We start from the raw sequence: 99,854 nt of genomic DNA on the forward strand, positions 1-99,854 counted from the left end.
TTCATCGAAGACAGCAAGGCCAGCCTCGGCCTGCGCAACTTCTACATCAACACCGACAACCGCAACGGCCCCGCCTCGCCCAGCAAGCAGGAAGAATGGGGCCAGGGCTTCATGCTCAACTACGCCTCCGGCTTCACCGAAGGCACCGTCGGCTTCGGCGTCGACGCCCTGGGCCTGCTCGGCCTGCGCCTGGACGGCGGCGGCAAGTCCGGCAAGAGCGGCATCGACCGCCAGCCCGGCACCATCTTCCCGCTGGAGAGCGACGGCAGCGCGGTGGACGAGTTCAGCAGCCTGGGCCTGACCGCCAAGGCGAAAGTGTCGAAGACCGAGTTCCGCTACGGCACCCTGCAGCCCAAGCTGCCGGTGGTGGTCTACAACGACGCGCGCCTGCTGCCGATGACCTACGAGGGCGGCCAGGTCACCTCCAACGAGTTCAAGGACCTGACGCTGATCGGCGGCCAACTGACCCACACCAAGGGCCGCAACTCCACCGACTGGCGCAGCATGTCCATCGCCGGCGCCAACGGCAGCAGCGCCAGCTCCCGCGACAGCAACAAGTTCTACTTCGCCGGCGGCGACTACAAGGCCACCAAGGACCTGACGCTGCAGTACTATTACGGCCAGCTGACCGACTTCTACCAGCAGCACTTCCTCGGCCTGACGCACAACTGGGCGGTCGGCCCGGGCACCCTGAAAACCGACCTGCGGGTGTTCATCAGCGATTCCGACGGCAAGAACGGCAGCGCCTCCGGCCGCGCCGACGGCTACGTCAGCAGCGGCTACTACGGCAACAACCTGACCAAGGGCGAGGTGGACAACAACGTCTACAGCGGCCTGCTCACCTACAGCCTCGCCGGCCACAGCATCGGCGCCGGCTACCAAGTGCTCACCGGCGACAGCGACTTCCCCTACCTGAACCGCGGCGACGGCGAAGGCACCAGCACCTACCTGCACACCGACGCCCAGCTGCTGAAGTTCAACCACGCCGGCGAGCGCACCTGGATCGGCCGCTACGCTTACGACTTCGCCAAGCTCGGCGTGCCCGGCCTGACCTTCAGCGTGCTCTACCTCAACGCCGACGACATCAAAACCGGCCGCGGCGACCAGGGCGAGTGGGAACGTGACATCGCGGTGGGCTACGTGGTCCCCGAGGGCACCTTCAAGGGCCTGGGCCTGGCCTGGAAGAACGCCACCATGCGCAGCGGCCTGCCGGTCAGCGGCTCGGGCACGGCGACGCAGCGGGACCAGGATGAGAACCGGTTGATCGTGAGCTATACGTTGCCGTTGTTCTAGGTCTGGAGTGAGGGTTGTTGGAGCCAAGAGCCAAGAGCCCCTCTCCCTAACCCTCTCCCTGAAGGGAGAGGGGACCGTTCGGAGTGAATGGATGTTTCGGCGTCAGCCGGAGATGACGGTTCAGGTTGAAACCATTGCTGTCCGCCGGCACGGACAAGCTCCCTCTCCCTTCAGGGAGAGGGAGCGGAGCCAACCCAAGGCACGAAAGCCACCGGACCGCACCGGAGGTGCTCTTCGTAGGAGCGAGCTTGCTCGCGAACCGCATGGCACCGAACCTGTTCGCGAGCAAGCTCGCTCCTACGAAAAGCCATAAAGCCATCCAGCCCTCAGGCCAACACCGCCACCGACTTCACCTGCGCCCACACCCCCTGCCCCACCCGCAACCCCAGTTGCTCGCAGGAATACCGGGTAATCCGCGCCAACAACGGATTCCCCCCCACATCCAGCCGCACCAGCAGATGCGCCGGCGTATCCGTGGGAGCCAGCTCGGTCACCGTGGCCGGCAGCAGGTTGAGGATGCTGCTCTGCTGCGGGCGCTGCAGAGTCAGGCTGACGTCGCGGGCCTGCACCTTGATGCGTAGCGCCTTGCCCACCGGCAGCGGGCCATGGGCCAGGCGGATGCGTTCGCCGCAGTTGGGCAGGCCGAGGTCGAGCAGGCCGTATTCGGCGTCGTGGCCCAGTACCTGGCCGTCGATCACCACGCCGGCGTCTTCCAGCAGCGAGGTGGGCAGGTCGGTGCGCGCCAGGGTCTCGCCCACCGCGCCGCTGGCCAGCGCGCGGCCGGCTTCCAGCAGCACCAGGTGGTCGGCCAGGCGCGCCACTTCGTCCGGCGAGTGGCTGACGTAGAGGATGGGGATGTCCAGCTCGTCGTGCAGGCGCTCCAGGTAGGGCAGGATCTCCGCCTTGCGCTTGAGGTCCAGGGCCGCCAGCGGCTCGTCCATCAGCAGCAGGCGCGGGCTGGTCAGCAGGGCGCGGGCGATGCCCACCCGCTGGCGCTCGCCGCCGGACAGGTGGCGCGGCATGCGTTCGAGCAGGTGGCCGATGCCCAGCAGCTCGCAGGCCTGGTCCATGGCCACGCGATGCTCGCGCGCCGGCACGCGCTTCATGCCATAGCGCAGGTTGCGCCTCACCGACAGGTGCTCGAACAGGTTGGCGTCCTGGAACACGTAGCCGATGGCGCGCTTGTGCGGCGCCAGGAACAGGGCCTGGGCGCTGTCCTGCCAGGTTTCGCCGTTGACCACCAGGCGCGCCTCGCGCGGCCTTTCCAGGCCGGCCACGCAGCGCAGCACGGTGGTCTTGCCGGAGCCTGAGTGGCCGAACAGCGCGGTCACCCCGCGGCCCGGCAGGCGCAGGTCGACGTCCAGGGTGAAGCTGCGGTATTCGAGCAGGAAGCGTGCTTGGATGTCTGCCGGCATCTCAGTTCCAGGCCGAGTGGCTGCGGCGCGTGGAGTACAGCGCCAGCAGCACGAAGAAGGAGAACACCACCATGCCGCCGGCCAGCCAGTGCGCCTGGGCGTACTCCATGGCCTCGACGTGGTCGAAGATCTGCACCGAGACCACGCGGGTCTGGCCGGGGATGTTGCCGCCGATCATCAGCACCACGCCGAACTCGCCCACGGTATGGGCGAAACCGAGGATGGCGGCGGTGACGAAGCCCGGCCGCGCCAGCGGCAGGACCACGCTGAAGAAGGTGTCCAGGGGCCCGGCGCGCAAGGTCGCCGCGGCCTCCAGCGGGCGCGTGCCGATGGCCTCGAAGGCGTTCTGCAGCGGCTGCACCACGAAGGGCAGCGAGTAGATCACCGAGCCCACCACCAGCCCGGCGAAGCTGAACGGCAGGCGCTGCCAGCCGAGGGCGTCGGTGAGCTGGCCCACCGGGCCGTGGGGGCCCAGCGTGACCAGCAGGTAGAAGCCGATGACCGTCGGCGGCAGCACCAGTGGCAGGGCCACCAGCGCACCCAGCGGGCCCTTGAGCCACGAACGGGTGCGCGCCAGCCACCAGGCGATGGGGGTGCCCAGCAGCAACAGGATCAGGGTGCTGACGGTGGCCAGCTCGAGGGTGAGCCGGATCGCCGTGAGGTCCGCCGCGGTCAGGTGCATCGTTTTCCCTGTTTACAGCTCGTAGCCGTAGGCCTTGATCACCGCGGCCGCCTTCGGCCCCTTCAGGTAGTCCACCAGGGCCTTGGCCGCGGCGTTGTCCTTGCCTTTTTCGAGGATGACCGCGTCCTGGCGGATCGGCTCATAGAGGTCGGCCGGGACTATCCAGGCCGAACCGGCCGTCACCTTGCCATCCTTGTAGATCTGCGACAACGCCACGAAGCCCAGATCGGCGTTGCCACTGGACACGAACTGGTAGGCCTGGCCGATGTTCTGGCCCTCGACGATCTTGCCGGTCAGCTTGTCCTTCAGCCCGAGCTTGTCCAGCACCTGGGTGGCGGCCAGGCCGTAGGGCGCGGTCTTCGGGTTGGCGATGGACAGGTGCTGGAAGCCACCTTTATTCAGGACATCTCCCTTGGCATCGACGTAGCCATCCTTCGGCGACCACAGCGCCAGCTTGCCGATGGCGTAGGTGAAGCGCGAGCCGGGGACCACCGCCTTCTCCTGCTCCAGCTTCGCCGGGGTGCTGTCGTCGGCGGCGAGGAACACCTCGAAGGGCGCGCCGTTCTTGATCTGCGCGTAGAACTGCCCGGTGGCGCCGAAGGAGGCCACCAGCTTGTGCCCGGTGTCCTTCTCGAAGTCCTTGGCGATGGCCTGGATGGGCGCGGTGAAGTTGGCCGCGACCGCGACCTGCACCTCGTCGGCCAGCGCCGCGTGGGTGGCCAGGCAGGCCGCCAGGGCCAGGGAAAGGCGGGCGAATGTCTGTTTCATCGATGTGCTCCAGTGGTTGGCTGTCGTTCTGCTTCGAAGGGCCCGCCGGCTCTGCTATACCTTCCTGACCTCACTGAAACCAAGGAGAGAAAGACATGAAAGTCAGCGCGCGCAATGTGTTCCGCGGCACAGTCAAGCAACTGCGCAACGGCGCGGTGAATGCCGAGGTGGTGGTGCAACTGCCCGGCGGCAACGACCTGGTGGCCATCGTCACCGAGGAAAGCGTGAAGAGCCTCGGCCTGGCCCAGGGCAAGGACGTGGTGGCGCTGGTCAAGGCGCCCTGGGTGATGCTGATGACCGATGCCGAGGGCATTCGCCTGTCGGCGCGCAACTGCCTGGCCGGCACGGTGAAGTCGGTGGCCGACGGCGCGGTGAACGCCGAGGTGGTGCTGGACCTTGGCGGTGGCAGCGAAGTGGTGGCGGTGGTCACCCGCGACGCCGTCGCCGAGCTGGGGCTGGCGGCCGGCGTCAAGGCCACGGCGGTGATCAAGGCTTCCCATGTGATTCTCGGTGTTCCTTCCTGACGGATGCCACGGCGCGACGCTGGAGGGCCCCGGTCTGTCCGGGGCCCGCTGCCGGAGAATCGTTATATCAAAAATTACATAACGATACCCGCGCCGCAGCAATACCCATTAAGGGCAACGCCATGGGCTTGGCCACGGGCGTCGGTGCCGATGGGCACGCCAGCATTCTGCATTTATTGACCTAAAGGTCAATTTTTCCGCAAGGCTACAACGCCAGGTACAGCGTCAGCAGCAGGCCCAGGCCGGCCACCGTCAGGTTGAGCCAGGGCCCGGCGTTGACCCGGTAGCCCTCGGGAATCTCCACCGGCTTCAGCCCGCGCACCACGTTGCGGTACTGCAGCGCCGAGCTGCAGGCGGCCACGCAGCCGAGCAGGATGAAGCCCAGCCCCACCCAGAACGACATGCGCAGCGCCGCCGCGGTCTCCAGGCCGGCGTGCATCAGGCGCAGCAGCAGGCCGGTGCGCTCGACCACGAAGCCGAAGGCGATCAGCGCCAGGGCGGTACGGTTCCAGGCCAGCAGGGTGCGCTCGGCGGCGAAGAAGACGCGGGGGTCGTTCAGGTCGGACATGGGGCCTCGGTTCGCAGGGGAATCTCCGGGTAGCGTAGGCGGCGGGCGGCGCTGCGTCTAAGGCACGGCTTCATGCCCCCGCGCCCTTGCGCCGCTGCTGCCATTCGAACGCCGCCATGCCGGCCAGCATCCCCAGCACGAACAGCGCCGCCTGCCAGTGGCCGGCGCCCAGGCCGACCAGCGCCGGCCCCGGGCAGATGCCGGCGATGCCCCAGCCGATGCCGAACACCAGGCTGCCCAGCACCAGGCGGCGGTCCAGGTCGCGCCGCGTCGGCAGCTGCATGGCGCCGCCGAGCAGGCCGTGCGCCTTGCCGCGGGCCAGGCCGAAGAACGGCAAGGCGGTGAGGATGGCGCCGACCATCACCAGCGCCAGGGACGGGTCCCAGGCCCCGGCCAGGTCAAGGAAGGCCAGCACCTTGGCCGGGTCGGCCATGCCGGCCAACAGCAGGCCTAGGCCGAACAGCAGGCCGCAGAGGAAAGCGCTCAGGCGGGCCATGTTCAGGCTCCCAGCAGGTGGCGGATGCAGAAGACGGTGACGAAGCCGCTGGCCATGAAGCACAGCGTGGCCAGCAGCGACCGCGGCGACAGCCGCGCCAGGCCGCACACGCCATGGCCGCTGGTGCAGCCGGCGCCATAGCGGCTGCCCAGCCCCACCAGCAGCCCGGCCAGCAGCAGCGCTGGCCAGGCGCTGTCGAAGTGCAGCGCCGGCAGCGGACCGAAGGCCAGCCACAGCAGCGGCGCCAGCAGCAGCCCGATGAGGAACGCCAGGCGCTCGCCGCCGACGCCGCCCCTGGCCAGCAGGCCGCCGAGCAACCCGCTGATGCCGGCCACGCGGCCGTTGAGCAGGGCGAACAGGCCGGCGGAAAGGCCGATCAGCGCGCCGCCGGCCAGGGCGCTCCAGGGGGTGAAGGCAGTCCAGTCGATGTTCATTCGGCATCCTCTGCGCAGAACAATTGGTAGAGAGTCTGGATCACCGCCAGCGCCTGGGGGCTGCTGATGCGGTAGTACACCTGCTTGCCCTCCTTGCGCGTCGCCACCAGGCCCTCGCGGCGCAGCACGCCCAGTTGCTGGGACAGCGTCGGCTGGCCGACGCCCACCCGCTCCTCCAGGGCGCCGACGTGCAGCTCCTCCTGGGACAGCATGCACAGCAGCAACAGGCGGTCGGGGTTGCCCAGGGCCTTGAGCAGGCGCCCGGCCTGGTCGGCGGAGTGGCGCAGGCGTTGCAGGTCGATGGCTGGGATGGCGGGCATGGGAACGCTCTACGAAATTACAATATATGAAAACATATAATATAAACCCGCAGAACGTCCACCCTCGCCCGCCGCGGGCTATTCCTTGGGCGCCTGGCGCCGCGGCCAGGCCAGGGTGAAGCAGGCGCCGCCCAGGGCCTGGCTGCGGGCGATGGACACCCGGCCGCCGTGCCAGCGGATGATCCGCCGCACGATGGACAGCCCCAGGCCGTGCCCGCCGGTGACCCGCGTGCGGCTGTCGTCGACGCGGAAGAACGGCGTGAACAGGCGCTCCCAGCGGTCCTCCGGCACGCCCGGGCCGTCGTCCTCGACGTCTACCTGGCAGCGGTCCAGGCTAACGCGGTAGCTCACCCGCACCCGCGTCTCGGCGTAGCGGATGGCGTTGCTCAGCAGGTTCTGCAGGGCGCGGTGCAGGTAACGCGGCTCGGCCTCGATCCAGCTACCCTGGTCGAAGGGCACCAGCGCGCCGGCCTCGCAGGTCACCTGCACCTCGCCGCGCAGCGGGGCGATCTCCGCCACCACCTGGCGCACCAACTCGCCCAGCTCCACGCTCTGGTAGGTCAGCGCCGGCGAGCCCTGCTCCAGGCGCGCGTAGGTGAGCATCTCGTCCACCAACTGGTCGAGGTCCTGGATGTCGCCGTCCATGCCCTCCAGGTACTTGCGCCGGGTCTTGTCGTCCTCGGCGGACTCGATCATCTCCAGGCCGAAGCGCAGCCGCGCCACCGGTGTGCGCAGCTCGTGGGACACCGCGCGGACCAGCTCGCGCTGCACGCTGATCAGGCGCTGGATCTGCTCGGCCATGTGGTTGAAGGTGCCGGCCAGGCGCCCCACCGAGTCGCTGCCGCGTTCGTCCACCCGGGTGTCCAGGCTGCCGCGGGCGATGCGCGAGGCGGCCGACTCCAGGCCACGCAGGCGCTGCTCCAGGCGGCTGACCAGCAGGTACAGGGTGAGGCCGATCAGCGACAGGCCGACGGCGGCGATCAGCAGCAGCAGTTGCGGCGGGTAGGGGTTCATCTGGTAGATCGGCCCCAGCTCCAGCACCCAGGGCGTGTCGACGATGCCGGCCACCACGCGGATGGAGTCGCCGTTCTTGCCCAGCGCCAGCACGGTGTCGCCCTCCTCCACCCGGCGGCTCTGGTCGTCGTCCAGGTCGATCTCCTTCAGGCGCAGCAGGTGCACGTCGAAACCGAAGCGCTTGTCGCGCACGATGCGCGCCAGGTGGTAGGGCTGCTCGCTGGCGGGGAAGCGGCGCAGCTCGTCCATCAGCATATAGATGGTGGCCCGCGCCAGTTGCTCGCTGACCTGCTCCACCTCGCCGGTGAGCACCAGGCCCTCCTGCAGGCTGACCTGGGTATGGATGCGCACCTGGTGCGGCCCGTCGGCCTCCACCAGCACCTGGTCGTTCATCAGCCGCGCGCGGTCGCGGCCGTCCATGCCCAGGGCGTCGAGCTTCTGCAAGCTCAGCGGTATGCCCATCAGGCGGCTCCACTGCAGCAGCGCGCGCTTGCGGTCCACCTCCTCCATGCCTGCCATCTCGTCGGCCATCAGGCGGAAGGTGCCGCGCGCCAGCTCCTCGCGGTAGCGGTCGCCGCGCACCTCGTTGACCAGGTGCAGGGTCAGCACGCCGAGGACGGCGACCAGCACCAGGGTCAGCAGCATGCCGCCGTAGATGCGCAGGAAGATGGATTTCATCGGCGAAGCCCTGTGCCGGGTTCATGGGCCGGGGTGAAGTCGCTGGGTTCCCGCGTGCGCGGGAATGACGCCGGGGAGTCTGGATGCCGGGGGGTTGCTGCGCAGGGTGCGGGAAACACCGAACCCACCCCCGTCATTCCCGCGCACGCGGGAACCCAATGAACAGCCGCAGCAACGCACGACCCCGAAGCCAGGCAGCGAATCAGCGCAAGCCCCCTACTGCTCGCCAACGAACAGGTACCCCTTGCTGCGCACCGTCTTGATCAGCCGCGGGTGCATGGGGTCGTCGCCGATCTTCGGGCGGATGCGCGAGATGCGCACGTCGATGGAGCGGTCCTGGCCGTCGTATTCGATGCCGCGCAGGGAATTGAAGATTTCCTCGCGGGAAAGGATGCGCCCGGTGTTGGCCGCCAGCAGCCACAGCAGGTCGAACTCGGCGCTGGTCAGCTCGATGGTCTGGCCGTCCAGCCAGGCCTCGCGCATGGCGTTGTCGATCACCAGCTTGCCGAAGGTCAGGCGCTTGCTGCCCGCCGCGGGCGCCTCGTCCGGCCCCTCGCTGCGCCGCAGCAGGGCGCGGATGCGCGCCAGCAGCAGGCGCGGGCGCACTGGCTTGCACACGTAGTCGTCGGCGCCCATCTCCAGGCCCTGGATCTGGTCCATGTCGTCGGTGCGCGCGGTGAGCATCAGGATCGGGCCGTCGTAGTCCGGGCGCAGGCGCCGGCAGATCGACAGGCCGTCCTCGCCGGGCAGCATCAGGTCCAGCACCACCAGGTCCGGCCGTTCCGCCAGCACGCGGTCCACCGCGCGGGCGCCGTCGGCCTCGACGCCCACCTTCAGGCCGTTGCTTTCCAGATAGTCCTGGGTCAGCTCGGCCAACCGCTGGTCGTCCTCGACAATGAGGATTCGCGCCTCTTGCTCCACACCGCCTCCCAATGCACCTGAACGGGTCCGCCGCGCACCGCCGCGAGGCAGGCGGGACGTGCCGCATTGTAGCCAGGAAGCCGCGCCATGGCACGGGCGGAACGCGATGGGGCAGGACCACAAGATATTGTGGTAGGGTTCACACCCTGACAGCCTCAGGCCAACTCCTGAATCTGTCAGTCGCTCATGACGAACGGTGAAAATCAGCAGCGGTGCGGCCTGGCGCGATCCCTACGCGATCACGCACACGCCACCCACAATTTATCCACAGGTTTCCCCCAGCCTCCCGCCTTGCAAAGCCTCCCATAGCGCATTATCTTGTATCCCCGTTGCGGATAACCCCTACATGTTGGGTCCGCAACCTGGAACCGGACACAAGAAGAAGCACGAGGTCGCGAGCCTTTTCCACGGCTCCTCCGGTTCCCCCAGCAGCTGCATCCAGGCGTACGAAAGTCCGACGCGGCGTAGGCCGCAAAGGAGTGATCGATGTCGATGGCCATGCGGTACGGGTGTTGCAACCGATCGGTCAACACCACTAGGTATTGTGGTTCCGGCCCGTAAAGCCGGACACCCGACTTGGGCCAGGGAGGCGCTTGAGTCCCCTTCCCCTGTTAGCAAGTTTTCATGCGGCCGGCCCCGCCGGACGCACACGCTCTTTATTGCTGTTTTTCCGGAGCGGCGCCCCCGGCGCCAGTGACAGAACCCACTAAGAGAATGTGGAGACAACCCCCCATGCAGACCGACACCACTCGCGAGAACCCGCAGGCCGCAGCGCCGCAGGCAGCCGAATCCGCCCAGGATCTGGCCGCCACCGCGCCCGGCCAGCTGCGCGTGATCAAGCGCAACGGCACCGTAGTTCCCTACACCGATGACAAGATCACCGTAGCCATCACCAAGGCGTTCCTCGCCGTGGAAGGCGGCACCGCTGCCGCCTCGTCGCGCATCCATGAAACCGTCGCGCGCCTGACCGAGCAGGTCACCGCGACCTTCAAGCGCCGCATGCCCTCCGGTGGCACCATCCACATCGAAGAAATCCAGGACCAGGTCGAACTGGCCCTGATGCGCGCCGGCGAGCAGAAAGTCGCCCGCGACTACGTGATCTACCGCGAAGCCCGCGCCAACGAGCGCAAGACCGCCAGCGCCGCCGGCGAAGTCGCCCAGCCGCACCCGAGCATCCGCATCACCAAGGCAGACGGCAGCACCCAGCCGCTGGACATGGGCCGCCTGCAGACCATCATCCGCGAAGCCTGCGAAGGCCTGGCCGAAGTCGATGGCGGGCTGATCGAACGCGAAACCCTGAAGAACCTCTACGACGGCGTGGCCGAGAAGGACGTCAACACCGCCCTGGTGATGACCGCCCGCACCCTGGTGGAACGCGAGCCGAATTACTCCTACGTCACCGCCCGCCTGCTGATGGACACCCTGCGCGCCGAAGCCCTGGGCTTCCTCGACGTGGTCGAGAGCGCCACCCATCACGAAATGGCCGAGCTGTACGCCCGCGCCCTGCCGGCCTACATCGAGAAAGGCGTCGAGTTCGAACTGCTCGATTCCAAGCTCAAGGGCTACGACCTGGCCAAACTGGGCGCCGCGCTGAACCACGAGCGCGACCAGCAGTTCACCTACCTGGGCCTGCAGACCCTCTACGACCGCTACTTCATCCACAAGGACGGCATCCGCTTCGAACTGCCGCAGGTATTCTTCATGCGCGTGGCCATGGGCCTGGCCATCGAAGAGCCGCAGAAGGAAGAACGCGCGATCGAGTTCTACAACCTGCTGTCGTCCTTCGACTACATGTCGTCGACCCCCACCCTGTTCAACGCCGGCACCCTGCGTCCGCAGCTGTCCAGCTGCTACCTGACCACCGTGCCGGACGACCTGTCGGGCATCTACAGCGCCATCCACGACAACGCCATGCTGTCGAAATTCGCCGGCGGCCTGGGCAACGACTGGACCCCGGTGCGCGCGCTGGGCTCCTACATCAAGGGCACCAACGGCAAGTCCCAGGGCGTGGTCCCGTTCCTGAAAGTAGTGAACGACACCGCCGTGGCCGTGAACCAGGGCGGCAAGCGCAAGGGCGCCGTGTGCGCCTACCTGGAAACCTGGCACCTGGACATCGAAGAGTTCCTGGAGCTGCGCAAGAACACCGGTGACGACCGCCGCCGCACCCACGACATGAACACCGCGAACTGGATTCCCGACCTGTTCATGAAGCGCGTGTTCGAAGACGGCACCTGGACGCTGTTCTCCCCGGCCGACGTCCCCGACCTGCACGACCTCTACGGAAAGGCCTTCGAAGAGCGCTACGAGTACTACGAAGCCCTGACCCAGTACGGCAAGCTGAAGCTGCACAAGGTCGTCCAGGCCAAGGACCTGTGGCGCAAGATGCTCTCCATGCTGTTCGAGACCGGCCACCCGTGGCTGACCTTCAAGGACCCGTGCAACCTGCGCAGCCCGCAGCAGCACGTGGGCGTGGTGCACAGCTCGAACCTGTGCACCGAGATCACCCTGAACACCAACAAGGACGAGATCGCCGTCTGCAACCTGGGCTCGGTGAACCTGGTCAACCACATCGTCGACGGCAAGCTGGACGTCGAGAAGCTCGGCCGCACCGTGAAGACCGCGGTCCGCATGCTCGACAACGTCATCGACATCAACTACTACTCGGTGCCCCAGGCGGAGAACTCCAACCTCAAGCACCGTCCGGTGGGCCTGGGCATCATGGGCTTCCAGGACGCCCTGTACCTGCAGCACATCGCCTACGGCTCCGACGCCGCCATCGACTTCGCCGACAAGTCCATGGAAGCCATCAGCTACTTCGCCATCCAGGCCTCCTGCGACCTGGCCGAAGAGCGCGGCGCCTACGAGACCTTCGCCGGCTCGCTGTGGTCGCAAGGCATCCTGCCGATCGACTCGCAGAAGCTGCTGATCGAAGCCCGCGGCGCCAAGTACATCGAAGTCGACCAGAGCGAGAGCCTGGACTGGGCCCCGGTGCGCGAGCGCGTACAGAAAGGCATCCGCAACTCGAACATCATGGCCATCGCGCCGACCGCGACCATCGCCAACATCACCGGCGTGTCGCAGTCCATCGAGCCGACCTACCAGAACCTCTACGTGAAGTCGAACCTCTCCGGCGAGTTCACCGTGATCAACCCCTACCTGGTGCGCGACCTCAAAGCCCGCGGCCTGTGGGACCCGGTCATGGTCAACGACCTGAAGTACTACGACGGCTCCGTGCAGCAGATCGAGCGCATCCCGCAGGACCTGAAGGACCTGTACGCCACCGCCTTCGAAGTGGAGACCAAGTGGATCGTCGACGCCGCCAGCCGCCGCCAGAAGTGGATCGACCAGGCCCAGTCGCTGAACCTCTACATCGCCGGCGCCTCGGGCAAGAAGCTGGACGTGACCTACCGCATGGCCTGGTACCGTGGCCTGAAGACCACCTACTACCTCCGCGCCCTGGCCGCCACCAGCACCGAGAAGTCCACCATCAACACCGGCAAGCTGAACGCCGTGAGCTCGGTGATCGACGAGGGCCTGCAAGCCGCCCCGGCCGAGCCGAAACCGGCTCCGGTGCCGCAAGCCTGCAGCATCGATAACCCGGACTGCGAAGCCTGCCAATAAGAGCAGCGGCAAGCTGCAAGCGACAGGCCGCAAGCCGTCCGCAGTTGCCTTGACGTGCTCGACGACGGTGAAGCCAGGGTGCGCCCTGGCTTCACCGGCAACACCAAACCTCTTGCCGCTTCAAGCTTGTGGCTTGTAGCTGCGATTCAAAGGAGCCCCCAATGCTGAGCTGGGACGAATTCGACAAAGAAGACCCCACCGAAGCCAAGGCCGCCCCGGCCGTGGCCAAAGCCGCCGCCCAGGCCGCCGACAAGCTGGACGACGAAGCCGCCGGCTCCGTGGAAGAAGCCCGCGCCGTCTCCGCCAGCGACTCCGACGCGGTCGCCCGCGCCAAGCAGGCCCTCGACGCCCTCGACATCCAGGAAGGCCTGGACGACCTCGAAGGCGCCTCCGCCCGCGTGCAGGTCGGCGACAAGCAGATGATCAACGCCCGCGCCGACCTCAACCAGCTCGTACCCTTCAAGTACGACTGGGCCTGGCAGAAGTATCTGGATGGTTGCGCCAACCACTGGATGCCGCAGGAAGTGAACATGAACGCCGACATTGCCCTGTGGAAGAGCAAGGACGGCCTGTCCGAGGACGAGCGCCGCATCGTCATGCGCAACCTCGGCTTCTTCTCCACCGCCGACTCCCTGGTGGCGAACAACCTGGTGCTGGCCGTGTACCGCCTGATCACCAACCCCGAGTGCCGCCAGTACATCCTGCGCCAGGCCTTCGAGGAAGCCATCCACACCCACGCCTACCAGTACTGCATCGAGTCGCTGGGCATGGACGAGGGCGAAATCTTCAACATGTACCACGAGATCCCGAGCGTCGCGAAGAAAGCGTCCTGGGGCCTGAAGTACACCCGCTCGATCTCCGACCCGCAGTTCCAGACCGGCACCCCGGAAACCGACCGCCAGTTCCTGCGCAACCTGATCGCCTACTACTGCGTGCTCGAAGGCATCTTCTTCTACTGCGGCTTCACCCAGATCCTCTCCATGGGCCGCCGCAACAAGATGACCGGCACCGCCGAGCAGTTCCAGTACATCCTGCGCGACGAATCCATGCACCTGAACTTCGGCATCGACGTGATCAACCAGATCAAGATCGAAAACCCGCACCTGTGGGATGCCCAGATGAAGGACGAAGCCACGCAGATGATCCTGCAGGGCACCCAGCTGGAAATCGAATACGCCCGCGACACCATGCCGCGCGGCGTCCTGGGCATGAACGCGGCGATGATGGAGGACTACCTCAAGTTCATCGCCAACCGCCGCCTGACCCAGATCGGCCTGAAGGAAGAATACCCGGGCACGACCAACCCGTTCCCGTGGATGAGCGAAATCATGGACCTGAAGAAGGAAAAGAACTTCTTCGAGACCCGCGTGATCGAGTACCAGACCGGCGGCGCGCTGAGCTGGGACTGACGGAAGTAGTAGCAAAGCAGCAAGTCAAGACCATTAGAAACGCTGATACTCGAAATGGAATTTTGGGGCAGTGATTAGAAAGACAAAAGCCCCGCCTAGTGCGGGGTTTTTCAATGGGAAAACTTCAGCAAGCTATTTCCCGCAAAGTTTGGACTTTCAATAAATTATGAAAAATCAAAACACAATATCTAATAGCGATGCGCGAAAGATATCAAACCTAAAAATAAAAGATATAACAACAACCATAACTTCTCCTCCCTATTTCGACATGAAGGATTATGGGAGCAAAAACCAGATTGGCTTTGGGCAAAGCTACGATCAGTACCTAGACGACTTGAAAACTGTTTTCAAGAGCATCTATGACTCCACCAAAGACACTGGCACTCTATGGATAGTCATTGATACATTCAAAAGCGATGGAAGGGTAGTGCCACTTCCTTTTGACCTATCTGCGAAACTGGCAGAAATAGGCTGGCTCCTTCAAGATGTAATAATATGGAAGAAAGACAAAACAGTACCTTGGTCCAGAAATGGATTTGTACAAAGGAAGTTTGAATATATACTTTTTCTTTCAAAATCCAATGAATTTAATTACTTCAAAGATAGAGTAAAAACATATGACACATCCCACCTAAAAAAATGGTGGGTAAAATACCCCGAACGATATAACCCAAAAGGCAAATCACTTGATGAGGTTTGGGAATATCCGATCCCGACTCAGGGCTCTTGGGGGGATAAATACATAAGACACTTCTGCCCGCTACCTACCGACATGATTGGAAATATGATCCAACTTTCCAGCAATGAAGGAGACATAGTAATGGATCCTTTCGCCGGAAGTGGCTCAGTACTATCCCAAGCAGCATACATGGGAAGACGATATATTGGAGTGGAGTTAAACAAAAATTACATAAAGATGTTCGAAAAGCATCTAGAAAAAACTCTAAACGAAGGCCAAAAAAAATATAAAGAATTTAGCAAGCAAAATAAAGAACAAGAAGAATTTGAAAGAACCATTCTCAACCTAAGAGCCTTAAAGTACGCCAAAATTCTATATAAGAGCCTAAAATTTTCCAGCAGCACTGCAGCAAAATATATAAGAGCAGAAATTACAGGCAAGAGTGAAGAAAGGCACAAATTAATCAAGGCTAAATATACAATAATAGGATCAAATTCTCCAAAAGACACTCAGAAATTTATTGAAAGCTTAATAAATACCGCTCCACTATCAAAATTTGGAATCGAGCCGGAATTTGAACATCTCAATGATATTCCAGATGAATTCAAAAATCTCTCCCTTTATGGTTATACAGAAACCAATACGCATTGCGCGATAGAAGTTTTTTCAAACAATAAAACGAATAAGAAAATAAAGATTATCAGCAGTATATTTGTCGACCTTAAGGAGAGTGACTATGACTAAGGAAGTCAAGAAAAAAACCACCAAGAAAAAAAAGCCAAAACTATCCGCCGAACAAAAAGCCCAACAGAAAGAACAAAAAAATCAGCGAAAGGAAATCACAACTCTATTTAAAAATATAGGGTTCAAGAACATACCATCAATTGATGGGAAAGAATTCATATACAACCAAAGAAAAACAGAAATTGATGATATCTTCTACCATGAAAACGTAATACTGCTTATAGAATATACAATAACTAATGACCCCGGCTCACACTTACTTAACAAAGAAATATTCTATCAACGAGTTGTAGAAAACCCTACAGCCTTTATAAAATTTGCGCTTCAGGAGGAAAAACTAAAGAGCTTCAGGAGTGTGCTAAATGAAAACATTACAACAAAATACACTTTAAATCAGCTCATCGTTAAAATAATTTATTGTTCAAAAAACACTATCGCCCAAGCGCATAAAGACGTAGCCACCTCACCAATTTATCTTGACTACCACCTTGTAAAATATTTCTCCAGTCTTTCAAAGGTTATAAAGCGCTCTGCAATCCATGAGTTCTTAGATTTTCTCGAAATTCCTTTCAATAAATTTGGAGCAAGCATATTAAAAACACACGGAGTTTCTAAAGAGGAATTCTCGGGCCACATTCTTCCTGAAGAGCACAGCTCCTTTTCTGAAGGATACAAAATCGTCTCTTTCTACATAGACGCCAACTCATTACTTCGACGCTCATATGTGTTAAGAAAAGAGGGGTGGCGAAAAAAAGAAAACGTTGGCCATTATCAGAGAATGCTCATCCCATCTAAAATACAAGGAATGAGAAAATATCTGCACGAGTGCAACAGAGTTTTTATAAACAATATTATAGCCACTCTATCCCTAGACAAGATAAAACTATATGACGAGAACAACAAACAAATAGAGATATCAGAAAGCGGTGAAATCATCGGACAACAGGGCCACACAAAGGTTACACCGACAAAAATCGAAATAAACAACGAAACAAACATAATAGGAATCATTGATGGACAGCACAGAACCTATGCCTATCATGAAGGGGATGACATATATGAATCATCCATAGAAAAATTTAGAGGAATTCAAAATCTCTTAGTGACAGGGATACTTTACCCAAAAAACGAAGCAAAAGAGAAAAGATTAAAATTTGAAGCAAACCTATTTTTGGAAATAAATTCCAACCAATCAGGAGCAAGCTCACAACTGAAACAAGAGATTCAGCTCATGATTGACCCATTCTCTACCATTTCAATTGCGAAAGCAGTCTTGAATTCATTAAATAATTCCGGACCATTATCTGGACTTTTCGAGGAATTCTGGTACGAAAAAGGGAAACTAAAGACGTCTTCAGTCATAAGCTTTGGCTTAAACCATCTAGTAAAACTCGATGGAAATGAAAGTTTATTTTTTGCATGGACCAATATAGATAAAGAAAAGCTACGAGAGCCTAACAGCGATAGCTATGATCTTTTAACACAATACAAGGAGTTTTGTGTTACAGAAATACGCGAAATTTTTATCGCATTCAAAAGCCAACTCGATAACGAAAAATGGAAAATTGATAGAAAAAACCCGGAATGCATACTTAGCGTAACAACTATAAACGGAATACTTAACTGCCTCAGGCTCCTCATAAAAAACGATGAACTTTCAAGCTCAAAATCCTATAGTAAAAAGCTATCTGGGATAGGAGAATTCAAGTTCAAGTCATACAAATCAAGCCAATATAGGCAAATGGGAGAAACACTATACGAAAAATACTTTAAGCAAGCGAAAGTCTAGATACTAAATCGAACTTCCTTGACTTATTATTTTACACCCATTAGTCTCGAAATTCGGCGCCTAAGAAACGCCTGTCACGTAGCGGCCTGACCGCTCCCGAAAGAAAGCGGCTTTTTTGAGCCTGCGGGTTTTTCTCGTCCTCAAAAAACCTCTGCGACGTCGGGAGTGGGCTAATACAAGACCCGAAAGGGGAATACGTCCGGCCCTCTACGTGGGGTTTCTTAGCTCCCGGCACCCAGCCCTAAGAAAGCTGGCCATATCACGTAGAGGTAATGGATATGCCTATCACCCCCAGCCTTCAGCCCGAAGGCGCTCCGCCGTACCTGCCCTCTTCCCCCTCCACCCCGGAGGTGCGCCATGTCTGAAGAGGTCCTGATCCCCACCCTGTTCACCCGCCACAAGCGCCAGCTGCGCGCCCTGCTGCTGGAAGACCAATGCTGGTTCAGCACCCGCGACCTCGGCCGGCTGATGGGCGTGCCGATGCTGGAAGAGCGCGTACAGCGCAACCTGGACGACGACCAGCACCGCCGCGCCTGGCTGCGCGGCGGCAATGGCGACTACGAGGACGAACTGCTGCTCAGCGAATCCGCCGTGTACGCCACGCTGATCCATTACTTCCACCCGGAAAACCGCTGCATCCGCCAATGGATCACCCAGGAAGTGATCCCGGCCCTGCGCGACAGCTACCGCCACGACACCCGCCAACCCCGCCGCGAAACCCTACACGGCCCCACCCAGGCCCTGACGGTGCTGCACTGGCAAGGCATGCTCTGGGTGCCCTACCGGCAATGGCCACAGGCGAACGCCACACCCACCCGCTGAACACCGGACCTGTTCGTAGGATGGCGTTGAGCGAAGCGATACCCATCGATGGCGCGGCAGCATGGGTATCGCTTCGCTCCACCCATCCTACGGGGCGGCGTCTTTTCGTAGGAGCGAGCTTGCTCGCGAACGGGCCACGTGCCTGAGGTTGTTCGCGAGCAAGCTCGCTCCTACAGGGTTCGGCGCCAGGGGATGCGCGGGCACGGTACGTAGGGCGAATAACGCTCCGCGTTATCCGCCGTTTGACCTTGGCCCAATCCCGCTCGCTGCCGGGCACGGAACCGCCCTCGAAACCGCGCCCGGCTCAACCACGGAGTTGCCGACAAGGAAGGTGAAGCGGCGTACAACCGCGAACGGTTGTACGCCCTACGCAACTTGCTCACCGGGGACGATCACGCCACCTGATGTTCTATGGTCAGGCCGATGGACAGTCCGGCGTGAACGGCGAGCACAACCAGGGCATCCAGGCTGAACTCACCCAACTGGCCGCGCTTGAGCAGGGTATAGCGCGGTGCAGTGATACCCAGACGTTTGGCGCGGCTGCGGTCCGTGCCATCCCAACTGGCCGCCTCCTTCTGGATCGCCTGCAGGAGGGTCGCGCGCAGGCGCAGCTTTTCCGCCTCGGCGGTGGTGTCTGCAATGGCATCGAAGACGCTGTTGAACGCTTGGGCCTCGATCATTTTCTTTCCCTCGATCAATCGCGCAGGCGGCTCCTGGCCAGGTCGATATCTGCCCGCCGATAAAGCCAGGCAAGCAAAGTTATCGGAATCGATAACGCGGCATAATTTTCCTCTCGACCAAAAGCGGAGTTTGGCGCCCAGCACCGCAGGGCGCAGGGAAGCACGGCCGTAGGAGCGGACTCCGTCCGCGATTCGGCGGATAACGCCGGCGGTCGGGGTTAAGAGCACCCTCTCCCCAGCCCTCTCCCGCAAGCGGGAGAGGGGGCTGTTCGTGCCACCGGGGCATCCGGCGTGGCCAGGGAAGCCAATCGCGGATGGAGTCTGCTCCTACGGGGAAACTCCGTGCCTCATTGCAGACTGTAGGAGCGGGCCCTGCCCGCGAATCGCGCGCAGGGCGCGCTCCTACAGGGGAATGACATCGGCGCGCGGGCTTTCCCCTCACCCCAGCCCTCTCCCGGAGGGAGAGGGAGCTAGGCCGTGCCGAGAGGAGGCCTGGTTTCAGCCGGCGATCCCTGTGCTAGCCGGCTAACGCCGAAACACCCATGTACTCCGAACGGTCCCCTCTCCTTCCGGGAGAGGGTTAGGGTGAGGGGGCCGCAGGCCTGCTCGCGATTTCGCGCGCAGGGCGCGCTCCTACAAGGGAATGGCGCGGGCGGGGCAGCGTAGGAGCGGATCTCATCCGCGAACCGCGCCGGTGGTTCCGGCTATCGCGGCCTCAGAACACCGGCGGCCGCCGGGTGATCAGCCCCTGGCGGGCGACGCGGGTCAGCTCGTGGACTAGCGGCTGTAGTTCCTCGGCGCGCGGCGACTGGATCACGGCGAAGTCGAAATGGTCGCGGGGGAAGCGGGCGATTTCCGCAAGGTCGGCGGCGAACTGGATGAGGAAGGTGCGCGAGCCCTGCCAGCGCTTCGGCCAGCCTTCGAGGTAGCGAACCAGGGTGGGCTGATGGTGGCCGCACAGGAGGATGCGCGGGTTGCGCCGCAGCAGGCCGGTGGTGATGGGGGCCAGGCGCACCTGGGGATTGGGACAGGTCATGGTGTCATGTCTCCGCCTCTGGGGTCCTGCTGGACGCGGCGAGAGGCACACCGAACCAGCGCTTTAGCGGTATTTCGATGCCCCTGAGGCATCAGCGCCCCGCAAGTTGCTACTTAAATCGGCGCTGTGCGGCATCCTAGAGAAGCCCCGGCGATACTGTCAAGGCGACTTCCGGCTGACGAGAGAGCCCCGATGAGCACCCCACCCCTGCGCCTGTTCTTCGCCCTGCCCTGCCCGGAGGAAATCCGCGCGCCCCTGGCCGCCTGGCGCGACGGCCTGGTCATCGACGGCCAGCCGGTGGCGGCGGCCAACCTGCACCTCACCCTGGCCTTCCTCGGCTCGGTGCCGCGCGCCCGCAAGGCCGAGTTGCTAGACCTGGGCGCGAGCCTGCCGCGCACGCCCTTCGAACTGCTGCTGGATCGCCTGGAACGCTGGCGCAACGGCATCCTGCACCTGGCGCCGACGACCATCCCGCCGGCGCTGCCCAGCCTGGTCCAGGCTCTGCAAGATGCCCTGCAGGTCAGCGGCTTCGAGATCGAGCGGCGGCCCTTCCGCCCGCACCTGACCCTGGCCCGTCACTGCCGCCATGCGCCCGATGCCGAGGCGCAATTCGCCTGGCCAGCCCGCGAACTGGTGCTGTACAGCTCGGAGAACGGCCCCCACGGCGTGCATTACCGGGCCATCGGCCGCTGGCCCCTGGACGGCGAACAGGCGCTCAGCGATTGAGCGCAGCCCATCCCTCGGCGTAATCGAGGAAGCGGCGCAGTCCCTGGGTCGGGTACTTGTCCACGTGCAGCGCGCGGAAGAAGGTGCGCCGCAGCGGCCCCAGGGGATTGTCCAGGGCGACCAGCTCGCCGCTGGCCAGCTCGTCGGCCACTACCCGCCGCGACAGGCAGCTGATGCCGGCCCCGCTGGCCACCAGGTGCTTGATCGCCTCGGCGTTGCTCACCTCCAGCGGCGCCGCCAGGCTGCCCAGGCGCGGCAGCACCTGCTGCTCGAAGGTCACCCGGGTGCCGGAGCCGGCCTCGCGGAGGATCCAGCGTGTCGCCGCCAACTGCTCGAAGGTCACCTGCGCCGCCCGCGCCAGCGGATGCTCGGGCGCCGCGACCAGCAACAGCTCATCCTCGATCCACGGCAACAATTGCACCTGCGGATGCTGGATGGGCGACTCGATGTAGGCCACGTCCAGGCGGAACTCGCAGAGCGCGGCCAGGATCTCGCGGCTGTTGGCCACCTGCAGTTGCAGGCGGCTGTCCGGCAGTTCGGCGAGAAACCCGGCCATCACCCGCGGCAGCAGGTAGCCACCGATGCTGCGGCTGGCGCCCAGGGCCAGCTGCACCGGCGCGTGCTGGAACAGCGTCTCCAGCTCGGCGCCCTGGGCCAGCAGGGCGCAGGCCCGGGGATACAGGGCGCGACCGTTGTCGTTGAGCGCCAGGCGCTTGCCGCTGCGGTCGAACAGGCGCGTCTGCAGGGTGCGCTCCAGTTCCTGCAGCGCCTGGCTGGCCGCCGATTGCGAAAGCGCGATGGCGGCCGCCGCCTGGGTCACGTTGCCGTGCTCGGCGATGGCGGTGAAGGTGGCCAGCTGGCGCAGGGTGATTCGCGGGGCCATATCGATAAAACCGTTTGATCCAATAAGAACAATCCGTTTTTACACTAAGCAGGCAGCGCACACCATGGCAGCACCTTACACAAGGAGCCCGTCATGCTTACCCGCCTGCGCCGCACGCCCTACCTGGTCCCCGGCGCCCTGCTCTGCCTGCTGATCGCCGGCGCCGCCAACCTGCTGGTGCGCATCCCCGCCATCAGCCATCTCGGCCTCGGCAGTCTGACCCTGGCCATCCTCCTCGGCCTGCTGCTGGGCAACCTCGGCCTGGCCCGTTTCGGCGGCCTGCGCCCCGGCGTCGAGCTGTCGCGCCAGCAGCTGCTGCGCCTGGGCGTGGTGCTCTACGGCCTGCGCCTGACCTTCCAGGACATCGCCGCCCTCGGCCCGGCGGCGCTGGTGATCGATGTGCTGATGGTCGCCAGCACCCTGCTGGTCGCCGGCTGGGTCGGCGTGCGCTGGCTCAAGCTGCCGCGCGAAAGCGCCCTGCTGATCGGCGCCGGCAGCGCCATCTGCGGCGCCGCCGCGGTCATGGCGAGCAGCCCGGTGCTGCGCGCCCGCGCCGAGCACACCGCCGTGGCGGTGGCCACCGTGGTGCTGTTCGGCACCCTGGCCATGCTTCTGCACCCGCTGCTGTTCGCCCACCTGCCGAACCTGTTCGGCAGCGCCAAGGCCTTCGGCATCTTCAGCGGCTCGACCATCCACGAGGTGGCCCAGGTGGTCGCCGCCGGCCGCGCCATGGACCCGGCCGCCGCCGACGCCGCGCTGATCAGCAAGATGCTCCGTGTCCTGCTGCTGGCCCCGGCGCTGCTCTGCCTGGGGCGCTTCGCCGCCAGCGACGAGGCAGCCGGCGAAGGCCGGCGCCGCCTGCACATCCCCGGCTTCGCCGTGGCCTTCCTGCTGGTCACCGGCCTGCGTTCGCTGGGCCTGGTGCCGCACGCCTGGCTGGCGCCGCTGCAACAGCTGGACGACGTGCTGCTGGGCATGGCCATGGCCGCCCTGGGCCTGGCCACCCGCCTCGGCGACCTGCGCCGCGAAGGCCCCAAACCGCTGCTGCTGGGCGCCGGGCTGTTCGCCTTCCTGCTGGTCGGCGGCGGCCTGATCAACAGCGGCGTGCAGCACCTGCTGGGCTGAAGCACAATGAAAATAAAAAAGGCGGATGCCGCTGGGCATCCGCCTTTTTCATGGCTGCGGGATCGCTCAGCTGGAGAGCTTGCGGTCCAGGGAGAAGGGACCGGCGCCGCTGATGAGCAGGGCCACACTGATCATGATCAGGGTGAAGGCGTATTCGAAGCCGTTGTTGGTGATGAAGAAGCCATTGGCGATGTGCACGCTGAACACGGCCACCAGCATGGCGACGATCAGCGGGATGCTGGCCAGGCGCACCAGCAGGCCGAGCACCAGGAACAGCCCGCCGAAGAACTCCGCGCTGCCCGCCAGGGTGGCCATCAGGTAGCCGGGGGTCACGCCGAGGGATTCCAGCCACTGGGCCATGCCCGACAGGCCCGGGCCGCCGAACAGGCCGAAGAGCTTCTGCGAGCCGTGGGCCATGAAGGTCAGGCCGGTGGTGATGCGCAGCACGGCCAGGCCGACGCCGGCGTTGGTGGACAGAATGGATTTGACGAGAGCGTTCATGGTGCGTCCTTGTGCAGAGGAAAGTGGGTGAGGCAACCGTCGTTGCGTGAGAAGCAATATAGATCATTCAATCGATATAAAAAGCGCAAAAACACGCTAAAACATATCGGAAAGACCGATTACTTCTGAACGGAAGCTACCCGCTGCCGGGACTCCAACCCATCGCGCTCCCGCTGATAGGCAAGATAGTACTTGTTGACGCTGCTGACGTAGTTCACCACGCCCATGCCCACTTCCTGGGCCGCCACGCGCTCCACCTGGAAGAACCAGCGGTCCGGGTTCAGGCCCTGGCGGCGGGCCTGGGCGCGCAGGCCCTGGACGCGCTCGGCGCCGACGTTGTAGGCGGCGAGGATGAAGCCCAGGCGCTCGTGCTCGTCCATGCGCGGGCTGTTGAAGTAGTCGCGGCGCAGCATGGCCAGGTACTTGCTGGCGGCCTGGACGTTGTTCTCCTTGCCCTCCACCGAACGCAGCCCGACGCTGCGCGCCGCCGCCGGGGTGACCTGCATCAGCCCGGTGGCGCCGGACGCGCCGCGGGCGCCGGGGGTGAGGTTGGATTCCTTGTAGGCCACCGCGGCCAGGGCCAGCCAGTCGAGGCGGTACTGCTCGGCGAAGCGCTGCAGGGTCGGGCGCACCGCTTCGAGCTTCTTGCGGTCGCCCTTCTCCAGCGGGTTGCGCACCTGGTAGGCGTGGCGGTACAGGCGCTGGAAGTTGCCATCCTGCTCCGCCGGGGCGTGGTAGTCCTTGAGGAAGCGATCGACGCTGGCGTGCAGCATGGAGGCGTCGCGGCGCACGTACCAGGTCATGTTCCGCCGGTTGTCGAGCACCAGGTGGCGGTCGATGCGGATCTTCTTGAACACCTTGGCCCAGCGCTCGGCGATCGGCTGTTCCACCACGGTGCAGGGATAGATGCCGGCCTGGACCATCTCCAGCACGTCTTCCACCGCCAGGGACGGGTCCACCCAGTCGATGCCGATGGGTGCCAGGCGGCGTTGCGCCAGGCGCTCGTTGACCTGCCCGATGGCTTCGCCGGCGGCGCTGCCGGGGGCCAGGGCGATGCGCTTGCCGGCCAGTTGCTCCAGGCGCGCATAGCGCTTGTTGCCCTGGCGCGAGACCAACACCAGCGGCACGTCCTGGCGCCACGGCAGGCTGGCGGCGACGTCCTGGCCGTCGCGGGCCACCAGCACCTCGCCGGGGGCGACCAGGTCGCCTTCGCCACGCAGCAGCGCGGCCAGCAACTGGTCCTTGGCCTTGGGAATGAACTTCAGGGTGAGCGGCTTGCGCCCGGGGGCGTTGTCGTTGAGGTATTGCTCGAAGGCGCGCAGACGGTTGTACTCGACGCCGATGGGCTCGCCCTTGATCTCGCCGGAGCTGTTGCGGCTCTGATTGACCAGCACGCGCAACACGCCGCTGCTGCGGATGCTGGCCAGGTCGCGGGTATCGGCGCTCTCGCGCTGCCAGTTGTCCGGCTGGCTGGTCAGGCGCGCGGCCGCCGGCTGCGGCAGCAGTGCCAGCAGGCAGAGGAAGAGCAGCAGCAATCGCGTCATCCAGGTCTCCAAGGATTGGTCATTCACCGGCGGTCCACTGAGAACCTGATTACGATCTGCTGCGCGTCGACATAACTGCGTTAAAAACAGGCGAGTAATGCTCATTTAGAAATCTAAACTGCGCTTCCTCGCCTGTTTTTGCCTTGTTCTGCTCTAGCTCGCGATATCGTAAACGAGGTCCTAAGAAAGCGGCGCCCTCCGCAAGTTCCCGGCCCCGAAAAAAGGGGCGCGAGCGTCTCACAAGCGGAGACTGATGCCAATCCAAAATTCCCGAAGCACTTTCACAAGTGCATTCAACAGGCTGTTTTTTAAGACTTTCTTAAGAAAACAGGGGATTCTGCTATGCTGCCCGCCCGAATCCACAGGGGTCTGAAGATGTTTGATCACGACCGCGACGGCGCCTGTTTTTGTGCGGGACTAGGCGCGAGGAGAGCGGTTTGGTCATTCCAAATAAACGACGAGCAACGACGTACCGCACAAAAACAGGCCCGTCCCTTCGGGTTGCGCGGCAAATGGCGCCATGCGTCGTTGCGGGACTTGGCAAGGGGGCACCATTCCCGGCGTCCCGCGCCTAACCTGGCGCCATTTGACGCAGCAACGCGGTTCGTGATCAAACATCTTCAGACCCCGGTGAACCATGCAACTGATCGACATTGGCGTCAACCTCACTCATCCGACTTTCGCCAACCGGTTGCCGGCGGTCATCGATCAGGCCATCGGCGCCGGCGTGGTGCAGATGGTGCTGACCGGCACCAGCCTCGACGAGAGCGAAGCCGCCCTGCGCCTGTGCCGCGAATACGACGAAGGCGGCCAGCGGCTGTTCTGCACCGCCGGTGTCCACCCGCACGATGCTTCGCAGTGGAACAGCGCCAGCGCCGCCACCCTGCGGGGCCTGCTGGCGGAGGACAGGGTACGCGCGGTCGGCGAGTGCGGCCTTGACTTCAATCGGGACTTCTCGCCGCGGCCGCAACAGGAAAAGGCCTTCGAGGAGCAGTTGGCCCTGGCCGTGGAGCTGCAGCGCCCGGTGTTCATCCACGAGCGCGACGCCGGCGAGCGCCTGCTGGCCATCCTCAAGGGCTTCCGCGACCAGTTGCCCGCCGCCGTGGTGCATTGTTTCACCGGCGAGCGGCGCACGCTCTACAACTATCTCGATCTCGACCTGCACATCGGCATCACCGGCTGGATCTGCGACGAACGCCGCGGCACCCACCTGCAGGAACTGGTGCGGGAGATCCCCCGCGGCCGCCTGATGCTTGAGAGCGACGCCCCCTACCTGCTGCCGCGCAGCCTGCGGCCAAAGCCGAAGCACGGGCAGAACGAGCCGGCCTTCCTCCCCGAGGTGTTGCGCGTCACCGCCCTGCATCGCGGCGAGACGGAAGACGACCTGGCGGCCCATACCACGGCCTGCGCCCGGCGCTTCTTCGGCCTGTCGGAAATTGCCGAACAAGGCTGACGAATACCCCTCAAGAATGTCCGGAAAGCGACGCTAACCTGGGAGGCGAAGCTGTCTTGACCCTCATCAAGACAGACTTCTTCTCTTCAACGAGAATGAAGGCCAAAAGCCATCATTCCCACTACAAGAAGCATCCCCATGGGCGCCTGGATCCGCGATATCTCTCTGAAGTACAAGTTCTGGGCCGTGAACGCGGTCGCCTTCTTCACCACCTTGCTGCTCGTGCTGTTCTCCATGCACCAGGAAGTGGACGCACGCAACCAGGCCGCCCGCCAGGGCGCCGAGGTCCAGGCCCGGCTGCTGCAGAACTGGCCGGCCGGCACGGCGCTGCCCAGCGCCGACAACCTGCTGAGCTTCGCCAGCGGCAGCGCCCCGCAACTGCCGGGCGTGGACACCGGCGCGCTGGCTCGCGGCAACGGCTGGGTCGACCTGGGCGGCGCCTCCAGCCGCCTCGGCCCGCTGGCCGGCGCCTGGGTGCGGGATGCCGGCGACGGCCAGCGCATCGCGGTGCTGGCCCCCGGGGCCGACCTCTGGCAGGTGTTCAGCGAGCGCGCCCTGGCTTACGCCGGCGCGGTGCTGGTGCTGATGATGGCCCTGCTGGCCGCCTCGCAGTTGCTGATCCGCTTCATCCTCACCCACCTGCTGAAGCTGCGCGATGTGATGCAGCACGTGGAGCGCAGCGGCGACCTTTCCGCCCGCGTGCCGCTGGACAGCCGCGACGAGGTGGGCCAGATGGCCACTGCCTTCAACGCCATGCAGGCCGGCTACCAGCGCGTGGTCGGCACCGTGGCCCAGGCCGCCGGGCGCCTCGACGAAGGCGCGCGCACCCTCGCCCAGAGCATGGGCCAGGTGCGCCAGGGCATGCTCGGCCAGCAGAGCGAGACCGACCAGGCCGCCACCGCGATCAACGAGATGTCCACCACCGTGCACCACATCGCCCAGCACGCCGCCGACACCCGCGACCAGTCGCAGGAAGCCGACCGCTTGGCCGGCGCCGGCCAGCAGGTGGTGGGCCGCGTCGGCCAGTCCATCGCCGGGCTGTCCCAGGGCGTGCAGCAGACCGCGCAGATGATCCAGCAACTGGCCGAAGACAGCCAGAAGATCAGCAGCGTGGTCAGCGTCATCCACGGCATCGCCGAGCAGACCAACCTGCTCGCCCTCAACGCCGCCATCGAGGCCGCCCGCGCCGGCGAGATGGGCCGCGGCTTCGCCGTGGTGGCCGACGAGGTGCGCAACCTGGCCAAGCGCGTGCAGGACTCCACCGACGAGATCACCCAGATGATCAACGCACTGCAGTCCGGCACCCGCGACGCCGTGGAATTCATGCAGGAAAGCTCGTTCAAGGCCGACGGCTGCGTCGAGCAGGCCCAGGAAGCCGGCGAGGCGCTGGCGGCCATCGCCGGGGCGGTGGCGCTGATGCGCGAGAGCAACACGCAGATCGCCGTGGCCGCCGAGCAGCAGAGCCAGGTGGCCGAGGAGATGACGCGCTCGGTGGTGGGTATCCGCGACGTCACCGAGCTGACCGTGCAGCAGACGGTGGATTCGGCCGGCACCAGCCACGAGCTGGCCGAGCTGGCCGGCGAGCTGAGCCGGGCGATCCGCCAGCTGCGCCTGTAGCCCCTCCGCCCTGCCACGCGGCCCGGCACTGTCCGGGCCGCGCCGTTTCCGGCTATCGAAGCCATAGGCGATAGTCATTCGCCGCCCACCCGCCGCGGACCTAGACTTTGTGCAAGCGTCCGTGAAAACGGGCAAGACCGGAAAAGGAGTCCGCCTATGGGCAAACGTCATCCCAACCTGTTCGCCTGGCAATGGCAGGGCTATGCCGCCAATCACCGCAACCCGACCAACCTGGCGTTGCACCTGGTGGCGGTGCCGCTGTTCGTGGTCGCCGCCCTGGTGCTGCTGGGCGGGCTGTTCAAGCTGAGCCTGGGGAGCATCCTGCTGGGCGTCATCGGCATGGTCGCGGCGCTGGCCATCCAGGGCCGCGGACACAAGCTGGAAGAGCAGCCCCCCGAGCCGTTCAGCGACCGCAAGGACGCCGTGAGCCGCCTGCTCGCCGAGCAGTTCGTCACCTTCCCGCGCTTCGTCCTCAGCGGCGCCTGGTGGCGCGCCTGGCGCAACCGCCGGCGCTGAGCCCTAGCCGAAGATGGTCGCGGTCTGCCGCGAGATCGCCAGCAGTTGGCCGTCCGCCGTCCAGCACTGGGCGGCGATGTGCCCGTAGCCGTCGCGGGCGTGTTCGATGGTCGCCAGGTACTGGCACCAGCCGTTGGCCGGCAGGGCCGGTTGCGGCTGGACGAATTCGATGGTCCAGGTCAGCGAGCTGGACGGCGCCGGCGTCTTGAGCATCGGCAGGGTCGCCGGCGGCCAGGCGTCGATCAGCGCCAGCAGGTGGCTGACCTCCATCGGCTCGTCGCCCACGCCATCGCCGCGGAAGCGCATCCAGCCACCCATCTCCCGTGAAGTGCTCGACGAAAAGGGCATGCCGCCCACAGCCCAGCGCATGGCGATGTGGCGGGTGAACTCGGGCATCAGCTTGCGGATGAAAGGCAGCTCCTGGCAGTCGTCCACCGCCTTGAAGGCCGGCGCCGGCAGGCCCTCGACCTGCACCACCGACTCGCGCGGCAGGCCGAAGCTGGCCTGGGCCAGGGTCAGCACCTGGCCGTTCTGCACGGCGCGGCAGAACACCTGGCTGACCGCCTTGCCCTCGCGCAGCACCTCGGCCTGGAAGCTCACCGGCACTTCCGGCTCCACCGGGCCGACGAAGGTGACGGCCAGCGAGCGCAATGGCCGCCCGGCCTCGGCGACGCCGGCCATCGCCTCGTAGGCCATGGCCGCCACCAGGCCGCCGAAGCTGGCGCGCCCCTGGCCCCACTGCGCCGGGATCACCACGCTCGTGGGTGCACTGCGCACCGCCTGGATGAGTTCGGGAAAGGTCATCGTCGCCTCCTGCTGAGTGGGTCAGGGGGCATCTTAGGGGGAAAGGCGGCGGGGCTGGCAACCATCCTTAGGGCTGAACGCGGGTCCACTCAAGGGGCGAATGTTCGTTCATACATGGGAGTAGGGTTGGTCGTGAACGGGGGTTGCCGGGGGCATAGATGCTGGGCTTAAGAACGCCCTCTCCCCAACCCTCGGCTGCGCGCCCCGCCCTGAAGGGAGAGGGGGCTGTCCGGTGCGGATGGGGAGTTCGGAGTCATCCTGGCGCGTAGGGCGTATAACCGTTCGTGGCTATACGCCGTCGGCCGTGCCACCGGGGCGTCCGGCGTGGTTGATGAACCAATCGCGGACGGAGTCCGCTCCTACGACCGTGCTTCCCTGAACCGAGCGGACTCCGTCCGCGATTATCCGTCGCTGAAAACGGCGGATGGCGCTCAGCCCAGCGCCTTGAGCAACCGCTCCAGGCTCTCGTCGGCATCCCGCTCGGCCAGGTCGTGCAGGGCGTTCCAGTGCGGCTGCAGGGGCATCAGGTCGAGTTCGCGCTCGCTGCGGATCAGCCACTGCTCGTAGTCGTGCCAGGTGCCCAGGGTGGACTGGGCCTCCTTCAGCGGCGCCAGCACCTTCTGCGGCAAGGGCGAATCCTTCGGGTAGGCCTCCAGGGCGTAGCGCACGCGCTTGATCAGCAGGCGCAGGCGATGGCGGTCGTGGGCCGGGTCCTTCAGGGCGATGCGCAGCTTGTGCCACTGCTTGGCCAGGCGCTTGCGCACCTGGGCGTGCAGGCCTTCGAGCACGCCGTGGCGTTCGGCGGTGCGCCAGAGCATCGGCCAGCCGTCGAGCAGGCGCATCAGCCGGTCCCACTGCGGGCTGGCGAGCAGCGCCAGGTAGCCGGAGGTCAGTGCCGGCCGGCGCAATGCGGCGGCCTTTTCCAGGCCTTCGGCTTCCAGCACCGGCAGCAGCACTTCGAGGTCGCGCAGCGGCCCGCTCAGGCGGCCCAGTTCGCTCAGCGCCGCCTCGATCTCGTCGATGCCGGGCATGCCCTGGGCCGGATGCAGCAGGCTGCGCAGGCGCCGCACGGCGATGCGCAGGTCGTGCAGCGCCTCGCTGTCGGAGCGCGCGCGCAGGCGCTCGGAGGCCGCGAACAAGGCCACCTCCTGCTCGATCACATGGGAAACCAGATAGTCGCTGAAGGATGACACGGCGAACTCCGTCCGTCGGGGCCTGGAATCTATGAGGTTAGCTGGCGGCGCATCGGCGGCAAGCCGCCGCCCGTGGCCGATGGTCGCATGGTATTTCAGCGGCCGCGCCGGGCCAGCCGCCAGGGCAGTTGCCGGCGCAGCCGCGCCAGGTGCTCGCGCAGTTCCTGCGGCGCGGAACCGGCGCCGGCGTAGCGCTGGCGTTCGAACGCCGCCAGGTAGGCCTGGATGCTCGCGGCCTGGGCCGGCAGCGCAGCCATCGCCCGCTCGGCGAACGCGCGCGGCCCTTCGCCGGCGTGGCGCTGCAGGCCCTGGCCGGCCAACAGTTGTTCGAAGCGCTCGAAGCTGCGCAGTTGCACATCCCGCGTCCGCCGCCAGGGCTTGAACAGCAGCAGCGCCAGCAGGCCCAGCGACAGCGCCCCGCCGCCCACCAGCAGCACGCCGGTCCAGAGGCTGTCGCGATCGCCGAACCAGGCCCGCAGCAGGCCCGCCTGCTGCTCACCCTGGTAGCCCAGCACCCAGCGCTGCCAGTCGTAGTTGAGGTTATCCCAGCTCAGGCGCAGTTGGCTGAGCAGGCCGAAACCGCCATAGCGCAGGCGGGCGAAGGGCGAGTCGGCGAGGAAGCTGCCCTCCTCCGCCAGCGCCGCCTGCAGGCCGCGCTCGATGCGCGAGGGGGCGACCTGGAAGGTCGGGTCGACGCTGCGCCAACCCGCGCCCGGCGACCAGTACTCGACCCAGGCGTGGGCGTCGAACTGGTGCACCAGCAGGTAGTCGCCGGCCGGGTTCAGCTCGCCGCCCTGGTAGCCGGTGACCACCCGCGCCGGGATGCCCGCCGCGCGCAGGACGAAGGTCATGGCCCCGGCGTAGTGCTCGCAGAAGCCGCGGCGGGTGTCGAACAGGAAGCCGTCGATGCGCTCCTCGCCGGTGGCCGGCGGACGCAGGGTGTAGGCGTAGGGCTGGTCGTGGAAGTGGCGCAGCACCGCCTGCACCAGCGCCTCCGGCTGCGGGTAACGCTCACGCAGCGCTGCGGCCCAGGCCCGCGCGCGCGGGTTGCCGCGGGCCGGCAGTTGCAGGTCGCGGCGCAGCGCCGTGGCGCTGCTGTCCGGTTCGCGCAGGGCCCGGGGCCAGGAACTGGCGCGGTACATCAGTACGTCCTGCACCGGGCGCCGCCGCTCCAGGCGGAAGTCGCTCATCATGCGCGCGTCGTCCGGGCCGCCCTCGGCAACGTCGAGGGTGAACAGCCAGGGCCGCGAGCTGGGCTGCATGATCACCTGGTAGCTCAGCGATGGCCCCTGCCTGCGCCAGTCCGGCGCCCGTTCGCTGCGCCCCTGCCAGGACTGCGTCCAGCGCTGGCCGTCGAAATTCTCCAGGGTCAGGGCACGCCAGTAGAGCTGCTCCTGGGGCGGCGCGGCGTCGTCGAACTTGACGCGGAAGGCCAGCTCGGTGGACTGGCTCAGCTCGACGAAGTCGCCGGGCATCATCGAGTCGCTGAGCCCGGTGGTGGCCTGGCCGCCGGGCAGCGGCAGCGACCACAGCGGGCCCAGCCGCGGGAACAGCAGGAACAGCAGGAGCATCAGCGGCAGCGCCTGCAGCAGCAGGCCGCCGGCCAGGCGCAGGGTGCGCCAGGGGCCCTCGGCGAAGCTGCTCTGCTGCAAACCGATCAGCGCCGCCAGCAGCGCGGTGACCGGCAGCAGGCTGAAGGCCGCGGCCAGCAGGCTGGCGTCGAACAGGTAGCTGGTGGCCACGGCGAAGAAGCCGAGCAGGATCAGCACCAGGGCGTCGCGCCGCGTCTTCAGCTCCACCAGCTTGATGACGAAGGCGGCGATCAGCAGCACCACGCCGGCGTCCAGGCCGATCAGCGAGCCGCGCGACAGCCACACGCCGATGCCGGCGGCGATCACCAGGGCCAGCTTGGCCAGGCCGTTGGGGTAGCGCGCGCGCATGCGGTAGACCTGCACGCGCCAGGCCGCACAGCCGAGCCAGAAGCCCACCACCCAGAACGGCAGGTGCTCCAGGTGCGGCAGTATCACCAGGGCCTGGGCCACCAGCAGCCAGGTCAGGGCGATGCGCGGGATCGGCTGCTGGCTCACGGCCGTACTCCGAACAGCGCCAGCTCGCGCAGGCAGGCGCCGCGATGGGCGTCGCCGCTGGCCAGCGGCAGCTGTACGCCGGGCAGGCGCAGGCCGAAGCTCTGGCCGCGCAGGGACAGCTGCAGCACCCAGTGGCAGAGGCAGGACAGGCGCGTCTCGACGTCGCCGCCGAGCAGCTCGAAGTCCAGCCAGAGGTCGCGCCCGCTGAGCGCGGCGAAGTCCTTCACCAGCAGGCCCTGGCCGCGGGAGTAGGCCTTCCAGTGCAGACGCCGGCGCGAGTCGCCGCTCTGGTAGGGGCGCAGGCCCTGGAAGTCGTCGGCGCCGCTGCCGCTGGCGCGCAGGCCTTCGTCGTGCTCGTCGGCGCGGCCGCCTTCCAGGGGCAGGTCGGCGGGCAGCGGACCCGGGTAGACCAGGCCGGCCTGGTCCAGGTCGAGCCAGCTCCAGGCCACCAGCAGGCCCAGGGGGAAGCGGCTCTCCACCCGCAGGCGGCCCGGGCGCAGCCAGCCGCGGCGCTCGGCCGGCAGCGTCAGCAGCAGTTCCTCGGCGCCATTGGCGCGCACGTCGGCGTACTGCAGCGCCTGTTCCGACCAGCCGAGGCCGATGGCCCGGCGTTCGCGGCCTTCGCCTTCCAGGCGCACGCGGAAGCAGACCTGCTCGCCGACGAACACCGGCAGCGCGCCCAGCGCGGTCAGGCGCAGGCCGCCGAGGTTACGGTAGGTGTGCAGGATGGCGACGATGAACAGCGACAGCAGCAGGAAGGTCAGGCCATAGGCCAGGCTGTTCTGGTAGTTGATGGCGGTGAGCAGCAGCAGGACCACGGCGACGCCGAAGGCCACGCCCTGCCCCGAGGGGATGATGAAGATGCGCCGCTGGTTCAGTTGCAGCGAGGGCGACGGCGGGATGCGCCGGGCGATCCAGCTCTGCCACAGCGGGCGGACCTTCACCAGCATGGCCGGGCTCCGTTCACAGCGCCGGGACTTCGCGCTGCAGCCACTGCACCAGGGCGCCGCCGCCGTGGCCAGAAGGGTCGGCCTGGTCGCGCAGGCGGTGCCCGGCCACCGACGGCAGCACCGCCTGGACGTCCTCGGGGATGGCGTAGTCGCGCCCGGCCAGCAGGGCCCAGGCGCGCGCCGCGGCAAGCAGCGCCAGGCTGCCGCGCGGCGACAGGCCGAGGGCGAAGGCCGGCTGGCTGCGGGTGGCCTCGGCCAGGCGCAGCACGTAGTCGACCAGGGCGTCGCTGACGTGGACCTTCGGCACCTCGGCCTGCAGCGCCGCCAGCTCGTCGGGGGTGAGGATCGGCTCCAGCCGCGGCAGCAGGTCGCGCCGCGCCTCGCCCAGCAGCAGGGCCTTCTCCGCCGCGCGCCCCGGGTAGCCCAGGGACAGGCGCATGAGGAAGCGGTCGAGCTGGGATTCGGGCAGAGCGAAGGTGCCGCCCTGAGTCACCGGGTTCTGCGTGGCGATCACGAAGAAGGGCTCGGGCAGCGGCCGGGTGGCGCCCTCAATGGTCACCTGGCCCTCTTCCATGGCCTCCAGCAGCGCGCTCTGCGCCTTGGGCGTGGCGCGGTTGATCTCGTCTGCCAGCACCAGCTCGGCGAAGATCGGCCCGGGGTGGAAGACGAACTGCCCGGTGTCCTTGTCGAACACCGAGGTGCCGAGCACGTCGCCGGGCAGCAGGTCGGAGGTGAACTGGATGCGCTGGAAACTCAGCCCCAGCACCCGCGCCAGGGCGTGGCTGAGGGTGGTCTTGCCCATCCCCGGCAGGTCTTCGATCAGCAGGTGCCCGCGGGCCAGCAGGCAGGTCATGGCCAGGCGCACCTGGACTTGCTTGCCCAGCAGGATCCGGTCCACCGCTTCCAGGCATTGCTCCAGCTTGCCGCGCATCCTCACCTCGTGCCATGCAGACGAAAAGTCCGATCCTACTGGCCCGCCGCGGCAGCGAACAGGCCGCTTGGCCACAAACTGTGACGGGGCCGGCTCAACTGGCCAGCAGCCGCTGCACCAGCCAGCGCGCCGCCGGGCCCAGGCTGCGCTGCCGCGACCAGACCACGTCGACCGCCACGCTGCGCGGCCAGCCGGGCACCTGCAGCGGGTGCAGGCGGCCGTTGGCGAAGCGCTGGTTCATCCAGGTCGGCAGCTCCACCCAGCCGAAGCCGAGCACCGCCATGTCCAGCAGCAGCAGGTAGGTCGGCGCCGACCAGAAGCGCCCGCCCAGGGGCGGCTCGGCGTCGTCGATGAAGGTGTTCAGGCGCAGGTTGCGGTGGCCCAGCAGGTCGCTGCGCTCGACCTTTTCCAGCTGCGCCAGCGGGTGCGCGCGGCTGACGAACAGGCCGAACTCGGCGCATTCGCCGAGGGTGGCCGAGCCGATGTCCGGCGGGTAGTTCGGCTGCGCGGCGAGCAGGCCGAGGGAAGCGCGGCCCTGGCCGACCAGGTCGATGACGTCGCCGTGCTCGGCGATCAGCCATTCGAACTCGATGTCCGGGAAGTGCCGGTCGATTTCCGCCAGGCGTGTCTCGAAGGGTTCGGACTGGTAGGTGTCGGACATCGCCAGGGTCAACCGCGGCTCCATCCCCGCCGAGAGCTGCCCGGCCAGTTGGCCGAGGCGGTCGTTGGCCATCAGCACTTCCTCGACGCGGCCGAGCAGGGCCTTGCCGGCCTCGGTCAGTTTCGGCTGGCGCGCGCTGCGGTCGAACAGCTCCAGGCCCAGGTCGATCTCCAGGCGGGCGATGGCCTCGCTGACGGTGGACTGGCTCTTGCCCAGCTTGCGCGCGGCGGCGCTGAAGGAACCCAGGCAGGCGGCCTCGGCGAAGGCCTGGAGGGATTCGGGGGAATATTGCATGGGGGCCTCGTCCATCGGTTTTGCCGATGCTAGCCAACTTCGAAACAACCCTTCAACCGATGAGAATAGCCGCCAGCTGGCCCGGTGGGGCCCCTCTTTATCTGGAGAAAACCCATGAGCATGCAAAAGACGCTGAAGGAAAGGCTGTTCCACGCCCTGCTCTTCGAATTCATCGCCCTGGCCATCTGCGCCCCGACCCTGGCCTGGCTGATGGACCAGCCGCTGGGCCACATGGGCGCTCTGACGCTGATGTTCTCGCTGATCGCCACGCTGTGGAACATGGTCTACAACACCCTGTTCGACCGCGCCCAGCGGCGCCTGCAGTTCGCCCGCACCCTGCCGGTGCGCGTGCTGCACGCCTCGCTGTTCGAGCTGGGCCTGATCTTCATGCTGGTGCCGCTGGCGGCCTGGTGGCTGGGTATCGGTCTGGTGGAGGCGTTTGTGCTGGATATCGGGCTGATTCTGTTTTTCCTGCCGTACACCATTGCCTTCAACTGGGGGTATGACGCGCTGCGGGCGCGGTGGGTGGAGCGGCCGCGGGAGGTTTTGGTGCGTTGAGGGGGGGGCTTGGCACTTGTAGGAGCGAGCTTGCTCGCGAATGGGGGTTGCCGGGGGCTGTGGTGTTGGGCTTAAGAGCGCCCTCTCCCCAACCCTCTCCCGCAAGCGGGAGAGGGGGCTGTCCTGAGTGGCTTGTTGGTCCGGCGTCATCCTCCCAACCCCGTCACTCCCGCGAACGCGGGACGCGGCTCCATCGCGAACAGCGCTTGCGCTGGCCCGAAGGGGAATAACCCAGAGACTTCTTGTTTGGGTGTGTTTGCGCCGCTTCGGCGTGCTCGGATGTTTCTTGTTTCGCCCCCTCGGGCGAGTCCCTTTTGTCAAACGGTGGAAGGCCACCCCCGCAAAAAGGAACCAAAAAGGCTTGCCCCACATACGGGCCCGACGGAGTCGGGCTACCCTCACGAATTCCCCCGCCACGGAGGCCCGAACTAGGCGCCCCCCCCCGAGGGTACGTCCCTGTAGCCCGCGGGGCTCTCGCGACATCCATGTCGCATGACCTCCTGAGCGCCGGTTTCGCTCGGCCTTCTGAAGGGGCGTTCCGGTGCGCTCGGAGGTTTCTCTGGAAGTCAGAATCGCGGACGGAGTCCGCTCCTACGGTTCCAGGAAGCTCGGCTTTTCGTAGGATGGGTTCAGGGAAGCACGGACGTAGGAGCGGACTCCGTCCGCGATTGGTTCATCAACCACGCCGGACACCCCGGTGGCACGAACAGCCCCTCATTCAAGCCAGGGAAGCGACTATCGCCGCCAGCGCCGCGGCCGGGTCGGCGGCCTGGCTGATCGGGCGGCCGATCACCAGGTAGTCGGAGCCGGCGTCCAGGGCCTGGCGCGGGGTGAGGATGCGGCGCTGGTCGTCCTGGGCGCTGCCGGCCGGGCGGATGCCCGGGGTGACCAGTTGCAGGGCCGGGTGCGCGGCTTTCAAGGCCGGGGCTTCCTGGGCCGAGCAGACCAGGCCGTCCATTCCCGCCTTTTCTGCCAAGGCAGCCAGGCGCAGCACCTGCTCCTGGGGCTCGACGTCCAGGCCGATGCCGGCCAGGTCCTCGCGCTCCATGCTGGTCAGCACGGTCACGCCGATCAGCAGCGGTTTCGGGCCATCGAAGGCGTCGAGGGTCTCGCGGCAGGCCGCCATCATGCGCAGGCCGCCGGAGCAGTGCACGTTGACCATCCACACGCCCATCTCGGCGGCGGCGCGCACGGCCATCGCGGTGGTGTTGGGGATGTCGTGGAATTTCAGGTCGAGGAACACCTCGAAGCCACGGCCGTTCAGCGTCTCGACGATACCCGCGGCGCAACTGGTGAAGAGTTCCTTGCCCACCTTCACCCGGCACAGTTTCGGGTCGAGCTGGTCGGCCAGCGCCAGGGCGGCCTCGCGGGTGGGGAAATCCAGGGCGACGATGATCGGGGTCTGGCAGACGGACATGGGCTCTCTCGCGGGGGGATTCTGAAAAACGCCGCGCATTGTCGCAGAAAGCGCCGCCGCCGGCAGCTTCCGGCGACGCGTTGCCCGTCCTATACGCTCAGGCGCTCGCGCAGGCGGCCGAGCATGCCCAGCAGGCTGCCGACCTTCTCCCGCTCGCGCTCCTCGCGCGGCGCCTCGGCCAGGCGCGCCACCTGCGGCTGCGGTTGCGCGCGCCACAGCTGGGCCTGTTCGGCGGCGGCCTTCAGGCCCTTTTCGAAGAGGCCGCGGCGGATCGGCTTGGGCAGGTAGCGGAAGATCTGCGCCTGGTTGATCAGCGCCAGCAGGTCCTGGGTGTCGCGGAACGGCGTCACCACCAGGCTGAGCAGGCGCGGGTGGGCCTGGGCCAGGGACTTGAGCAGCGGCGCGGTGTCCTCGCCGGCGAGCTTCAGGTCGCTGACCAGGATGTCGATGGGCTCGGCGTTCAGCCGCAGCAGCGCCTCGGCCAGGTTGCGCGCGCGGTGCAACTGGTGGTTGCCGGCGGCGCAGAAGTCGCCGACGCAGGCCAGGGTGTCGGCGTCGTCGTCCAGCAGCAATACGTTGAGCGGCGCGGCCAGCCGGCTGATGGCCTGCAGGTCGGGCGCGGCGGCCTGGCGCCCGGCGATCTCCGCCGCCTGGCGCAGGGTGAAGGCCATTTCCTGCGGGTCCCAGGGCTTGGTCAGGTAGCGGAAGATGCCGCCGTTGTTCAGCGCTTCCACCGCCGCGTCCAGGTCGGAATAGCCGGTGAGCAGGATGCGCAGGCAGTCCGGGGCGATCTCGCGGGCCCGGGCCAGCAGCTCGGCGCCGCTCATCTGCGGCATGCGCTGGTCGCTGACGAGGATCTGCACCGGCTCGCTGCGCAGGCGCTCCAGGGCGCGCCGCGGGTCGGACTCGGTGAGCACCTCGTAGTGCCGGCGGAACTGCATCGCCAGGCTGCGCAGGATGCGCTCCTCGTCGTCGACGAAGAGGATGCGGGTCAGGCCGGTGGGCTGGGCCTGGCCGGACTGCGGCAGGGCCTTGAGCGGCTGGGTCATGTCAGGCACTCCGTTTCAGGTCGCTGGCCTGCGCGCGCGGCAGGCGGATGAGGAATCGCGTGCCGCGCCCCGGCTCGGAGGCGACGCGGATGCTGCCGCCGTGGTCCTGGACGATCTTGTAGCTGATCGACAGGCCCAGGCCGGTGCCCTGGCCCGGCGGCTTGGTGGTGAAGAAGGGGTCGAAGATGCGCGCCAGCACCTCGGCGGGCATGCCCTTGCCGTTGTCCTGCACCGAGACGTACACCGCCACCTCGTCGGCCCAGGTCTTGACGTGGATGTGGCCGTAGCCGTCCATGGCCTGGGCGGCGTTGGTGAACAGGTTGAGCAGCACCTGGTTGATCTGCGAGGGCGCGCAGGCGATGGGCGGCAGCTCGCCGAGCTGGCGGATGATCTCGGCCTTGTCCTTGATGCTGTTGCGGGCGATCAGCAGCGCGCTCTTCACGCACTCGTTGAGGTCCACCTCCTCGCTCATGGCGCGGTCCAGGCGGGCGAAGTCCTTGAGCCCGCCGACCAGCTCGCCGATCTGCGCCAGGCCGTAGGTGGTGTCGCCGAACAGCTGGTCGAGGTCGCCCAGCAGTTGCTCCAGGGGCGCCTCCGCACGGGCCTGCCCAGCGGTTTGCAGGGCGCGGGCCAGGCGCGCCTCGTCGCAGGCCGCGTCGTTCAGGCAGTCCGCCAGCTCGGCCTGGCTCTCGGCCAGCTGCAGCAGCGGCAGGAGCTGCTCGCGGATCAGTTCGAGGTTGTTGCGCACGTAGCCCAGCGGGGTGTTCAGCTCGTGGGCGACGCCGGCGACCATCTGCCCCAGGGAAGCCATCTTCTCCGACTGCACCAGCTGCGCCTGGGATTCCCGCAGGTCGACCAGGGCCTTGCGCAGCACGCGGTTGCGCTGGGCGATGCGCGCCTCCATGGCCTTGAGCAGGTCGAGCACGGTGCCCAGGCCCAGGTAGGCGCCTTCGCCGTCGACCAGGATGAAGTCCTCGGTGATCGGGTACTTCAGTTGCGCGGTGACCTGCTGCGCCGCCTGTTCCAGGCTCCACTCGATGTCCACCCGCAGCGGGCTTGCGTTCATCATCTCGCTGACCGGGCGGCGGCCCCAGAGGTCGCGGCCGAAGCGCTGCATGAAGATGTCCTGCAGCATGTAGCGGCTGATCAGACCCAGCGGGCGGCCCTGCCCATCCACCACCGGCAGCGAGAGGAAGGCGCGGTGCTCGGCGGTGAGCAGGCGGTCGGCGACGTCGCTGAGGCTCATCTGCGCCTGCAGCGGTTCCACGGCGCGCAGGAGTGCGTGCAGGGCGCTGGTGGTCATCGGCGGACTCCGCTGGCTGAAATGCCCGCCAGTCAATCAGGTCCAGATTGCCATCATGTGACAGCGGTCGCGCGCCACGCATCCTTCACGGGAAGGTCATACGCCGGCAACAAGCCTGCGTCCGAAAACCGCCACGCACTGACAAGCCGGGCGCGCGGGTTTATGGTGAAAGCTCGCATCCCAAGGAGAACGCCATGCCCTGGTACGCCTGGTTGATCATCGTCCTCGCCCTGGGCTCCATCCTCGGCGGCCTGTTGTTGCTGCGCGACAGCGCCCGCAAGCTGCCGCTGACCGAGGAGCAGCTCAAGCGCATCCATCAGCGCAACGCCGAAATGGACGCCCAGGACGCCCGCGACGACAAGCGTTGAGCGCCGCCGGCCGCCCCGGCGCCCGAGGTCATTTCCCTCATTCACCGCCGCAGGCATGGATCAGGCTGGGCGAATTGCCTAGACTGCGGCCGGTGGATGGAGGACACGATGCTCAGGAAGCTACTCCCGCTGCTGCCAGGGTTGCTCCTGCTCGGCGGTTTCGCCCTCGGATTCGTCCAACCCCTGGGGCTCTTGATAGGCGCACTCTTCGTCGCCTGGACACTCTACGGCGAACAACGCCTGCCCTGGCTGCTCTGGTGGCCGGTGTGCCTGCTGGCGAGCTTCGCCCTGGCCGCGCACCTGCTGCCCGGCACCCAGTCGTGGACGCTCTGGCCGCCGCGGCAGCTCTCCGCCGACGCCCCGGCCTACGCGCTGCGCCTGTCCTGGGACAAGGCGCTGGCCGGCGTCACCCTGCTCGCCTGGTGGCTGCGCCGGCCGCCGCTGGCGGGGGCCTCGCCGGACTATGCCGGCATCACCGTGGTCGCCACCCTGTTCGCCGTGCCGCTGCTGGCCACCGCCCTGGGCCTGGTGGTGTGGCGGCCGAAATGGCCCGACGGACTGTGGATCTGGCTATTGGTGAATTTCGCGGTGATCGCCCTGACCGAGGAACTGATCTTCCGCGGCCTGCTGCAGACCTCGCTGGTGGAGCGCCTGGGCGCCCCCGCCGGGATCATTGTCAGCAGCCTGCTGTTCGGCCTGGCGCACCTGCCCTTCAGCGGCCAGTTCGCCGTGGTGGCCGGCATCGCCGGGCTCGGCTACGGCCTGGCGCTGCACTTCAGCGGGCGCATGCTGGTGCCCATCCTGCTGCACGGGGTGGTCAACAGCGTGCACCTGCTGCTGCTGAGCTACCCGCTGCACCTGGGCCTGGGCTGATCAGGCGGCCTTGTAGACCAGCAGCAGGGCCTGCTCGGCCAGGTCGTCGAGGGTCATGCTGCCGTCCTGGCGGAACCAGGTCATGGTCCAGGACAGCGCGCCGGTGAGGAAACGCCGCAGGATGAACGGGTCGCCCTCGCAGTAGCCGGCGGCGCGCGCCTCGCCGAGCACGTCCAGCCACATCTGCTCGTAGATGTCGCGCAGGCCGAGGATGTAGGCCTGGCCCTCCAGCGACAGCGAGCGCCACTCGTAGACCAGCACCGCCATGGCCTCGCCGGTGCCGCCCATGATCGATTGCAGCTCGCAGCGGATCAGCGCCAGCAGGCGCTCGCGCAAATCCTCGGCGTCGGCCAGGGCGGCGCGCATCAGCGCGGTGTTGTAGAGGATGGTCTCCTCCATCACCGAGCGCAGGATTTCGTCCTTGCTCTTGAAGTGGTGGAAGATGCTGCCGGACTGGATGCCCACGGCGCCGGCCAGGTCGCGCACCGTGGTGCGTTCGTAGCCCTTGGCGCGGAACAGGTGGGCAGCGGTCTGCAGCAGCTTGCCGCGGGCGCTCTCCGGGTCGGTGACCTGCCCGTTCGCCACCAGCTCCAGCATCACTTCGCGCGCTTTCTGGTCATCCACGCTCTGCTCTCCCCTCGTCCGCCATCCGGCCGCCACTGTTCAGGGCGATTCCATGATCGCCACGCAAGTACTTGTGCATACAGGTGAAATGTATGCCTGCGGCGGCAACCAAGCAAGCGCTTGGCCATCACTTGGTTGGGTTGTCTGGCGCTTATGCCCTCTTTTCAACCAAGCGCTTGCTTGGTAATGTCGAAACACCTCTCGACCGTCACGGGCAGAACAATGACCAAGACCGTACGCATCGGCTGCGCCTCGGCCTTCTGGGGCGACACCTGCAGCGCCGCCGCCCAGTTGGTGAAGGGCGCCGAGCTGGACTACCTGGTGTTCGACTACCTGGCCGAAATCACCCTGTCGATCATGGCCGGCGCGCGCCTGAAGAACCCCGAGGCGGGCTACGCCACCGACTTCGTCGAAGTGCTGGCGCCGCTGCTGGGCGAGATCGCCGGCAAGCGCGTCCGCGTCGTCAGCAATGCCGGCGGGGTCAACCCGCAGGCCTGCGCCAAGGCCCTGGCGGCCGCCTGCGAGAAGGCCGGGGTGCAGCTGAAGATCGCCGTGCTGGAAGGCGACAACCTGCAGCCCCAGGCCGGCGAACTGGCCAAGGCCGGGACCGTGGAAATGTTCAGCGGCGCGCCGCTGCCGCCGATGTGCGTGTCGATGAACGCCTACCTGGGCGCGCCCGGCATAGTCGAAGCGCTGGCGCTGGGCGCGGACATCGTCATCACCGGCCGCGTGGTGGACAGCGCGGTGGTCAGCGCCGCCCTGGTGCACGAGTTCGGCTGGGCCTGGAACGACTACGACAAACTGGCCCAGGCCGCGCTGGCCGGGCACATCATCGAATGCGGCGCGCAGTGCACCGGCGGCAACTTCACCGACTGGGAGAGCGTGCCGGACTACGAGCACATCGGCTTCCCCATCGTCGAAGTGCAGGCCAACGGCGACTTCGTAGTCACCAAGCCGCAGGGCACCGGCGGCCTGGTCACCCCGCTGAGCGTCGGCGAGCAGATGCTCTACGAGATCGGCGACCCGCGCGCCTACCTGCTGCCCGACGTGGTCTGCGACTTCACCGGCGTGCAACTGCGCCAGGCCGGCGCCGACCGCGTCGCCCTCAGCGGCGCCCGCGGCCTGCCGCCCACCGGCCAGTACAAGGTCAGCGCCACCTACCCCGACGGCTTCCGCTGCACCGCCAGTTGCCTGATCGCCGGCATCGACGCGGTACGGAAGGCCGAGCGCGTGAGCCGGGCGATCATCGCCAGGACAGAGGAAATGTTCGCCGAACGCGGCTGGGGCCCCTACCGCGAAACCAGCATCGAGCTGCTCGGCAGCGAAGCCACCTACGGCCCCCACGGCCGCCGCCAGGACAGCCGCGAGATCGTGGTCAAGCTCGCCGTGCGCCACGCCCGCAAGGAGGCGCTGGTGCTGTTCTCCCGCGAGATCGCCCAGGCCGCCACCGGCATGGCCCCGGGCCTGACCGGCATCGTCGGCGGGCGGCCCACGGTGTACCCGGTGATCCGCCTGTTCTCCTTCCTGGTGGACAAGGCGCGCTGCCAACTGGCGGTGCGCATCGGCGAGGACAGCCATGCCGTCGTCCTGCCGCAGCTGGAGCACTTCGACCCGGCGGACCTGGCCGAGGCCGCGCAAGCCCCGGCCGCCAACGGCCAGGCCACGGCCAGCGTGGCGCTGGTGAAGCTGGCGGTGGCGCGCTCCGGCGACAAGGGCGACCACAGCAACATCGGCGTGATGGCGCGCAAGCCCGAGTACCTGCCGTGGATCGCCGAGGCGCTGAGCGAGGGCGCGGTGGCCGAGTGGATGCAGCACGTGCTGGACCCGCAGCTGGGCCGCGTCAGCCGCTGGTACCTGCCGGCCAGCCACAGCCTGAACTTCCTGCTGGAGCACGCCCTGGGCGGCGGCGGCGTGGCCAGCCTGCGCATCGACCCGCAGGGCAAGGCCTTCGCCCAGCAGTTGCTGGAATTCCCGGTGGCGGTGCCAAAACACATCGCCGATCAACTCAGCTCTTCGTAGGAGCGAGCTCGCTCGCGAATGGATTTCCCGGCAGTTGCGTTGCCGGGTTGGTTCGCGAGCAAGCTCGCTCCTACGACAAGAACGAACGCTTGAGCAGGACGACAAGAACAATGGCATACGACTCGATCTTCAAGCCCGGCCTGTTCGCCGGCCAGACTGTAATCGTCACCGGCGGCGGCAGCGGCATCGGCCGTTGCACCGCCCATGAGCTGGCGGCCCTGGGCGCCCATGTGGTGCTGGTCGGGCGCAAGGCCGAGAAGCTGGAGAAGACCGCCGGCGAGATCGTCGAGGACGGCGGCAGCGCCAACTGGCACAGCTGCGACATCCGCGACGAGGAGGCGGTGAAGGCACTGGTGGCGCAAGTGCTCGTCGAGCGCGGGCCGATCCACCACCTGGTCAACAACGCCGGCGGCCAATACCCCGCGCCGCTGGCCTCGATCAACCTCAAGGGCTTCGAGGCGGTGGTGCGCACCAACCTGGTGGGCGGCTTCCTCATGGCCCGCGAAGTGTTCAACCAGAGCATGAGCAAGCACGGCGGCAGCATCGTCAACATGCTCGCCGACATGTGGGGCGGCATGCCCGGCATGGGCCACTCCGGCGCCGCCCGCGCGGGCATGGAGAACTTCACCAAGACCGCCGCCGTCGAGTGGGGCCACGCCGGGGTGCGGGTCAACGCCGTGGCGCCGGGCTGGATCGCCTCCAGCGGCATGGACACCTACGAGGGCGCCTTCAAGGCGGTGATCCCGACCCTGCGCGAGCACGTGCCACTCAAGCGCATCGGCACCGAGTCGGAAGTGGCCTCCGCCATCGTCTTCCTGCTCTCCCCCGGCGCCGCCTTCATCAGCGGCAACACCATCCGTATCGACGGCGCCGCCAGCCAGGGCAGCCGTGCCTTCCCACTGAGCAAGGCCAAGCCCGGACAGAGCCGTTCCTACAACGGCTTCCACCGCGCCTACCTGCCCGACGTGCTGAAGGACCAGGAGTAAGCCATGCCGCTGATCCAGTCGGAAATCGACACCCAGGGCGAGGACTTCGCCCGCAACCGCGAGGCCATGCTGGCCGCCGTGGCGAGCTTCCGCGAGGTCGAACAGAAGGTGCTGGACAAGGCCGCCGAGGCCAAGCCCAAGTTCGACAAGCGCGGCCAACTGCTGCCGCGCGAACGCCTGAACCTGTTGCTCGACCCCGGCGCGCCCTTCCTCGAACTCTGTTCCCTGGCCGGCTACAAGCTGCACGACGACAAGGACGGCACCCAGGCCGGCGGCGGCATCATCTCCGGCATCGGCTACGTGGCCGGGGTGCGCTGTCTGGTCAGCGCCAGCAACAGCGCGATCAAGGGCGGCACCATCTCGCCCACCGGGCTGAAGAAGACCCTGCGCCTGCAGCAGGTGGCGCTGGAGAACAAACTGCCGCTGGTGGCCCTGACCGAGAGCGGCGGCGCCAACCTCAACTACGCGGCGGAAATCTTCGTCGAGGGCGCCCGCGGCTTCGCCAACCAGGCGCGGCTGTCGGCCGCCGGCATCCCGCAGGTCACCGTGGTGCACGGCTCCAGCACCGCCGGCGGCGCCTACCAGCCGGGGCTGTCGGACTACGTGGTGGTGGTGCGCGGCAAGGCCAAGATGTTCCTCGCCGGCCCGCCGCTGCTCAAGGCCGCCACCGGCGAGGTGGCCACGGACGAGGAACTGGGCGGCGCCGAACTGCACGCCCAGGTCGCCGGCACCGCCGAGTACCTGGCCGAGAACGACGCCGACGGCGTGCGCCTGGTCCGCGAAATCCTCGCCGCCCTGCCGTGGAACGCCCAGCTGCCGGCGCGCCCGGCAAGGCAGTGGGACGAGCCGCTGTACCCGGCCGAGGAACTGCTCGGCGTGGTCCCGGCGGACGCCCGCAAGCCCTACGACGTGCGCGAGATCATCGCGCGCATCGCCGACGGTTCGCGCTTCCTCGCCTTCAAGAACGAATTCGACGCCCAGACCGTCTGCGGCCACCTGCACATCGAAGGCCACGCCTGCGGCCTGATCGGCAACAACGGCCCGATCACCCCGCAGGGCGCGGCCAAGGCGGCGCAGTTCATCCAGCTATGCGAGCAGAGCAACACGCCGATCCTGTTCCTGCACAACACCACCGGCTTCATGGTCGGCACCGAGTCCGAGCGCCTGGGCGTGATCAAGCACGGCTCGAAGATGATCCAGGCGGTGGCCAACGCCACGGTGCCCAAGCTCACCCTGGTGGTCGGCGGCTCCTACGGCGCCGGCAACTACGCCATGTGCGGCCGCGGCCTGGACCCGCGCTTCATCTTCGCCTGGCCGAACAGCCGCACCGCGGTGATGGGCGGCGCCCAGGCCGGCAAGGTGCTGCGCATCGTCACCGAGGAAAAGCACGCCAAGGAGGGCAAGGAAGCCGACGCGAAGATGCTCGACATGCTCGAACAGATGACCGCGCAGAAGCTCGACGCCCAGTCCACCGCGCTCTACGGCACCGCCAGCCTGTGGGACGACGGGCTGATCGACCCGCGCGACAGCCGCCGGCTGCTGGGCTATCTGCTGGACATCTGCGCGGAGGCGGCGGTACGGCCGCTCAAGGGCAACAGTTTCGGGGTAGCGAGGTTCTGATACAGGCGCCCTCTCCCTGAAGGGAGAGGGCGCCAAAGCAACCCGGCATGCAACGGACCACCCGGCCACTCCGGACAGCCCCCTCTCCCTTCAGGGAGAGGGTTGGGGAGAGGGCCAGAGGTGGGGAACCAGACAAGGCTCAAGGAGTACAACAAAAATGCTCTTCACCCAGGAACACGAAGAACTCCGCCGCACCGTCCGCAACTTCGTCGACAAGGAGATCAACCCCTACGTCGACCAATGGGAAAAGGACGGCCGCTTCCCCATCCACGAAGTGTTCAAGAAAGCCGGCGCCCTCGGCCTGCTGGGCATCTCCAAGCCGGAGAAATTCGGCGGCATGGGCCTGGACTACAGCTACTCGGTGGTCGCCGCCGAAGAGTTCGGCACCATCCACTGCGGCGGCGTGCCCATGTCTATCGGCGTGCAGACCGACATGTGCACCCCGGCCCTGGCCCGCTTCGGCTCCGACGAGCTGCGCGAGGAATTCCTGCGTCCGGCCATCGCCGGCGAGATGGTCGGCTGCATCGGCGTCTCCGAGGTCGGCGCCGGTTCCGACGTGGCCGGGCTGAAGACCACCGCGCGCAAGGATGGCGACGACTACGTGATCAACGGCAGCAAGATGTGGATCACCAACTCGCCGTCGGCCGACTTCATCTGCCTGCTGGCCAACACCTCCGACGACAAGCCCCACGTCAACAAGTCGCTGATCATGGTGCCGATGAAGAGCAAGGGCATCAGCGTCAGCCCGCACCTGGACAAGCTCGGCATGCGCAGCTCGGAGACCGCCCAGGTGTTCTTCGACGACGTGCGCGTGCCGCAGCGCAACCGCATCGGCGCCGAGGGCGCGGGCTTCATGATGCAGATGCTGCAGTTCCAGGAGGAACGCCTGTTCGGCGCGGCCAGCGGGATCAAGGGCATGGAGTACTGCGTCAACGCCACCATCGACTACTGCAAGGAGCGCAAGACCTTCGGCCAGGCGCTGATCGACAACCAGGTCATCCACTTCCGCATGGCCGAGCTGATGACCGAGATCGAGTGCCTGCGCGCCCTCACCTACCAGGCCACCGAGCAGTACATCCGCGGCAAGGACGTGACCCGCCTGGCCTCCATGGCCAAGCTCAAGGTCGGCCGCCTGGCCCGCGAGGTCACCGACGCCTGCCTGCAGTACTGGGGCGGCCAGGGCTTCATGTGGGAGAACCCGATCTCCCGCGCCTACCGCGACACCCGCCTGGTGTCCATCGGCGGCGGCGCCGACGAGATCATGCTCGGCATCATCTGCAAGCTGATGGGCACCCTGCCGGGCAAGAAAAAGAGCTGAGCGCTTTCGCCCTCGTAGGAGCGAGCTTGCTCGCGAACCGGCCCCGCTGCGGAAGCGTTCGCGAGCAAGCTCGCTCCTACGAAAAGCAAAGACGATGAATCGACGAGGAATTCCGGCATGAGCGAATTGCCGAACTGCGAAACCCTGCTGCTGGAACGCGAAGGCGGCGTGCTGCACGTCACCCTCGACCGCCCGGACAGCCGCAACGCCATGAGCCTGGCCATGGTCGGCGAACTGCACGCGGTGCTGGCCGCGGTGCGCGATGAACGCGAAGTGCGCGCCATCGTCCTGCGCGGCGCCGGCGGGCACTTCTGCGCCGGCGGCGACATCAAGGACATGGCCGGCGCCCGCGCCGCCGGCCCGGACGCCTACGCCGCGCTGAACCGCGCCTTCGGCGGCCTGCTGGAAGAGGCCCAGGCGCAGCCGCAGGTGCTGGTCGCGGTGCTGGAAGGCGCGGTGCTCGGCGGCGGCTTCGGCCTGGCCTGCGTGTCGGACATCGCCATCGCCGCCGACGGCGCCCAGTTCGGCCTGCCGGAAACCAGCCTCGGCGTGCTACCGGCGCAGATCGCCCCCTTCGTGGTCAAGCGCATCGGCCTGACCCAGGCCCGCCGCCTGGCGCTCAGCGCCGCCCGCTTCGACGGCCGCGAGGCGCTGCGCCTGGGCCTGGTGCACTTCAGCGAAGCCAGCGCCGATGCGCTCGGCCAGCGCCTGGCGGAATGCCTGGAGCAGGTGCGCCGCTGCGCCCCCGGCGCCAACGCGCAGACCAAGGCGCTGCTGCTGGCCACCGAGACCGAGGCCCTGGGCCCGCTGCTGGACGAGGCCGCAAAACAGTTCGCCGCCGCCGTGACCGGCGCGGAAGGCGCCGAAGGCACCCTGGCCTTCGTGCAGAAACGCAAACCCAACTGGGCACAGTAGTCGCTGGCTCCCCGCATTCGCGAGGATGACGGAACATCCCCCGTCATTCCCGCGAACGCGGGAACCCACGACCAGCACCCAAGCCAGCAGGAGCACATCCATGCCCAGCTTCGACAAGATCCTCATCGCCAACCGCGGCGAGATCGCCTGCCGGGTGATCCGCACCGCCCAGGCCCTGGGCTACCGCACGGTGGCGGTGTACAGCGAGGCCGACGCCGAGGCGCGCCACGTGCAGTTGGCCGACGAGGCCGTGTGCATCGGCCCGGCGCCGGTCGGCCAGTCCTACCTGAAGGCCGCCGCCATCCTCGACGCCGCGCGCCGCACAGGCGCCGGCGCCGTGCATCCGGGCTACGGCTTCCTCTCGGAGAACGCCGAGTTCGCCCACGCCTGCGAGGCCGCCGGCATCGTCTTCATCGGCCCCAGCGTGGAAGCCATCCACCTGATGGGCAGCAAACGCCTGTCCAAGCTGGCCATGCTCGAAGCCAGCGTGCCCTGCATCCCCGGCTACGAAGGCGCCGAGCAGGACGACGCCACCCTGGCCCGCGAGGCCGAGCGCATCGGCTACCCGCTGATGATCAAGGCCAGCGCCGGCGGCGGCGGCCGCGGCATGCGCCTGGTGCAAGCGGCGGACGAGCTGGCCGCGCAGCTGCGCACCGCGCGCTCCGAGGCGCTGAACGCCTTCGGCAGCGACGAACTGATCCTGGAGAAAGCGGTGATCCGCCCGCGCCACGTGGAAATCCAGGTATTCGGCGATAGCCACGGCAACCTCGTCTACCTCGGCGAGCGCGACTGCTCGGTGCAGCGCCGCCACCAGAAGGTCATCGAAGAAGCGCCCTGCCCGGTGCTGAGCGCCGAACTGCGCCAGGCCATGGGCGAGGCGGCGGTGAAGGCCGCCGCGCGGGTGAACTACATCGGCGCCGGCACCGTGGAGTTCCTGCTGGACGCCAGCGGCGCCTTCTACTTCCTGGAGATGAACACCCGCCTGCAGGTCGAGCACCCGGTCACCGAGCTGGTCACCGGCCAGGACCTGGTGGCCTGGCAGATCCGCGTGGCCGAGGGCCAGCCGCTGCCGCTGAAGCAGGAGGAAATCCAGCTGCGCGGCCACGCCATCGAGGTGCGCCTGTACGCCGAGGACGCCGGCAACGGCTTCCTGCCGCAGACCGGCGAGGTGCTGCGCTGGGAGCCGCAGCTGCTGGACGGCATCCGAATCGACCACGGCCTGGTGGAAGGCCAGGCGGTGACGCCCTTCTACGACCCCATGCTGGCCAAGGTGATCGCCTACGGCGCCACCCGCGACGAGGCCCGACGCAAGCTGGTGCGCGCCGTGGAGGACTGCGTGCTGCTCGGCGTGAAGGCCAACCAGCGCTTTCTCGCCAACCTGCTCCGGCACCCCGAATTCGCCGCCGGCAACGCCACCACGGCGTTCATCGCCGAACACTTCGCCGACGACCCCAGCCTGCGCCCGCAAGCGCCGCAGCCCGCAGAACTGGCCCTGGCCGCCGCCCTGCTCTACCAGGCCTCGGCCAGCGCCCGCGCGCACCAGGGCGGCCTGGCCGGCTGGCGCAACGCCGGCAGCCTGCCCTGGCGCTACCAGTTGCACGACGGCGAGCAGAAGCACGCGGTGGAACTGGACGTGCTGGAGCCCGGCGCGCAACCCAAGCTGCTGGCCTACATCGGCGAATCGGTGGTGGCGCTGTGGCTGATCGCCATCGACGAGCGCTGGGTGGTCGCCGAGGTCAACGGCATCCGCCGACGCATCGCCCATCACACCCTGGGCGAACGCGTCTGGCTGTACGGCGCCGGCGGCAACCTGGAACTGCGCGACGTCACCCACGAGCCCGCCGGCGCCCAGGGCGGCGCGGCGTCGGGTACGGTCAAGGCGCCGATGGATGGCGCCATCGTCGACGTGCTGGTCAGCGAAGGCGCGCGGGTCAGCAAGGGCCAACTGCTGCTCGTGCTGGAGGCGATGAAGATGGAACATCCGCTCAAGGCCGGGGTCGACGGCATTATCCGCCGCATCCAGGTGAGCAAGGGCGAACAGGTCAAGAGCCGCCAGTTGCTGGTGGAAGTGGAAGCCGAAGACGCCTGAAACGCTTTTCGTAGGAGCGAGCTTGCTCGCGAAGGGGGTTCTGCTGGTGGCTTCGGTGCTGGGCCTGAAGAGCGCCCTCTCCCTAACCCTCTCCCTGAAGGGAGAGGGGACCGTTGGGCAGAGGCTGATAGTTCGGCGTTAGCCGGCTAGCACAGTGATTACCGACTGAAACCATACCTTCTCTCGGCACGAACAGGCCCCCTCTCCCTTCAGGGAGAGGGCTGGGGAGAGGGAACGAAGTCAACCCAACGCACCAGAACCGCCGGGAAACCCCATTCGCGAGCAAGCTCGCTCCTACAAGTGCAGTCCGAACACAACAAGAACACGGAGCCAAACCATGTCCCTGAACGCCAAGACCCTCTTCATCACCGGCGCCAGCCGCGGCATCGGCCGCGAGATCGCCCTGCGCGCCGCGCGCGACGGCGCCAACGTCGTGATCGCGGCCAAGAGCGCCGAACCCCATCCCAAGCTGGCCGGCACCATCCACAGCGTCGCCGAGGAAGTCGAGGCCGCCGGCGGCAAGGCCCTGGCCCTGCAGCTGGACGTGCGCGACGAGAACGCCGTGCGCGAGGCCATGGCCCGCGCCGCCGAGCACTTCGGCGGCATCGACGGGCTGGTCAACAACGCCGGCGCCATCAAGCTGGTGGGCGTGGAGCGCCTGGAGCCCAAGCGCTTCGACCTGATGTTCCAGATCAACACCCGCGCGGTGATGGTCTGCAGCCAGGCCGCCCTGCCCTACCTGAAGCAGAGCCAGGGCCACATCCTCAGCCTGTCGCCGCCGCTGAACCTGGCGGAAAAATGGTTCGCCCAGCACGGCCCCTACACCGTCACCAAGTACGGCATGAGCATGCTCACCCTCGGCATGCACGAGGAGTTCAGGAAGTACGGCATCAGCGTCAACGCCCTGTGGCCGAAGACCATGATCGCCACCGCCGCCATCGAGTTCGAACTGGGCAGCCGCGACGCCTTCAAGCGCGCCCGCACCCCGGCGATCATGGCCGACGCCGCCCACGCCATCCTCGGCAGCACGGGCCGCAGCATCAGCGGGCGCCTGCTGATCGACGAAGACATCCTCCGCGAACAGGGCGTGAGCGACTTCGAGCAATACCGCTTCGATCCGCAGGGCGGGCCGCTGGTGCCCGATCTGTTCCTGGATTGAGGCTACGTGCCGTCCCTGTAGGAGCGAGCTTGCTCGCGAACCGATTCCGCAGCGGGGCTCGTTCGCGAGCCTGCTCGCTCCTACGAAGAGCCCTGCCCGGTTTGCCGAACTGCCCGGCGGCGCGCGCGCCAAGGTCATAGCCCCAGCCTCGCCAGCGTCCTAGAGTCGAACGGGCGTGCACACGCCAGACAACAACGACAACAAGGGCCCGCGTCAATGAGCCATGCCGACCTGATCACCCCCACCCGCTTCATCGCCCACCTGCCCGCCACCCTCGGGCGCGTGCCGCGCATGCTGCGCGGGCTCTACTACACCGGCATCCGCAACCGCGAGAAGAACCTGTCCCTGGGCTGGGCCCTGGAGCGCGCGGCGCGCCTGTACCCGGACGCCCCGGCCCTGCTGGAAGGCCCGCGGCGCCTGTCCTACGCCCTGTTCAACGGCTGGGCCAACCGCCTGGCGCGCGCCTTCCAGGCCGAGGGCGTGAAGCACGGCAGCGTGGTCGCGGTGATGCTGGAGAACCGCGCCGAACTGCTGGTGACCCTCGCCGCCCTGGCCAAGCTCGGCGCCGTGGGCGCGCTGATCAACACCACCCAGCGCGGCCAGGTGCTGGCCCACAGCCTGAACCTGGTCAGCCCCGGCCACTTCGTGGTCGGCGAGGAACTGCGCGAGGCCTTCGACGAAGTCCGCGCCAACCTGCAGGGCGGCGCCGAACGCCTGTACTGGGTGGCCGACGACGATACCCTGCGCGACCCCGGCCAGGCCCCGGCGGGCTGGGCCAACCTGATGCGCCTGGCGCAGTCCCAGGCCTCCGACAACCTGGCCGAGACCACCCAGGTGCGCCTGAAGGACGCCTGCTTCTACATCTACACCTCCGGCACCACCGGCCTGCCGAAGGCCTCGATCATGAGCCACGGGCGCTGGATCAAGGCCTACGGCGGCTTCGGCCACTCCGGCCTGGGCCTGGGCCGCGAAGACGTGCTCTACCTGACCCTGCCCTGCTACCACAACAACGCCGTCACCGTGTGCTGGAGCGCGGTGCTGGCCGGCGGCGCGGCCATCGCCCTGCGCCGCAAGTTCTCCGCCAAGGCCTTCTGGAAGGACGTACGCCATTACAACGCGACCTGTTTCGGCTACATCGGCGAACTGTGCCGCTACCTGCTCAACCAGCCTGCCTGCGAGGAAGAGCGCGACAACAGCCTGACCTGCATGATCGGCAACGGCCTGCGCCCGTCCATCTGGGGCGAGTTCAAGGCGCGCTTCGGCATCGAGCGGATCACCGAGTTCTATGCCGCCAGCGAAGGCAACATCGGCTTCACCAACGTCTTCAACTTCGACAACACCGTGGGCTTCTCCCCGGCCACCTACGCCATCGTCCGCTACGACCTGGAGAACGACCGCCCGCTGCGCGACGCCAAGGGCTTCATGGAGAAGGTCGGCAAGGGCGAGTCGGGCCTGCTGATCAGCGAGATCAGCGACAAGTGGCCGTTCGACGGCTACACCGACCCGGCCAAGACCCAGGCGGTGATCTACCGCGACGTGTTCAAGCAGGGCGACGCCTGGTTCAACACCGGCGACCTGATGCGCGACCTGGGCTTCAAGCACACCCAGTTCGTCGACCGCCTGGGCGACACCTTCCGCTGGAAGGGCGAGAACGTCTCCACCACCGAGGTGGAAAACGTCCTCGGCGCCTTCCCCGGCGTGGAAGACGCGGTGGTCTACGGCGTGGAGATCCCCGGCACCGACGGCCGCTGCGGCATGGCCGCGCTACGCCTGGCGCCCGGCCAGGCGCTGGACGGCCAGGCCCTGGCCGAACACCTGGACCGCGAGCTGCCGGCCTATGCCGTGCCGCTGTTCCTGCGCCTGCTGCAGCAGGTGGAGACCACGGGGACCTTCAAGTACAAGAAGGCCGACCTGAAGAGCGCCGGGTTCGATCCGCGGCAGGTTGGCGAGGCGCTGTTCGTGCGGTTGCCGGGGGAAGTGGATTATCGGCTGCTGGATGAGGAGGTGTTCGGGGCGATCCAGCGCGGGGAACATCGGTTCTGACGGTCTTTTCTTTCGTAGGAGCGAGCTTGCTCGCGAACAACCGAGTCAAGCCCCACTCCGGAGCGATGTCGAAGTCCGTCCCCTCTCCCCAACCCTCTCCCTGAAGGGAGAGGGGGCTTGTCCGTGCCGAGAGGAGGCCAGGTTTCAGCCAGTAACTTTCGATGCTGCCGGCTGACTCCAGAACATCAGCCTATGCCCAACGGTCCCCTCTCCCTTCAGGGAGAGGGTTAGGGAGAGGGCGCTCTCCAGGGCCAGCACCAGAACCGCCGGGAAACACCATTCGCGAGCAAGCTCGCTCCTACGAAAAGCCCCCCCCCAACTCAATTCCGAAACTGAAACTGCACCTCCGCCCCACGAATCTCCGAATGCCAGCTGTCGTCACTGGGATCGCTACGCTCCCCCCGCTCCCGCTGGATCAACCGGCCACCCACCTGGAACGGGCTCTCCTTCTCCTCGAACATCGGCGGCAGCAGCGGCTTGTCCAGGTCCTCGCGCAGGGCGCGGCCCGGCTCCAGGCCGTGCAGCACGTCCCTGGGCAGGCGCAGGTCGAGCTTGGAGGGCGGCAGCGGCTTGTTCACGCTGGGTTCGGCGGCTTTCTTCGGCTTGGCGTCGGCCACCGGCAGGCGCTCGGGGGCCAGGGGCTTGCCCAGTTCCGCTTTAGGCGCGGCCGGCTTCGCGCTGGCGGCGGGCGCCGGCCTGGGGGGCGCCGCGGGTTCGGGCGCCGGGGCGGCAGGCGCCACCGCGGGCGCCTCGGCCTTGGCCGGTGGCGCCTTGTCGGCATCGCCGCAGGCGCTCAGCAACAGCGGCAGGAGGGTCAGCAGAACGAAGCGTCGCAACATCACGGGGCAGGCAAATGGCCAGGGGCGCGTCATCCTCGCCTTAGTTGATCTGTAAGACAAGAGGCTCAGATCAATCCGAAGGCAATTCCGATAGACGCGCTCAGGCTCTCAAGGGTGGGCCTCCAGGCGCCGCAGCTCGGCGTCGATATCCAGTCGCGGATAGCGCCGCTGCAGGTCCTCGCGCAGCCTCGTGGCGGCCGCCTGGTCGCCCTGCCGCCGCAGCTCGGCCAGGCGCCGCAGGCTGGCCTGCGGTTCCGCCGGGACCGGCTCGGCGCTGCGCTTGGCCATGGGCGCGGCCGCGTCGGCTGCTACCGCGCTTTCCGCCATCTGCTTGCGTTGCTCCAGTTGCGGAGCCGGCGCCGCGGCGGGGGCGGCCGGCGCCGAGTACAGCGCCGGGGCGGCCTGGCGGGCGGAGCGGGCCATGGATTCGGCCTTGGGCGCCGGGGCCATGGCCGGTGCGACGGCATCGTAGTGCGGGGCTTCTTCGAAGGTGCGCAAGGCCAGGCTCAGGCCGATGCCCAGGGTCGCCACCCCGGCCAGGGCCACCGACCAGCGCTGTGGCCGGCCGAACAGCCAGCGGCCCAGGCGTTGCCAGGCACTCGCGCGCGGCTGCACGGCGGCGCGGGCCGCGGCCAGGATGCGGGCGTCCAGCTGCGCCGGGGGCTGCTCGCCGCCGTGCCGGCGGAAATGCTCGAGCAGCTCGGCTTCCTCGGCGTCCGGCCGCTGCGGATGGCGGGTCATGGGGCTACCTCCTGGGTCGCCGCCGGGTCGGCGAGCAACCGGCGCAGTTTCTGCAACGCGTAACGCAGGCGGCTCTTCACCGTCTCGGCGGGCGTGCGGGTCAGTTCGGCGATCTCCTGCAGCTCCAGGTCGCCGTGGGCGCGCAGCAGGAACACTTCGCGCTGCTCGCCGGGCAATGCCTCCAGGGCCTGTTGCAGACGCTCGCGGTCGCGGCTCAGGCTCAGTTGCTGCAGCGGGTCCTCGGCCTCGCCGGGTAGTGCCTCGCCGTGCAACTGCTCGTCGAAGGCCTCGTGCTGCGCGCTGCGCCGGCCGTTGCGCCGCCAGTGGTCGATCAGCCGGTTGCGGGCGATCCGGTACAGCCAGGTGCGGAAGCTGGCCCGGCCCTCGGGCTCGCTGTCGCTGCGGATCAGGCTCAGCCAGGTTTCCTGGAACACTTCCTCGGCCTGCGCGACGTCGCCGCCCAGGCCGCAGAGGAAGCGGTACAGGCCCAGGCGATGGCGCGCGTAGAGCGTGGCGAAGGCCTCGGCATCGCCTTTGCGGTAGCGCCGCAGCAACGCGGCGTCGTCTTCGTCCGTGGTCAAGTCAGGGGTTCCGTGCCAAGGGGGTTTGCAGGCTGCGCGCCAGCTCGACGAGCTGGAGGAATTCACCGCGCAGGCCGAACGGGTCCTCGCCGCGCGCGCTTCGGGCCAGGGCCAGAGTATCGCCCAGGTCGAAGCCGCCGGTGTAGCGCGCGCCGTCGAGTTGCTGGGCGAAGGCCGCCACCGCCGCGGCGAAGCGCAGGTCGTCGCTGGCCCGGGCCAGGTCGCTGGCGCCGCTGCTGGCTATCGGGCGTTCGACGAGCTGGCTGGGCCCACCCTCCGGCTTCTGCCAGCGCACCCGCAGCCAGGCCAGTTCGTCGCCCTTGCCGGCGGGCTTGGCCTCGGCCTGGTAGCGCAGCGGCTCGAGCCAGCCCTTCTGCCCTTTCGGGACGATCTCGTAGAGCGCGGTGACCGTGTGCCCGGCACCGATCTCGCCGGCGTCGACCTGGTCGTTGTTGAAGTCCTCGCGTTTCAGCGCGCGGTTCTCGTAGCCCAGCAGGCGGTACTCGCTGACCTGCGCGGGATTGAATTCCAGCTGGAGCTTCACGTTCTTCGCCAGCACCGCGAGGGTCGAGCTGAGCTGTTCCACCAGCACCTTGCGCGCCTCTCGCAGGTTGTCGATGTAGGCGTAATTGCCGTCGCCGGCGTCGGCCAGCTGCTCCATCATGCGCTCGTTGTAGTTGTCCACGCCGAAGCCCAGGGTGGTCAGCGACACCCCGCTGCGGCGCTTCTCGGCGGCCATGGCCTTGAGGCTGTCGAAGTCGCTGACACCGACGTTGAAGTCACCGTCGGTGGCCAGCAGGATGCGGTTGATGCCCTTGTCGATGAAGCCCTGCTGCGCCATGCGGTAGGCCAGTTCGATGCCTGCCGCGCCAGCGGTGGAGCCACCGGCCTGCAATTGCTCGATGGCGGCGCGGATCTTCGCCTTGTCCTTGCCGGAAGTGGGTTCCAGCACCACCCGCGAGTCGCCGGCATAGACCACCAGCGACACCTTGTCCTGCGGCCGCAACTGGTCCACCAGCAGCTTGAGGGTGCCCTTCACCAGCGGCAGGCCTTCGCGGCGGTCCATGGAGCCGGAGACGTCCACCAGGAACACCAGGTTGGCCGGCGGCAGTTGCTCGACGCTGCGCTCCGAAGCCTTGATGCCGATGCGCAGCAGCCGGGTGTGCGGGTTCCACGGCGACGGCGCCAGCTCGGTGGTGATGCCGAAGGGGCTGTCGTCGCTGGGCGGCGCGTAGGCATAGGGGAAGTAGTTGAGCATCTCTTCCAGGCGCACCGCACCCTGGGGCGGCAGGCGGCCCTCGTTGAGCAGGCGGCGGACGTTGGCGTAGCTGCCGGTGTCCACGTCGATGCTGAAGGTCGATACCGGCGCCTCGGCGACGCTGTGCACCGGGTTCTGCGCCAGCTTCTGGTACTGCTCGCGGTCCTGGTCGCGGTAGCCGGCCGGCAGCGGCTCGGGCGCCACCGGCAAGGCGTAGCTTTCCAGCATCGGCGTGGCAGCACGGCGGGCCTCGCTCTTGGCGGCCAGGTCGGCGAGCGGCGCCTGTTTCGTCATCGAAGGCTGGGCGGCCTGTTGCTGGGTGGACTGGCCACAACCGCCCACGGCCAGCAGCAGGCCGATGGCGACGGGACGGAAGGCGGAAGCGGGAAGGGACATGACGGCGGCCTCGGTGAAGGAGTCAAACCTTCAGACGAGGCCGTCAGCCAAAACGGGTTAAGCATCAACGTAGGGCGTACAACCGTTCGCGGTTGTACGCCGTTACACCCAGGTTGCAGCCAACGCCCGGGTTGACCTCGGAGTCGTCTGGGATCGAGGCCAGGCGGCGTATAACCGCGAACGGTTATACGCCCTACGCCCTTGTTTCAGGCAGCGATCTGCTCCTCCTGGCACAGCTGGCAGGCCAGCATGCCGAGGGTCATGATCGCCCGCTCCGCCTCACGGTTCCACGGGATGCCGCAGGTCAGGCGCAGGCAGTTGTTGAACTGCTCGGTGTTGCTGAAGATCAGCCCCGGGGCGATGCTGATGCCCTGCTCCAGCGCGCGCACGTGCAGTTCCTTGGTGTTCACCTTGGCCGGCAGGCTGACCCAGAGGATGAAGCCGCCCTTGGGCCGGGTCATCTGCGTGCCCTCCGGGAAGTACTGCTGCACCGCCAGCTGGTAGGCGGTCATGTTCTTGCGGTACTCCTGGCGGATGTAGCGCAGGTGGCGGTCGTAGCCGCCGTTCTCCAGGTAGGCGGCCACGCCCATCTGCGTCACCGTGCACGCCGAATGGGTGGTGAAGGTCTGCAGGCGGCGGATTTCCTCCTGGTAGCGCTCGGCGATGATCCAGCCGATGCGCACCCCCGGCGAGATGGTCTTGGAGAAGCTCGAGCAGTACACCACCCTGCCCTCGCGGTCGTGGGCCTTGAGTGACTTGGTCTGGCCCTCGTCGAACATCAGCTCGCCGTAGATGTCGTCCTCGATCACCCCGATGTTGTGCTCGGAGGTGAGCTTGAGCAGTTGCTTCTGGCGCTCCTCGGGGATGGTCCCGCCCAGCGGGTTGGACAGCCGCGCGGTCAGCACCAGGGCCTTGATCGGCCACTGGTTGGCGGCCAGCTGCAGGGCTTCCAGGCTGATGCCGGTGAGCGGGTCGCTGGGGATCTCGATGACCTTCAGGCCGAGGATGTCGGCCAGTTGCAGCAGGCCGTAGTAGCTGGGCGACTCGGTGGCGATCAGGTCGCCGGGGCGGGTCATCACCCGCAGCGCCATGTGGATGGCATCCACGCAGCCGTGGGTGATGGTCACCTGGCTGGGATCGACCACCACGCCGGCGTCGCGCATGCGGATCGCCACCTGACGGCGCAGCGGCTCGTAGCCGGGGCTGAACATGTAGCTGAAGGCCCGCGGGCTGGAGAAGCGGGTGACCTTGGCCAGTTGCTGGTGCAGCGCGCGCACCGGCAGGTAGTCCACGTGCGGCACCGCCGCGCCCAGGGGGAACACGCCCTCGCGGCGCGCCTCGGCCAGCACCTGGTTGATGATGCTGCTGCGGGTCACCAGGCCGGGGCGCTCGACCCGCGCGATGTCCGGGGTCGAGGCGGTCAGCGCCGGGGTGTGGTGCACGTAGAAGCCGGACTGCGGGCGCGCGCGGATCAGCCCCTGGTCCTCCAGGGTGGCGTAGGCCTGCAGCACGGTGGCGTGGCTGACGTTGAGCTGGGTGCTCAGCTTGCGTACCGAGGGCACGCGCTCGCCCGGCTGGTAGACGCCGCGGCGGATGTCCTCGGCGAGTTGCTGGGCGATGCGTTGGTACAGAAGCAGATTGCTCATGGCGGCGATCCCTCGGGCATTGGACCGAAACAGTAGCCAAAAACTCGAAACTGTTCCAGAACAGTAGCAGGGAAACATACCGATACAGCCCGCCGCCGATGATCGGCGCAGGCCGCGCGCCAGAGCGCCTCAGAACTCGCCGAGCCAGTCCAGCATGCCGGCGATCACCAGTTGCGCGTCGTTGGTCACGCCCAGCTTCCTCATGGCGTTGCGCTTGTGGGTGCTGATGGTGGAAACGCTGCGGCTGGTGCGCTCGGCGATCTCGCCTACCGTGGCGCCATGGGACAGGCGGAGCAGGATGTCGATCTCGGTGGGGCTCAGCGGCTGGCCGGTATGGCGCTGCGGGCGCAGGGTGGGGTCGGTGTAGGTCAGCCCCTGGCGAATCCGCGTCACCGCCTCGTCCAGTACCGACAACGGGCTGCGCTTGCAGACATAGGCGCTGGCGCCGCACTTGAGCGAGGCCCGCGCCATCAGCGGCGCCCCCGACACCGAGTAGACCAGCACCTTGAGCTGCGGGTAGTTGCGCTGCAGCCATTCGAGCAAGTGCACGCCATCGCGCCCGCGCGAGCCGGGCAAGGCCATCTCGGTGATCAGCAGATCGAGGTCGGGGCGTTCGCTCAACTGGCGCAGCAGCGAATCTGTATCGGTGACCCAGTCCAGCACCTGCACCTGGCCCTGGTCGGCCAGGTAGCGCTGCAACCCCCAGCCGGTCAGCGGCTGGGCATCGGCGACGAGGGCTTTGAGAGTTTCACGTTTGAAGGGCATTGCGGGTTCCTGCTGGCGGACGCCCCGGAGTGGGGTGGTCCCATCGGCGTATTTTCGCCAAGGCGACCCTCGAACAGCTTCGAGATGCCGCCCTGCCAACAGGTTAGCAGCGCCGGGCCTGCCTGCCCGGCGCCGGGGGCTCAGCGCTGGGCGCCGAGCTGGCCCTTGTCGTCGGAGAAGACGATTTCCACGCGGCGGTTCTGCGCGCGGCCCAGGGACGAGGCGTTGTCCGCCACCGGGTAGGCCTCGCCGAAGCCCTGCACCTGGATGCGCTTGGCGTCCACGCCGAGGTCGGTGAGCACGTCGGCCACCGCCTGGGCGCGGTCCCGGGACAACTGCTGGTTCTCCTGCTCGTCGCCCTGGTTGTCGGTGTAGCCCTCGATGCGGATCACCCGCCGCGGGTTGAGCTGGAGGAACTGCACCAGCTTGAGCACGGTGCGGTTGGCGGCGGGCTTGAGGTCGGACTCGCCGCTGTCGAACAGCACGTCGCCGAGGGTCAGCACCAGGCCGCGCTCGGTCTGGTCGGTGGCCAGGCTGACCATCTGCTCTTCCAGCCACTTGCTCTGCTCCTGCACGCTGGCCAGCTTGGCCTCGCGCAGGGCCAGCTGCAGGCGCTCGCGGTCGAGCTGCTGGCGGGCCAGGCGCTCCTGGTTCAGCGTCAGGTTGCTGCGCTCGCGGGCGATCTCGCTGTAGCGCTGGCTGAGGTAGGCGTACTGCAGCACGTCGTCGTTGCTGCCCCAGTAGCTGGACAGGCGCTCGGCGCGGGCCAGCGACTCGCCGGCGCGGATCACGTCGCGCGGCGCGCTGTGCAGCACGCCGGTGTCGTCCTTGACCGCCTGGAACTCGCTGCGCGCGCGCTCCAGGGACTGCTCGGCGAGCTGCCCGTGGGTGCAGCCCGCCAGGGCCAGGGCGGCGGCGACCAGGCCGCATGGCATCAACTGGCGCGGGCTCATTTCACTTCCCCCAGTTGGCGGCGCAGGCGCTGGATGCTCTTGCCCTGCTCGGCCAGTTGCGCGGCGCTCTTGCCGGTCAGCACCTTGGCCTCGGCCAGGCGCGCGTCCAGCTCGGCCTGCTCGGCGAGCTGCCGGGCGCGCTTGTTGGCGGCGCCGGCCATGGCTTCGCGGGCAGCCTGGTACTTGTCCTCGGCCAGCTTGAACTCGGCCACCTCGTCCGTGGCGCCGACCGCCCGGGCCTGGTCCAGGGCCTGCTCGGTGAGGCGCATCTGCTCGTTGGGAAGCGGGTCGTTGGCGCATCCCGCCAGGGCGCACAGCAACAGCCCGGGGAGGGTCATGCTTGGCTTGCTCACGAAATCTTCTCTACTGCGTGGGAGAGACGGCGGACCGCGCTTGCTCGGCCTGCCAGCGCTGCAGGTTGCGCTGCAACAGGCGCTGCGGTACGCCGGCGGCGATCAATTCTGTCATCTTTTCCTGCAGTTGTCCGCGCAGTTCCGGGCCGTAGCAGGGCGAGGCGTGGGCCAGGGTCAGGTACAGCCCTTCGCTGGAGATCGGCGGTTCCAGCGGCTGCAGGCGCTGCTGCAGGCCCAGCCGGGCCGCCGTGGCCAGGCCGGGGAAGCGCTCGTAGAGCACGTAGTCGGTGCGCCCCAGGGCCAGCTTCTGGAAGGCCTGGGCCACGCTGGGCACCTCTTCCAGGGTCAGCTGCTGCTCGGCGAAGTCGTCGAAGGCGGCGCCGAAGCTGTTGTTCACCAGGGTGCCGCCCTTGTGGCCGCGCAGGTCTTCCCAGCGGGCGTAGGGGAAGCCTTCGCCCTTGTGCACCCAGACCACGTTGTCGGTGCTGAGGAAGGCCGGGCGGATGTAGTCCATGATCGCCTCGCGCTCGGGCGTGAGGAAGGCGCCAGCGAGCAGGTCGACGCGGCCCAGGCGCGCCTCTTCCTGGGCGCGGGCCCAGGAGCCGGTGTAGCGCACGCGGATGCTCACGCCCATGGCCTTGCCCAACTGCTCCAGCAGCTCGGCGCTGGCCCCGACCAGGCGCTCCGGCTGGGCCGGGTCGCGCCAGAGGAACGGCGGGTATTCCGGGTTGCCGCTGGCCACCAGCACCGAACACTGGCTGCTCTGGGCGTGGGCATGCAGCGCCAGCAGGCCGACCATGGCCAGCAGGACGCGGCTGCGCCTGATCATGCGCGGTCCTCGCGAACCGGCGAAAGGGAGGGCGATGCGTATGACGACGGCATGCTAGCTTCTGTAAGAAAAAGTTCTGAGCGAAGGGTCAGACTAGGCGAATTCGGACGCCAGTGCAGCATGTCACTGTTCAGGTGGATACGCCATGCCGGGAACCGTCGCGTTCCCGTCCCGACTCTGAATTTCCGTTACCCCGGTCACAAGGATCACCGATGAAGAAAGTCCTGCTCGCCCTCGTCCTGCTGCTGGCCGCCGGCGCCGGCGTGCTCTACGCCTTCCCTTCCACCCTGCTGGCCAGCGCCCAGTTCGTCGAGCGCACCCGCGCTGGACTGGACGAGCAGAGCGTGCGCGTCGACGGCCTGGACATCCGCTACTACGAGGGCGGCCCGCGCGAGGCGGAGACTGTCCTGCTGGTCCACGGCTTCGGCGCCGACAAGGACAACTGGCCGCGCTTCGCCCGCTTCCTGACCTCGCGCTACCACGTGCTCATCCCCGACCTGCCCGGTTTCGGCGAAAGCAGCCAGCCCCAGACCATCAGCTACGACGTCGGCACCCAGGCCGAGCGCCTGGTGGACTTCGCCAAGGCCCTGGACATCGGCCGCCTGCACCTGGTGGGCAATTCCATGGGCGGGCAGATAGTCGCGCTGATGGCCGCGCGGCATCCGGGCATGGCCTTCTCCGTGGGCCTGTTCGACAACGCCGGGATCATGGCCCCGCAACAGAGCGAGCTGTTCAAGCGCCTGCTCGGCGGGCAGCCCAACCCGCTGGTGCTGAGCCGCCCCGAGGACTTTTCCGGGCTGATGGACTTCGTCTTCTACCAGCGCCCGCCGATGCCCGAGCGCCTGCAACTGTACCTGGGCGAGCGCGGCGTGCAGCGCAGCCAGCTCAACGCCTACATCTTCGGCCAGCTGCGCGAGCGCTACATCCCGCTGGAGCCGGAGCTGCCGAAGATCACCGCGCCCACCCTGCTGCTGTGGGGCGACCGCGACCGCGTGCTGGACGTTTCCAGCATCGAGGTGATGAAGCCGCTGCTCAGGCATCCCAGCGTGGCCATCCTGCGCGACTGCGGCCACGTGCCGATGATCGAGCGCCCGGAAGAGACCGCCAGCCACTACCTGGACTTCCTCGAACAGGCCAAGGCCCAGCGCACCGCGGCTCGCTGAAGCCAAAATGCAGAACCGGCGCCTGGGCGCCGGTTCTGTGCAGAGCGAAGATCAGCGCTTAAAGCTGGATCAGACCGGGAATCTGCACGTCCGGATTGACGTCCTGCTCGTAGTCCACGCCGGCGATCTCGAAGCCGAACAGGCGCAGGAACTCGGTCTTGTAGCCGGTGAAGTCGGTCAGCTGGTACAGGTTCTCGTTGGTCACCTGGTTCCACAGCGCCTTCACCTTGTCCTGTACGTCCGGCTGCAGCTCCTTGTAGTCGGCGCGCAGGCGGCCGTCGGCGTCCAGGTGCGGCTGGCTGCCGTAGAGGCTGTCGCGGAACAGGCCGTCGACCTGCTCGATGCAACCCTCGTGGGTGCCCTTCTCCTTCATCACCTTGAACAGCAGCGACAGGTACAGCGGCATCATCGGGATGGCCGAGCTGGCCTGGGTGACCACGGCCTTGAGCACGGATACGCGGGCGTCACCGCCGGTGGCGGCCAGCTTCTCGCGAATGCCCAGGACCTTCTGGTCCAGGTCCTTCTTGGCGGCGCCGATGGAGCCGTTCCAGTACAGGTCGTGGGTGATCTCTTCGCCCAGGTAGGTGAAGGCGGTGGTCTTCACGCCATCGGCCAGCACGCCGGCTTCCTGCAGCGCGTCCATCCACATCTGCCAGTCTTCGCCACCCATCACCGCGACGGTGTTGGCGATCTCCTCGGGGGTCGCCGGCTCCATCACGCTTTCCTTGATCACTTCCTTGTCGGTGTCCAGGCCACGGAAGTTCACGGCCTTGCCCACCGGCTTGAGCACCGAGTTGAAGACTTCTCCGGTCTTCGGATGGGTGCGGCGCGGGGCGGCCAGGCTGTAGACCACCAGGTCGACCTTGCCCAGGTCCTGCTTGATGGTTTCGATGGTGACCTTCTTCACCTCGTCGGAGAAGGCGTCGCCGTTGATGCTGCGGGCGTACAGGCCCTTGGCGTGGGCGAACTTCTCGAAGGCCGCCGAGTTGTACCAGCCGGCGGTGCCGGCCTTGGTCTCGCTGCCCGGGCGCTCGAAGAACACGCCCAGGGTGGCGGCGCCGGCGCCGAAGGCGGCGCTGATGCGCGCGGCCAGGCCGTAGCCGGTGGACGAGCCGATCACCAGGACCTTCTTCGGACCGTTGGCGATGGGGCCATGCGCCTCGACGTACTCGATCTGTTCCTTGACGTTGGCTTCGCAGCCGGTCGGATGGGTAGTGACGCAGATGAAGCCACGCACGCGCGGTTTGATGATCATGAAAACCTCGTTTGCCAGGTGCCGTTAGAACAGGTTCAGGTACTGAAGACGTTGCGCATTGTAGATGAGACACCTTCTCTTGGGCGCAACCGGGAGAAGATTCGTGACCAGTGGGTCATCCCCTGCGGCGAACACGGGAAACCCGGGGCCCGAAATGAAAGAACCCGCTCCTGGGAGCGGGTTCCTTCGTCAGCGGTTCAGGCTCAGACGGCCTTTTCCAGCTCCGGTACGAGCTCGAACAGATCGCCAACCAGGCCGTAGTCGGCGACCTGGAAGATCGGCGCCTCTTCGTCCTTGTTGATGGCCACGATGACTTTCGAGTCCTTCATGCCCGCCAGGTGCTGGATGGCACCGGAGATGCCCACGGCGATGTAGAGCTGCGGGGCAACGATCTTGCCGGTCTGGCCGACCTGCATGTCGTTCGGCACGAAGCCGGCGTCGACGGCGGCGCGGGAAGCACCGACGGCAGCGCCCAGCTTGTCGGCCAGGGCGTAGAGGATCTTGAAGTTGTCGCCGTTGCCCATGCCGCGGCCACCGGAGACCACGATCTTGGCGGCGGTCAGTTCCGGACGGTCGGACTTGGCCAGCTCTTCGCCGACGAAGGCGGACTTGCCGGCGTCGGCCGGGCCGGAAACCTGCTCGACGGCAGCCGAACCGCCTTCGGCGGCGACGGCGTCGAAGCCGGTGGTGCGCACGGTGATGACCTTGACCGGGGCCGAGGACTGCACGGTGGCGATGGCGTTGCCGGCGTAGATCGGGCGCTTGAAGGTGTCGGCGCTGACCACGTCGATGATCTCGGAGATCTGGTCGACATCCAGCAGCGCGGCGACGCGCGGCAGGTAGTTCTTGCCGTTGGTGGTGGCGGCGGCCAGGATGTGGCTGTAGCCCTTGCCGAGTTCGGCGACCAGCGGAGCGACGTTCTCCGGCAGTTGGTGGGCGTAGGCGGCGTTGTCGGCGACCAGCACCTTGGCAACGCCCGCGATCTTGGCGGCGGCTTCGGCCACGGCGCCGACGTTCTGGCCGGCGACCAGCACGGCGACATCGCCACCGATCTTCTGTGCGGCAGCGACGGTGTTCAGGGTGGCAGCGCCCAGGACGCCGTTGTTGTGCTCAGCGATTACCAGGATAGCCATCAGATTACTTTCGCCTCGTTCTTCAGTTTCTCGACCAGTTCAGCCACGGACTTGACCTTGATGCCGGCGCTGCGGGCAGCCGGAGCTTCCACTTTCAGGGTCTTCACGGTGGAAGCGGTGGAAACGCCGAGGGCGTCCGGGGTCACCACGTCCAGCGGCTTCTTCTTCGCTTTCATGATGTTCGGCAGCGACGCGTAGCGCGGCTCGTTCAGGCGCAGGTCGGTGGTGACGATCGCCGGCAGGTTCAGCGCAACGGTCTGCAGACCGCCGTCGATTTCACGGGTGACGTTGACCTTGTCGCCAGCGACTTCGACCTTGGAGGCGAAGGTGCCCTGGGCGTAGCCGGTCAGCGCGGCCAGCATCTGGCCGGTCTGGTTGTTGTCGCTGTCGATGGCCTGCTTGCCGAGGATGACCAGCTGCGGCTGCTCTTTGTCGACCACGGCCTTCAGGGCCTTGGCGATGGCCAGGGAATTCAGTTCTTCGTTGGTCTCGACCAGGATGGCGCGGTCGGCGCCCAGGGCCAGGGCGGTGCGCAGTTGTTCCTGGGCCGCGGTCGGGCCGACGGAAACGGCGACGATTTCAGTGGCGACGCCTTTTTCCTTCAGACGCACGGCCTCTTCCACGGCGATTTCGCAGAAGGGGTTCATGGACATTTTCACGTTGGCGAGATCGACGCCGGAGTTGTCCGCCTTGACGCGGACCTTGACGTTATAGTCAACCACTCGTTTGACAGCTACAAGAACCTTCATGGATTCCTCGTTTTTCTCCGGTGAATAGGAATGTCGCCAGACAGGCCTGGCCGGTAGTGCACGCCATCTGCGACTACATCCAGCGAGACCGCGACCGCAAAACCGTGGCTATCTTGACCGCATCGCCCTGTCGGGTCAATACGCGTGAATGCCCGTTCATAAGGCGCGGAAGCCGATTCTATCAGGCTTCCGCGCATTTCAAACAAACGTTTGTATTGCCCAAAACGGGGGGTATAACTATGCTGGGCCCTGTCGCTATAATTGCGCCCCGCTCTGTCCGGGGTAGCGCCCCCGGCCCCATACCAACAAATAGCCTGTAGAGCCTTGAGTTAGGAGAGATCGAGAAGTGGAACGCGAATACATGGAATTCGACGTCGTCATCGTCGGCGCCGGCCCCGCCGGTCTGTCCGCCGCATGCCGACTGAAGCAGAAGGCCGCCGACGCGGGTCAGGAGATCAGCGTCTGCGTGGTCGAGAAGGGTTCCGAAGTAGGCGCCCACATTCTCTCCGGCGCCGTGTTCGAGCCCCGCGCGCTGAACGAGCTGTTCCCCAACTGGAAGGAACTCGAAGCCCCGCTGAACACTCCGGTCAAGCGCGACGACATCTACGTCCTGAAGAACGACCAGGCCGCCACCAGGGTGCCGAACTTCTTCGTGCCCAAGACCATGCACAACGAGGGCAACTACATCATCTCCCTGGGCAACCTGTGCCGCTGGCTGGCCCAGCAGGCCGAGGGCCTGGGCGTCGAGATCTACCCGGGCTTCGCCGCCCAGGAAGCGCTGATCGACGAGAACGGCGTGGTCCGCGGCATCGTCACCGGCGACCTGGGCGTCGACCGTGAAGGCAATCCGAAAGAAGGGTACTACACCCCGGGTATGGAGCTGCGCGCCAAGTACACCCTGTTCGCCGAAGGCTGCCGTGGCCACATCGGCAAACAGCTGATCAGGAAGTACAAACTCGACAGCGAAGCCGACGCCCAGCACTACGGCATCGGCATCAAGGAAATCTGGGACATCGACCCGGCCAAGCACGACCAGGGCCAGGTGGTGCACACCGCCGGCTGGCCGTTGAACGACGACAACCCGGGCGGCTCCTTCCTCTATCACCTGGAGAACAACCAGGTGGTGGTCGGCCTGATCATCGACCTGTCCTACAGCAACCCGCACCTGTCGCCCTTCGACGAGTTCCAGCGCTACAAGCACCACCCGGTGATCAACCAGTACCTCGAAGGCGGCAAGCGCGTGGCCTACGGCGCCCGCGCCATCTGCAAGGGCGGCCTGAACTCGCTGCCGAAGATGGTCTTCCCCGGCGGCGCGCTGATCGGCTGCGACCTGGGCACCCTGAACTTCGCCAAGATCAAGGGCAGCCACACCGCCATGAAGTCCGGCATGCTGGCCGCCGAGGCCATCGCCGAAGCCCTGGCCGCCGGCCGTGAAGGCGGCGACGAGCTGAGCAACTACGTGGACGCCTTCAAGGCCAGCTGGCTGTACGACGAGCTGTTCCGCAGCCGCAACTTCGGCGCGGCCATCCACAAGTTCGGCGCCATCGGCGGCGGTGCCTTCAACTTCATCGACCAGAACTTCTTCGGCGGCAAGATCCCGCTCACCCTGCACGACACCACCCCGGACTACGCCAGCCTGAAGAAGGCAAGCGAAGCGCCGAAGATCGACTACCCGAAACCGGACGGCAAGCTGAGCTTCGACAAGCTCTCCTCGGTGTTCCTCTCCAACACCAACCACGAAGAAGACCAGCCGATCCACCTCAAGCTGACCGACCCGAGCGTGCCGATCACCAAGAACCTGCCGCTCTACGACGAGCCCGCGCAGCGCTACTGCCCGGCCGGCGTGTACGAAGTGGTGAGCAACGACGACGGCAGCAAGCGCTTCCAGATCAACGCGCAGAACTGCGTGCACTGCAAGACCTGCGACATCAAGGACCCGGCGCAGAACATCACCTGGATCGCCCCGGAAGGCACCGGCGGGCCGAACTATCCCAACATGTAAGGCCGCCGTGTAATGAAGAACGCCGTTTCCCTCACAGGAAACGGCGTTTTTTTGTGCCTGTCGTAAGAGCAAACCTGGCGCGGCCGGAGTCCGCTCCTACATTGCAGGCGAGCACGGCTTTTCGTAGGAGCGAGCTTGCTCGCGAACAGACTCCGTTGCAGGGCTCATTCGCGAGCAAGCTCGCTCCTACGAAGAGCACCTCGGCGCAGCCGGCAAGACAGTTGCTGGACTGTAGGAGCGGGCCCTGCCCGCGAATCGCGCGCAGGGCGCGCTCCTACAAGGAGCACGGGCGCAGGGGCTTGAGGCCCCAACCGCTGTAGCGACACCTTCCGCGAACTACCGGCCGCTCCGGGACCCGCCGGTCACGGCTGCGGGCCGATGGCGAAGAACTCGCCGCCGCTCCACACGCCCAGCCATTCCTGGCCATCGATCAGGCGCGGCACGGCCAGTTCGACCAGTTGGTAGAAGACGTTGCGGTGGATCAGCGCCTCCAGGTTGCTGCGCACCAGCACGTAGGGCGCCGGTTCCTGGGTCTGCGGGTCGATGTCGACGCGGATCGGGTGTTCGGGGCCGGCGACGAACTCGTCCTCGACGTTGCTGGTGAAGCGCAGTTGCTGGGCCTCGCCCTGCCCTTCCACGCTCAGCGTCACGGCGACGAAAGGCGCATCGTCGACGCGGATGCCGCACTTCTCCACCGGGGTGATCAGGAAGTAGTCGTCGCCATCGCGGCGGATGATGCTGGAGAACAGCTTGACCATCGGCTTGCGCCCGATGGGCGTGCCCAGGTAGTACCAGGTGCCGTCGCGGGCGATGCGCATGTCGATGTCGCCGCAGAACGGCGGGTTCCACAGGTGCACGGGCGGCAGGCCCTTGCTGGCGGGAATCTGCGCCAGCAGGTCGCCGGCCTTGCCTGTATCGGTCATTGGAACTCCTCGGTCGCCTTCACCCCCAGCAGGCTGCGGGCGTAGCCTTCCAGCGGCGGCCCGATCAGGTCCTCGGGCCGGGCGTCGTAGAACGTCAGGAAACCGCCGCGGCTGCGGATGGTGGCGCTGTCCAGCAGAAAACGGTTGCCGGTGTCGATCAGCATCACCTGGATCACGCTGCGGTCGCGTCCGACGTCGTTGTCGGTGTCTTCGTACTCTTCCCAGTTTCCCACATTGTCCTCGCCGCGGGCGAAGCGCGTGTACAGCAGGTAGTCGGCGCCGGCCGCCCGCGCCTCCTGCATGGCCTCGTCCAGGCCCTCCGGGGCCTTGGCCCGGCGCACCTGCGGGAAGTATTCGACGAAGCCCTTGAAGGCCTCCTCCGCCACCACGTTGGGCCGCGCATAGGGATGCCCCGGCGGCACGAAGTGCCCCTGGGCGATGTAGATGAAGGAGTCCGGCTGCACCCGCCAGTTCCCCGTGCGGCGGGTGTGGCTGTGGTCGAGGAAGCCGGCGTCGCCCATGTAGTAGCCGGTGCGTTCGGCCATGTCGCTGGGCTTCATGCAGCCGGCCAGCGCAGCCAGGGCCAGGGTCAACAACAGGTAGCGCATTCGATCTCTCCGCGGCCGGCGTCGAAAAACCGGCGTTGGCCGGACGGATGCAGCTTCCGCGCCATCACAGGCCGCGCTGCCATTCCTGGCGCAGCTTCGCCTGCTGCGGCCGCTCGATGGCCTCGCGCACCTGGGCCAGCAGGCGCGGCTTGTCGGTGCCGAGCACACCCTTGAGCACAAGGTAGTTGGAGGCGTGGTCGCTGCGGAACACAGTGTCGCGCAGCTCCAGGCCCTGCAGCAGGCGCTCGACCTCGGCGAACAGCTGGGCCTGGCCCAACGGCTGAAAATCGGGGAAGCCTTCGCGGAAACGCTGCTCGCCGGTGGGGAAGCTGACCACCAGGGTGGAGAGGAACTCCGGCTGCGCGGCGTTCATCAGCCGCGCCGAGTTGTCCGCGTGCTGCTCGCTCAGCCCCTGGCCGCCGAGGCCGTTGAGGATCATCACCGAGCGCTTGATGCCGGCCTGGCCGAGCTTGCCCAGGGCATCGAGGGTCGAGGCGTAGGTCTCGCCCTTGTTCACCCGCGCCAGCACCTCGTCGTCGCCGGACTCGGCGCCGACGTAGGCCATGCCCAGCCCGGCGTCGGCCAGTTCCTTCAGCTCCGCCACCGACTTCTTGCGCAGGTTGCGCGGCAGGCAGTAGCTGGACACCCGCCGCACCTCCGGCAGGTGCTCGCGGATCGCCCGCAGGACGTTCAGCAGGCGTCGCGTCGGCAGCACCAGGGCATCGCCGTCGGCGAGGAACACGCGCTGGACGATCAGGCGCTCGCCGCAGCGGCGGATCTCCTCCAGCACTTCGGCCTCGTCGCGGGCGCGGAATTTCTTCTGCGGCTGCGTGTACATCTCGCAGAAGCCGCACTGGTTCCAGGAACAGCCGTTGGTCACCGGCAGGATCAGCGAATGCGCCTCGCTCGGCGGGCGGAACACCGGTTCGATATAGGAAATGGGGAAGTCGTGCATGGATCGCTTGGCTTGGGGAATGTCGGGTTTCAGCCGCCGATGATCTTCATCACCGTGACGCCGCCGGAGAAGGCCACTTCCTGCTTGTCCGCCAGGGCCTTCACCAGCAGCCGCTGCAGTGCCGGCAGGGCCTGGTGGCGCGGCTTGTCGAGCAGGTCGCCGACGTAGTGGCGGTTGCTGGAGGACAGGCAGCCGTGCAGCCAGCCGGTGGAGGACAGGCGCAGGCGCGAGCAGGTGCGGCAGAAGGGTACGCTTTCGTTGGCGATCACGCCGAAGAAGCCCTGCCCCGGCACTTCGTAGCGCAGCGCGGTGGCGTCCACCGGGGCGTCGGCCTGGATGTAGGGATGGTCGCGGCCGATCAGTTCGAGCAGCTCGCGCAGGCCGACGAACTGGCTGGCGAAGGCGTTGCCGTCGCGGGCCAGGTGGCCCATGCGCATCAGCTCGATGAAGCGCAGTTCGAAGCCACGCGCCAGGCAGTAGTCCAGCAGCGGGACGACCTGGTCGAGGTTCTGCCCGCGCAGCGGCACCATGTTGACCTTGACCTTCATGCCCGCGGCGCTGGCTTCGTCCAGCCCCTTGAGCACAGTGGCCAGGTCGCCGCCGCGGGCGATGCCGCGGAAGGCCGCGGCGTCCAGGGTGTCGAGGGAAACGTTCAGCCGGCGGATGCCGCATTCCAGCAGCAGCGGCAGCTTGCGCGAAAGCAGCTGGCCGTTGCTGGTCAGGCTGATGTCCTTCAGGCCCAGGTGGCTGACGCCATGCAGGAATTCGTCGAGCTTGGGGCTGACCAGGGGTTCGCCGCCGGTGACGCGCAGGCGTTCGATGCCGGCGGCCTCGATCAGGTAGGCCACGCCGCGCACCAGGCTCTGCGCGGACAGCTCGTCCTGCGCGGCGACCAGGCGCTTGCCGTCCGGCACGCAATAGGTGCAGGCGTAGTTGCAGGCGGCGGTAAGGCTGACGCGCAGGTTGCGGAAGCGCCTGCCCTGGCGGTCGACGATCATCGATCGACTCCGGCGGAGAGTGGTTCTGTCAGTATATCCCCGCCGGGCCGCGGCGGCGGCCCGAAAGCGCCGCCGACATTGGCTCAGGCGGCAGGGGTGTCGCCGTCGCGCTTGCGCTTGTTGCCCATGCGCACGCCGATGTCCATGAGGAACTGGAAGAAGCCCTCCTGGTCCTCCAGCACCTCGCGCCAGAACGGCGAGTGGTACAGCGCCACGGCGCCGTGCACCAGGGCCCAGGCCGCGCAGTAGTGGAAGTACGCGGGCACGTCTTCCAGCTTGCCGGCGGCGATGCGCTCCTTGATCAACTGGCTCAAGCGCTCGAAGTTGGATTCGCGGATCTTGTGCAGTTCCTCGACCATCTCCGGCACCTGGCTGTTCTTCACCACCTTCTCTTCCAGGCGGTCGAACAGGCGGTAGCGCTGCGGATCGCGCATGCGGAACTCGAAGTAGGCGCGCGACAGGCGTTCCTTGTCGCGGGCGACGTCCTCGGAGTGGAACAGCGCAGCCAGGTCGCGCTCGTAGTCGAGCATCAGGCGCAGGTAGATCTCCGCCTTCGACTTGAAGTGCTTGTAGATGGTGCCTTTGCCGATACCCACGGCATCGGCGATCATCTCGACCGTGACACTGTCTTCGCCCTGCTCAAGGAACAGCTTGAGGGCGGTGTCGAGGATCTCCTGTTCGCGACGACGGAATTCGCGAACCTTGCGTGGCTCTTTCTGCATAAAAAGACTGTTCGGTCAAAAATAGTCAAAATCCGGAGCCGCGTATTATGCCTATTCAGCGCCAAAATGCACGGAACATCCGCCATGAATCCGCTTTCTTTCGAGTTTCCCCAGGAACCCGGCCTGCGCTACCTGAACCACGCCGCCGTGGCGCCCTGGCCCAAGCGTAGCGCCGACGCCGTCGCCGCCTTCGCCAGCGAGAACATCCGCCTGGGAGCGCGCGACTATCCGCAGTGGCTGCAGGTGGAGAACCGCCTGCGCCAGCGCCTTGCGCAGCTGGTCGGCGCCGCCACCACGGGCGACGTCGCCCTGGTGAAGAATACGTCCGAAGCCCTTTCCTTCGTGGCCTTCGGACTCGACTGGCGCCCCGGCGACCAGGTGGTGATCAGCGACCAGGAATTCCCCTCCAACCGCGTCGTCTGGGAAGCCCTGAAACCCCGCGGGGTGGAGGTCATCCAGGTGAGCCTGGAAGGCGCCGATCCCGAGGCCGACCTGCTGGCCGCCTGCGGGCCGCGCACGCGCCTGCTGTCGATCAGCGCCGTGCAGTACGCCAGCGGCCTGCGCATGGACCTGGAGCGCCTCGGCGCCGGCTGCCGCCAGCGTGGTGTGCTGTTCTGCATCGATGCCATCCAGCAACTGGGCGCCCTGCCCTTCGACGCCCAGGCCTACGACTGCGCCTTCGCCATGGCCGACGGCCACAAGTGGATGCTCGGCCCCGAGGGCCTGGGGGTGTTCTACTGCCGCGCCGCCGAGCGCGACCTGCTGTCGTTGCAGGAATACGGCTGGCACATGCTGGAGAACGCCGGCAACTACAACCAGACCGATTGGCAGCCGGCGCGCAGCGCACGGCGCTTCGAATGCGGCAGCCCGAACATGCTCGGTGCCGTGGCCCTGGACGCCAGCCTGGGGCTGCTGGAGGAATTCGGCATGCCGGCGGTCGGCGCAGCCCTGGCCGAACGGGTACAGGCCTTGCAGGATGGCCTGCAACGCATCCCCGGAGCGCGCCTGCACAGCCCGCTGCAACCCGAGCGCCGGGCCGGCATCCTGACCGTCAGCCTGGACGGCTGGGACAACGCCCGCCTGCACGAGCGGCTGAAGGCCGAACAGGTGGTATGCATCCAGCGCGGCGCCGGGGTGCGCTTCTCGCCGCACTTCTACACGCCGGAAAACGTGATAGAGGACACACTGGCCATCATCTCGGCCCTGGCCCGGGAATAAGCCGCAACCCGCGAGCCAGGGGGCCTGGCCCCGCTGGCAAGCGGTAAATGGCAGGCCATGGGCGCGGCAGTATTCCAAATCTGTTTAAAAAACCGCCGGGTGGTTGTGGAAGCTCTGCCATCTTGGCCAATACTTCAACTTACTGGTGTGCGGCATCTCCCCCCAAGTGCCCCGCCAGTGAAGGTACCGAGGATCGCGTACCTTATTGTTACACTCCTAATGGTCTTGACCCGGATTCATCCCCCAGAACCCGGGTTTTTTTTATGTGCGTGAAATAATTGGGGTTGTGTGCCCTCTTTCTGTAAAGCCGTAGGGCGTTATCCGCCGAATCGCGGACGGAGTCCGCTCCTACACCTTCCGGCAAATATGACACCCCGTAGGATGGGTTGAGCGAAGCGATACCCATCACCACGACCGCATGGGTTTCGCCAAGGCTCAACCCATCCTACGAAGAGCGCCTCGGCGCCCCGGAGACGTCCGCAGAGGGTCCAGGAAAGCACGGTCGTAGGAGCGGACTCCGTCCGCGATTGGGCTCGCCGTGCATGGAGCTAGCCGGTGGCACGAACCACCGAGCATCACGCCGCCAACGGGAACAACCGCCTGAAATTAGCCGTAGTCTGCTCAGCCAACACCTCGAAACTCACCCCCCGCAGCACAGCCAGGTACTCAGCCACCTCGCGCACGTACTCCGGCAGGTTCGGCTTGCCGCGGTGCGGTACCGGCGCCAGGTACGGCGAATCGGTTTCCACCAGCAGGCGGTCGGCCGGTACCTGGCGGGCCACTTCGCGCAGGGCTTCGGCGTTGCGGAAGGTGACTATGCCCGACAGCGAGATGTAGAAGCCGATGTCCAGCGCCGCCTTGGCCATTTCCCAGTCCTCGGTGAAGCAGTGCAGCACGCCGGCTTGGGGCAGCGCCGCCTCGCGCAGCAGCGCCAGGGTGTCGGCGCGGGCCTCGCGGGTGTGGACGATGACCGGCTTGCCGGTGAGCTTCGCCGCCTCCAGGTGCAGGCGGAAGGCTTCCTGCTGCAGTTCGGCGGCTTCGGGTTCGTAGTGGTAGTCCAGGCCGGTCTCGCCGATGGCCACCACCCGCGGGTGGTTCAGTTCGGCCAGCAGCCAGTCCAGGGCCGGGGCTGCGCCGGGTTCCAGGTCCAGCGGGTGGACGCCCACCGAGCAGTGCACGTCGGCGTAGCGCTCGGCCAGGTCCTTGACCGCCCGGGCGTTGTCGGCGCTGACGCCGATGCACAGGAACTGCCCGACGCCCCGGGCGCGCGCGGCGTCCAGCGCAGCGTCGAGCGAGCCGCCGTGGGCGGCCAGGTCGAGGCGGTCGAGGTGGCAATGGGAATCGACGAGCATGGAAAGGCTACTCCGGAAATGACGAAGCGCCCCTTCGGGCGCCTCCTGCGTTCGACGGTACGTCTGCCGCGGATTACATGGTGTGGGTCGGCCTGTCGGACTTCAGCGCCCCGGCCAGGTAGGTCTCGATCTTGTTGCGCGCGGTGTTGTCGCCGTCGTTGAACTGCACGCCGATACCCGCGGCGCGGTTGCCCTGGGCGCCCTTCGGGGTGATCCAGACCACCTTGCCGGCCACCGGGATCTTCTCCGGCTCGTCCATCAGGTTGAGCAGCATGAAGACCTCGTCGCCCAGCTTGTAGGTCTTGTTGGTCGGGATGAACAGCCCGCCGTTGCGGATGAACGGCATGTACGCGGCATAGAGTACGGACTTGTCCTTGATGGTCAGGGACAGGATACCGTTACGCGGTCCCAGGTTCGGTGGCAAGCTCATGCGGCTGTCCTAGCGATGATCCGATTGGCCGATTCTAGCCCGGCCCCGGCAGGCTTGCCCACTGCGCGAGCAGGGCTTCGAGAAGCAGGGCACGGTTGAGGTTGGCCTTGTTCAGGACTTTCTGCCGGTGCTCCAGCAACCAGTCCTGGATCGCCATGACCTTGGGCTGGGTGGACTTCTCCGCCAGGTACTGCACCACCTTGCGCATGTCCGCCAGGCCCAGCCCCGCCTCGTCGCGGGTCAGTTGGTAGCGCAGGATGCCCAGCGCCCAGTCGCAGAACCAGTCGAACAGCAGCGGCAGCGGCACGGCGTTCCAGCTTTCCGCCAGTTGGCCGGGGGCGATCTGCTGCTTGAGCAGCTTCTTCACTCCCTCCACCACCAGCGCGCGTTGTTCGCGCACGCCCTGGCCGTACAGGCGCTGGGCGGTCAGCGGCGAGCCGCCGGCCAGGACCAGCAGCTCGTCGAGCGCGGCGGCGTCCTCGCCGGGCAGCACGCTGGCCAGGTAGGCGCGGCTCTGCTCGGCGCTCGGCTGCGGGCAGGCCTGCTGCACGCAGCGGCTCTTGATGGTCGGCAGCAGGCGGCTGGGCTGGTGGCTGATCAGCAGCAGCACGGTGTCGCCGGAGGGCTCCTCCAGGCTCTTGAGCAGGGCGTTGGCGGAGTTGAGGTTCATCGCCTCGGCCGGTTCCAGCAGCACCACCTTGCGCCCGCCCAGCTGCGCGGTCTGCACCACGAAGTCCACCAGTTCGCGGACTTGGTCGACGCGGATGGGCTTCTCCGGCTCTTCCGGCTCCAGCAGGAAGAAGTCCGGATGGGTGCCGGCGGCCAGCAGCTGGCAGCCCTTGCACTGGCCGCAGGCGCGGCCGCCGGCCGGGTGCTGGCAGAGCAGCAGGGCCACCAGGTTGTCGGCCAGGGCGCGCTTGCCGATGCCGGCCGGGCCGTGCAGCAGGTAGGCGTGGGCATGCCGCGGGCGGCCGCTGAGCTGCTGCCAGAGCGTGGCCTGCCAGGAGTAGATCTCAGCCATGCAGGCGCTCCAGCAGGTTCGGCAGCAGGGCCTCGATGTCGGCCTGCACGCGCGCCAGCGGCTGCGCGGCGTCGAGCACCTGGTAGCGCCGCGGCTCGTCGGCGGCGCGACGCAGGTAGGTCTGGCGCACCGCCTCGAAGAATTCGCGGCCTTCCTGCTCGAAGCGGTCCAGGCGGCCACGAGCGGCGGCGCGGGCCAGACCGACTTCCACCGGCAGGTCGAAGACCAGCGTCAGGTCCGGGCGCAGGTCGCCCTGGACGAAGCGTTCCAGCTCGGCGATGCGCGACTCCGGCAGGCCGCGGCCACCGCCCTGGTAGGCGTAGGTGGCGTCGGTGAAGCGGTCGCAGAGCACCACGGCGCCGCGGGCCAGGGCCGGGCGGATGACCTGGGCGATGTGCTGGGCGCGGGCGGCGAACATCAGCAGCAGCTCGGTATCCACCGCCATCGGCTCGTCACTGGGGGCCAGCAGCAGGTCGCGGATGCGCTCGGCCAGCGGCGTGCCGCCGGGCTCGCGGGTCAGCTGCACTTCCACGCCGCGTTCGCGCAGGCGCTCGGCCAGGTACTCGCGGTTGGTGGTCTTGCCCGCGCCTTCGGGGCCTTCCAGGGTGACGAACAGGCCGCTCACTCGGCTCTCCTTCTGTCTGTGCTACTGCTGCTCCGACGGTTGCTCGGGAGCCTCCGCCGGCGCCGGTGCGGGAATGGGCGCGGGGCTGGACCGGTAGTCCGCGCGCCGCTTCAGCTGGTATTCCTGCACCGCCTTGTTGTGGTCGTCGAGGTTGTCGGAAAACACGTGGCTGCCATCGCCACGGGCGACGAAATACAAGCTCTGGCCATTGGCCGGGTTGAGCGCGGCGTGGATCGCCTCGCGCCCGGGCATGGCGATCGGCGTCGGCGGCAGGCCGGCGATCAGGTAGGTGTTGTAGGGGGTGGGCTCGCGCAGGTCGGCGCGGCTGATCTTGCCGTTGTAGCGCTCGCCCATGCCGTAGATCACGGTCGGGTCGGTCTGCAGCAGCATGTTCTTCTGCAGGCGGCGCACGAAGACCCCGGCGATCTGCTGGCGCTCCTGGGGCACGCCGGTTTCCTTCTCGATCAGCGAAGCCATGATCAGCGCCTGGTACGGGTCCTTGTAGGGCAGGTCGCCGCTGCGGGCCTGCCACTCCTGATCGAGGATGCGCTCCATGCGCTGGTAGGCCAGCTTGAGCAGGTCGATGTCGCGCATGCCGCGGACATAGCGGTAGGTGTCCGGGAAGAACTGCCCCTCGGGCACGACGCCGGCCTTGCCCAGGCGCTTCATCACCTCTTCGTCGCTCAGGCCGCCCAGGGTGGCCTCTAGCTTGGGCTGGCGCGCCAGCAGCTCGCGGAACTGGTGGAAGGTCCAGCCTTCGACCAGGGTCAGGCTGTACTGCACCACGTCGCCTTCGCGCCACAGTTCCAGCAGGTCATCGCCGCTCATCCCCGGCTTGAGCCGGTATTCGCCGCTGTGCAGGGCCTGCCCGGCCAGGTTGAAGCGCCAGTACAGGCGCAACCAGAAGGCGCCGTGCAGCACTTCCTCGTCCTGCAGGCGCGTCAGCAGCGCCCCCGGCGTGGCGCCGGAAGGGACGTCCAGCAGGCGTTCTTCGGTCAGCTGCAGCGGCTGCTGCAGGGCCCGGCGCTGCTCCCAGCCGGCCAGGCCGAGCAACAGCCCGGCCAACAGCAGGCCGCTTTCCAGCAGCACCAGCAATTTGCGCATCACAGGTCAGGAATCCAGGCGTTCGCGGAAGTGGGCTTGCAGTTTACGGGTGATCGCCCCGACCGGCCAGGCATGGGCTTCGAGTCGACGCACCGGCCAGACACCATAGAGGCTGTTGCAGAGAAAGACCTCATCGGCCTGCAACAGTTCGGCGTAGGCAACATCCCGAACCGCAGTGGGAATGCCCTGCCCCGCCGCCCATTCCAGCAGTTCGGCGCGCATCACCCCGGCCACTCCGCAGCGGCTCAGTTCGGGCGTGATCAATTGGCCGTCGCGGACCAGGAACAGGTTGCTGAATACGCCTTCGACCACGCGCCCGCCCTGGTCGCGCATCAGCCCCTCGGCGAAGGCCGGGTCGCTCCACTCGCTGCGGGCCAGCACCTGCTCCAGGCGGTTGAGGTGCTTGAGGCCGGCCAGCAACGGCTGCTCGGCCAGGCGGGTGGCGCAGGGGAAAAGGGCGATGCCCTCGTCGAAATTGGCTGCCGGGTAGGCCGGCGCCGGCGAGCCGATGAGGATGCGCCGCACCTGGGCATCGGCCGGCGCGGCATAACCGCGCAGGCCTTCGCCGCGGGTCAGCATCAGCTTGGCCACGCCTTCGCCCAGTTGCGCGGCGAAGGCCAGCAGTTCCTGCTCGACCTGGGCCAGCGACACCGGCAGGAACAGGCGCCGCGCGCCCTCTTCCAGGCGCGCCAGGTGCCGCGCCAGCAGGCGCGGCCGGCCGGCGCGCACGGCGATGGTCTCGAACAGGCCATCGCCGTAGGCCAGCCCGCGATCGCGCACGGACAGGGCCTCGGCGGGCCGGCCGTCGACCCAGGCGGACATCAGCCGTTGAACCGGCGGAACACCAGGGAACCGTTGGTGCCGCCGAAGCCGAAGGAGTTGGACACCGCCACTTCGATGCTGCGCTCCTTGAGCCGGTTCGCCACCAGGTCGAGGTCGCAGCCTTCGTCCGGGTTGTCCAGGTTGATGGTCGGCGGCGCCACCTGGTCGCGCAGCGCCAGGATGCAGAAGATGGCTTCCACCGCGCCGGCGGCACCGAGCAGGTGGCCGGTCATGGACTTGGTCGAGCTCATCGACAGCTTGTAGGCGTGCTCGCCGAAGATCGACTTCACCGCGGAGATCTCGGCGATGTCGCCGGCCGGGGTGGAGGTGCCGTGGGCGTTGATGTAGTCGACCTGCTCCGGGTTCAGGCCGGCGTCGCGCAGGGCGTTCTTCATGCAACGGGCAGCGCCGGCGCCATCTTCCGGCGGCGCGGTCATGTGGAAGGCGTCGCCGCTCATGCCGAAGCCGACCAGCTCGGCGTAGATGCGCGCGCCGCGGGCCTTGGCGTGCTCCAGCTCTTCCAGCACCACGGCGCCGGCGCCGTCGGAGAGCACGAAACCGTCGCGGTCCCTGTCCCACGGGCGGCTGGCCCTGGCCGGCTCGTCGTTGCGGGTGGACAGCGCGCGGGCTGCGCCGAAACCGCCGATGCCCAGGCCGCAGGTGGCCATTTCCGAACCGCCGGCGACCATCACGTCAGCCTCGCCGTAGGCGATGTTGCGCGCGGCCATGCCGATGTTGTGGGTGCCGGTGGTGCAGGCGGTGGTGATGGCGTAGTTGGGGCCCTGCAGACCGAGGTTGATCGACAGGAACCCGGAAACCATGTTGATGACCGAGCCGGGCACGAAGAACGGCGAAATGCGCCGCGGCCCCTGCTCGAACAGAGAACGGCAGGTGTTCTCGATGTTGGTCAGGCCGCCGATGCCCGAGCCGATGGCGACGCCGATGCGCTCGCGGTTGGCGTCGCTGACTTCCAGGCCGGAATCGCGCACCGCCTGGTAGCTGGCGGCCAGGCCGTACTGGATGAACAGGTCGAGTTTGCGGGCTTCCTTGGCGGACATGTACTGCTCGACGTCGAACCCCCTCACCGAACCGCCGAAGCGGGTGGAAAAGGCGGAAAGGTCCATGTGCTCGATCGGGGCGATACCGCTGCGGCCGGCCAGGATACCCTGCCAGGAACTCGGCACGTCCACGCCCAGCGGCGAGAGCATACCCATGCCAGTGATGACGACGCGTCTGCGCGACACTACGACTTCCTCATTTTGCGAATACACGGCATAGGCGCCGGACCGCGACCAGGGCTGTCCAGCGCCATGCTAAAGAAAAGCCGCACGCCTTTGCAGGCCGTGCGGCTTCTTCCGTCGGAAACGGCTACTTATTGCTGGTGGGCAACGATGTAGTCGATGGCTTCCTGCACGGTGGTGATCTTTTCGGCTTGCTCGTCGGGGATTTCGGTCTCGAATTCCTCTTCCAGAGCCATCACCAGCTCAACGGTGTCAAGGGAGTCGGCGCCCAGGTCTTCGACGAAGGAAGCGCTGTTGGTGACTTCTTCTTCCTTAACGCCGAGTTGCTCAGCAACGATCTTCTTGACGCGTTCTTCGATGGTGCTCATACCTTGTTTTCACTCCTATGGACAATCCGTACAGCTGGGCTGCGGGTAAGTGTATAGAAAGGGTTTTCTGCATTTCAAGCTGAACGCCGACGCCCCTTCGCGACCACCACGATGTTCTGTCTATAACCCAGTTGCATCTATATAACGGATTTTAGACAGCGCATATGACACATCCGCGAAGAGTAAGGTCACATTCAGCTCATGTACATTCCGCCATTCACCGGTACCGTGGCGCCGGTCACATAGGCGGCACCATCGGAGGCGAGGAATCCTACCACCTTGGCGATCTCTTCGGCTTGGCCGAGACGCCCGAGCGGAATCTGGCCGAGCAGCGCTTCGCGCTGGGCTTCGGGCAGCTCGCGGGTCATGTCGGTGTCGATGAAGCCCGGGGCCACCGCGTTGACGGTGATGGCACGGGAGCCCACTTCGCGCGCCAGGGCGCGGGTGAAGCCCTCTAGGCCGGCCTTCGCCGCAGCATAGTTGGTCTGCCCGGCATTGCCCATGGCGCCGACCACCGAGCCGATGTTGATGATGCGACCCCAGCGAGCCTTGGTCATGCCGCGCAGCACGGCTTTCGACAGACGGTAGAGGCTGTTGAGGTTGGTGTTGACCACGTCGAACCACTCGTCGTCCTTCATCCGCATCAGCAGGTTGTCGCGGGTGATGCCGGCGTTGTTGACCACGATCAGCGGCTGGCCGAGGTGCTGCTGGATGTGTTCGAGAGTGGAGGCGACGGATTCGTCGCTGGAAACGTCCAGGACCAGGCCGGCGCCTTCGATGCCGTTGGCCTTGAGGTATTCGGCGATCTTCTCGGCGCCCGAGGCGCTGGTGGCGGTGCCGATGACGATGGCGCCCAGGCGGCCCAGTTCCAGGGCGATGGCCTGGCCGATGCCGCGGCTCGCGCCGGTGACCAAGGCAACCTTACCTTGCAGACTCATGCTCTTATCTCCTGTTCAAGCCAGAGCCGCACGAGCCGCCGCGAAGGCGTCCGCCGAATCCAGATTGTGGGTGTTCACGCCCTTGGCGCAACGCTTGTTCAGGCCGGCCAGGACCTTGCCAGGGCCGCACTCTACCAGATCGCTCACGCCCTTGGCGGCGAGCAGTTGCACGGTCTCGACCCAGCGCACCGGGCTGTACAGCTGCGCCAGAAGGTCGCGCTTGAGGGTATCGAGGTCCGCCGGCACCTGGGCGCTGACGTTCTGCACCAGGGCGATCTGCGGAACCTGCCAGGCGATGGCTTCCACCGACTCGGCGAAGCGCTCGGCGGCCGGACGCATCAGCGCGCAGTGCGACGGCACGCTGACCGGCAGCGCCACGGCGCGCTTGGCGCCACGCGCCTTGCAAGCCTCGATGGCGCGCTCGACCGCGGCGGCGGCACCGGCGATCACCACCTGGCCGGGAGCGTTGAAGTTCACGGCGCTGACCACGTCACCCTGCGCGGCTTCGCCGCAGGCGGCCAGCACGTCGGCGTCTTCCAGGCCGAGGATCGCGGCGATGCCGCCGGTACCGGCGGGCACCGCTTCCTGCATCAATTGGCCGCGGCGCTCGACCAGTTTCACCGCATCGGCGAAGCCCAGGCTGCCGGCGGCGACCAGGGCCGAGTACTCGCCCAGGCTGTGGCCGGCGACGTAGGCCGGCGCGGCACCGCCCTCGGCCTGCCACAGGCGCCACAGGGCGATGGAGGCGGTGAGGATGGCGGGCTGGGTCTTGTCGGTCTGGTTCAGGCGCTCTTCCGGGCCTTCCTGCACCAGCGCCCAGAGGTCGTAGCCCAGGGCCGCGGAGGCTTCGGCGAAGGTGTCACGCACCAGTGCGTGCTGCGCGCCCAGCTCGGCCAGCATGCCGAGGGATTGCGAGCCCTGGCCGGGGAAAACGAATGCGAGGGATGCGGACATTGCAACGGGTCCCTTGTGTCTGTTTCGTCGAAGGGTAACGCCAGCAGCAGCCTGGCGCATGGAACTGACAGTTGGATGACGGCCTCGACCGCGCGGTCACATCGCCAGGGCGAGGACATCATCTCGCCGGGCGGCCTTGCGAGCGCGGTGCGCAAGCATACTTCCATTACCGCCAGAAATCTCTATTTCCTTTCTATTCAGCTACTTAGAGAAGGCTTTCAAGCCGCCCATGGAGCCGCTGCGGCAGGTTCTCGCGGATTTCCGCCAGGGCCCGGCGCAGAGCGCTCTGGATGCCCTCCTCGGCCGCGCTGCCGTGGCTCTTCACCACGATGCCCTGCAGCCCCAGGAAGCTCGCGCCGTTGTGCCGGGCCGGCGTCAGGTCGCTGCGCAGACGGCGCAGCAGCGGCATGGCCACCAGGCCGATGGCCTTCGCCGACAGGCTGGAGGCGAATAACTCCTCCAGGCGGCTGACCACCATGGCCGCCAGCCCCTCGCTGGCCTTCAGCAGGATGTTGCCGACGAAACCGTCGCATACCACCACGTCGGCCAGGCCGCGGTACAGGCCGTCGCCTTCTATGTAGCCGATGTAGTTGATGCCGCGGGCCTGTTCCAGCAGGGTCGAGGCCAGCTTGACCTGCTGGTTGCCCTTGATTTCCTCGGTGCCGACGTTGAGCAGCGCCACCCTCGGGTTGGCCTTGCCCAGCGCCTCGGCCGCCACCGCGCCCATCACGGCGAACTGGTAGAGGTGCTCGGCGCTGCAATCGACGTTCGCTCCCAGGTCCAGCAGGTGGCAATGCCCGGTCTGGGTCGGCACGGCGGTGACCATGGCCGGCCGGTCGATGCCCGGCAAGGTCTTGAGCAGATAGCGCGACAGGGCCATCAGCGCGCCGGTGTTGCCGGCACTGACGCAGGCATGGGCCGTACCGTCGCGGACCAGTTCCAGGGCGACGCGCATGGAGGAGTCGGGCTTGCTGCGCAGGGCCTGGGACGGGCGTTCGTCCATGCCGATGACTTCGCTGGCGTGCTGGATGTGCAGGCGCGGGCGGTCGACCGCGGGAACGCGGGCGCAGAGTTCTTCGAGGAGGGGAGCCTGGCCGACGAGGACCAGTTGCAGAGCGGGGTGCTGGGCCAGGAAGGAAATGCTGGCCGGAACAATGCAGTGGGGACCGAAGTCCCCACCCATTGCATCAATCGCGATGATTGGTGCGGACAAGGATTACTCGTCAGAGCCCTTGTCTACGACCTTGCGGCCGCGATAGAAGCCGTCCGGGGAGACGTGGTGGCGCAGGTGGACTTCACCGGTGCTCTTTTCCACGGACAGAGCGTTCGCATCGAGCGCATCGTGGGAACGACGCATGTCACGAGCGGAACGGGATTTTTTGTTCTGCTGAACAGCCATGATTGATTAACTCCTAAACGTTTGGGTCACGCTTCAACTGCGCCAGTACGCTGAACGGGTTGGGACGTTCTTCCACGTTCTCGCTCGGCTCGGGCGCTGCTGCAAATCCCGCCGGATGCTGGCATTCTTCAGGGTCATGGGCCGGAACGATGGGCAAGGCGAGCAACAGCTCGTCCTCGACCAGAGGCGGCAGGTCGAGGGGTTCCTCCCCCACTTCCAGCGCATCGTACCCCTTCGGCAGCCCTTCGGCAGACTGGCCTTCCCAGAGGATGGCGAAGTCGGACTCGCTGGTGACCTGGAAGGTCGCCGGCTCGAGGCAGCGTTGGCATACCATGCTCACCTGCGCGTCGACTTCGACATGCATGACCGCCAGCTTCTGCTCGTCGCGGTGGAAGAAAAACTTCGCCCGGACGTTGCCTTCGCTGCTGGTCAGCTGTTCGCAAACCCGCGGCATACTGGCGAGCGGCAGCACACCCTCGAGGGTGGCTTCGCGCTCTACCAATTTGCGCGGATCGACGTGAGGTGGTATCGGCCCATTCAACATAAGCGCGCCATTATAGGGATGCCCCCGTCCCTGTCAAAGGAAATTAGGCATAAACCGCTGTATGGACAGCCTTTTCGCTAGAATCGCGGACTTCGCCCAGGAGACTCCCGATGCGCCCACTGATTCTCGCCTCAAGCTCGCCCTACCGCCGCGAATTGCTGCAACGCCTGCGCCTGCCCTTCGAATGCGCAAGCCCGGATATAGATGAAAGCCCGCTGCCCGGCGAAAGCGCCGAACAACTGGTGCGCCGCCTCGCCGAAGCCAAGGCGCGGGCGCTGGCGGCGCGCTTTCCCGAGCACCTGATCATCGGCTCGGACCAGGCCGCCGTCCAGGGCCAGGCGATCCTCGGCAAGCCGCACACCCTGGAGCGGGCCATGGAGCAACTCAAGGCCTCCAGCGGCAGCAGCGTCAGCTTCCTCACCGGCCTGGCCCTGCTGGACAGCGCCAGCGGCCGCTGCCAGGTGGATTGCATCCCCTTCCGCGTGCACTTCCGCGAACTGGACGAGGCGCGCATCCACCGCTACCTGGAAGCCGAACAACCCTTCGATTGCGCCGGCAGCTTCAAGGCCGAGGGCCTGGGCGTCAGCCTGTTCCGCGCGACAGAGGGCGAGGATGGCACCAGCCTGGTCGGCCTGCCGCTGATTCGCCTGGTGGATATGCTGCTGGCGGAAGGCGTACAGGTTCCCTGACCGCTCCTACGCTGCAGGCGAGCACGGCTTTTCGTAGGAGCGAGCTTGCTCGCGAACGGATTCCGCCACGAGGCTATTCGCGAGCAAGCTCGCTCCTACGAAGAGCACGAAGAGCATCCCGATACCTGTCGTCCCGGAAACGAAAAAGCCGCTGCCTCATATATAAGGCAGCGGCTCGTTTCGAGCGCCAGGGCCTCAGCGCAACGCCGGCCCCTGCCAGCCCATCCACAGCGCCAGGCGCTCGGCGACGCTGGCGCCGATCTTCTTGGCGAAGCGGTCAAACGGCGTTTCCTGCACGGTGTAGTCGACGATTTCCTTTTCCTTGATCACGTCGCGCGCCACGTAGCTGGTGCTGCCCAGGCCATCGATCAGGCCGAGCTGTAGCGCCTGCTCGCCGGACCAGATCAGCCCGGAGAACAGCTCGGGATGATCCTTGTCCTTCAGGCGATCACCGCGCCCTTTCTTCACGCTGTCGATGAACTGCTTGTGGGTGGTGTCCAGCACGCCCTGCCAGAACTGCGTCTCTTCGGCCTTGGGCGGCTGGAAGGGATCGAGGAAGGCCTTGTGCTCGCCGGAGGTGTAGACGCGGCGATCGACGCCGAGCTTCTCCATGGTGCCGACGAAGCCGAAGGTGGCGGCGGTCACGCCGATGGAGCCGACCAGGCTGGCCTTGTCGGCATAGATCTCATCGGCGGCGCTGGCGATGTAGTAGGCGCCGGACGCCCCCAGGTCGCTGATCACCGCGTAGACCTTCACGTCCGGGTGCAGGCCGCGCTGGCGCTTGATCTCGTCATATATATAGCCGGACTGCACCGGACTGCCGCCCGGGCTGTTGATGCGCAGGACGATGCCCTTGGTGCCGCTGTCCTCGAAGGCCGCCTTCAGCGCCCCGACGACATTGTCGGCGCTGGCCGGCTCGTCGTCGGCGATCATGCCCTTCACCTCGATCAGGGCGGTATGGCTGCCGCTGCGCGAGGCGGACTTGGACAGGCCGCTCAAGGGGGTGAACAGCGCCAGGGCGCCGAACAGATAGACGAAGGTCAGCAGCTTGAAGAAGATGCCCCAGCGACGGGCCCGGCGCTGTTCCTGAACGCCCGCCAGCACTGCCTTCTCCAGCAGTTTCCAGCTCTTCGCGTCTTCCTTGCCGGGCTCCTCGGCCTTCCACTCATCCGACATGCTCGTTCACCTCGATCCGTAGGTCCTGCACCCGGCCATCCAGCCAGGCGCGCAATTCGTTGAAATGCCCGATCTCCAGGCGCGGGCCGTATTCGCGCAGCACGGACAGCGGCTGCGCCCCGTAGGACACCGCCACCGAATCCATGCCCGCCCGGCGCGCCATCTCCAGGTCGAAGGGCGCATCCCCGACCATCAGCGCGCGGCCCGGTTCGACCAGGCAATGCGCGAGGATTTCATGCAGCATGCGCGGATCGGGCTTGCTCGCCGACTCATCGGCGGCACGGGTGATATCGAAGAAGCCTTCCCAGCCCTGCCCCTTCAGCACCCGGTCCAGGCCGCGGCGACTCTTGCCGGTGGCGACCGCCAGACGGTAACCGGACTGGCGGAAATGCTCCAGCGCGTCGGCCACGCCGGGGAACAAAGGAGAAGGCTCGACCTCCAGCATCAGATAATGCTCGGCGTAGTCGCCACGAAAGACTGTCAGCGCCGCTTCGTCGTCGACTTCCGGGTACAGCGTCTGGATCGCCTCCGGCAGCCCCAGGCCGATGATGCCTTTTATGGCTTCGTCGCTGCGCCGCGGCAGGCCGGAACGCTCGGCCGCCACCCGCATCGACTCGACGATGCGGCCGACGGAGTCGACCAGGGTGCCGTCCCAGTCGAAAACCAGCAGCGCGTACTCAGGCATCCAGGCGCTCCAGCGTGCTTCGCCAGATGTCGTCCACCTCGGCGTCCAGCTCCAGGGTGGAGCCGTCGGGCATGGGCACGCGCAGCTGCGCGGAATGCAGGAACAGGCGCTTGCCGCCCAGTTCGCGGATTTCGCGGGAGAATTCGTCGTCGCCGTACTTGGCGTCGCCGGCGATGGAATGCCCGGCGTGCTTGGCATGCACGCGGATCTGGTGGGTGCGCCCGGTGATCGGCCGCGCCTCCACCAGGGTGGCGAAGTCGCCGAAGCGGCGCAGCACCTTGAACTCGGTGAGCGCGTCCTTGCCTTCGACGTTGACTTCCACCATGCGCTCGCCGGAGCGCAGGTTGTTCTTCAGCAGCGGCGCGCGGATCTGCTTCTTCGCCGCCGGCCAGCTGCCGCGCACCAGGGCGTGGTAGCGCTTGTCCACCACGTGCTCGTTGCGCAGCGCATCGTGCAGGTGGCGCAGCATGCTGCGCTTCTTGGCGATCATCAGCAGGCCGGAGGTGTCGCGGTCCAGACGGTGCACCAGCTCCAGGTCCTTGGCCTCCGGGCGCAGCTGGCGGAAGGCCTCGATCACGCCATAGCTGAGGCCGCTGCCGCCGTGCACGGCGATGCCGGCGGGCTTGTTGATCACGATCAGCGCCTTGTCTTCGTAGACGATGGCGGCTTCCAGGCGCTCGAGCAGCCCCTGGGCCAGCGGCGCCGGCTCGTCGCGCTCGGCCAGGCGCAGCGGCGGCACGCGCACCACGTCCCCGGCCTGCAGCTTGTACTCGGGCTTGATCCGCCCCTTGTTCACCCGCACCTCGCCCTTGCGCAGGATGCGATAGATCAAGGTCTTGGGTACGCCTTTGAGCTGGGTTCTGAGGAAATTGTCGATGCGCTGGCCGGCATATTCCGGCGCGACTTCAAGCAGCTGGACGCCGGAAGTCGGAGGGGTGGAAGTCGTCATCCGCCCATCATAGCAATTTTTCATTCAATTGAAGCACTTAATCATTGCTGCTATATTCGGGAGGCCGCCAAAAGTGGCCGGGCCCGCGGATGTCAGCGAAATCGCCATCCCCGCTGCCTGCAAGCACATTGAACGGACGTGAGGCAGTCCTGCGAAGCGTTGCCGTGACGGACCCATGAATCCCTCGCCGCAACGATTCGGAACCCGAGCCTTGAGACATGACGCACGGCTGCCTCGGTAGCCGTGAAAAGCCAACCCGCTCCCGGATTCTGCGAGCGGCACCCGCTTCTTCAATAGGAAACGTGCAGGGTGGAGATGCACAACTGTCGGACCGCGTAGCTGGCACAGCCTTGTTTCAGACGCACTCTTTCGTCCGCCTCCGACAGCTGATTCCTCCTCCTGTTGATTGCTTGTTCGCAGGACAAGCAGGAGACGTAGTCGCGACCCGGCCCGTTGTTGGCCGGACGTCGCTGGACACGGGAATGGTCCGCCGTTCCTGAGTACGCGCCTGAGCACCGACCGTGAGAGTCGTGGGTGCCGATTGCCGTTTCCGGTGGCCCCGGAAACCATTGGTACTACATGAAAAGAATGCTGATCAACGCAACTCAACCCGAAGAGTTGCGTGTAGCGCTGGTAGATGGCCAGCGTCTGTTCGACCTGGACATCGAGTCCGGCGCGCGCGAACAGAAGAAGGCCAACATCTACAAGGGCCGCATCACCCGTGTCGAGCCCAGCCTGGAAGCCGCCTTCGTCGACTTCGGCGCCGAGCGCCACGGTTTCCTCCCCCTCAAGGAAATTTCCCGCGAGTACTTCAAGAAGAGCCCCGAAGGGCGCATCAACATCAAGGAAGTGCTCAGCGAAGGCCAGGAAGTCATCGTCCAGGTCGAGAAGGAAGAACGCGGCAACAAGGGCGCGGCCCTGACCACCTTCATCAGCCTGGCCGGCCGCTACCTGGTGCTGATGCCGAACAACCCCCGTGCCGGCGGCATCTCCCGCCGCATCGAAGGCGAAGAGCGCAACGAGCTGCGTGAAGCGCTGAACGGCCTCAACGCCCCGGCCGACATGGGCCTGATCGTCCGCACCGCGGGCCTGGGCCGCAGCTCCGAAGAGCTGCAATGGGACCTGGACTACCTGCTGCAACTGTGGGGCGCCATCAAGGAAGCCTCCGGCGAGCGCGGCGCGCCCTTCCTGATCTACCAGGAAAGCAACGTCATCATCCGCGCCATCCGCGACTACCTGCGCCAGGACATCGGCGAAGTGCTGATCGACAGCATCGACGCCCAGGAAGAAGCCCTGAACTTCATCCGCCAGGTGATGCCGCAGTACGCCAGCAAGGTCAAGCTGTACCAGGACAGCGTTCCGCTGTTCAACCGCTTCCAGATCGAGAGCCAGATCGAGACCGCCTTCCAGCGCGAAGTGAAGCTGCCCTCCGGCGGTTCCATCGTCATCGACCCGACCGAAGCCCTGGTTTCCATCGACATCAACTCGGCGCGCGCCACCAAGGGCGGCGACATCGAGGAAACCGCGCTGCAGACCAACCTGGAAGCGGCCGAGGAAATCGCCCGCCAGCTGCGCCTGCGCGACATCGGCGGCCTGATCGTCATCGACTTCATCGACATGACCCCGGCGAAGAACCAGCGCGCCGTGGAAGAGCGCGTGCGCGAAGCCCTCGAGGCCGACCGCGCGCGCGTGCAGGTCGGGCGCATCTCGCGCTTCGGCCTGCTGGAGATGTCCCGCCAGCGCCTGCGTCCGTCCCTCGGCGAGACCAGCGGCATCGTCTGCCCGCGCTGCAACGGCCAGGGCATCATCCGCGACGTGGAATCCCTGTCGCTGGCCATCCTGCGCCTGATCGAGGAAGAAGCGCTGAAGGACCGCACCGCGGAAGTCCGCGCCCGCGTGCCCTTCCAGGTCGCCGCCTTCCTGCTCAACGAGAAGCGCAACGCCATCACCAAGATCGAGCTGCGCACCCGCGCGCGCATCTTCATCCTGCCGGACGAGCATCTGGAAACCCCGCACTTCGAAGTGCAGCGCCTGCGTGACGACAACCCGGACCTGCTGGTCGGCCACACCAGCTACGAGATGGCCCAGGTCGAGCACGAGGAAGTCCAGCCGGTCAGCGCCACCCGCACCCTGGTACGCCAGGAAGCCGCGGTGAAGACCGTCTCCCCGCAGACTCCTGCCCCGCAACAAGCCGAGCAGGCTGCCGCCGCGCCGCAACCGGTGGAAGCCGCCAAGCCGATGCCGCAGCCGAGCCTGTTCCAGGGCCTGGTCAAGTCGCTGGTGAGCCTGTTCGCCGGCAAGGAAGAACAGGCCAAGCCGGCCGTCAGCGCGGAGAAACCCGCCAGCGAGCGCAGCTCGACTCCGGACGAGCGCCGCAACGGCCGCCAGCAGAACCGTCGCCGTGATGGCGGCCGTCGCGACGACGACCGCAAGCCCCGCGAGGAGCGTGGCGAGCGCAACGAGCGCCGTCGCGAAGAACGCGCCGAGCGTCCGGCCCGCGAAGAACGCCAGCCCCGTGAAGAACGCGCTGAGCGCCAGCCGCGCGAAGAGCGTCAACCGCGTGAAGAGCGCGCCGAGCGCCAGCCCCGCGAGGAACGTCAACCGCGTGAAGAGCGTGCCGAGCGTCAGCCCCGCGAGGAACGTCAGCCGCGTGAAGAACGTGCCGAACGCCAGCCCCGCGAGGAGCGTCAACCGCGTGAAGAACGCGCCGAACGCCAGCCCCGCGAGGAGCGTCAACCGCGTGAAGAGCGCGCCGAGCGTCAGCCCCGCGAGGAACGTCAGCCGCGCGAAGAACGTGCCGAGCGCCAGCCGGGCGAAGAGCGTCAGCCCCGTGAAGAACGCCAGCCGCGCGAAGAGCGTGGTGAGCGTCGCGAACGTGGCGAACGCCAGCCCCGCGAGGAGCGCCAGGCCCGCGAAGCCGCGCTGGAAGCCGAAGAGCTGCCGAACAACGAGGAACTGCTGGAGCAGGACGACCAGGAAAGCAGCGATGACGATCGTCCGCGCCGCCGCTCCCGTGGCCAGCGCCGCCGCAGCAACCGCCGCGAGCGTCAGCGCGAAGTCGGCGTGGAAGGCCCGGAGGCCGGTGAGCAGCCGCAAGGCAGCGAGTCGCCGTCCGCCCCGGCCCTGGCCGCAACCGGCGTTGCCGCGGTAGCCGTGGTCGCCGAGCAGGTCGTCGAAGCCGCCAGCGAGCAAACCGCCGAGCCGGTCGCTGCCGTCGAAGCCAGCGCCGAAGCCGTGGTGGTCACCGAGACCCACGAGGAAAGCGCCGGCGAGCAGATCGTCGAGTTCAGCCTGCAGCCGAGCGAATCCGCCCCGGCCGCTGCCGAGCCGGTCGAGCAGCCTGCCGCGGAAGCCGTGGTCGAGGCCGCTCCGGTCGTCGAAAGCGCCCCCGTCGAACCCCAGGTGGTCGAAGCCCCGGTCGCCGAGGCCGAGCCTGCTGCCGCCGCGCCGAGCCAGGACGAAGCCCAGCCGGCAGCCAACGCCAGCGGCCGCGCCCTGAACGACCCGCGCGAGCGTCGTCGCCTGCAGCGCGAAGCCGAGCGCCTGGCCCGTGAAGCCGCGGAAGCCGCCGCTGCCGCTCCGGCCGTAGTGGAAACCGCCGTGGTCGAGCAGGCCGCCGAGGTGGAAGCTATCGCCGAGGAGCCCGTCGTCGCCGCGGAAGGAAGCGTCGTGGAAGCGGCCCAGGAGACTGTCGAAGCGTCTGCCACTACCGAAGCCGTCGAAGCACCCGCTGCCGAAGCTGCCGAAGCTGCCGAAGCTGCCGAAGCTGCCGAAGCTGCCGAAGGCGAGCAGGCCATCCAGGCCGTCGAGGAGCAAGTCGAAGCCGACAAGGCCGAGCAGCACCGCGACGAGGTGGAGAAGCACCACGGCTGATCGCCCGCGTGTTGAAAAAGGGGATGCCTAAGCATCCCCTTTTTTTTATGGTTCCTGGGTTGCGTGGGGAAGATCGCCATGCCTCACGACAACAACTGTAGGAGCGGGCCCTGCCCGCGATATCGCGCGCAGGGCGCGCTCCTACAGGGGAATGGTGCGGGTGGGGCGGAGTAGGAGCGGATCTCATCCGCGAATCGCGCCGGGATGTCCGGCTATCGCGGACAAGGTCCGCTCCTACACCCATACCGGTGGACATGGCTTCTCGTAGGAGCGAGCTTGCTCGCGAACAAACGCGGTGCCATGCGGTTCGCGAGCAAGAACTAGGCGTCCCCCTCGATCCTACGAAAAGCACCACGGACAAAAAAGGCGCTTGCCGTTGCCGGCAAGCGCCTTTTTTCAAGCCTGCAAACCTCAGTAGAGGTTGGGCTCCATCTCCAGCTCCACTCCGAATCGCTGCCGAATGTCCTCGCGGATGCGCTCGGCCAGTGCCTGGATCTGCGCCCCGCTGGCGCCACCGTAGTTGACCAGCACCAGCGCCTGCTGGGCATGCACGCCGGCGGCGCCATCGCGGAAGCCCTTCCAGCCGGCCTTGTCGATCAGCCAGCCGGCGGCCAGCTTGACCTGGCCGTCGGCCTGGGGATAGGCCACCAGGTCCGGGCATTCGCCACGCAAGCGCTCGGCCACGGCGGCGGATACCAGCGGGTTCTTGAAGAAGCTGCCGGCATTGCCCAGCACTGCCGGGTCGGGCAGCTTCTCGCGGCGGATGGCGCAGATCACCCGCGCCACGTCGGCGGGGCCAGGGGCGTCTATGCCCTCCTCCACCAGGCGCTGACGCACCGGACCATAGTCCAGATGCAGGCTGGCCCGGCGCGCGAGCTTCAGGCGCACGCGCAGGATCACCCAGCGCCCCGGCTCGCGCTTGAACAGGCTCTCGCGGTAGGCGAAGGCGCAATCGTCCAGGTGGAATTCGCGCAGACCGCCGCTATGGCGGTCCAGCGCCACCAGGCTGTCGAACACGTCCTTCAGCTCCACGCCGTAGGCGCCGATGTTCTGCATGGGCGCGGCGCCGACGGTACCGGGGATCAGGCTGAGGTTCTCCAGGCCGGCGAAGCCCTGCTCCAGGCTCCAGCGCACCAGGTCGTCCCAGACCTCGCCGGCCTCGGCTTCGATGCGCACCCGATCACCGTCGTCTTCGAGGATGCGCACGCCACGGCTGGCCATGCGCAGTACCAGGGCCTCGACGTCACGGGTCAGCAGCAGGTTGCTGCCGCCGCCGAGCACCAGCAGCGGCAGGTCGTGCTCCACCGCCAGGGCAAGGCCCTGCATCACTTCCTGGTCGTCGTGGGCTTCGGCGAACAGCTGCGCGTGCGCTTCGATGCCGAAGGTATTGAAGGCTTTCAGGGAAACGTCTTTCTGCAAAACCAGGCTCACAGGCGCCCCTTCACTTCCAGCAGCAGGGCGTCGCAGGCCAGCTCGATCAGGTCCAGCACCTGTTCGAAACCGGCCTCGCCGCCGTAATAGGGATCGGGCACCTCGTCCAGCGCGCCGGCGTAGCGGCGCAGGAACAGGTCCAGCTCAGCCGGGCCACTTCCCCGCAGGCATTCGAGATGAGCCAGGTTGCTCAGGTCCATGGCCAGGATCAGGTCGAAGTCGGCGAAATCGGCAGTGCTCACCTGGCGCGCACGCAGCGCCGACAGGTCATAGCCACGACGCATGGCGGCAACGCGGGTGCGGGCATCCGGCGCCTTGCCCACGTGCCAGTCGCCGGTGCCGGCGGAATCGACGGTCACCCGCGCCTCCAGCCCGGCCTCGCGCAGCTTGTGGCGGAACACGCCCTCGGCGGTGGGCGAACGGCAGATGTTGCCCAGGCAGACGAAGAGAACCCGCATCAGCCCCCCAGGATGCGCCTGACGCGCTCCAGGTCCTCGACTGTGTCCACCCCGGCCTGCGGCGCCTCCAGGGCGTCGGCGACGTGGATGCGCACGCCGTGCCAGAGCGCCCGCAGCTGCTCCAGGCACTCGGTGTCTTCCAGCCAGCACGGGCCCCAGGCGACGAAGTCGCGGAGGAAGCGCGCGCGGTAGGCGTAGATGCCGATGTGGCGGCGGTAGGGCACGCCCTGCGGCAGGCCGTCCGGCTCCTTGGCGAAGGCGTCTCGGGCCCAGGGCAGCGGCGCGCGGCTGAAGGTCAGCGCCAGGCCGTTGAGGTCGGTCACCACCTTCACCACGTTCGGGTTGAACAGCGCAGCCAGCTCGTGGATCGGCTCGGCCAGAGTGGCGATGCCGGCTTCCGGGTGGGCCGCCAGGTTGGCCGCCACCTGGTCGATGATGGCCGGCGGGATCAGCGGCTCGTCGCCCTGCACGTTGACCACGATGGCGTCGTCGGCCAGGCCCAGGGCATCGGCCACCTCCGCCAGGCGGTCGGTGCCGGAGTTGTGGTCGACGCGGGTCAGCAGCGCCTCGGCGCCGAAGACGTTGGCCGCCTCGAGGATGTGCGCATCGTCGGTGGCGATCACCACGCGGTTGGCGGCGCTCTTGCGCGCCTGTTCCCAGACGTGCTGGACCATGGGCTTGCCGCAGATGTCCTGCAGCGGCTTGCCGGGCAGGCGGGTGGAGGCGAAGCGGGCCGGGATGACGACGGTGAAGGCTTGGCTCATCGCGAGGTCTCGGTCACTTGTCCAGGCGTTCGTCGACGTTCAGGGTGCGGGCCTCGCCCTCGAGCATCACCGGGATGCCGTCGCGCACCGGGTAGGCCAGGCCGTCGGCCTTGCAGATCAGTTCGGACTTGTCGTCGGTGAGCTTCAGCGGCCCCTTGCACAGCGGGCAGGCGAGGATGTCGAGGAGTTTCGGGTCCATGGCGGAATCCTTGGAAAGCAATGGGTGGCGGCGCCACCCGTCAGCGCGCGATCAGACGCTCGAGCTGGGCGTCGAACCAGGCGACGAAGGCCGGGGATGGCTGCGCGTCGACCGCGAGGTACCACCAGTCGGCGGCGGCGAAGGCCCGGCATTTCACCGCGTCCTTCTCGGTCATCAGCAGCGGCAGCGGCGGGCTGAATTGCAGCTGCTCGGCGCTGTAGGCCGCGTGGTCCGGGAAGGCGTGCGGAACAGGCCGCCAGTGTAGCGCCTCGAGCGTCGCGAAGAAACGCCGGGGGTTGCCGATGCCGGCCAGGGCGTGGACCTGCTGGCCCGGCGGGAAGTGCGTCAGGTCGCCGCGCTCGCCGCTGCGCAGGTTGACCAGCGCGCTCGGCCGCAGGACGAAGGAAAAGGCCCCGGCCGGATCGCTGCTGGCGCCGTTGTAGAGCACCGCGTCCACCGACTCCAGGCGTTCGGCCGGCTCGCGCAGGGGGCCGGCCGGCAGGCAGCGGCGATTGCCCAGGCCGCGCGCGGCGTCGATCAGCACCAGCTCCAGGTCGCGGGCCAGGCGGTAGTGCTGCAGGCCGTCGTCGCAGAGGATCAGGTCCACCGGTTCCTCGGCCAGCAGCGCGCGCACCGCGGCCGGGCGGTCCGGGTCGATGACCAGGGGCACGCCGCTGCGCTGGACGATCATCAGCGGCTCGTCGCCGGCCTGCGCCGCGTTCTGTTCGGCGCGCACCCGCCAGGGCAGGCTCGGCGGCTTGGCGCCGTAGCCGCGGCTGACCACGCCGACCTTGAGGCCACGGGCGCGGCAGTGTTCGATCAGCCAGAGGATCATCGGCGTCTTGCCGGTGCCGCCGACGGTGACGTTGCCGACCACGATGACCGGCACCGGCGCGCGGTAGGCCTGGCGGCGGCCTTCCAGGTAATCGGCGCGCTTGCGCAGGGCGATGCGCCGGTACAGCGCCTCCAGCGGGCGCAGCAGGCCGAGGGCCGGGTGGCCCTGGTACCAGGCCTGCAGCAGGCGCTCGGAAAACGCCATCAGGGCTTGGCCGCCGGCTGCGCCTCGACGGTGGTGATGCGCAGGTGACTGAAGCCGAGCTTGCCGGCGGCGTCCATGGCGGTGACCACCGACTGGTGGGTGGCCTTGCCGTCGGCGGTGATCACCACCGGCAGGTTGCTGTCGCCGCCGGATTCCTTCTGCATCGCCGCCATCAGGGTGGCGATGTCGCCGTTGACCAGGCTCTGGCCGTTCAGCGCGTAGTGGCCGGCGGCGTCGATGTCCAGCTCCAGCGGCTTGATGTCGGTGGCTTCCGGCGGCGTGCCGCTGACCGCCTCGGGCAGCTCGACCTTCAGCTGCGTCGGCCGGCTGAAGGTGGTGGTGACCACGAAGAACAGCAGCAGGACGAAGATCACGTCGATCAGCGACGCCAGGTTGATGAACACGTCATCGCGGGCGGCGCTGCCGTTTCTGCGGCGGAATTTCACGCTTTGCCATCCTCGGAGAGGTCGACCTCGCGGTCGCCCTGGACCATTTCCACCAGCTTGATCGCTTCCTGCTCCATGGCCACCACCAGCTCATCGACGCGGCGCAGCAGGTAGCGGTGGAAGAACACCGCCGGGATGGCCACGATCAGGCCGGAGGCGGTGGTCACCAGGGCCTTGGAGATGCCGCCGGCGAGTTGCGGGGCGTTGGCCATGCCGTCGCCCATGAAGGCGTTGAAGATCTGGATCATGCCGAACACCGTGCCCAGCAGGCCGAGCAGCGGGGCCATGGCGGCGATGGTGCCGAGGGCGTTGAGGTAGCGCTCCATCTCGTGGATCACCCGGCCGGCGGCTTCTTCGATGCACTCCTTCATGATCTCGCGGCCATGCTTGGAGTTGACCAGGCCGGCGGCGAGCACCTCGCCCAGCGGGGAAGACGCCTTGAGCTCCTTGAGCGCCTGACTGTTCAGCTTCTTGTCCTTGATCTGCTTCCACACCTGGCCCAGCAACTGCGGCGGGGCGATGCGGCTGCGGCGCAGGGTCCAGAGTCGTTCGGCGACGATGGCGGTGGCGGCGATGGAGCTCAGAATGATCGGCAGCATCATCCAGCCGCCGGCTTTGACCAGTTCCCACACAGTGGCGAATCCCCTGAAAAAAAGTGGCGACACTCTAGCACAGGGCCCCTGCCCCGCCGACCGTCGCCGTTCTCATTTTTCCCTCCAGAATCCGGCATTTTCGCGCACGCCGCGCAGCGCTCCACGCTGCCCCAGGAGCAGGCGCAGGGCGCCCTCCCGGGCCACATCGTGCACCTTCGTCCCCTGCTCGGCAAAGCGTTGCAGCACCTCGCTGGACGGATGGCCATGGGCATTGTGCCGCGAGCGGGAAACCAGCGCCGCGCGGGGCGCCAGTTGCCTGACGAAGGCCTCGGAAGAGGCGCTGCGGCTGCCATGGTGGCCGGCCAGCAGCCAGTCGGCGCCGAGCCCTGGATGGCTGGCCAGCCAGGCGGCCTCGCCTGCGGCCGGCAGGTCGCCGGTGAGCAGCAGGCTCTCGCCGCCGGCCTCGACGTGCAGCACGCAGGAGCGGCCGTTGCTGTCCGTCGCGCCGGGCCACTGCCAGGTGGAGAAGCGCACGCCGTCCAGCAGCCATGTCTCGTTGCCGCAGGGGTCGGCAGGCAGGCTGCCCGGCAGACGCCGGGGTTCGCCGCTGATGATTCGCGTCAACGGCATGGCCGCCGACACCGAGCGGGCACCGCCGGCGTGATCATTGTCGGCGTGGCTGAGCAGCAACACGTCCAGGCGTTCGACGCCCAAGCCACGGAGGGTCGGCAGCACCGCCACCTCGCCGAGGTCGAAATCGCCCCGGCGCGGTCCGGCATCGTACAGCCAGGCGTGGTGACGGGTGCGGATCAGCACGGACAGCCCCTGGCCCACGTCCAGCACCCGCACTTCGGCATGGCCGTGGGGCGGCGCGCTGGAATGCGGCCAGAACATCGGCAGCAACAACGCCAAGCCCAGCGGACGCAGCGGCAGTCCGGCCGGCGCCAGGCACAGCAGCGCGCCGAACAGGGCCAGGGCGATGCTCCAGGGCGGTGGCGCCATGGGGTGCCAGGCCGGCGAGTACAGCGACAGGCGCCCGAGCAGGCCCAGCAGCACGTCGAGCACGCCACCGGCCAGCCACAGCAGCCCCTCGCCCACCACAGGCAGCCACAGCAGCAGGCTGCCGACCAGCGCCAGGGGCACCACCAGCAACTCGACACAGGGCACCGCCAGCAGGTTCGCCAGGGCGCCGGCGGGGCTCAGCGGCAGACCCAGGGCCAGCAGCACCGGGGCCAGGCCAAGGGCCATGAGCCACTGCGCGCGCCCCCAGACCAGCCAGCCGGCCCCGCGCCCCAGGCGCCCGGCGAAGCCGTAAACGAGCAGCGCCACGGCGGCGAAGGACAGCCAGAAGCCGGGCGTCAGGCTGACCAATGGATCGACCAGCAGCACCACCAGCAGAGCGCCGAGCAGCGGTAGCCAGACGCCCTGGCGACGAAAGTGCAGGCGCCACAGCAGCACCATGCTGAGCATCAGGCAGGCGCGCAATGCCGGCACCTGCAGTCCGGCGATCCAGCCATAGCCCCAGGCGCCAACCAGTGCAGCGGCACAGGCGCAGGGCAACCAGGGGATACGCGCCGGCCAGGCCCCCAGGCGCGCCAGGCCGGCCACCAGGGCGTAGAGCAGCCCGCCCAGCAGGGAGATGTGCGAGCCGGAGATTACCATCAGGTGCAGGGTGCCGGTGTCCTGCAGCATGTCCCAGTCTTCCCGGCCCAGGCCACTGCCGTCGCCGAGGACCAGGGCCACCAGGTAGGCGTTGCGCCCCCGGGCATCCACGGCCAGCAGCCGGTCCTTCCAGGCCTCGCGCCAGGCCATGGGGCCCGCGGCCTCGGCCAGGCGCCGGCCATCCTTGACGCTGCCGGTGGCGCCTATGCCGTCGGCCGCCAGCCAGGCCTCGTAGTCGAAGCCGAAATCGTTGGCCAGACCGTGGGGGCGGCGCAGGGTGACCACCAGGCGCCAACGCTCCCCGGCCCGTACCTCCGGGCCGCCATACCAGGACACACGGATGCGCCTGGGCAGATCCAGGCGCGCCTGGACGTCCTCCAGCTCGAAGCGGACGATGCCGCCCGTGGCCGACGGCAGGCCGGCGACCTGCCCTTCCAGCCACAGCGTCCGCCCATCCAGCTCGGGCGCCAGCCGTCCTTCCCATGAATAGTGGGCGAACAGGCAGGCCCAGGCGAAGCCGAGCAGAAAAAGCGCCACCGCGTGATGCCGCCGATACAGGCACAGCAGCGCCATTCCGACCAACGGCAGCAGGGCCGCCAGGGGGGGCAGCTGGGGCAGGAAACGCAGCAGCAACAGGCCGCAGGCCAGCGCCATCATCCCTGTGCGCACGGGTTGCCTCCCTGGCAGCGAAGTCCGGTGCACCGCACCCGGTTACACATGGACATAGTTGGTGAACAGAAGCTGTCATCTAGCTAGGCATAATGACCGGTGTTCGTCTGCCAGAGATTTCCCCATGCCGCGCCGACTTTTCCAGCGCTACATGCCGGACCCCGAGCTGATCAGGAACCACAAGTCCCTGCGCTGCTTCGGGACCCTGCTGCACTCGCCCAACCTCTGGCACCTGAATCGAAGGTCGGTATCCCGCGCCATGGGCATGGGCCTGTTCGCCGCCTTCGTGCCCATTCCCCTGCAGATGCTGCTGGCCGCCACGCTGGCGGTGTGGGTGCGCGCCAACCTGCCGATCTCGGTGGGCCTGGTCTGGCTGACCAACCCCATCACCATGCCGCCGGTGTTCTATTGCACCTACAAGCTGGGGGCCTGGGTCATGGGCGTGCCGGCGCGCACGCTGCCGGAGAACCTCACCTGGGAATGGATCAGCGGCGAGCTGTCGCTGCTCTGGCAGCCGTTCCTGCTCGGCTCGATCCTCTGCGGGGCGCTGGTGGGCCTGCTCGGCTACCTGGTCACCCAGGCCTACTGGCGCTGGTGGATAGGCCGCAGCTGGCGGCGGCGCCAGGCGTTGCGCAATCTGCGGCAGGGGTTGTGAGCCCTTTCCTTGTCCGCGATAACCGGAGGTATCGGCGCGGTTCGCGGATGAGATCCGCTCCTACGCCGCCCCACCCATGCCATTCCCCCGTAGGAGCGCGCCCTGCGCGCGATTTCGCGGGCAGGGCCCGCTCCTACAGAATGCCGGGTAGCAATTACAATT

94 protein-coding genes are annotated in these 99,854 nt (G+C 66.9%); 29 read left to right on the plus strand and 65 right to left on the minus strand.

Annotated features, from left to right (window positions below; genetic code table 11):
- On the plus strand, window positions 1–1,293 hold a 1,293-nt coding region (locus tag BM060_RS10225), incomplete at its 5' end, for an OprD family porin (protein ID WP_074979716.1).
- Between the two features lie 326 nt (window positions 1,294–1,619).
- Here BM060_RS10225 and modC read toward each other — a convergent pair.
- From modC to modA, 3 genes are read right to left on the minus strand one after another with little or no spacing between them, the layout of a single operon-like run.
- Window positions 1,620–2,708, minus strand: a complete 1,089-nt coding sequence (modC, locus tag BM060_RS10230; protein ID WP_074979718.1) for a molybdenum ABC transporter ATP-binding protein — start codon at window positions 2,706–2,708, stop codon at window positions 1,620–1,622.
- 1 nt (window position 2,709) lies between these two features.
- Complete coding sequence (gene modB / locus BM060_RS10235) at window positions 2,710–3,390, minus strand: molybdate ABC transporter permease subunit (RefSeq protein ID WP_074979720.1); 681 nt, start codon at window positions 3,388–3,390, stop codon at window positions 2,710–2,712.
- Between the two features lie 12 nt (window positions 3,391–3,402).
- Window positions 3,403–4,158, minus strand: a complete 756-nt coding sequence (gene modA, locus BM060_RS10240) for a molybdate ABC transporter substrate-binding protein (RefSeq protein WP_074979722.1) — start codon at window positions 4,156–4,158, stop codon at window positions 3,403–3,405.
- Between the two features lie 95 nt (window positions 4,159–4,253).
- Between modA and BM060_RS10245 the strand changes: the two genes are divergently transcribed.
- Entirely contained in the window at window positions 4,254–4,682 is a 429-nt protein-coding gene (locus tag BM060_RS10245) for a TOBE domain-containing protein (protein ID WP_043270708.1), read from the plus strand.
- Window positions 4,683–4,887: 205 nt separating this feature from the next.
- Here BM060_RS10245 and BM060_RS10250 read toward each other — a convergent pair whose 3' ends face one another.
- The 6 genes from BM060_RS10250 to BM060_RS10275 all read right to left on the minus strand — a co-directional run bounded on the left by BM060_RS10250 (window position 4,888) and on the right by BM060_RS10275 (window position 9,113).
- On the minus strand, window positions 4,888–5,250 hold the full coding sequence (locus tag BM060_RS10250; RefSeq protein ID WP_009621770.1) for a YidH family protein: 363 nt from the start codon (window positions 5,248–5,250) through the stop codon (window positions 4,888–4,890).
- A 70-nt stretch (window positions 5,251–5,320) separates the two neighbouring features.
- Complete coding sequence (locus tag BM060_RS10255; RefSeq protein WP_074979725.1) at window positions 5,321–5,746, minus strand: DUF6691 family protein; 426 nt, start codon at window positions 5,744–5,746, stop codon at window positions 5,321–5,323.
- A 2-nt stretch (window positions 5,747–5,748) separates the two neighbouring features.
- The gene (locus BM060_RS10260; RefSeq protein ID WP_074979728.1) at window positions 5,749–6,180 is read right to left on the minus strand and encodes a YeeE/YedE family protein; all 432 of its coding nucleotides are present in this window, start codon (window positions 6,178–6,180) and stop codon (window positions 5,749–5,751) included.
- Window positions 6,177–6,500 carry an ArsR/SmtB family transcription factor gene (locus BM060_RS10265; protein WP_074979730.1) on the minus strand — a complete coding sequence of 108 codons (324 nt, stop codon included), beginning with the start codon at window positions 6,498–6,500 and terminating at the stop codon, window positions 6,177–6,179. Before BM060_RS10265 ends, BM060_RS10260 begins: the two co-directional genes overlap by 4 nt.
- Before the next feature lie 78 nt (window positions 6,501–6,578).
- Entirely contained in the window at window positions 6,579–8,192 is a 1,614-nt protein-coding gene (locus BM060_RS10270; RefSeq protein WP_074979732.1) for an ATP-binding protein, read from the minus strand.
- Between the two features lie 216 nt (window positions 8,193–8,408).
- Entirely contained in the window at window positions 8,409–9,113 is a 705-nt protein-coding gene (locus BM060_RS10275; RefSeq protein ID WP_074979735.1) for a response regulator, read from the minus strand.
- A gap of 732 nt (window positions 9,114–9,845) precedes the next feature.
- On the opposite strand from BM060_RS10275, the gene BM060_RS10280 reads away from it, so the two are divergent.
- The 5 genes from BM060_RS10280 (at window position 9,846) to BM060_RS10300 (ending at window position 18,177) form a co-directional block, all read left to right on the plus strand.
- Entirely contained in the window at window positions 9,846–12,734 is a 2,889-nt protein-coding gene (locus BM060_RS10280) for a ribonucleoside-diphosphate reductase subunit alpha (RefSeq protein WP_074979737.1), read from the plus strand.
- 161 nt (window positions 12,735–12,895) lie between these two features.
- Window positions 12,896–14,143, plus strand: a complete 1,248-nt coding sequence (locus BM060_RS10285; protein ID WP_074979739.1) for a ribonucleotide-diphosphate reductase subunit beta — start codon at window positions 12,896–12,898, stop codon at window positions 14,141–14,143.
- A gap of 166 nt (window positions 14,144–14,309) precedes the next feature.
- Window positions 14,310–15,566 (plus strand): DNA methyltransferase, encoded by a 1,257-nt coding sequence (locus BM060_RS10290; RefSeq protein WP_210147039.1) that lies wholly within the window; start codon window positions 14,310–14,312, stop codon window positions 15,564–15,566.
- Window positions 15,559–17,355, plus strand: coding sequence for a DGQHR domain-containing protein (locus BM060_RS10295; RefSeq protein ID WP_074980051.1), 1,797 nt, complete (start codon window positions 15,559–15,561; stop codon window positions 17,353–17,355). The genes BM060_RS10290 and BM060_RS10295 overlap by 8 nt, the downstream gene beginning before the upstream one ends.
- Window positions 17,356–17,712: 357 nt before the next feature.
- Window positions 17,713–18,177, plus strand: coding sequence for a BRO-N domain-containing protein (locus BM060_RS10300; protein WP_074979743.1), 465 nt, complete (start codon window positions 17,713–17,715; stop codon window positions 18,175–18,177).
- A gap of 392 nt (window positions 18,178–18,569) precedes the next feature.
- On the opposite strand, the gene BM060_RS10305 is transcribed toward BM060_RS10300, so the two are convergent.
- Both BM060_RS10305 and BM060_RS10310 read right to left on the minus strand, forming a co-directional pair.
- Window positions 18,570–18,857 (minus strand): helix-turn-helix domain-containing protein, encoded by a 288-nt coding sequence (locus BM060_RS10305; RefSeq protein ID WP_074979744.1) that lies wholly within the window; start codon window positions 18,855–18,857, stop codon window positions 18,570–18,572.
- A gap of 715 nt (window positions 18,858–19,572) precedes the next feature.
- The gene (locus BM060_RS10310) at window positions 19,573–19,893 is read right to left on the minus strand and encodes a hypothetical protein (RefSeq protein WP_009621564.1); all 321 of its coding nucleotides are present in this window, start codon (window positions 19,891–19,893) and stop codon (window positions 19,573–19,575) included.
- 192 nt (window positions 19,894–20,085) lie between these two features.
- On the opposite strand from BM060_RS10310, the gene thpR reads away from it, so the two are divergent.
- Entirely contained in the window at window positions 20,086–20,619 is a 534-nt protein-coding gene (gene thpR, locus BM060_RS10315) for an RNA 2',3'-cyclic phosphodiesterase (RefSeq protein ID WP_074979746.1), read from the plus strand.
- Here thpR and BM060_RS10320 read toward each other — a convergent pair.
- Window positions 20,609–21,502 carry a LysR family transcriptional regulator gene (locus BM060_RS10320; RefSeq protein ID WP_074979748.1) on the minus strand — a complete coding sequence of 298 codons (894 nt, stop codon included), beginning with the start codon at window positions 21,500–21,502 and terminating at the stop codon, window positions 20,609–20,611. The genes thpR and BM060_RS10320 overlap by 11 nt on opposite strands.
- Window positions 21,503–21,595: 93 nt before the next feature.
- Here BM060_RS10320 and BM060_RS10325 point away from each other — a divergent pair, with 93 nt between their 5' ends.
- Entirely contained in the window at window positions 21,596–22,627 is a 1,032-nt protein-coding gene (locus tag BM060_RS10325; protein ID WP_074979750.1) for a YeiH family protein, read from the plus strand.
- 66 nt (window positions 22,628–22,693) lie between these two features.
- Here BM060_RS10325 and BM060_RS10330 read toward each other — a convergent pair whose 3' ends face one another.
- Window positions 22,694–23,128 carry a DoxX family protein gene (locus BM060_RS10330; protein ID WP_009621557.1) on the minus strand — a complete coding sequence of 145 codons (435 nt, stop codon included), beginning with the start codon at window positions 23,126–23,128 and terminating at the stop codon, window positions 22,694–22,696.
- Between the two features lie 119 nt (window positions 23,129–23,247).
- A complete protein-coding gene (locus BM060_RS10335) occupies window positions 23,248–24,672 on the minus strand; it encodes an MltF family protein (protein WP_074979752.1) in 1,425 nt (474 codons plus the stop codon).
- Between the two features lie 637 nt (window positions 24,673–25,309).
- Here BM060_RS10335 and BM060_RS10340 point away from each other — a divergent pair.
- From BM060_RS10340 to BM060_RS10350, 3 genes are all read left to right on the plus strand, one after another.
- Complete coding sequence (locus BM060_RS10340; RefSeq protein WP_074979754.1) at window positions 25,310–26,125, plus strand: TatD family hydrolase; 816 nt, start codon at window positions 25,310–25,312, stop codon at window positions 26,123–26,125.
- A 138-nt stretch (window positions 26,126–26,263) separates the two neighbouring features.
- Window positions 26,264–27,742 (plus strand): methyl-accepting chemotaxis protein, encoded by a 1,479-nt coding sequence (locus BM060_RS10345; protein ID WP_074979756.1) that lies wholly within the window; start codon window positions 26,264–26,266, stop codon window positions 27,740–27,742.
- A gap of 156 nt (window positions 27,743–27,898) precedes the next feature.
- The gene (locus BM060_RS10350) at window positions 27,899–28,258 is read left to right on the plus strand and encodes an Mpo1-like protein (RefSeq protein ID WP_074979758.1); all 360 of its coding nucleotides are present in this window, start codon (window positions 27,899–27,901) and stop codon (window positions 28,256–28,258) included.
- A 3-nt stretch (window positions 28,259–28,261) separates the two neighbouring features.
- Here the strand turns inward: BM060_RS10350 and BM060_RS10355 are convergent, their stop codons facing one another.
- From BM060_RS10355 to BM060_RS10380, 6 genes are all read right to left on the minus strand, one after another.
- Window positions 28,262–29,062 (minus strand): acyl-CoA thioesterase, encoded by an 801-nt coding sequence (locus BM060_RS10355; protein ID WP_074979760.1) that lies wholly within the window; start codon window positions 29,060–29,062, stop codon window positions 28,262–28,264.
- Between the two features lie 431 nt (window positions 29,063–29,493).
- Window positions 29,494–30,255 (minus strand): CHAD domain-containing protein, encoded by a 762-nt coding sequence (locus BM060_RS10360; RefSeq protein WP_074979762.1) that lies wholly within the window; start codon window positions 30,253–30,255, stop codon window positions 29,494–29,496.
- A gap of 95 nt (window positions 30,256–30,350) precedes the next feature.
- A complete protein-coding gene (locus BM060_RS10365; protein ID WP_074979764.1) occupies window positions 30,351–32,342 on the minus strand; it encodes a transglutaminase TgpA family protein in 1,992 nt (663 codons plus the stop codon).
- Complete coding sequence (locus BM060_RS10370; RefSeq protein WP_074979766.1) at window positions 32,339–33,292, minus strand: DUF58 domain-containing protein; 954 nt, start codon at window positions 33,290–33,292, stop codon at window positions 32,339–32,341. Before BM060_RS10370 ends, BM060_RS10365 begins: the two co-directional genes overlap by 4 nt.
- A 13-nt stretch (window positions 33,293–33,305) precedes the next feature.
- Window positions 33,306–34,223, minus strand: coding sequence for an AAA family ATPase (locus tag BM060_RS10375; RefSeq protein WP_009621537.1), 918 nt, complete (start codon window positions 34,221–34,223; stop codon window positions 33,306–33,308).
- 94 nt (window positions 34,224–34,317) lie between these two features.
- Complete coding sequence (locus BM060_RS10380; protein WP_074979768.1) at window positions 34,318–35,178, minus strand: LysR family transcriptional regulator; 861 nt, start codon at window positions 35,176–35,178, stop codon at window positions 34,318–34,320.
- Between the two features lie 114 nt (window positions 35,179–35,292).
- On the opposite strand from BM060_RS10380, the gene BM060_RS10385 reads away from it, so the two are divergent.
- Window positions 35,293–35,736, plus strand: a complete 444-nt coding sequence (locus BM060_RS10385; RefSeq protein WP_074979770.1) for a multidrug/biocide efflux PACE transporter — start codon at window positions 35,293–35,295, stop codon at window positions 35,734–35,736.
- Window positions 35,737–36,454: 718 nt separating this feature from the next.
- On the opposite strand, the gene pyrF is transcribed toward BM060_RS10385, so the two are convergent.
- The 3 genes from pyrF to BM060_RS10400 all read right to left on the minus strand — a co-directional run bounded on the left by pyrF (window position 36,455) and on the right by BM060_RS10400 (window position 39,505).
- Complete coding sequence (gene pyrF / locus BM060_RS10390; RefSeq protein WP_074979772.1) at window positions 36,455–37,153, minus strand: orotidine-5'-phosphate decarboxylase; 699 nt, start codon at window positions 37,151–37,153, stop codon at window positions 36,455–36,457.
- A gap of 89 nt (window positions 37,154–37,242) precedes the next feature.
- A complete protein-coding gene (locus tag BM060_RS10395; protein ID WP_074979774.1) occupies window positions 37,243–38,202 on the minus strand; it encodes a response regulator in 960 nt (319 codons plus the stop codon).
- Between the two features lies 1 nt (window position 38,203).
- Complete coding sequence (locus BM060_RS10400) at window positions 38,204–39,505, minus strand: sensor histidine kinase (protein ID WP_074979777.1); 1,302 nt, start codon at window positions 39,503–39,505, stop codon at window positions 38,204–38,206.
- 194 nt (window positions 39,506–39,699) lie between these two features.
- Here BM060_RS10400 and BM060_RS10405 point away from each other — a divergent pair, with 194 nt between their 5' ends.
- Window positions 39,700–39,873 carry a DUF2897 family protein gene (locus tag BM060_RS10405; RefSeq protein ID WP_074979780.1) on the plus strand — a complete coding sequence of 58 codons (174 nt, stop codon included), beginning with the start codon at window positions 39,700–39,702 and terminating at the stop codon, window positions 39,871–39,873.
- Window positions 39,874–39,981: 108 nt separating this feature from the next.
- Window positions 39,982–40,746, plus strand: a complete 765-nt coding sequence (locus BM060_RS10410; RefSeq protein ID WP_009621524.1) for a CPBP family intramembrane glutamic endopeptidase — start codon at window positions 39,982–39,984, stop codon at window positions 40,744–40,746.
- On the opposite strand, the gene BM060_RS10415 is transcribed toward BM060_RS10410, so the two are convergent.
- Complete coding sequence (locus BM060_RS10415; protein WP_210147037.1) at window positions 40,747–41,370, minus strand: TetR/AcrR family transcriptional regulator; 624 nt, start codon at window positions 41,368–41,370, stop codon at window positions 40,747–40,749. It lies immediately after the preceding gene.
- A gap of 222 nt (window positions 41,371–41,592) precedes the next feature.
- On the opposite strand from BM060_RS10415, the gene BM060_RS10420 reads away from it, so the two are divergent.
- From BM060_RS10420 to BM060_RS10455, 8 genes are all read left to right on the plus strand, one after another.
- On the plus strand, window positions 41,593–43,389 hold the full coding sequence (locus BM060_RS10420; protein ID WP_074979782.1) for an acyclic terpene utilization AtuA family protein: 1,797 nt from the start codon (window positions 41,593–41,595) through the stop codon (window positions 43,387–43,389).
- Between the two features lie 110 nt (window positions 43,390–43,499).
- Window positions 43,500–44,375 (plus strand): SDR family oxidoreductase, encoded by an 876-nt coding sequence (locus BM060_RS10425; protein WP_074979784.1) that lies wholly within the window; start codon window positions 43,500–43,502, stop codon window positions 44,373–44,375.
- A 3-nt stretch (window positions 44,376–44,378) separates the two neighbouring features.
- Entirely contained in the window at window positions 44,379–45,995 is a 1,617-nt protein-coding gene (atuC, locus tag BM060_RS10430; protein ID WP_074979787.1) for a geranyl-CoA carboxylase subunit beta, read from the plus strand.
- A 157-nt stretch (window positions 45,996–46,152) separates the two neighbouring features.
- A complete protein-coding gene (gene atuD, locus BM060_RS10435) occupies window positions 46,153–47,313 on the plus strand; it encodes a citronellyl-CoA dehydrogenase (protein WP_074979789.1) in 1,161 nt (386 codons plus the stop codon).
- 117 nt (window positions 47,314–47,430) lie between these two features.
- Window positions 47,431–48,228: an isohexenylglutaconyl-CoA hydratase gene (gene atuE, locus BM060_RS10440; protein WP_074979790.1), complete on the plus strand. Its 798-nt coding sequence runs from the start codon at window positions 47,431–47,433 to the stop codon at window positions 48,226–48,228.
- 100 nt (window positions 48,229–48,328) lie between these two features.
- The gene (gene atuF, locus BM060_RS10445) at window positions 48,329–50,317 is read left to right on the plus strand and encodes a geranyl-CoA carboxylase subunit apha (protein ID WP_074979792.1); all 1,989 of its coding nucleotides are present in this window, start codon (window positions 48,329–48,331) and stop codon (window positions 50,315–50,317) included.
- 337 nt (window positions 50,318–50,654) lie between these two features.
- Window positions 50,655–51,476, plus strand: a complete 822-nt coding sequence (locus tag BM060_RS10450; protein WP_074979794.1) for an SDR family oxidoreductase — start codon at window positions 50,655–50,657, stop codon at window positions 51,474–51,476.
- A 216-nt stretch (window positions 51,477–51,692) separates the two neighbouring features.
- The gene (locus BM060_RS10455; RefSeq protein ID WP_074979796.1) at window positions 51,693–53,519 is read left to right on the plus strand and encodes a long-chain-acyl-CoA synthetase; all 1,827 of its coding nucleotides are present in this window, start codon (window positions 51,693–51,695) and stop codon (window positions 53,517–53,519) included.
- Window positions 53,520–53,839: 320 nt separating this feature from the next.
- Here the strand turns inward: BM060_RS10455 and BM060_RS10460 are convergent, their stop codons facing one another.
- The 9 genes from BM060_RS10460 to BM060_RS10500 all read right to left on the minus strand — a co-directional run bounded on the left by BM060_RS10460 (window position 53,840) and on the right by BM060_RS10500 (window position 61,880).
- Window positions 53,840–54,358 (minus strand): hypothetical protein, encoded by a 519-nt coding sequence (locus BM060_RS10460; RefSeq protein WP_074979798.1) that lies wholly within the window; start codon window positions 54,356–54,358, stop codon window positions 53,840–53,842.
- 108 nt (window positions 54,359–54,466) lie between these two features.
- The gene (locus BM060_RS10465; RefSeq protein ID WP_074979800.1) at window positions 54,467–55,099 is read right to left on the minus strand and encodes a hypothetical protein; all 633 of its coding nucleotides are present in this window, start codon (window positions 55,097–55,099) and stop codon (window positions 54,467–54,469) included.
- Window positions 55,096–55,680 carry an RNA polymerase sigma factor gene (locus tag BM060_RS10470; RefSeq protein ID WP_074979802.1) on the minus strand — a complete coding sequence of 195 codons (585 nt, stop codon included), beginning with the start codon at window positions 55,678–55,680 and terminating at the stop codon, window positions 55,096–55,098. The genes BM060_RS10465 and BM060_RS10470 overlap by 4 nt, the downstream gene beginning before the upstream one ends.
- A 1-nt stretch (window position 55,681) precedes the next feature.
- The gene (locus tag BM060_RS10475) at window positions 55,682–57,334 is read right to left on the minus strand and encodes a vWA domain-containing protein (RefSeq protein ID WP_074979804.1); all 1,653 of its coding nucleotides are present in this window, start codon (window positions 57,332–57,334) and stop codon (window positions 55,682–55,684) included.
- A gap of 206 nt (window positions 57,335–57,540) precedes the next feature.
- Window positions 57,541–58,980: an aminotransferase-like domain-containing protein gene (locus BM060_RS10480; RefSeq protein WP_043267229.1), complete on the minus strand. Its 1,440-nt coding sequence runs from the start codon at window positions 58,978–58,980 to the stop codon at window positions 57,541–57,543.
- Window positions 58,981–59,109: 129 nt separating this feature from the next.
- On the minus strand, window positions 59,110–59,745 hold the full coding sequence (locus tag BM060_RS10485) for a response regulator (protein WP_074979806.1): 636 nt from the start codon (window positions 59,743–59,745) through the stop codon (window positions 59,110–59,112).
- Between the two features lie 140 nt (window positions 59,746–59,885).
- Window positions 59,886–60,698, minus strand: a complete 813-nt coding sequence (locus BM060_RS10490) for an OmpA family protein (protein WP_074979808.1) — start codon at window positions 60,696–60,698, stop codon at window positions 59,886–59,888.
- A complete protein-coding gene (locus BM060_RS10495) occupies window positions 60,695–61,036 on the minus strand; it encodes a DUF4398 domain-containing protein (protein WP_074979810.1) in 342 nt (113 codons plus the stop codon). Before BM060_RS10495 ends, BM060_RS10490 begins: the two co-directional genes overlap by 4 nt.
- 25 nt (window positions 61,037–61,061) lie before the next feature.
- Window positions 61,062–61,880 (minus strand): substrate-binding periplasmic protein, encoded by an 819-nt coding sequence (locus BM060_RS10500; RefSeq protein ID WP_074979812.1) that lies wholly within the window; start codon window positions 61,878–61,880, stop codon window positions 61,062–61,064.
- Between the two features lie 212 nt (window positions 61,881–62,092).
- Here BM060_RS10500 and BM060_RS10505 point away from each other — a divergent pair, with 212 nt between their 5' ends.
- A complete protein-coding gene (locus BM060_RS10505) occupies window positions 62,093–63,043 on the plus strand; it encodes an alpha/beta fold hydrolase (protein ID WP_074979815.1) in 951 nt (316 codons plus the stop codon).
- A 58-nt stretch (window positions 63,044–63,101) separates the two neighbouring features.
- Here the strand turns inward: BM060_RS10505 and fabV are convergent, their stop codons facing one another.
- The 3 genes from fabV to BM060_RS10520 form a co-directional block, all read right to left on the minus strand.
- Window positions 63,102–64,298: an enoyl-ACP reductase FabV gene (fabV, locus tag BM060_RS10510; RefSeq protein ID WP_074979817.1), complete on the minus strand. Its 1,197-nt coding sequence runs from the start codon at window positions 64,296–64,298 to the stop codon at window positions 63,102–63,104.
- Between the two features lie 203 nt (window positions 64,299–64,501).
- A complete protein-coding gene (locus BM060_RS10515; protein ID WP_009621464.1) occupies window positions 64,502–65,431 on the minus strand; it encodes an electron transfer flavoprotein subunit alpha/FixB family protein in 930 nt (309 codons plus the stop codon).
- Complete coding sequence (locus BM060_RS10520; protein ID WP_009621462.1) at window positions 65,431–66,180, minus strand: electron transfer flavoprotein subunit beta/FixA family protein; 750 nt, start codon at window positions 66,178–66,180, stop codon at window positions 65,431–65,433. Before BM060_RS10520 ends, BM060_RS10515 begins: the two co-directional genes overlap by 1 nt.
- Before the next feature lie 346 nt (window positions 66,181–66,526).
- On the opposite strand from BM060_RS10520, the gene BM060_RS10525 reads away from it, so the two are divergent.
- Entirely contained in the window at window positions 66,527–68,182 is a 1,656-nt protein-coding gene (locus BM060_RS10525; RefSeq protein ID WP_074979819.1) for an electron transfer flavoprotein-ubiquinone oxidoreductase, read from the plus strand.
- A 362-nt stretch (window positions 68,183–68,544) separates the two neighbouring features.
- On the opposite strand, the gene BM060_RS10530 is transcribed toward BM060_RS10525, so the two are convergent.
- The 5 genes from BM060_RS10530 to BM060_RS10550 all read right to left on the minus strand — a co-directional run bounded on the left by BM060_RS10530 (window position 68,545) and on the right by BM060_RS10550 (window position 72,388).
- A complete protein-coding gene (locus tag BM060_RS10530; RefSeq protein ID WP_074979821.1) occupies window positions 68,545–69,105 on the minus strand; it encodes a DUF1285 domain-containing protein in 561 nt (186 codons plus the stop codon).
- A complete protein-coding gene (locus BM060_RS10535) occupies window positions 69,102–69,713 on the minus strand; it encodes a DUF4823 domain-containing protein (protein ID WP_074979824.1) in 612 nt (203 codons plus the stop codon). The genes BM060_RS10530 and BM060_RS10535 overlap by 4 nt, the downstream gene beginning before the upstream one ends.
- 64 nt (window positions 69,714–69,777) lie before the next feature.
- Entirely contained in the window at window positions 69,778–70,668 is an 891-nt protein-coding gene (locus BM060_RS10540) for a radical SAM protein (RefSeq protein ID WP_074979826.1), read from the minus strand.
- A gap of 29 nt (window positions 70,669–70,697) precedes the next feature.
- Window positions 70,698–71,666, minus strand: a complete 969-nt coding sequence (locus tag BM060_RS10545; RefSeq protein ID WP_074979829.1) for a GTP 3',8-cyclase MoaA — start codon at window positions 71,664–71,666, stop codon at window positions 70,698–70,700.
- An 83-nt stretch (window positions 71,667–71,749) separates the two neighbouring features.
- A complete protein-coding gene (locus tag BM060_RS10550) occupies window positions 71,750–72,388 on the minus strand; it encodes a TetR/AcrR family transcriptional regulator (RefSeq protein WP_009621451.1) in 639 nt (212 codons plus the stop codon).
- 84 nt (window positions 72,389–72,472) lie between these two features.
- Here BM060_RS10550 and BM060_RS10555 point away from each other — a divergent pair, with 84 nt between their 5' ends.
- Window positions 72,473–73,606, plus strand: coding sequence for an aminotransferase class V-fold PLP-dependent enzyme (locus BM060_RS10555; protein ID WP_074979832.1), 1,134 nt, complete (start codon window positions 72,473–72,475; stop codon window positions 73,604–73,606).
- Between the two features lie 575 nt (window positions 73,607–74,181).
- On the opposite strand, the gene BM060_RS10560 is transcribed toward BM060_RS10555, so the two are convergent.
- The 13 genes from BM060_RS10560 to BM060_RS10620 form a co-directional block, all read right to left on the minus strand.
- Window positions 74,182–74,958 carry a TatD family hydrolase gene (locus BM060_RS10560; protein WP_074979834.1) on the minus strand — a complete coding sequence of 259 codons (777 nt, stop codon included), beginning with the start codon at window positions 74,956–74,958 and terminating at the stop codon, window positions 74,182–74,184.
- Between the two features lie 73 nt (window positions 74,959–75,031).
- A complete protein-coding gene (locus BM060_RS10565) occupies window positions 75,032–75,388 on the minus strand; it encodes a PilZ domain-containing protein (protein ID WP_009621447.1) in 357 nt (118 codons plus the stop codon).
- A 34-nt stretch (window positions 75,389–75,422) separates the two neighbouring features.
- Window positions 75,423–76,409 carry a DNA polymerase III subunit delta' gene (locus BM060_RS10570; protein WP_074979836.1) on the minus strand — a complete coding sequence of 329 codons (987 nt, stop codon included), beginning with the start codon at window positions 76,407–76,409 and terminating at the stop codon, window positions 75,423–75,425.
- The gene (gene tmk / locus BM060_RS10575) at window positions 76,402–77,034 is read right to left on the minus strand and encodes a dTMP kinase (protein ID WP_074979839.1); all 633 of its coding nucleotides are present in this window, start codon (window positions 77,032–77,034) and stop codon (window positions 76,402–76,404) included. The genes BM060_RS10570 and tmk overlap by 8 nt, the downstream gene beginning before the upstream one ends.
- Window positions 77,035–77,055: 21 nt before the next feature.
- The gene (mltG, locus tag BM060_RS10580; RefSeq protein ID WP_074979841.1) at window positions 77,056–78,138 is read right to left on the minus strand and encodes an endolytic transglycosylase MltG; all 1,083 of its coding nucleotides are present in this window, start codon (window positions 78,136–78,138) and stop codon (window positions 77,056–77,058) included.
- A 6-nt stretch (window positions 78,139–78,144) separates the two neighbouring features.
- Window positions 78,145–78,960, minus strand: coding sequence for an aminodeoxychorismate lyase (gene pabC, locus BM060_RS10585; RefSeq protein ID WP_074979844.1), 816 nt, complete (start codon window positions 78,958–78,960; stop codon window positions 78,145–78,147).
- Window positions 78,960–80,204, minus strand: a complete 1,245-nt coding sequence (gene fabF, locus BM060_RS10590) for a beta-ketoacyl-ACP synthase II (protein WP_074979846.1) — start codon at window positions 80,202–80,204, stop codon at window positions 78,960–78,962. Before fabF ends, pabC begins: the two co-directional genes overlap by 1 nt.
- 128 nt (window positions 80,205–80,332) lie before the next feature.
- Window positions 80,333–80,569 (minus strand): acyl carrier protein, encoded by a 237-nt coding sequence (gene acpP, locus BM060_RS10595; protein WP_007160597.1) that lies wholly within the window; start codon window positions 80,567–80,569, stop codon window positions 80,333–80,335.
- A 194-nt stretch (window positions 80,570–80,763) separates the two neighbouring features.
- On the minus strand, window positions 80,764–81,507 hold the full coding sequence (gene fabG, locus BM060_RS10600) for a 3-oxoacyl-ACP reductase FabG (RefSeq protein ID WP_009621431.1): 744 nt from the start codon (window positions 81,505–81,507) through the stop codon (window positions 80,764–80,766).
- Between the two features lie 15 nt (window positions 81,508–81,522).
- Window positions 81,523–82,461 carry an ACP S-malonyltransferase gene (gene fabD, locus BM060_RS10605; RefSeq protein WP_074979849.1) on the minus strand — a complete coding sequence of 313 codons (939 nt, stop codon included), beginning with the start codon at window positions 82,459–82,461 and terminating at the stop codon, window positions 81,523–81,525.
- Window positions 82,462–82,666: 205 nt separating this feature from the next.
- Window positions 82,667–83,674, minus strand: a complete 1,008-nt coding sequence (gene plsX, locus BM060_RS10610; protein WP_074979852.1) for a phosphate acyltransferase PlsX — start codon at window positions 83,672–83,674, stop codon at window positions 82,667–82,669.
- Between the two features lie 3 nt (window positions 83,675–83,677).
- A complete protein-coding gene (gene rpmF, locus BM060_RS10615; protein ID WP_009621425.1) occupies window positions 83,678–83,860 on the minus strand; it encodes a 50S ribosomal protein L32 in 183 nt (60 codons plus the stop codon).
- Between the two features lie 13 nt (window positions 83,861–83,873).
- Window positions 83,874–84,404, minus strand: coding sequence for a YceD family protein (locus tag BM060_RS10620; RefSeq protein ID WP_058488940.1), 531 nt, complete (start codon window positions 84,402–84,404; stop codon window positions 83,874–83,876).
- Window positions 84,405–84,514: 110 nt separating this feature from the next.
- Here BM060_RS10620 and BM060_RS10625 point away from each other — a divergent pair, with 110 nt between their 5' ends.
- A complete protein-coding gene (locus BM060_RS10625; RefSeq protein ID WP_074979855.1) occupies window positions 84,515–85,093 on the plus strand; it encodes a Maf family protein in 579 nt (192 codons plus the stop codon).
- A 195-nt stretch (window positions 85,094–85,288) separates the two neighbouring features.
- On the opposite strand, the gene sppA is transcribed toward BM060_RS10625, so the two are convergent.
- From sppA to rluC, 3 genes are read right to left on the minus strand one after another with little or no spacing between them, the layout of a single operon-like run.
- Window positions 85,289–86,269 (minus strand): signal peptide peptidase SppA, encoded by a 981-nt coding sequence (gene sppA, locus BM060_RS10630; RefSeq protein WP_009621418.1) that lies wholly within the window; start codon window positions 86,267–86,269, stop codon window positions 85,289–85,291.
- Complete coding sequence (locus BM060_RS10635) at window positions 86,259–86,954, minus strand: HAD-IA family hydrolase (RefSeq protein ID WP_074979857.1); 696 nt, start codon at window positions 86,952–86,954, stop codon at window positions 86,259–86,261. The genes sppA and BM060_RS10635 overlap by 11 nt, the downstream gene beginning before the upstream one ends.
- Window positions 86,947–87,903: a 23S rRNA pseudouridine(955/2504/2580) synthase RluC gene (gene rluC, locus BM060_RS10640; RefSeq protein ID WP_074979860.1), complete on the minus strand. Its 957-nt coding sequence runs from the start codon at window positions 87,901–87,903 to the stop codon at window positions 86,947–86,949. Before rluC ends, BM060_RS10635 begins: the two co-directional genes overlap by 8 nt.
- 579 nt (window positions 87,904–88,482) lie before the next feature.
- Here rluC and rne point away from each other — a divergent pair.
- Entirely contained in the window at window positions 88,483–91,776 is a 3,294-nt protein-coding gene (gene rne, locus BM060_RS10645) for a ribonuclease E (protein ID WP_074979862.1), read from the plus strand.
- Window positions 91,777–92,187: 411 nt separating this feature from the next.
- Here rne and murB read toward each other — a convergent pair whose 3' ends face one another.
- From murB to BM060_RS10685, 8 genes are all read right to left on the minus strand, one after another.
- Window positions 92,188–93,207 carry a UDP-N-acetylmuramate dehydrogenase gene (gene murB / locus BM060_RS10650; RefSeq protein ID WP_074979863.1) on the minus strand — a complete coding sequence of 340 codons (1,020 nt, stop codon included), beginning with the start codon at window positions 93,205–93,207 and terminating at the stop codon, window positions 92,188–92,190.
- Entirely contained in the window at window positions 93,204–93,665 is a 462-nt protein-coding gene (locus BM060_RS10655) for a low molecular weight protein-tyrosine-phosphatase (RefSeq protein WP_074979864.1), read from the minus strand. Before BM060_RS10655 ends, murB begins: the two co-directional genes overlap by 4 nt.
- Window positions 93,665–94,429 carry a 3-deoxy-manno-octulosonate cytidylyltransferase gene (gene kdsB / locus BM060_RS10660; RefSeq protein WP_074979865.1) on the minus strand — a complete coding sequence of 255 codons (765 nt, stop codon included), beginning with the start codon at window positions 94,427–94,429 and terminating at the stop codon, window positions 93,665–93,667. Before kdsB ends, BM060_RS10655 begins: the two co-directional genes overlap by 1 nt.
- 13 nt (window positions 94,430–94,442) lie before the next feature.
- Complete coding sequence (locus BM060_RS10665) at window positions 94,443–94,628, minus strand: Trm112 family protein (RefSeq protein WP_009621404.1); 186 nt, start codon at window positions 94,626–94,628, stop codon at window positions 94,443–94,445.
- A gap of 40 nt (window positions 94,629–94,668) precedes the next feature.
- The gene (gene lpxK, locus BM060_RS10670) at window positions 94,669–95,667 is read right to left on the minus strand and encodes a tetraacyldisaccharide 4'-kinase (RefSeq protein ID WP_074979866.1); all 999 of its coding nucleotides are present in this window, start codon (window positions 95,665–95,667) and stop codon (window positions 94,669–94,671) included.
- Window positions 95,667–96,113, minus strand: coding sequence for a flagellar polar localization protein PocB (pocB, locus tag BM060_RS10675; protein WP_074979867.1), 447 nt, complete (start codon window positions 96,111–96,113; stop codon window positions 95,667–95,669). The genes lpxK and pocB overlap by 1 nt, the downstream gene beginning before the upstream one ends.
- Window positions 96,110–96,745, minus strand: coding sequence for a flagellar polar localization protein PocA (gene pocA, locus BM060_RS10680; RefSeq protein WP_074979868.1), 636 nt, complete (start codon window positions 96,743–96,745; stop codon window positions 96,110–96,112). Before pocA ends, pocB begins: the two co-directional genes overlap by 4 nt.
- 72 nt (window positions 96,746–96,817) lie before the next feature.
- Window positions 96,818–99,025 carry a DNA internalization-related competence protein ComEC/Rec2 gene (locus tag BM060_RS10685; RefSeq protein WP_169720924.1) on the minus strand — a complete coding sequence of 736 codons (2,208 nt, stop codon included), beginning with the start codon at window positions 99,023–99,025 and terminating at the stop codon, window positions 96,818–96,820.
- 136 nt (window positions 99,026–99,161) lie between these two features.
- Between BM060_RS10685 and BM060_RS10690 the strand changes: the two genes are divergently transcribed.
- On the plus strand, window positions 99,162–99,692 hold the full coding sequence (locus BM060_RS10690; protein WP_074979870.1) for a DUF2062 domain-containing protein: 531 nt from the start codon (window positions 99,162–99,164) through the stop codon (window positions 99,690–99,692).
- Window positions 99,693–99,854 lie beyond the last annotated feature (162 nt).

Source organism: Pseudomonas citronellolis, from assembly GCF_900112375.1.
Classification (GTDB): domain Bacteria; phylum Pseudomonadota; class Gammaproteobacteria; order Pseudomonadales; family Pseudomonadaceae; genus Pseudomonas; species Pseudomonas citronellolis.

Coding starts and splice junctions, on each gene's coding strand:
- modC (WP_074979718.1), bottom strand. CDS start 2,708: ATGCCGGCAGACATCCAAGCACGCTTCCTGCTCGAATACCGCAGCTTC.
- modB (WP_074979720.1), bottom strand. CDS start 3,390: ATGCACCTGACCGCGGCGGACCTCACGGCGATCCGGCTCACCCTCGAG.
- modA (WP_074979722.1), bottom strand. CDS start 4,158: ATGAAACAGACATTCGCCCGCCTTTCCCTGGCCCTGGCGGCCTGCCTG.
- BM060_RS10245 (WP_043270708.1), top strand. CDS start 4,254: ATGAAAGTCAGCGCGCGCAATGTGTTCCGCGGCACAGTCAAGCAACTG.
- BM060_RS10250 (WP_009621770.1), bottom strand. CDS start 5,250: ATGTCCGACCTGAACGACCCCCGCGTCTTCTTCGCCGCCGAGCGCACC.
- BM060_RS10255 (WP_074979725.1), bottom strand. CDS start 5,746: ATGGCCCGCCTGAGCGCTTTCCTCTGCGGCCTGCTGTTCGGCCTAGGC.
- BM060_RS10260 (WP_074979728.1), bottom strand. CDS start 6,180: ATGAACATCGACTGGACTGCCTTCACCCCCTGGAGCGCCCTGGCCGGC.
- BM060_RS10265 (WP_074979730.1), bottom strand. CDS start 6,500: ATGCCCGCCATCCCAGCCATCGACCTGCAACGCCTGCGCCACTCCGCC.
- BM060_RS10270 (WP_074979732.1), bottom strand. CDS start 8,192: ATGAAATCCATCTTCCTGCGCATCTACGGCGGCATGCTGCTGACCCTG.
- BM060_RS10280 (WP_074979737.1), top strand. CDS start 9,846: ATGCAGACCGACACCACTCGCGAGAACCCGCAGGCCGCAGCGCCGCAG.
- BM060_RS10285 (WP_074979739.1), top strand. CDS start 12,896: ATGCTGAGCTGGGACGAATTCGACAAAGAAGACCCCACCGAAGCCAAG.
- BM060_RS10290 (WP_210147039.1), top strand. CDS start 14,310: ATGAAAAATCAAAACACAATATCTAATAGCGATGCGCGAAAGATATCA.
- BM060_RS10295 (WP_074980051.1), top strand. CDS start 15,559: ATGACTAAGGAAGTCAAGAAAAAAACCACCAAGAAAAAAAAGCCAAAA.
- BM060_RS10300 (WP_074979743.1), top strand. CDS start 17,713: ATGTCTGAAGAGGTCCTGATCCCCACCCTGTTCACCCGCCACAAGCGC.
- BM060_RS10305 (WP_074979744.1), bottom strand. CDS start 18,857: ATGATCGAGGCCCAAGCGTTCAACAGCGTCTTCGATGCCATTGCAGAC.
- BM060_RS10310 (WP_009621564.1), bottom strand. CDS start 19,893: ATGACCTGTCCCAATCCCCAGGTGCGCCTGGCCCCCATCACCACCGGC.
- thpR (WP_074979746.1), top strand. CDS start 20,086: ATGAGCACCCCACCCCTGCGCCTGTTCTTCGCCCTGCCCTGCCCGGAG.
- BM060_RS10320 (WP_074979748.1), bottom strand. CDS start 21,502: ATGGCCCCGCGAATCACCCTGCGCCAGCTGGCCACCTTCACCGCCATC.
- BM060_RS10325 (WP_074979750.1), top strand. CDS start 21,596: ATGCTTACCCGCCTGCGCCGCACGCCCTACCTGGTCCCCGGCGCCCTG.
- BM060_RS10330 (WP_009621557.1), bottom strand. CDS start 23,128: ATGAACGCTCTCGTCAAATCCATTCTGTCCACCAACGCCGGCGTCGGC.
- BM060_RS10335 (WP_074979752.1), bottom strand. CDS start 24,672: ATGACGCGATTGCTGCTGCTCTTCCTCTGCCTGCTGGCACTGCTGCCG.
- BM060_RS10340 (WP_074979754.1), top strand. CDS start 25,310: ATGCAACTGATCGACATTGGCGTCAACCTCACTCATCCGACTTTCGCC.
- BM060_RS10345 (WP_074979756.1), top strand. CDS start 26,264: ATGGGCGCCTGGATCCGCGATATCTCTCTGAAGTACAAGTTCTGGGCC.
- BM060_RS10350 (WP_074979758.1), top strand. CDS start 27,899: ATGGGCAAACGTCATCCCAACCTGTTCGCCTGGCAATGGCAGGGCTAT.
- BM060_RS10355 (WP_074979760.1), bottom strand. CDS start 29,062: ATGACCTTTCCCGAACTCATCCAGGCGGTGCGCAGTGCACCCACGAGC.
- BM060_RS10370 (WP_074979766.1), bottom strand. CDS start 33,292: ATGCTGGTGAAGGTCCGCCCGCTGTGGCAGAGCTGGATCGCCCGGCGC.
- BM060_RS10375 (WP_009621537.1), bottom strand. CDS start 34,223: ATGCGCGGCAAGCTGGAGCAATGCCTGGAAGCGGTGGACCGGATCCTG.
- BM060_RS10380 (WP_074979768.1), bottom strand. CDS start 35,178: ATGCAATATTCCCCCGAATCCCTCCAGGCCTTCGCCGAGGCCGCCTGC.
- BM060_RS10385 (WP_074979770.1), top strand. CDS start 35,293: ATGAGCATGCAAAAGACGCTGAAGGAAAGGCTGTTCCACGCCCTGCTC.
- pyrF (WP_074979772.1), bottom strand. CDS start 37,153: ATGTCCGTCTGCCAGACCCCGATCATCGTCGCCCTGGATTTCCCCACC.
- BM060_RS10395 (WP_074979774.1), bottom strand. CDS start 38,202: ATGACCCAGCCGCTCAAGGCCCTGCCGCAGTCCGGCCAGGCCCAGCCC.
- BM060_RS10400 (WP_074979777.1), bottom strand. CDS start 39,505: ATGACCACCAGCGCCCTGCACGCACTCCTGCGCGCCGTGGAACCGCTG.
- BM060_RS10405 (WP_074979780.1), top strand. CDS start 39,700: ATGCCCTGGTACGCCTGGTTGATCATCGTCCTCGCCCTGGGCTCCATC.
- BM060_RS10410 (WP_009621524.1), top strand. CDS start 39,982: ATGCTCAGGAAGCTACTCCCGCTGCTGCCAGGGTTGCTCCTGCTCGGC.
- BM060_RS10420 (WP_074979782.1), top strand. CDS start 41,593: ATGACCAAGACCGTACGCATCGGCTGCGCCTCGGCCTTCTGGGGCGAC.
- BM060_RS10425 (WP_074979784.1), top strand. CDS start 43,500: ATGGCATACGACTCGATCTTCAAGCCCGGCCTGTTCGCCGGCCAGACT.
- atuC (WP_074979787.1), top strand. CDS start 44,379: ATGCCGCTGATCCAGTCGGAAATCGACACCCAGGGCGAGGACTTCGCC.
- atuD (WP_074979789.1), top strand. CDS start 46,153: ATGCTCTTCACCCAGGAACACGAAGAACTCCGCCGCACCGTCCGCAAC.
- atuE (WP_074979790.1), top strand. CDS start 47,431: ATGAGCGAATTGCCGAACTGCGAAACCCTGCTGCTGGAACGCGAAGGC.
- atuF (WP_074979792.1), top strand. CDS start 48,329: ATGCCCAGCTTCGACAAGATCCTCATCGCCAACCGCGGCGAGATCGCC.
- BM060_RS10450 (WP_074979794.1), top strand. CDS start 50,655: ATGTCCCTGAACGCCAAGACCCTCTTCATCACCGGCGCCAGCCGCGGC.
- BM060_RS10455 (WP_074979796.1), top strand. CDS start 51,693: ATGAGCCATGCCGACCTGATCACCCCCACCCGCTTCATCGCCCACCTG.
- BM060_RS10460 (WP_074979798.1), bottom strand. CDS start 54,358: ATGTTGCGACGCTTCGTTCTGCTGACCCTCCTGCCGCTGTTGCTGAGC.
- BM060_RS10465 (WP_074979800.1), bottom strand. CDS start 55,099: ATGACCCGCCATCCGCAGCGGCCGGACGCCGAGGAAGCCGAGCTGCTC.
- BM060_RS10475 (WP_074979804.1), bottom strand. CDS start 57,334: ATGTCCCTTCCCGCTTCCGCCTTCCGTCCCGTCGCCATCGGCCTGCTG.
- BM060_RS10480 (WP_043267229.1), bottom strand. CDS start 58,980: ATGAGCAATCTGCTTCTGTACCAACGCATCGCCCAGCAACTCGCCGAG.
- BM060_RS10485 (WP_074979806.1), bottom strand. CDS start 59,745: ATGCCCTTCAAACGTGAAACTCTCAAAGCCCTCGTCGCCGATGCCCAG.
- BM060_RS10490 (WP_074979808.1), bottom strand. CDS start 60,698: ATGAGCCCGCGCCAGTTGATGCCATGCGGCCTGGTCGCCGCCGCCCTG.
- BM060_RS10495 (WP_074979810.1), bottom strand. CDS start 61,036: ATGACCCTCCCCGGGCTGTTGCTGTGCGCCCTGGCGGGATGCGCCAAC.
- BM060_RS10500 (WP_074979812.1), bottom strand. CDS start 61,880: ATGATCAGGCGCAGCCGCGTCCTGCTGGCCATGGTCGGCCTGCTGGCG.
- BM060_RS10505 (WP_074979815.1), top strand. CDS start 62,093: ATGAAGAAAGTCCTGCTCGCCCTCGTCCTGCTGCTGGCCGCCGGCGCC.
- fabV (WP_074979817.1), bottom strand. CDS start 64,298: ATGATCATCAAACCGCGCGTGCGTGGCTTCATCTGCGTCACTACCCAT.
- BM060_RS10515 (WP_009621464.1), bottom strand. CDS start 65,431: ATGGCTATCCTGGTAATCGCTGAGCACAACAACGGCGTCCTGGGCGCT.
- BM060_RS10520 (WP_009621462.1), bottom strand. CDS start 66,180: ATGAAGGTTCTTGTAGCTGTCAAACGAGTGGTTGACTATAACGTCAAG.
- BM060_RS10530 (WP_074979821.1), bottom strand. CDS start 69,105: ATGACCGATACAGGCAAGGCCGGCGACCTGCTGGCGCAGATTCCCGCC.
- BM060_RS10535 (WP_074979824.1), bottom strand. CDS start 69,713: ATGCGCTACCTGTTGTTGACCCTGGCCCTGGCTGCGCTGGCCGGCTGC.
- BM060_RS10540 (WP_074979826.1), bottom strand. CDS start 70,668: ATGCACGACTTCCCCATTTCCTATATCGAACCGGTGTTCCGCCCGCCG.
- BM060_RS10545 (WP_074979829.1), bottom strand. CDS start 71,666: ATGATCGTCGACCGCCAGGGCAGGCGCTTCCGCAACCTGCGCGTCAGC.
- BM060_RS10550 (WP_009621451.1), bottom strand. CDS start 72,388: ATGCAGAAAGAGCCACGCAAGGTTCGCGAATTCCGTCGTCGCGAACAG.
- BM060_RS10555 (WP_074979832.1), top strand. CDS start 72,473: ATGAATCCGCTTTCTTTCGAGTTTCCCCAGGAACCCGGCCTGCGCTAC.
- BM060_RS10560 (WP_074979834.1), bottom strand. CDS start 74,958: ATGCTCGTCGATTCCCATTGCCACCTCGACCGCCTCGACCTGGCCGCC.
- BM060_RS10565 (WP_009621447.1), bottom strand. CDS start 75,388: ATGAGCTTGCCACCGAACCTGGGACCGCGTAACGGTATCCTGTCCCTG.
- BM060_RS10570 (WP_074979836.1), bottom strand. CDS start 76,409: ATGGCTGAGATCTACTCCTGGCAGGCCACGCTCTGGCAGCAGCTCAGC.
- mltG (WP_074979841.1), bottom strand. CDS start 78,138: ATGCGCAAATTGCTGGTGCTGCTGGAAAGCGGCCTGCTGTTGGCCGGG.
- pabC (WP_074979844.1), bottom strand. CDS start 78,960: ATGTCCGCCTGGGTCGACGGCCGGCCCGCCGAGGCCCTGTCCGTGCGC.
- acpP (WP_007160597.1), bottom strand. CDS start 80,569: ATGAGCACCATCGAAGAACGCGTCAAGAAGATCGTTGCTGAGCAACTC.
- fabG (WP_009621431.1), bottom strand. CDS start 81,507: ATGAGTCTGCAAGGTAAGGTTGCCTTGGTCACCGGCGCGAGCCGCGGC.
- fabD (WP_074979849.1), bottom strand. CDS start 82,461: ATGTCCGCATCCCTCGCATTCGTTTTCCCCGGCCAGGGCTCGCAATCC.
- rpmF (WP_009621425.1), bottom strand. CDS start 83,860: ATGGCTGTTCAGCAGAACAAAAAATCCCGTTCCGCTCGTGACATGCGT.
- BM060_RS10620 (WP_058488940.1), bottom strand. CDS start 84,404: ATGTTGAATGGGCCGATACCACCTCACGTCGATCCGCGCAAATTGGTA.
- BM060_RS10625 (WP_074979855.1), top strand. CDS start 84,515: ATGCGCCCACTGATTCTCGCCTCAAGCTCGCCCTACCGCCGCGAATTG.
- sppA (WP_009621418.1), bottom strand. CDS start 86,269: ATGTCGGATGAGTGGAAGGCCGAGGAGCCCGGCAAGGAAGACGCGAAG.
- BM060_RS10635 (WP_074979857.1), bottom strand. CDS start 86,954: ATGCCTGAGTACGCGCTGCTGGTTTTCGACTGGGACGGCACCCTGGTC.
- rluC (WP_074979860.1), bottom strand. CDS start 87,903: ATGACGACTTCCACCCCTCCGACTTCCGGCGTCCAGCTGCTTGAAGTC.
- rne (WP_074979862.1), top strand. CDS start 88,483: ATGAAAAGAATGCTGATCAACGCAACTCAACCCGAAGAGTTGCGTGTA.
- BM060_RS10655 (WP_074979864.1), bottom strand. CDS start 93,665: ATGCGGGTTCTCTTCGTCTGCCTGGGCAACATCTGCCGTTCGCCCACC.
- kdsB (WP_074979865.1), bottom strand. CDS start 94,429: ATGAGCCAAGCCTTCACCGTCGTCATCCCGGCCCGCTTCGCCTCCACC.
- BM060_RS10665 (WP_009621404.1), bottom strand. CDS start 94,628: ATGGACCCGAAACTCCTCGACATCCTCGCCTGCCCGCTGTGCAAGGGG.
- lpxK (WP_074979866.1), bottom strand. CDS start 95,667: ATGGCGTTTTCCGAGCGCCTGCTGCAGGCCTGGTACCAGGGCCACCCG.
- BM060_RS10685 (WP_169720924.1), bottom strand. CDS start 99,025: ATGATGGCGCTGGCCTGCGGCCTGTTGCTGCTGCGTTTCCTGCCCCAG.
- BM060_RS10690 (WP_074979870.1), top strand. CDS start 99,162: ATGCCGCGCCGACTTTTCCAGCGCTACATGCCGGACCCCGAGCTGATC.